This window comes from Exiguobacterium sp. s16, assembly GCF_018618115.1.
Lineage (GTDB): Bacteria > Bacillota > Bacilli > Exiguobacteriales > Exiguobacteriaceae > Exiguobacterium > Exiguobacterium mexicanum_A.
In genome coordinates, this window is sequence record NZ_JACSLM010000007.1 from 14,474 (window position 1) to 107,834 (window position 93,361).

Sequence of the window (93,361 nt, forward strand, 5' to 3'; positions counted from 1 at the left end):
GCTGAGGATTTCCCACGCCTCTGGAGCTTGCCGACTAACCAAGTCGCAGCTGAGGATTTCCCACGCCTCTGGAGCTTGCCGACTAACCAAGTCGCAGCTGAGGATTTCCCACGCCTCTGGAGCTTGCCGACTAACCAAGTCGCAGCCGAGGATTTCCCACGCCTCTGGAGCTTGCCGACTAACCAAGTCGCAGCTGAGGATTTCCCACGCCTCTGGAGCTTGCCGACTAACCAAGTCGCAGCTGAGGATTTCCCACGCCTCTGGAGCTTGCCGACTAACCAAGTCGCTTCTAAAGACTCTTCACCTCTCGCCTAATCCTTTAAAAGAGACGCCCTTGCGCGTCTCTTTTTTATTTCCGAATCCCTGGAAATAAACTTTTAGAAAAAAAGTAAAACAATTTACATATTAACCTCCATTTTTTTCTTGTTTACTTATATAATAACGGAGACATGATGACGATTTCATTTCACAGCTATTTCATATGAACGACGAATAAAGGAGCGGATCTCGATTGAACCGAACGAAACCATCTTGGAACTTGAAACTGTTGCTTAGCTCTTCCCTTGTCATTGGTGGCATGGCCATCGCCCCATTCGACTTGACGCCGAACGGTTTCGAATCGAGCCGTGTCGAAGCTGCCTCGACCTACACGACGACAGCTAACTTGAACCTTCGTTTGAGTGCCGCCACTTGGAGTCCGATTCTTTTAACGATTCCATCCGGGGCGTCCGTCAAATATGTCAGCACGTACGGCTCTTGGTACAAAGTCAGTTACGGCGGAAAGACCGGCTATGTCGCTTCGCAGTACGTAAAAGTATCGAGTGCGTCGACGATGACGCCGAGCTCAGCCTCGTACTACAAAACGACAGTCAATTTGAACATGCGATTGACGGCAGCCTCATGGAGCACGGTATTGATGACCATCCCGAACGGTGCCACTGTCAAGTACGTCAGCCGCTACGGCTCTTGGTATAAGGTCAGCTACAATGGGAAAACGGGCTATGTGGCTTCCCAGTACTTATCAGCCACAGGAGCCCCGACCACGACGACATCGACAACCTCCTACCAAACGACGGTCAACTTGAACATGCGTTTGACGGCTGCCTCGTGGAGCAAGGTATTAATGACCATCCCGAACGGCTCGACCGTCAAGTATGTCAGCAAGTACGGCTCTTGGTATAAGGTCAGTTACGGTGGGAAGACGGGCTACGTCGCTTCCCAGTATTTGAAACCAGCCACGACGACGACACCGACGACGTCCACGGGTACGGGACGTACGATTGTGATCGATGCCGGACACGGTGGAAACGACCCTGGAGCTGTCTACGGCTCATCTTACGAAAAAGTGATTGCGTTCGACATTGCCGCACGTCTCGCGAGTACGCTCTCGAATACATATGGCTATAACGCACGGATGACACGCACGAACGATGTCTACTTGTCGCTCGCACAACGCGTCGAATTGACGAAGTCGTATAAAGGCAGCGCCTTTGTCAGCATTCACAACAACTCTTCGACGAATACGTCTTACCACGGTCATGAAGTACTCGTGCCGACCGGAGAAAGCTATACGACGAACCCATACATCTCGGCTAGCCGGAGTCTAGGAGCGGCCATCAACCGTGAACTCGGTGCCCGTATCCCGACAATCCGTAACCGTGGCGTGAAGTATCAAAACGTTTACGTAGTCGGAAAGAACAGCGTCCCTTCGACACTCGTCGAATACGGGTTCATCAGCAACGCGAACGACCGCTCGCATTTGACGAGCACCACTTACCGGCAACGGATGGCAGACGCCACCGCTTCTGGGATTCATCAATTCATGAGCACTTATAAATAAGCAAGAGACCTGACCGCATATGCGAATCAGGTCTCTTTTTCTGTAGTCGTGCAACGCCAAATCTTATGCGGTGCGCCAGGTCCCCAGTAATGGTCAAGCGTCAACGTCGGCGGCCCGAGCCGCTTTTCCCAATAAGCTTGAGACGTCGGGAAGCCAGCATCCAAGTAAAACGCCGTCTGTCCGTTCGCTGACAATTGTCGTTTGATGTTCTCAATCAAGAAGTGACCTACCCCTTGACGTTGGGACGTAGGCGACACATACATGCAACCGACTTCTGGCGTGTTCGGTTCGACGTCGATATGGGCAGTAATGATGTCATTGGGAGGTAAAATCGCCGCTGTGCCCACGATGACGCCGTCTTTTACGACAACGAAAATTTGAACGGACTCGTCCTCGAAACTGTCCTGAACGGTCGTGTTCAATCGCTCTACTTCTTCATCCAATAGATCGGCATCCTCAAACTGTTCTCGCCGAATCAAGTCACTCAGACTCTCCATGAACAGTCGTTGGAGCGGTTTGACGTCTTCGCGGTCAAGCGGGCGAAAGTTCAATGTCTCCACTTCCCTCTAGTCCTGAATTGTACGTGCTAGTCTTTACCCGCGTCCCGATGGGGGGTAACGTTCGCTTGATGCGATCCTTCGACCGCTTCGAGTTGCTCGAGGTGATCATAACCGAGATGGCCGTGCGTCTGCCAGACGAGGATGATCGCGGTCGTAAGGAGTAACAGCGTCAAGTGAAGAAATCCAATCGGGAACGCGCCCGGTTCAATTAACGGAACGAGCGTGAACGAGACGTTGAACATCGTGTGCAATAAGAACACAGACCATAAGTTCATCGTCGTGACGTTATAGAGCCACGAAATGATAAACGTGAACGCCAGAATTGCCGAGCCATACGCCCAAAACGGGATCAATGACTGCCCCGTCCCCTCCATGAAGAAGAGCGGAATATGCCAGCCAGCCCAGATGACGCCGACGAACAGGCTCGCCTTGACGGGCGTGACTTTCAGTTGAAACGCATCGAGCAAATATCCGCGCCAACCGTACTCTTCTTGGATTGTTCCCCCAAGGAACAACATGTAGAGGAAATAAGGAACAACGAGCCATGGACGTTCCAGTAACGACGCGCTATCGGCATCAGACCACCAATAAGCAATCAAAAACAACATAGGCAGGAACAAGAGGCCGAACGCGTAATAGCGAACGGACATCTTCCACTCAAACCCTCGCTTCCAAAGCGTCTTCACTCCTAACCAGCCATTCTCTCGGAACGCCATATAGCTCCCCGCCAGGCTTGGACCGAATGCCCCAATCACGACAATCACCTGGATCGGTAATCCGGTCCACATATACAGCCCCCACCACGCCAGCCATGAGAACCCGAACGCGATGAGGAGAAACAGAATGATTTCTTTTTTGGTCGGAATCAACGCGTCCCCCTCCTTCTACACGTAGTTTACCCGCTTTCTGCCTGGCTTCCCTATTTCACGCAAAAAATATTTTCAACAAGTGAAGCAAAATGATAGGTGGGCTTTTGTTTTGCGGGGTATAATTAGAATTACTATAAAAAATACATTCCTTAGCGAGGTACACATGGAACCAGTAGTCGAACACTCGATGAGTCATAATGTTTTTCTTGTGATTCTGTCTTATATTATCGCCGCCGTTTCTGCATACGCCGCCATCGAGCTGGCACGGCGTGTCAATTCAGCGAACCGTTCCGTCCAGAACGTGTGGATCTTAGCTGGAGGTGCGACGCTCGGTCTCGGGATATGGTCGATGCATTTTATCGCCATGCTCGCGCATGAGGCGTTGCGACCGGTCACGTATTCGATCCCGCTCGTCCTATTTTCAGTCATCATTGCCATGGCCGGCTGTATTTTCGGCTTCTTGATCGTCTCGCGTCGCACGACCCGCCCCGCTTTGATCGGTGCCGGGGTTGTGATGGGCGGCAGTATCGCGAGCATGCATTATGTCGGCATGGCCGCCCTGCAAGGTGTAGTGACTTCGTATAATCCATGGCTTGCGGCGTTATCGATTCTGATTGCGATTGGCGCCTCGCTCGTCGCCCTCTGGATTGGTTTCTTCTCGAAGTACGCCAAGCAAAAGATTGATCTCGAATTGAAAGTATTCTTCTCGTTGCTGATGGGCATCGCCATCTTCGGCATGCACTTCGTCGGGATGCTAGCCGCTTCGTTCACGTTCATCGAGACGGATCGTCCGTTCGCCAATGCGATCGAGCCATCGTTACTCGCATGGCTCGTCACGGCGATCACGATTCTCTTGTTCGCGATTTTCTTCCTGTCGCTCACGCTCGATCGTCACCTTCGTAAACGAGAGTTCATTCAAGCGACGATTCTTGAGTCGACGACGGATGCCGTCGTCACGACGACGAAAGATGGAATGATCCAATATGCGAACATGGCGTTCTATCGCTTGTTTGACGAAATCGAAGAAGATGCTTTTTTCCAAGACTATCATCCGTCGCTCACGATCAATCAACCGTTTTATGAACCACGGCGCATTGACATCGATGACCGAACGATCGAAGTGACGAGTTACCCACTCAAAGGCGAAACGATGGACCAGATGCTTTGGTTCCTCCGTGACGTCTCAGAAACGATCGCCTCACAGCGTCTCGTCGAACATATGGCGTACCACGACACGCTCACGGATTTGCCGAACCGGCACAAGCTCGAACGTATTCTCGCCGAACATATTCAAATCGAGGACCCGGTCGCTTGTCTCTACATCGACATCGACCGGTGGCGTTTCTTGAGTGACATGCTCGGGCATCACGGCTCGGACGAACTGACGATGCAAATCGCTGAGCGTCTGCAAGTGACCATTCACCCGGATGACATTTTGACTCGCGTCGGTTCATCCGAATTCATCATCTTGCTGTTTGATAAGCGGAGCACGCTCGCCAAACAGAAAGCCGAGAAGTGTATCAAGGCGATCTCGCAACCGTTCGATATCGACGGGACGACCGTCGAACTGACGATGAGCGCCGGCATCAGTCATTATCCGAAAGATACGAAGTCGGCCGAGGAGCTCGTGCAATACGCACGCCTCGCCGTCCACGAGTCGAAACGGACCGGTAAGAATCAAATTAAAGAATTCGAAGACGAGTCGAAGCATCAAATCCTTCGTACCGTCGAAATCGAAAAGGCGCTCGCGCAGGCGCTCGACCGAAATGAGTTTTCACTCGTGTACCAGCCGAAAGTGTCACTTACGCAAAATCGACTCGAAGGCGTTGAGGCGCTCCTGCGTTGGAACAACCGCGAGCTCGGTCACGTGTCACCGACAGACTTCATTCCAATCGCGGAGAACACCGGCCTGATTCACTCAATCGGCAGTTGGGTCATGCGTGAATCATGCCGAGCCTGGGTGCGCTGGAAGAAGTCTGGTGTGAAACCATTCACCCTTTCGGTCAATGTCTCCCCGCTCCAGTTCGCGCGTGAGGATTTTGTCGAGTCGCTCCAGGCCATCTTGGATGAGACCGGGATGGACCCAATGTTCCTCGAGCTCGAGGTGACGGAGTCGTCGATGCTGTCATACGAGGCGTCGACACGGGAGAAACTTGCCCAGCTCCATCAGTTCGGCATCTTGATCTCGCTCGACGATTTCGGGACCGGCTACTCATCGTTCCGTCAATTGCGGGAGCTCCCGGTCCAAGTGTTGAAAATCGACCGGTCGTTCATCGTCAACTTGTTCACGGACCGGAACCAGGAAGCCATCGTCCGTTCGATGATCCAGCTCGGCCATAACCTTAATATGAAAGTGCTCATGGAAGGCGTCGAGACGTCGGATCAACTCGAATGGTTGCTGAACGAACAGTGTGATTACGTTCAAGGTTATTACTTCAGTCGTCCCCTTCGTGAGAAGGACGTCGTGAAGCACGTCAAATCGGTCACCACTTATATTGAGTTCGGGAAGACCCGAGCTTGAGGAGACTGCAGCCCCTGCGCTGCAGTCTTTTTGTATGCCAAAAATCTCCCATGCCACTCGGGCACAGGAGATTCGATTTACGAGACTTGCGCTTTTTCTTGTTCGCGAATCAAGTGATATTGTTCGAGGATCAACTTCGTCAGCGTATCGTCCTCATGCAATTGAAGATATTTTTCCACCGTCGAGACGATGCCATCTTCTTCGATGGACACATAAAGTTCAGAAGATTCTGAATCCTCAGGGTTGTAATAGGTCAAGGCAGCCGCGATCCCGTAGGCCAGTTCATTCGGTTCGATGCCGTTGTCGATCAGTTCGCGGGCCGGTTTGACGAGCCGGTCACTCGGTCCGAGCTTCCGAATCGGTGAGCGGGCGACGCGTGAGACTTCATCTTTCAACTTCGGATTCTCGAACCGCTTGATGATCTTTTGAATGTATTGGCTATGTTCTTTCGCCTCGAACCCGTACTTCTCGAGGAGAAGCCAACCGGTCTCATACAAGGCACCTTGTACGACTTGACGGACACGGCGGTCTTTCAGCGCTTCGTCGATCGTCGCTTTCCCGAACAAGGAACCGATGTACGACGCGATGGCGTGGCCGGTGTTGACCGTGAACAGCTTCCGCTCGATGTATGGCCCAATCTCGTCGACCCACGTCACACCTTGAAGCGGGGGCCGCTCGGCCAATCCTTTCGTCTCGATGACCCACTCGTAAAACGTCTCGACCTCGACGAATAGCGGGTCCGCGTGTTGCTGCAGCGGAACGATCCGGTCGACGGCCGCATTCGGGAACGAGGCATTGGCCGTCCCGATACCACCTGACGCTTCGATCGCTTGATGAAGTGACGCGCTACCACCGATCATGTTCTCGCAAGCAATCACATAAACGGGTGCCGATGTCTCTCGTTCACGAAGCCCTTCGCTGATGAGGGGCGCGACTCTCGGTAGCAGCGTCGGTCCGACCGCGGTCGTGACGAGATCGGCCTCGGCGATGAGGGCGATGACGCGTTCCGGGTCGGTCAAACTGTTGACGCCGCGGACCCGATCGACGACGACGTTGTCGACACCTTCTTCGGCAAATCCGACTTCATAGAACCGTTTGTCTTCTAACGCCTGGATGACGGTATCATTGATATCGACGAACGTGACCTCGTAGCCGCTCTGATTAAGCAACAATCCGATAAACCCACGTCCGATATTCCCTGCTCCGAAATGTACGGCTTTCATTACGCCACCTCTTCCATGAATAACGACAAAATCTCTTCCTTCGTCTTCGCCTGTACAAGACGCTCGACATTATCCTCATCTGAACAGATGACTGCGATTTGGGACAGTAGTTCCAAATGTTCATCATCCACACCGGCAATCCCGATGACAAGTTTCGCCGTCTGGCCACCGAAATCGACGCCGGCCGGCACTTGAAGGATGGAAATCCCCGTCTTTTGAACGGCGGATTTCGCTTCCTCAGTCCCGTGCGGAATCGCGACTTGGTTCCCGATATAAACGCTTGATAGCGCTTGACGTGCATGCATCGCTTGGACGTAAGCCGGAGACACGCATCCGGCTGCTTCTAACACTTCACCGGCTGCGTCGATCGCTTCGGCCGACGTGTTGAACGATTGGTTGAGTCGAATCATCTCTGTCTGAATGAATGGCATTTTAGTTCCTCCTATACCTTAAACCTTTGTCTCTGTCTGTTGTGTTATGAGATTTTGCTGCGTTCTGCTTTGATTTCTTCAATCAATTGATCGTAGTAGTCGGCGTTCAAGAAGTTCGTGACCGAACGGTGAATCGCATCCGGCACTTGTGCCTCGGCCCGGTCCGTCAAATCCTCATGGGTGATGATGAATTGAGCGTCTTTCGGCAATTGACTGATTGACGTGTTCGTGACTTTGATCGGCAAATTCGCCTTGTTCACTTTATTACGAAGTACCGAGGCGCCCATCGCGCTCGAACCCATCCCGGCGTCACAAGCGAAGATGATGTGATCGACTTTATCGAGACGGTCGTGAACGAGAGCTGACGCATACGACTGTTTGCCTTTCATCGCGCTGACGTTTTGTGTCGCTTCTTCAAGTGACACTTCTTCTGCCGCGCTCGATTTCAAGATGACGCTGGCCACGGCGAACGTGACCGCTGCCGACAAGAGAATCCCTGTGACGAGCCCGAGGTACGAACCGCGTGAAGCCATCGCGAGGATTGCGAAGATACTACCTGGTGACGCTGGTGCGACGAGACCGACATCGAATAAGACGAATGTGAAGACCCCTGTTGCGCCCCCTGCGATCATCGCAAGGATCAAGATTGGTTTCATCAAGACGTATGGGAAGTAAATCTCGTGAATCCCACCGAGGAAGTGAATGATCGCTGCCCCTGGTGCCGTCCGTTTGGCCGCGCCTTTAGCGAACACCATGTAAGCGAGCAGCAAACCAAGACCTGGTCCCGGGTTTGCCTCAAGTAAGAACAAGACCGATTTCCCGGCGTCCGCCACTTGATCGACACCGAGCGGGCTCAAGATCCCGTGGTTGATGGCGTTGTTCAAGAACAAGATTTTCGCTGGTTCGATGAATAGACTGGCGATTGGCAACAGCTTTGCGCCGACGATCCAGTCGACACCGGCTGCCATGACTTTATCAAGGCCGCTCATGATCGGACCGAACACTTCGAAGCCACCGATCATGAGAAGACCACCGATGATACCGACCGAGAAGTTGTTGACGAGCATTTCGAATCCAGCTTTGACCTTGCCTTCGATGAGGCGGTCAAACTGTTTAATGACATATCCACCGAGTGGACCCATGATCATCGCACCAAGGAACATCGGAATGTCCGTCCCGACGATGACCCCCATCGTGGCGAGTACCCCGACGACTCCGCCTCGTACGTCATGAATCAACTTACCGCCGGTGAACCCGATCAAGAGCGGTAACAGATACGTGATCGTCGGACCGACAAGTTCTGCTAATTTTTCATTCGGCCACCAGCCCGTTGGAATGAAGAGGGCGGTGATGATCCCCCAGGCGATGAAGGCGCCGATGTTTGGCATGACCATTCCGCTCAGGAAACTCCCGAACCGTTGTACTTTGACTCGAACCCCGCCCGAGCCAGCTTGCGCATTCGCCATGTATAAAACCTCCAGTCGATTATTGTGAAAGGTAGATTGTTGTAGTGTAGCTAACCGGTTTGTGCTCTACACTCGTATTGTAGTCTCAGCGTAAGCGCTTTCTCAATTCAATCCAGTTCATACTTTGGCAACATTCTGTGCCAAATAAAAAAATGACCACGGCGGGTCATTTCTCGTGCAACGTGTCTTGAATCATTTTCTTCATACATTCATGAAGCAAGAGACGCAGTTCTTTCTTTGAACCGTTACTGTATAAGTTCATATGTTGTTCGCTCTCAATCAACGATCCACTGACGGCACTGAGGAACTGGAGTTCGACGTCCTCTGCCTCTTCGGGTGCGAGCAGGACGAGCAGACGCGATACCGGTTCGGTCGATTGGTCCATCATGAGGAGCGGGATCGATTGATTCAAGTCGAAAGCGAATACACTCGCTCGTTCAATCGAGGCGTGACGCCCATGGAACAAGGCCAGTTTCGTGCCCGGGATCCCAAGCCCCGCCACTTCATGACGCCGGAGCAGTTGGGCCGATAACTGGATGCCGCTTTGGACAAGTCCACGTTCTTCTAGATGCGTCCCGATATCGAGCAAGATGTCTTCCAATCGGTCGCTATTATCGAGCGTGACGAGATCGAACTGCCGGTCCATCCGTTCGAACGTCTCGACGAGGGCACCGAGTTCATTGAAGTCGAGCATCGTCGAGTGGCTCTTCTCTTTCGTCTGGAACGACTGTGGGAGCGATAACAGCAAGTGGCGGACGCGTTGCACTTCTTCGTTCGTCAAGAGCGGGTTGACGATGAGCGTCGGCACCGATAACGGCGGCAACGGCACGGTCGACAAAATGACGTCATAGTCGTCGAGTCGATGCTGTTCGAGACCGAACAACGACGAGTTGACGACATCCTGCATCTCTGGAAACTCTTGTTTGACCCGGTTGACGAGCATCTTCGAAGAGCCGAGACCCGCCGAACAGACGACGAGGGCTCGATATTCCCGACGCCGTACCGGCTTGACGAGCGCGGCGGCGAAATGCATCGCCCAAAACACCGTCTCTTCTTCCGTGAACGTATTCGTCCCGAAGACAATATCGGCCGCCTGTTGAATCGCCGAACGTAAATGTGGATAGTCACGGTCGATGTGCGGACGAACCGTATCCGTATCCGGAAGGGCTTGGGTGTTCATACTCGATAAGATATGGGCCAGCAGTCCTTTTTCGAGCGCGGCATCGTCCGTGAAGGCGAATCCGTGAATCAGTGAAACGTGATGGATGAGCTTATGGACACGGATCTGCATGACCCAACGCTCTTCCTCATCTTCTTTCATCTGTTCCTTCAATGACCGGAGCCGGTTCGCTTCTTCAGCGAACCAGACCCGCTCCGCCATCGAGAACGGCGTCCCGAGGGCCGTCTCCATATCAGACGCGACTTTCAAGTAATCGTCCGAACGGCCTTTCGTATACATCTCGAGGAAGAAGCCGGCGTCCAGACGGGCTTGTTGCACGCCATAGGCGAACGTCACCCGCATGATGGTCCGATCGTCCATCCGCTCATACGGATGTTCCTTCAAATAGTCATAACCGTCACGAAGCGCCTCGAGCATAACGTCACACGGGACGGTCTTCAAAAAGGTCGGGATGTAGTCATCCTCCCCGCGCACGAAGCGATAGAACGCGAGTGTGTCCCAATGAGCGAGCAGCGCATTGATCATCAGCTTCCGCTTCTCGGCTTCGAGGCCGAGCACCCGCGCGCCAACCCCTTTCTTCCGTTCGACTTCGAGGTGGTACTCGTCGAACCAACGATCGAGTTTCTCAAGGTCTTGTGTGAGCGTGCTCGGAGAGACGTGCATCTGTTTCGCGACCGCCTGCAGCTTGAGCGTGTCTTTTTCAAATAGAAGCCGCCAGGCGAGTTCGAAGATACGGTCCTCGGCCGTCGGAATCGCCTCGGCCGACAAAATCAAGTCTTCGCGCAACTGTTGCTTCGCATCGGAACGACCGATGAGACTGAGGCCGTGCCCGCGCTGCCAAGCGAGCTCCAATTCGAACTCGCGCAAGATGCCTTCGAGCAGTTGACGCTCCCGTTGAATCGTCCGCTCAGACAAATTGACCGCTTGCGCGATCTCCGCGAGCGGTGTCGATGTCTCCGTTGCCAATAGATGTAGTAAAATCGAGCGCTCCCGGGCGCTCCACTCATGTTTCATATCCATTCACCCATTCCTCGACGAGTTGTCGATATTCCGTGAGCGATAACATGTGTCTGACCGAGCGAACGTGCGCGGTCGGATGATCGACCGTCTCCGTCCCGGCTTGATAGATAATCCAATCCACGTCTTTGGGGATGTCCCGATACGTGCCGTGTTGAATCACACACGACAATTTTCCCGAACACGCTTCAGCAAACAGCTTCGCCGCCATCGCGCTCGTGACGAACCCGCATGGACAGGCAATATATACGTTCATGTCAGACCTTCTTTCATCGCTTATCTTTATCTAACCATACGATGCAACCGCTTACTCCACCTACTATTTTGCTTGTTGGCAAAGATATCGGCAAGCAGTAAAAAGCATCTTTCCTCAATCGGAAAGATGCTGTGTCTAAAGTTAGGCGGTCTTCAAGCGATTCCGTGCATGAATCGACTTCATGACGGCACGGGCAATCGGTTGGGCGAACAATAACTCGATCCAGAACGCGATACCAAAATTACGGAACCACGTCGGGAAGAAGTGTTGCAACGTATCAAAATTGATCTCCCCCATCCCGATCCACGGTCCGATGATCGTCATGAACAATGAGATTAGCGAGACGTTCAACACGATGTTCAATAAGATACGGGCGTTAAAGCCATCCATTTCTCCGGCAAATCGTTTGAATAGCATCCCGGCTGCCGGTTTGACGATGAAGCGAATCAAGATCATGAGCGCGATCCAGGCGAACGGGATGATTTTGAGCGTGTCGATATAATGGGCGACGCTAAAGCCGCGTTCCATCCCGACGATGATCGGCGCGATCGTGTTCACGGACAAAATCGAAATAATCAGCATGAACAAGACGCCTTCTTTTGGACTTTGAGGTAATCGGTCTTCTTGGTGCATAAGTAAGCCTCCATACAACATATGATTTCAGAGGGTAGACGTATCTTGTGACATATATTTTCGGTCTATGACCAATATCTCTACAAACTGATTGTCATAGTGTAGCAAGTTGGAGGCCTGCTTCGTAAGCATTATTTTTTTAAATTATTCAACCGTCACCGATTTCGCCAAGTTGCGCGGCTTATCGACGTCACAGCCACGTGCGAGCGCGGCATAATACGCCATGAGTTGAACCGGTAACACCGTGATGAGCGGGGCGAGGATCGGTTCGACGTGCGGCAAGATGAACTCATCGTTCTCGTGCTCGACCCCTTGCATCGAGATGATACACGCGTTCGCACCACGGGCGACGACTTCTTTGACGTTGCCGCGGATGTTCAAGTTCGTCTTCGGTTGCGAGATGAGTGCGATGACCGGTGTGCCGTCTTCAATCAAGGCGATCGAACCGTGCTTGAGTTCGCCACCCGGATACCCTTCCGCTTGGATATACGAAATCTCTTTTACTTTGAGCGCGCCTTCGAGACAGACCGATGCATCGAGTCCGCGTCCGATGAAGAACGTGTTCGGCGTCGTCTTCAAGTAACGGTCCGACAAATCTTCAAACAGTTCTTTTTGCGACATGATCGAGTCCATGATCGTCGCGACACGCGCGAGTTCCGGCATCAACTCGAACGGCAAGTCTTTCCCGTTCGCGCGAGCGATGTCGTAGGCGAGAATCGCGAGCACGGCGATTTGGGCCGTGTACGCTTTCGTCGACGCGACCGCAATTTCCGGGCCGGCGTGGAGGAGCATCGTTTCGTTCGCTTCACGCGAGAGCGTCGATCCTGGCACGTTCGTCATCGTGAGTGCCTTGTAGCCGCGCTTCTTCACTTCGACGAGGACGGCCCGGCTGTCGGCCGTCTCTCCAGACTGTGACAAGAAGACGAAGAGCGGACGTGAACTTAAGAGCGGCATATTGTAGCCAAACTCTGACGAGACGTGGACCTCGGTCGGGATGCCGGCAATTCGCTCAAGGATGTCTTTTCCGACGAGCCCAGCGTTATAACTCGTGCCACAGGCGACGATATAGATGCGGTCCGCTTCCGAGACGAGCGAGCGCACGCCTTCCGTGAGCTCGATGTCACCGTTCTCGTTCTGGTAGTGCTGGATGATGTTGCGGATGACGGCCGGTTGCTCGTCCATCTCTTTCAACATGTAGTGCGCGTACGTGCCTTTCTCGATGTCTGACGCATCGATCTCGGCCGTGTACGGGGCACGTTCGAGGACGTCGCCGTCGAGTGTCTTGATCGTCGCCGATTCGCGCGTCAAGATGACGATCTCGCCGTCGTGGAGCTCGAGGTACTGGTCCGTCACTTGGAGCATCGCCATCGCGTCAGACGCCACGACGTTGAACGTGCCGTCGCCAAGTCCGACGAGGAGCGGTGACTTGTTCTTGCCGATATAGAGGCGTTCTTTATCCTCCGAGTCGATCATCGCGATCGCGTACGAGCCGTGGAGCTCAGACAACGTCTTGCGGAACGCTGCCTCGACGTCGCCGAGTTCGACGAAGTTCTTCTCCATCAACTGGACGATGACTTCCGTGTCCGTCTCCGAGAGGAACGGCACGTCGAGTGTCGCCTTGATCTGTTCGTCGTTCTCGATGACACCGTTGTGGACGAGCGTGAAGCGGCCCGTCGTGCTCTGGTGCGGGTGGGCGTTCGGCACGCTCGGCACGCCGTGTGTCGCCCAACGTGTGTGACCGATGCCGATGGCGCCTTCCGCTTCGACCGGTACGATGTCACGAAGTGCGGCGATGCGACCGACTTCTTTGAACACATGGACATCATCACCGACGAGCGCGATTCCAGCTGAGTCATAGCCTCGATACTCGAGCTTCTCCAACCCTTTTAATAAAATCTCTTTCGTTCCGACTTGACCAATCATTCCTACAATTCCACACATACAAAAATCTCCTCTATATTCGATTTCTCGAAAAAGGAAACGGGCTTTTTAGAGTGCTGTCAACGTGTTCCTCGTTGTCCGTCCGGTCACCCCAACGTTTTAAAAGAACACTTGTAGTCGTGACAGGCGACTAGGAGGCATCCGCCGAAAACTCGATAACCCCCAACCTCGTCAACTCCGAAGAGTTCTGGCGCTTTTCCCTTCATAGCTGGCCGTTTCTCCAGATACCCTTTCATGCTAGCCGGTCTCGATTGAATCCGAAAGTGTTTATGTCACAACAAAATCCGATACTTTTTTACTGTTCATGTAAAAGTCACCACTTTCACTAAAAAGCTACTTTTTTGAACAGGCTTGTCCCGGCGAGCTCGTTCGGGCATGATGGAAGTATCTATTAGATGGAGTGGAGGAATGGCTATGAATATCGTCTTTCTCGTCATCGGTATCATCTTATCGACCGCATCCAAATGGCTGCAAATTGAAGGACAGAGTGAACTTGGCGATTTTCTCGTGTTTCCGGCCGCCTTTTTCTTGGCGCTCGCACTCTTGTTCAGCTTCCCGTTCTTTAAAGAATGGTGGGACGACCCGTCGCTTCGTCCGAAAGCGTATCGCTTTGCCGGACTTGCTGCCGGCGGTGTCTTATCGTTTCAGCTCTTCGCTTGGCTTCTATTCGGACAAGGCGAGTGGATTGGGAGTTCCTTCTTGATTCCGTTCCTCATCTGCCTCTACTTCGTCATCCGTACGTTTAAATGAAAAAAGGGGAGCGCCTAAGCGTTCCCCCTTTTTTAAGAGATGTGGATGTCGAGTAGGACCCCATAATGATCACTCGGCAGCACGTCGGTGATCGAATCGGACGTCTTTCCAAACACGTCCACGTTCGAGATGAAGGGGACGTTCCCTTCGTCGTGACGCCATAACATCCAATCGTAGCGTGCTGGTTGTTTCTGCAAAGAATCCTGCTTCAAATACGGATTGTGTCCATAATCCAGCGTGGGCTCATCCCCACCACGACCACACATGGCGACATCGATCCAACGATGTGCGGTCAAATCACGATAGATTTCCGACTGCGGATTGTCATTGAAGTCACCACATAGCAACTCGTAACGTTCTCCCCCACCGATCCACTCGCGAACCGCTCGCACTTGCGCTTCCCGAATGACCGGCGACCGCCAATTCAGATGGACGTTCGTCAATCCGAACGCGTGACCTCCTGCTTGAAACGTCACCCGCATCGTACAGTAGTTCGCTTCTTCTACCTCATGGTGCCAAATCGCATCATTCGTATCGAGGGGAATATTACTTAAGACAGCGAGCCCTTCATCGGGTGAGTCCGGATAGGCGAGAAACACGCAAAACGGATAGCCCGTTTCGTTGGCAATCTGCTCTGCCACACTGATGCGTTGCTCCCCTTCCACATGCGTTTTGACTTCTTGAAACGCCAGCACATCGGCGTCAATCATCTTCACTGTGGCACAGATGGACTCGATCCGCTCCGACCATAATGTCGGATTGTTCCAGAGGTTGAACGTCGCAATCCTCATGTACTGGCTCCACTTTGTTGCAAATTTGTCAGCACGAATTGTTCGCTTTCTTGAAGCTGTTGAATCGTCTCACTCAACTCACCGACCGTGTTGTCTAAATAGTAACGGTCCGGTGCACCCGAGCTTAGAAACTCATTCCGCAATATGATGACCCGCTCCCCCATCTGCGCATCGCTCGGCCGGTGTTGATCACGTTGGACGTGAACGTCTTGCTCCGCCCATAAGATGACGTAGCGCACTTCAATACCTTGTTCAATCCAGTGCGCCGTGTAGCGCTTCACATCTTTCCAAAACGCGACCCAATCCACGACGACGTCATAGCTTGCCTCAAGAAAATTATTGGTTAAAGATACGATGTTCTTCCATACCAGGTCGTTCGCCCGCTCCGATTCCCATGGCCTTTCACGACCGGACACCGTCATATGACTGATGTCGTCACCAGACACATATGCACTCTTCTCCATGTCTTGAGCGAGCCGTCTCGCCGTCGTCGACTTTCCGACACCAGCCGGACCTGAAATGATCCATACCTTCCGCTTCATCAATTGTTCCCCCTTCAACATGTAAAAGGAAGCGCCTAAGCGCTCCCCCACTTTTGCTCTTCTCTCAATTCGGCTTCCGTGACGTAGTGATCGTCGAGCTGAGCCATGTGACGCTCGTACAGACGATGCTCAAGAATAGCGAGCACGTATGCTCCTAGCCCAATCAAAGCGAACGTTTGGAGTGTAATCAAATCCGTGAGCAATGCGTAAACCCACACTAGGAATAATGGTAGCGTCACGAGTCCAAAGATGGAGTTAAGATGGATGAGCCGCTTTGCTGCATCCGACTTCAAAAACTGCTTTTTGATGTTCTCGCGTTGCCACATCTTACGAAAATCAGGAAGACCCGCTGCGACACTGAGAAATATGACTGTCATTGGTGAGAGCCAATTATACTCTAATGAGAAAAATAGAAGTGCGGCCAACACCGCTGACAAGAACACTTGTGTGGAATGCTTTCTCTGATCGAACGCCGTCAATTCTCGCATTTGGCTGCGCTTATCCATGTTTTCGTTCCTTCTCGATCTCACGGGCTTCCCGAATCAGTTTTAAATCCTCTCCCGTTAAATAATGACCGTCGTGCTTTTGGATGATACGGTCGAGCCATCTTCCCAAAAAGGCAGCTCCCCAGAAAAAGGCTTGCGACAACAAGAATGCCTGGAACGTTTGTGGTTGTGTCGTCTCATAAAATACGACGACCCCGTAGTATCCGATTGCGCTAAACCCAATCAAATAAACCGTGTACCGCAGCGTAAGCAGCTTTCGTGCTTTTTCGTTTTTCACGAACCGGAGCCACATGAGGAATCGAGTCGTTTCGATGCTAATCAACATAGCGAAAATCGCTACTAAGAACAATAGAAAGAACGAATCGGGCATCTCCCAGTACGATGCGTAAACGAGCATCCCAACGATTGCAGAAACAGCCAGGATGCCAAAACCCCAACCGGTCCACTTTTCAAATCGAAGAATCGTATCAATTTGTTGTTTTGATTGTGGTGATAACTCCATTCAACCCATCCTTTCGATTACTTCATCATATGTCGGTAACTGAGGATCATGCCTTTTCAACTGACGTTCAATGAATCGTTTCCGATAATTTTCAGTTAAACCCCAAATCCCAAATAGAAGTCCAATCCCAAATCCAAGCGACTCTGTTGTTAATAGGGTCGTCATGAACGTGCCCATCAATAGCCCACTAATCCAAGTATCAGCATATTTGACCTTTAGCCACTGTACACTTTTCAGGTGCGTCGAGACGTGGCTAAGAAGGCGGTATTCTTTATGTCCCATTAAGATTAGAAACACCGCGACGGTCCACATTAAAGGAATCATGAGCATCTTTTCAAACAGAAGAGCAACAATCAGTACAATAATATAGATGACCAGGATTGGACCTCCAAATCGTCGGATTCGTTTAATCGATTGAACTTCTCTTTGAATATGACCTTCCATCTCCTCACCCCCGAATCTGTTTATATGTAGGACGCCACACACCCGCTTATCCATTCGCATCGTCAACAAAATGCCAACGATTCCAACAATAAGTTGTTGGAATGAACGAAGTCACGCCCGTTCCTGCTCGACTCGTTCCCTCATCGCGCTTCCTCTAGTTCGAGGGCGCGTAAGATTGGATCATGGGCTTGTAGCGCCCGGTTCAAGCGACGCGACACGACTTCGGAGAATGTTCCCCAAATCAGAACGGCGAATCCCCAATAGATGTTGTCTTGACTAAAGACCAATAACCCACCCACCATAATCATGAGTACGGTCGTATTCACCAAGTCATACAGTAGTTGCCAGCGGAGCAATTTCCGGGCTACGGAGTCGAATAGATACATCCGTCTCATCCGATATTTCGCCACGTCCGAGATGAGCAGGGCGATGCCGACAAGGCCGAGCGGGACGGTGACCCACGTTGCCCGTTCAAAAAACATCAAAGCGAATGCCAGAATGATGACCGCCAATAGGGCGTAACCGATACGTGTATGTCGTTGCTTCCATTCTCGTTCCCGTTCCATCCGAACTGATTGTGCCATTGTCTTCTCCTCCTCACTCTTCTCTATTTTTATACGAAACCCTTTTGAATTCGTTTCGCAGATTTCAATGATTCTCTGTACAATCGTTCGACGTTTTTCAACAATTGCCGAAGGATTGTCCGCCACCCTGATTCAATTTCTGATATACTGATAGCGTATTCATACCTACAAATTTTCATGTGAAAGGTGCAGACCCTGATGGCTCCAAAGTATAAACAAGTCGCCGAGCAGATTGAGACAGACATTATGAATCACGTCTATCAACATACGAACAAGCTCCTCACCGAGGACGAATACGCCAACAAGTATGGCGTCAGCCGCAACACGATTCGAAAAGCGATTGAGATTCTCGTCAATAAAGGGTACGTCTATCAAGTCCAAGGGAGCGGCGTCTTCGTCCGTGACCATTATATGAGCGATTACGTGAACCTCGAGAAGTTGCAAGGTCTCACGAGCGACTTCAGTGGACGGAAAGTCGAGACGCGCGTTCTTGATTTCGAATTGACGACAGCGAACGATGAAGTGGCCGAACGGATGAAGTGCAAAGTCGGGACGCCCGTCTACTACGTCAAACGTCTCCGGCTCGTCGATGACCATCCGTTTTCGGTCGAAGATTCGTATTTCCGAAAAGACCTCGTCGTCTATCTCGACCGGAACATCACCGAGAAGTCGATCTACAACTACTTCCGCAACGACCAAAAGCTCGCCATCGGTTTTGCCGACCGTGTCATTTACGCCGACTTTTTGAACGCGGAAGATGCGGCACTGCTCGGACTGAAAGAGAACGACCCGGCCCTTCTCGTCGACAACACCGTCTATTTGACGAACGGTCAAATCTTCGACGTATCGCGCTCGACACATCATTTCCGCCATGTTAAGATGCTCAAAGTCTCTAACATCAAGTCCTAAACGCATTCGAGAGATTGTTCTCGTGTGCGTTTTTTCATGTTCACATTTCGGACGAAAAGAAAGGGTTTACATGTAAGCGGTATCGTGCTAATATCAACTTGTAGAATTTGTACCTATGAATTTTGGTTATCCATACAAAAAGGAGAGATACTATGGTTTCTGAAACAATCGAAATTACTCCCGAAGATATCTTCGGTTTAATCGCTCTTTCAGGCGACGCCAAAGCGAGCTACCATCACGCGATGCTGTTGATGCAAGAAGGCAAAGCAGATGAAGCGGCTGAAGCAGTTAAAGCTGGTGACGCGACATTGAAAGAAGCGCACGCTATCCAGACGAAATTCGTCACACTCGAGGCACAAGGGAAAACGGCTACGGTCGGCGTTCTCATGGTGCACGCACAAGATCACTTAATGAACACGATCCTCGTAAAAGAGATGCTCGGCTATATGATGAACATGCAAAACGAAATCAACCAATTGAAAGGAATGGATCAAAAATGATGAAAATCGGACTCTTCTGTGCAGCAGGTATGTCAACAAGTATGTTAGTAGAAAAAATGAAAGCGGTTGCCGCTGAACGAGGCCTTGAGGCTGAAATCGCTGCTTACCCAGAATCAGAAATGGAAACGTACGTTGATAACCTCGACGTCGCGCTTCTCGGACCACAAGTCAAATACTTGCTCGCGAAAGGCAAACAAATCTGTGAGCCGAAGGGCGTTCCAATCGACGTCATCAACACAGTCGACTACGGCATGATGAACGGAACGAAAGTATTAGACCACGCATTGAAACTCGCGAATAAATAAACTGAGGTGACCACTTTGAAAATGCCAAACAATTTCTTGTTCGGCGCCGCCTCGGCTTCTTACCAAGTCGAGGGCGCATGGAACGAGGACGGGAAAGGACTCTCGAACTGGGACGTCTTCTCGAAAATTCCTGGGAAAACATTTGAAGATACAAACGGCGACGTCGCAGTCGACCATTACCACCGTTATAAAGAAGACATCGCGCTCATGGCGGAGATGGGACTCGAATCATATCGCTTCTCAATCTCATGGCCGCGCGTCTTCCCGAACGGCACAGGTGAAGTGAACGAAAAAGGACTCGAGTTTTACAACAACTTGATCGATGAGTGCTTGAAGCACAACATCGTCCCGTTCGTGACACTCTACCATTGGGACCTCCCGCAAGCGCTTGAAGAAAAAGGCGGCTGGAAAAACCCAGAGACGGTTGACGCATTCGTCCGTTTCGCTGATACTTGCTTCCAATCGTTCGGCGACCGTGTCCGTCACTGGATCACATTCAACGAAGCGGTCATCTTCTGCTCGCTCGGCTACTTGACTGGGGCACACCCGCCCGGCATCGAAGGCGACGTCAAAAGTTACTTCCAAACGACGCACCACGTCTTCGTCGCTCACGCTCGTGCCGTCGAGTTGTTCAAACAAAACGGATATGAAGGCGAAATCGGAATCACACACGTGTTCAACCCGGCTTTCAGCATCGATGACGCCGAAGAGAACAAGTTCGCCGAAATGCATGCGAACGCCTACTCGACGCACTGGTTCTATGACCCGATCTTGAAAGGTGAATATCCAGCATACGTCGTGAAAGGACTCGAAGAGCAAGGCCTTCTCCCTGAAATGACAGACGAAGAGCTCGACCTCTTGAAACGGACGGCTTCGATGAACGACTTCATCGGCCTCAACTACTACAGCCCGCAACGCGTCATGAAAAATGACTCGGCGCTCGTCATGGCCGGTGGCCGCGAGAACTCGACAGGCCGTCCGGGTAACCCTTCATTCGATGGCGTCTATAAGACGGTCATGATGGATGACAAGGTCTACACGAAATGGGCTTGGGAAATTTCACCGGAAGCGTTCCTTGACGGCATGCACATGCTCAAAGATCGTTACGGCGATGTGAAAATCTACATCACAGAGAACGGTCTCGGTGATGTCGACCCGATCGTGGACGGAGAAATCGTCGACGACGCTCGCATCGAATACATCGAAGGTCATATCCGCGCCGTGAAACACGCTGTCGAACAAGGTGTCAACGTCGCAGGTTACTACGCTTGGTCGGCCATCGATCTCCTCAGCTGGCTCAACGGATATAAGAAGCAATATGGCTTCATCTACGTGGATCACGCCAACGGACTTGCTCGTAAGAAGAAAAAATCGTTCTACTGGTACAAAGACATTATCGCTACTCGCGCTGAAAACCTATAAGGAGGTTCCCCATGAGCCGCTTAGAAACCGTATTTGAAAAATTCACGCCAGGGTTCGTTCGTTTCGCGAACGCCAAGCCCGTCCTTGCTATTAAGGACGGGTTCATCCTGACGATGCCGATGACGATCATCGGGTCATTGTTCTTGCTCATCCTCGCGCTCCCGATTCCAGGCTGGGCCGAATTCATGTCAGGTCTGTTCGGAGCCGATTGGACGCTCCCGCTCACGCAAGTCGTCGGTGCGACGTTTGACATTCTCGCCTTGATCGGTGTATTCGGAATCGCTTACTCGTACGTGAAAAATGAAAAGATCGAAGGCGTACCAGCTGGTATTCTCGGAATCATCTCGTTCTTGATCATCACGCAAGCGTCTGTCCTCTCTGAAGGTGGAGAAACAGTCGGCGGAGTCATCCCGAAAGTATGGACAGGCGGACAAGGTGTCCTCGCTGCCATCGTCGTCGGATTGGTCGTTGGATTTATTTATTCGCAGTTCATCAAACGCGGCATCAGCATCAAAATGCCTGACGGTGTTCCACCGGGCGTATCGAACTCATTCTCAGCACTTGTCCCTGGTCTTGCGATTATCACACTTGCGGTTGCGACATTCGCGACTTTCCAAGCGGTTGCAGATCGTACGTTCACTGAAGTCGTCTATGACGTGCTTCAAGCACCACTTCAAAACTTGACCGACACACTTGCCGGAGCCGTTATCATCATGGTGCTCATGTCAGTCATGTGGTGGTGTGGAATTCACGGAGCTGCGATCATCATGGGTATCATGGGACCACTCCTTACAGCGAACGCGCTTCAAAACCAAGCAATCCTTGATTCAGGTGAAACACTCGTTGCCGGTGAGAACGCGAAAATCGTTACAATTCAGTTCCTCGACGTGTTCACGAAGCTCGGTGGATCAGGAATCACAATCGGTTTCATCATCGCGACACTCATCGTCGCCCGTTCGGCTCACTTGAAGCAGCTCGGTAAGCTCTCACTCGCACCAAGTCTCTTCAACATCAACGAGCCGGTCATCTTCGGGATGCCGATCGTGTTCAACCCGATTATGTTCGTACCATTCGTCATCGTACCTGCGATTGCTTCGTTCATGGTGTACTTCTCAATCCTTTGGGGCTGGGTCGACCCGTTCAACGCGCTTCAAGTGCCTTGGACGACACCACCGGTCATCTCTGGTTTCTTGATCGGCGGATGGCGTGCAGCGCTCTTACAGATCGTCACAATCGCTATGGCCGTAGCCGTCTACCTCCCGTTCGTTCGCATGCAAGACCGCGTGTCTTACGGTGAAGAGTTGAAAGCACAAGAAGACGCAGACAAAGCGTCAGCCTAAGCAAAAAACGACAGCCCTTCTCAGCGATGAGAAGGGCTGTTATATTTAGGGAAACAAGTAATAATGTGGGTGGTCCTCAAACATTGTCTGCTCAGTCGCCACGACTTAGGAATGAGGAAGAATTTCTATGACGAGAAAGAACCTGCACTGGATCGCGTTTGCTATCGCTATTTTGCCTACGTTCGCTCTAGCGATGGCTATGATTGTCGGATTTCAGTTATCAAGAGAAGACACGAGAACTATCTTGTCTATAGCTTACGGGCTATCGGTGGCCCTACTCTTGATTTCTCTTCTTCTACCTAAGATAGTTACTAACAAATAGATAAGGAGTAACTGGATATGAAAAACTACACCCCTAGCTTCATGATCTTATCGAGCGCAGCGCTCGCTTTCGGGCTTGGGTTCAAATCCATCGTCCCGTACGCGATGTTGATCGGCATCGGGCTACATATGATTTTTCTTCTATGTGCCGCCTACTCGTTAGGCAAGTACCGGGCCAATAAATCACAACTCGATTCGTAACGCCATGACACTTACTGTCACGGCGTTTTTTTCATTTGTTTCGTCTTATTACAAATCACTCTCACGTTCCCGGATTGGAAATTCAGCAGCGATGTCTCGCAAGCCTTTTAGGAAGCGTTCCACGTTCGCTACAGAGGTTTCAAAGTTAATATCAAGTTCTTCCGTCTCGTCCCCGAGCGGGTGCTCCAGATGGCCTCGCACGTCCACCTCCTCCCCATCGCCGTCTCTCCTCGTCACCGTCAAGCGGATATACGGTTCTGTCGGTTCGAACTCGACTTCTTGCATGTCACCCGCTACGAACGACTCGAATACCGGTATGTAGTGAGCGACAAGCAGACTGTCGAGCATGATGTCATCGAACGTGATCCGATGGTCCGGTGCATGAAACCCGACCCAATTCCGATGCCACGCCGCATCATGGATGTTGTCGGCGTCAGGATAGGCATACGCATAGCTCTCGACCGTCACATCAATCGTTTCGTCACGCGACGCCAACTTCGTGAGCGCCATCGTCAACCGTCCTTCCTGAGCGAATAGCCGTCAATCTCCTGCAACCGCATCCGTTTCTGATCGACAGCTGCATGAACGATAACCGTCACGCCTGGATTGAGCTCCATCATCTTCTTGATTTTCGTCAAATCGTCGCCTTTGATCTCGACCGGCAAGACGAATTCGCCTTCCTTCAAGTGGATGAACTTGATCTTTCCTTTGTCGTCATAACCTGTCACTTCATACGTTGCATACTCGCGTTTCATCAACATCTCCCCTTCTTCCGAATCAATCTCCACACCGAGATCACGAATTTCCCGTTCCCGTTCAATCCGTTTATTCCGTTCTATCAGTCCTCTCACGCCTAAAAAAGAAGAGAACAACACAAAAAAGATCACGAGGACATTTGAATAGACCACCCCATAGAGCAACCCGTACATAAACCAGCACAGCAACGACATCATCATAAGCGTGGTCGTCTTACCCTGTTCCCGCTCTTGATTCGTTCTATGGTGTGACGCCATCGTCCGTCCTCCTCTCCCTACTTCATACGTTCCCCGCTTGAATCGGTTCCACACAAAAAATCCATCCCTGTAGCGGCAGGGATGGATCCACCTTACGCCTCGACGCTATCCGCGTGTTTGGCTTTATGGTCGCCGATGACGCCGGCGTACCATTTCGCGCTGTCTTTCCAGACGCGCTCTTGCGTGTCGAAGTCGATGTAGAGGATACCGAAGCGTTTCTCGTAACCGAAGCTCCATTCGAAGTTGTCCATGAGCGACCAGAGGTAATATCCGGCGATGTTCATGCCTTCGTCGTTCAAGTCGGATACGGCTGTGAGGTGCTTTTTGACGTAGTCGATGCGTTTATCGTCATGGACTTCGCCGTTCTCAAGCACGTCGTCGTAAGCCGCGCCGTTCTCTGTGATGATGATTGGAAGGTCTGTGTACTCGTTACGTAAGCGACGGATCAGGTCTTTGAATTCGTTCGGGGCGATATCCCAGCCCATGCCCGTCTTGTCGTAATCGGAGTACGCAGCCACCGTCATGAAGTCGTTCGCCGCGCTGAACTCAACGAGTCCGCGGCTGTAGAAGTTGATGCCGAAGAAGTCGCACTCTGTCGAGATCGTCTCCATGTCACCTGGTTTGATGAAGTCGTACGTATGAACATATTTCGCGAACAAGTTCATCATGTCGACCGGATACTGACCTTTGAACACTGGATCGAGGAACCAGCGATTCGAGTAACCGTCCGAGTTGTTTTGTGCGAGTCGGTCGTTCACCGAATCCGTCTTGGCGTAAACCGGTGACAAGTTGAGCGTGATGCCGATTGGTGTCGTCGACTTCAACTCTTGTTTCAACAGTTCGACCGCTTTTCCGTGCGAGAGGAGCATATGGTGCACGGCGCGGACCGCTTCGTTCATGTCGCGATGTCCTGGAGCGTGGACACCGACGTGATAGCCGAGGAATCCGGCACACCATGGCTCGTTGTGCGTGATCCATGAGTCGACGATGCCGTCGAGCTCATCGAAACATACTTTGGCGTAGTCGAGGAACCAGTCGACCGAGTCGCGGTTCACCCAACCACCTTCTTCATGTGCCCACATCGGGAGATCCCAGTGGTAGAGCGTGACGGCCGGCTTGATACCTTCCTCACGGAGGCGTGTCGCAAGCGTCTTGTAGAACGCCATCCCAGCCGGATTGAACTCACCTTTCGCCGGGAAGATACGCGGCCATGCGATTGAGAAGCGGTACGTGTCGACACCGAGCCGTTTGATGTGCTGGATGTCTTCCTCGAAGCGGTGGTAGTGATCGCACGCGACGTCACCGTTATGCTTCTGGAACACGCGTCCGTCGATGTCGCAGAACATGTCCCAAATCGACGGGGTGCGCCCGTCTTCGTTATGCGCGCCTTCAATCTGATACGACGAAGTCGCGGTCCCGAAGACGAAGTCTTTATTGAATTGCATAGTGTGTTCCTCTTTTCTCTATTATTCTTTGACCGCACCGGCCGAGATACTGCTGACGATGTATTTCGACATGAACAAGAAGGCGATCATGATCGGCACGACCGAGATGGCGATACCGAGGTAAAGGGCACCGAGGTTCTCGGCGACTTGCGAACCTTTCAAGAAGCCCATGAGGACCGGCAACGTGTACTTCTCTGGTGAGAACAAGAGCACGAGCGGCATCAAGTAGTTGTTCCATGAGCCGATGAACGTGAAGATCGACATCGTGGCGACGGCCGGCATCATCATCGGGAGTGCAATCGTATGGAAGATGCGAAGCTCGCTCGCGCCATCGATCCGGGCCGCTTCGATCATACTGACGTGCAGCGTGGCCTGGGTGTACTGCCGGATGAAGAAGACGACGAACGGACTCGCGATCGACGGGATGATGAGCGGGATGAACGAGTCGAGAATGCCGAGCGTTTTCGAAATCTCGTAGAAACCGATGAGTCCGAGTTGTCCCGGTACCATCATCATGACAAGCATGAAGATGAACATCACATTTTTCCCTTTGAAATCGTAGAAGGCGAAACCGAACGCTGTCATCGCCGAGAAGTAACCAGAGAGCAATGTGACGAGTACAGCGATGATCAAGCTGTTCTTGAAGCCGTTCCAGATGTTGATGTAGTCACTCAAAATCGCATAGTTCTCGACGAGTGCCGTCCCCGGGAGAAGGGAGAAACCAGACATGATTTCTCCGTTCGTCCGTGTCGCGTTGACGAGCATCATGAGGAACGGGATGAAACAGACGATCGTCAAGACGATCAAACCCGTGTAGATGACACCACGGCTGAGCCATTTTTTCTTTTGCTTTTGCTTCGGTGGATCCACTTGGCGGGGTGTTTCCTCGCGTGGCGGCTGCACTTCGCTGTCGGCGAGCATACGCCGTGATTCTGCATTTTGTTCCATTGCTTATGCTCCCTTCTGCGCAGCGCGTTCTTTGCGGAACATGCCTTTGAAGACGACCGCCGAGAAGACGAGCGTGATCAAGAACAAGCCGTAAGCGACCGCTGACGCATAGCCGTAGTTGTTATACTTGAATGCTTGGTTGTACAAGTAAAGGACCATCGTGTTCAGTGATCCATCCGGTGCACCAATTCCGTCCGTCAAAAGGAGCGGAAGATCGAACAATTGGAGTCCACCGATGAGTGACGTGATCATGATGTACAAGAGAATCGGTTTGAGTAGTGGCAGTGTGACATACGTGAACATTTGCCAACGGTTCGCGCCATCGATATGGGCTGCTTCGAAAAAGTCTTTTGAAATTCCCGACACGCCGGCCATGACGATGATGAACGAGTGACCGAACCACATCCATGTCAAAATGAGTGAGACGGACAGTTGTGCCGTCACCGGTTGCGATAACCAGTTGATCGGGTCAGAGATGATCCCAAGTTTCAAGAGGATCATGTTGAGTGAACCGTGCTGCCAGTCGAGCAAGATTCCGAACAAGAGCGCGACCGAACTAATCGTGATCAAGTTAGGCAGATAGAAGAACGAACGGAAGAACGCGAGGCCCTTCAGTTTTAGACGAAGATCTGAGAACAGGAGTGCCAAAAGCAGTGCAAGACCGATCTGTAAGGCAAAGTTTACTCCCCAAATCTTGATCGTATTGACGAACGCCTCGATGAAGTATGTGTCAGTCAACAGGCGCGCGTAGTTCGCAAAGCCGACGACCTCTTCTCCTTGGCTGCCGGTATAGTTGGTGAAACTGTAGTACAGGGTCAAGAAGACCGGATAAATACTGAATGTCAAAAAGACGACCCAAAACGGGGCAATAAAGGCATAGCCATAGCGGTCTAGTTTTTTCACGTCGTGTTACTCCTTCCCTAGCAACCCTTAAGGGGGGAAGTCCCCCCACGGGTTAGCTGGCCTCAGTCAACTGTAATGTCTGGGTAAGCGTTTTTCGCTTGTTTCTTGAACTCTTCGATCGCTTCTTCTTTCGACTTCTTACCTTCTACATATTGAAGGACTGAAGCGCCGTAGAGCGTGTCGAGCTGTTGGTCATATTTCGTGACGATCCCTGGTGTGATTTCATCCGCTTGGTCAAGGAAGAACTCGTAGTTGTTCTGTCCGCCGAGGAACTCATCGCTGAAGTCGTCTTTGATTTTGTCGGTAACTGGTTTGTAAGCGAGGACGTCGCCTGTCTCTTCAGCCCAGCCAGTCAAGAACTCTTCGTCTTGTGTCATGAGCTTCACGAAATCGTAAGCAGCTTCTTTGTTTTTCGATCCTTCGTAAACACCGAGCCATGTGCCGCCCCAGAAGTACGGGCTTGGACCGTTCGTGACTGCCCAGTCACCGGCTGTGTCTTTCGCGCTGTCTTTCAAGACGCTGTGAAGACCCCATGTTGGAAGGACGTAAGAGAACACTTCTGTTTCCGTTTCTTTGCCGCCTTCTTTAACTTTGATCGGCTTCGACATGCCTTCGAACCAAGATGGTGACCATTCTGGAGCGAGTGCCGTGTATTGTTTCTCCCGAAGTTCTTTCGCGTAGTCCATGTAGTTGATCTTGTCTTCTGTCAACACGAGTTCGTTTTTGTCGTTTACCCATGCTTCTGGGTTTGCGCCTTGTGAGAACCAACGGATCGCGCCTTCGTCTGGGAACATCTTGTAACCTTTTTGCTTCATCTTCTCAGCAACTTCGAAGACGCCGTCCATCGAGCTCATCATGTTGCCGATTTCAGTCGGATCGTCTGTGCCGAGGACTTCTTTCGCTAAGCTACGTTTGTAGTAGACGCCACCTGGTGTCGTTTGCCACGAGAGGGCGCGCACGTTGCCGTCTTGGTCTTTCCCGAGGTCGAAGACGTATGGGATGTAGTCGTCTGAGATTTCATTGACGTTGTACGGCTCATCAGAAAGGTTTTCCCAGTAGCCTGCGTCAACCCATTGCTTGAGGAACGCGATCTCGCCTGTGAAGACGTCCGGTGCCCCAACGCCGCTTTCGAGTGCTGGCTTGAGTTTTGTCGGATAGTCGGCGATTGGAACGATTGTCAATTCAACTTTGACGCCGTTCTTCTCTTCGTATGTTTTGATTGGCTCTTTCAATTCGTCCGTGAACGACCAAACTTTGAGGACGTCATCTTTTGAACCAGACTCAGAACCTGACGTTCCTTCATCGTTTGAGCAAGCGCCCAAGACGCCGACTGATAGTGCCCCGATTGAGAGTAAGCTGACTAATTTTTTACGCATGTGTGAACCCATCCTTTTAAGTGTTTTAGAAAGCGTTTACAAGAAGAGGTAATAATTTGTCGAAAGCGCTTTCGAAAATGCTGAAATAAAATATCGAAAGCGGTTTCGATTTAGGGTGAATGATTTTCGAAATCGCTCTCTTCTCTCCATTCCGCTGAAGCGAACAGAGCGACTTCGAAAGATCATCGTGACTTGTTTACTTTTTGACCGGTGCGCAAGACGCACGTTCAATCAACCGAACTGGGATGACACGACGTTCAGTCCGTCGTTCTTTGGCTGTCATCTGCTCGATAAGCAGCTCGGCCGCCGCTTCTCCGATTTCGTCCGTATCTTGACGAATCGTCGTCAGCTTCGGTGTGATGTATTTGATCATCTCGATGTCGTCATAGCCGATAATCGAGATGTCTTCCGGGACCCGGAGACCGTGTTCATGGACGGCTTCGATTGCCCCGATGGCCATTTGATCGCCTGCGACGAAGACTGCTGTCGGCGGTGCCGGCAGTTGTAATAACTTCTCCATCGCCTGCTTGCCTTCTTCGACCGAGAAGAACCCGGCGTTGACCAAGTAACCTGGTTGAATCGGTAAGTCGAGTGCGTGCATCGCAAGCTCATACCCTTTCACCCGGGCCGCACCGGCGTCAATCGACGAATCTCCGGCGATATGCGCGATATGGCGATGTCCTAACTCGTACAAGTAGTTCACAGCCATGCGGGCACCTTCCGTGTTGTCCGAATAGACGACGCTACAGTTGGCGCTGTCCATATCGACCACGACGATCGGGATATCGCTTTGCATGAGCTCTTGCACTTGCTCGTCCATCCGGTCCGAACAAATAACGACGATACCGTCGACTGCTCGATGTTTGAAATGTTCGAGATAACTCATGTCACGGTTGCGAAGGTTTCGAGAGGCGAAGATTAAATCGTAGCCGTGTTCCTCGGTCGCGTGACGGAAACTTTCAATGATGCCGTTAAAAAATGGATGTTTCATTCCGACTTCGTTCGCTTCTGAGAACATGACCCCGATCGCCCACGATTTTTTCGTCGATAACGACTGTGCGTGTGCGTTCGGCAGATAGTCCATCTCAGCCGCTGCTTGTAATATTTTGGCTCTCGTCTTTTCGCTGACGTCCTTATAATTGTTCAACGCTTTGGAGACCGTCGTAATCGAAAAGCCGGTTTTTTTAGCTAAATCATAAATCGTGCCCATGTCATTCTCCTCTTCCCGAAAGCGCTTTCGGTAATTTGATTGTAGCGCATGAATTTGTAGGAATCAATTCTTTTTCGTGGAATATTTTGAGATTTATTTTCGTACCGTGTTTCTTCTATATTAACGGATAAAATCACTTTTTGTCGTTAGTGTGTCCAGTTTCCACATAATCAAGATCATTATCCTTTTAATCATTCTCCCACTTTAATTTTCCACTCACCTTGAGCTTTCACTTCGAATACGTAAACACTTGAATCATTAAAGCTATAACGTTGAGAACCCGCATATCTCCCTATCTCATTCACAAGCAAATCTGTACCATCTAATAAAACCGCAAAATTCCCTTCCCCTTCATGACTTAGACTAATTTGATATGATCCACTATCGATTTCAAAAAATACAACATCATCGCCTGTACCAACAAATTCTCCAGGAAGACCCTGTAAATCTAAGGGGTAAAATTGAGTTATTTCAATATTCCATTCGCCTTCATGACCTTTGACATTTAAATAATAATCATCTTCCTCTTCAATCCACACGAATGACTTTCCAGAGTACTCGCCTATTTCATTAACTAGTAAATCTACGAAATTCCCTTGTCCATCCTGTAACTCTACTGCAAAGTTGCTATTACCTGAATGAATGCTCTCAAATACTGCAAATCCTTTCAACAATCTAAATGGCTCAGAGCCTTGGTCTCCGGTACCATTTATCTCAGTAGTTAATTCTTTTTGAATTTCACTTATAAAATTATTAACAGTGTTATCAAACTCATTTATTACATCTACTTCAATTATTTCTTCGTCATCATAAACTACTACTACAGATTCATTTTCAATTATTACTTCATCAAAATTCCGACCGTAAACAGTATACTCCTGTTTAACTTCTAAATTGTTGTTGCTAATGTAATCCGTGTAGTGTCCCAGGGGATTTCCTGCTTTAACCTGTAGTAAGAAATCGTCTACACTCGGTTCGATTTGTTCTGGTTCTTCAGCTCCCTCTTCAGTTTCTTCATTCTTTGTTTCAATGTTAGTCGAAAAATTTTCATCATAATTTGCATCAATTGAACTGTTATTTTGATTTTCTATGAGTATCCCAGCAATAAACACCATACATATACCTACTATAAAAATTGACCCTCCTAAAATAATCGGGAAATTAGTAACATCACGCTTAACAAAGTATCGAATCGTTGAAAACAAGGCATAGACCACTCCACCAATCATCAGCAGTAATCCAACAAATGATAAAAAATCTGCAAACACTGGATTCACCTCCATGAATGTATCACCCTACGACAGCCCTCTTACTGAATTAATACCCAAAATCATCCTATAACGCTTTATTAGTTCTATTTTTCCATACAAAAAACCCTACGTTCTAAAGGTAGGGTTGAAAAATTAATGTGTTCTCGTGTACAGCCAGACGAGATTCGTAAATTTCTGTACTTCCGTCTCTCCCGTCTCACCTTTGAACAAACGTTGGAACGGTTTCAGCAACTGTTCAAGGACGATTTTCCGGAGCCGGTCTTGATGGAGCTCATACGTGATTGCTTCGAACAAATCGGCTTGTTCCTCGGTCATCTTCACGTGCTCATGGATGCGCGCTGCCATCCCAATCAACTCATCTTTCGTGACGAGGTTCTTATCCGTCGTCCCCCGCATTTGATCGACAGTGACCGGGTTCAAGATATGTTCTCCGGTGTCGACCATACGCGCCGCCATCAACTCGACGTAGGCGTACAAATTACGAATCAATCGCTGAATCGAGTAGGCCGTGTTCGTGATGCGGAGTGTGAACAGGATATGTTGCAACATCCCGTTGAAGAGCACTGTCAACTCGACCGAATACGGGCGAATCTCTTCCCCGATAATTTCCGTCAGGCGCATGGCGAGCCACTCGATCTCATAGACGCGGTGTTGTAGGACGAGCTTTTTCAATTCAGGCTCATTCGCTGACATAATCGACTCGAACAAGGCGTGTAGGTTCCGCTCCTCGTTCAATTGAATGAGAATCGAAATCTGCTCGATAAAGACGTCCTTGTCGCGCTTGTCACGTCCCATCTGCATCTCAATCCGGCGCTGTCCAGCGTCATAGCGCAAGTTCTCGAGAATGTTGGCGACACAGTCCGTCTTCGAGGCGAAGTAGTTATAGAACGTGCCTTTTGAGATGTTGGCCCGTTCGATGATTTCTTGGACCGACGTCTGCTGCACTCCGTTCTCAATGAACAAAGCCATGGCGACGTCAGCAACTTTTCGTTTTTTATCCTTCATATACTGATTGCTCCGTTCTGTCTGGTTTCTGGCTTAAGTATACCATTTTGAACTAACAGTACAAAATGGTTGATTTATTTGTACGGTGGGTATAAAATCACTACATCGACACTTACTAGTATATAACTATTCAGAACATAAAGGAGCAACTCGTATGAAACCAGAATTCCAAAAGAAACCGCCGTATCTCATGCTCGCGGTCCTCTTTGTCGGGGCGTTCATCGCCTTCCTTAACAACTCTTTACTTAACGTCGCGCTCCCATCGATCATGGTCGATTTGGAGATTGCTGACTACTCGACCGTCCAATGGCTCGCGACAGGATTTATGCTCGTCACAGGCGTGCTCGTCCCAGCATCGGCCTACTTAATCACCCGGTTCTCGAACCGTGGTCTCTTCATCACGTCGATGGCGATTTTCGCTCTCGGGACGGCCATTGCCGCTTTCTCTCCGAACTTCGGTGTCTTACTCGCCGGTCGGATGATTCAAGCGGTCGGGGCGTCGACGATGGGACCGCTCTTGATGAACGTCATGCTCGTCAGTTTCCCACGTGAAAAACGCGGAACGGCGATGGGGATTTTCGGTCTCGTCATGATTTCTGCACCAGCGATCGGACCGACACTCTCGGGCTACATCGTCGAATACTACGACTGGCGCGTCTTGTTCGAAATGATTCTCCCGCTCGCCATCATCGGCCTCGGTCTCGCCATTTGGAAAGCCGAGAACGTCATGGTCCAAAATAAAGAGCAATCGCTCGATTACTTGTCACTCGTCTTATCAACGCTCGGGTTCGGTGGCGTCTTGTACGGTGTCAGCTCAGCGAGTTCAGACGGCTGGGATAACCCAATCGTCTTGACGACGATGATCGTCGGGTTCGTCGCTTTGATTGCCTTCGTCATCCGTCAGCTCAACATGGAGAAACCGCTCCTCGACTTACGGGCATACAAATACCCGATGTTCGCGCTCGCTTCAATCATCGCGATTGTCAACGCCGTCGCCATGTTCTCCGGAATGATTTTGACACCGGCCTACGTACAGAGTGTCCGTGGCATCTCGCCGCTCGACTCTGGGCTCATGTTGTTACCGGGTGCGATCATTATGGGGATCATGTCCCCGATCACAGGGAAACTGTTCGATAAGTTCGGACCGAAGTTACTCTCGATCACAGGTCTCACGATTACCGCGATCTCGACATACATGCTCGCCAACGTCCAACTCGATTCGACGTACACGTACATCGTGACGACGTACACGCTTCGCATGTTCGGGATGTCGATGGTCATGATGCCGATCATGACGAACGGTCTCAACCAGTTGCCGACAAGCCTCAACCCGCACGGAACGGCCATCAACAACACGGCCCAACAAGTATCCGGTGCGATCGGGACAGCAGTCCTCGTCACAATCATGAACTCGGTCACGAAGACAGAGGCCGAGTCGCTCATGACCGGCGTCGACCCAGCGACACTCACCGAGAGTGCGATGGGCGCGTTGACACAGCAAGCGTTACTGTCAGGGATTCAGTATTCGTTCTACGTGGCACTTGGAATGAACCTACTCGCGCTCGTTCTCGCCTTCTTCGTGAAACGGGTCGATGTACGCAAGCTCGACTTCAAGGAAGAAAAATCAGAACTCAAAAAAGCGAATTAATGAATACAACAAGCCGTCCTGTGCGAACAGGGCGGCTTATTTTCTCGGTTATCCTTTTGTAAAACTCAAATCATGCCGACTCGGATGCTCCAGGTCAATCTGTCGAATCTTCCGCTCGTAATGGATCGTCGTGGCTGCCTGGGCAGCAATCGCACCAAAGAAAATGACGAGCCATAAGAGCAAGTTTGACTGCATGTCGTTCTTAAATAAGAAGTAGAATCCAATCGCCCCGAACAACGAGACGGCGTTGCGGCCAACGTACGTGCGACGAATGAACTTCCGAACGGTCCGTTCGTCCGTCAACCGTTGCATGAATCGGCTCTCGCGCCATTCCAGATAGATCAACACAACGAGCCCCGCTACAAAGGCGATTCCATAACCCGTTTGAAACTCGTTCATGACCAATAACGCAAATGAGACTCCGACCGCGATGACGACCGATACGTGCAAGGGCATCCATCTTTTTTGATACAGTTGAATCGTCCGGATCCGTGCTTGTTTCTCCATTCGTAATCACCTCACTTCTATCTTACGTAAGGAAACTGGTTTTTGTTCCCTTTTTTAAGGATTTAGATTATTCTGATTAGAGGAAGATATTGAATGTAGGGGTGAAGGATAGTGACTTGCAACCAAATACGATTGTTTAGCGGACTCGCACTTCTCGTGACGGGCGTCGCTTTACTACTTAAACGTTAACAAGCATTCGGGGCATCTGCCCGGATGCTTTTTTATGTTTCAGGTAAAATAAAAAGATGATATCTAGGACGTGACCGATCTAACGTCCGTTAAGGAGGAATAGTGCATGTCAACTTGGGACAAACGGTTCAATACGGATGAGTATGTATATGGGGAAGCCCCGAATGCCTTTGTGAAGCAACAGGCGCATCTGTTCAAACGAGGGATGCGCGTGCTCGCGATTGCCGAAGGGGAAGGTCGAAACGCGGTTTGGCTCGCGGAACAAGGAGTCAATGTGGACATGTGGGACTATTCGCAAGTCGGTCTCGACAAAGCAAACCGGTTAGCGGAACGTCGCGGGGTCACTCTTCATACTCATCTCGTCGATTTGGCTGAGGCCGATTGGCCGGAAGACGCCTATGACGCCATCGTTTGTATTTACGGACATTTCCCCGACAACGTGAAAAAGTCCGTCTTGGAAGGCGTCAAGCGGGCCTTAAAACCAGGTGGTTATTTTGTGACGGAAGTCTACAGTGAGGCGCAACTCGATTACGGGACGGGCGGTCCGAAACAAAAAGAACTGCTTTATGCGCCCGCTGACTTCTCCACACTAACGGATTCATTCAAAACGATTCACTTTTTCGACGGGACCGTGGAACGGTATGAAGGCGCGCTCCATAACGGCGAATCGGCGGTCTTGCAATACATCGGACAAAAAGCAAGCAGCCTATAAATAAACGAAAACCGACTCGCTAACCACGAGTCGGTTTTGTCATTGTGACATCAATGCCCCCGATACTTTCCAAGCGCACGCATATTCAACAAGTAGAGCACACCGGCGTAAACGATCAAACCGAGCACATACCCCCAAATTCCGGCGAAACCGCTACCGTACACCATCACTTCTTTGATCGCCGTCGCCCCATAAAAGATTGGCATGACATAGCTCAAGTTGCCGAGGCCGTATGGAATCAAGTCGAGCGGGATTAACCCTGAGAAAAACACTTGCGGGATGATCGTGAACGGGATCATCTGGACGACCTGGAGTTCTGAGCGGGCGAACACCGAGATCGTCGCGCCGAACAAGACGGCCGTCCCGGCCATTAGGATCATCACGAGAAACACCCAGCCGATATTGCCGAGCGATGTCAGCCCGAGCACGTAAATCGTATAGAGAACGATGAAGACGGACTGGACGACCGCGAACACGCCATAGCCGAGCGTATACCCTAGAATGACCTGGCCACGTTTGATTGGTGTCATGAGCAATCGTTCGAGCGTGCCGCCGCTCCGTTCTTTGACGAGCGCCATCGCGGATAGAATGAAGACGAAGAAGAACGAGAACAGTGACAAGAACACGTAGCCGAACGAGTCGAACGTCGATTGGCCTTCTTCCCCGTATACATAGTTCATCTCGATATCAGCCGCCGGATTCAACGCCGACAGCGCCGTTTGAATCTCTCGCACCGCTTTCGACGACTTCGTCGACGGTTCTCGGAGCGTGATTGTCGTTCCTTCCTGCGTCGCTTCAAAGATCGCATCGATGTCTTTATTGTCTTCCAAGTACCCGAACGGGTCGTCGACCGTGTCCAACCGGACGTCGAGCGTCTCGGCTTCGAACGCCTCGACGAGTTGCGTTTGTGCGTTCTCATCAAGCACGACGACCGGCACGTAATCCGAGTCACCGAGGAGGAAGTAGACGAGCGTCAAGATGAGGAGCGGCGCAATCAAAATCAAGGCGACACTCCGTTTATCGTTGAGCGTCTGAAAAATGACGCGTTTCGCCAAGTTACGCATGATCCATCCCTCCTTCTCGACCGGCGATGAGGAATAGTTCCTCGACACGACCATTCTCCGTCTGATCCAACAGATGCGGGACGGTATCGTAAGCGATCAAACGGCCGTTATAGATGAGCGCGGCCCGGTCACACTCGAGTACCTCATCCATGACGTGCGTCGAGACGATGATCGTCGTCCCGTTCGCCCGAATCGCTTGAAACTGACCCCAAATCTGCCGGCGCAAGATCGGGTCGATCCCGACCGTCGGCTCGTCTAAAAATAAGACGTCGGGTTGATGGAGGATGGCAATCGCAAGCGAGAGCCGTTTTTTCATCCCGCCCGAGAAGTTACGGACGAGCTTTTTTCGGTCGTCCGTCAAATCGACGAGCGTGAGCACTTCCGTGATGCGTTGTTGGAGCTTCGTTTTACCGAGTTTATAGATCGAGCCAAAAAACTCCAAGTTCGCCTCGGCCGACAAGTCGTCATACAATCCGTCGTTCTGGGGCATGAAGCCGATCTTGTGGAGCATGCCCATGTTCGGCATCTTTGTTTCGCCGATGCGAATCGAACCTTTGTCCGCGGCCAAGGCACCAATCATCAGCCGAATGAGCGTCGTCTTCCCCGAACCGGACGGGCCGAGCAAGCAACAAATGTCGCCTGAGTTGATGGTAAAGCCGACATGGTCGATGGCCAATTGGTCACCGAACGATTTACTGATGTCGTTCAGTTGAATATCCATATTCATTCTCCTTTTCGATGCCTTGTTCGAGTACACTGGATTAATAGACACCGTGTTGGTTTATAGGTTCAGTATAGACCCCAGTCGACAGCCCAACAATCGGCAATATCGGCCATCGTGTCGGTTATCAGACAGTTTTCACTCAAGTGTTGGATAAAGGAGAATATTCAGATGGGACATGAAGATTTACGCATCACACGAACGAAACAATTGATTAAAAGCGCCTTCCTCGAATTGATTGACGAGCATGGGTTCGAAGCGGTCACCGTGAAAGCGATCACCGAACGGGCCGGTATCAACCGAGGCACGTTCTACAGTCACTATGTGGATAAGTTCGACTTGATGGAGAAGTCGATTGAAGCGATTTTCCATGAGGCCGAACTTAAACTCGTCAAAAACCTCCCTCACGTCTTCGGTGAAGAGCGCGGCGAATCATCCTATCAACTGCTCGTCCCGTTCATCCGTTTCATCGAAGACAATAAAATCTTGATGAAACCGCTCCTCAGACCGAACGGGGACCCGCAGTTCCAGGCCCGGCTCCGGTCGTACATGCATGCGGCGCTGTTCCATCGTTCCCCGACGGTCTTGTTCGACGAGACGAAGGCGCTCGTGCCGGCCGATTATTTAGTGTCTTACATCTCGTCGGCCCATATGGGTGTCATTTACGAATGGCTCTATAGCGACCGTCCCGACACGGCCGAGGACATTGCCCGCATCATCTATACTATCACGTTCGAAGGGCCGCTCGTCGCGGGTGGTCTCCGTGCACATTGAAACTTTTACCGTTCCCTCCTGTACGTTAATATTTGGATAAAATACTTCTCAAATGGGTATGTATACGGAGAAGAATGTCTTTGGTTCATAAAAATTAACTGGCGAAAGAAGGGCGGCTCGTCTATGCAAAACGTGAACAAGTCTGTGATTGTGATCGGTGGAGGTCTCGGAGGGATATCAGCGGCCATCTCGCTCGCTCAAAAAGGGTATGATGTCTCCTTGTACGAAAAGAACGACCACATCGGCGGGAAAGTGAATCGGCTTGAACAGGACGGGTTCGGCTTCGATCTCGGCCCCTCAATTTTAACGATGCCGCAGATTTTTGAGAAACTGTTCGCAGGTAGCGGTAAGCGGATGGAAGACTATGTGCCAACCAAGCGGCTCGACCTCGAGTGGCGCTCGTTCTTCCCGGACGGAACGGTGCTCGATTTGTATCACGACTTGGATATAATGGAGCGCGCTAACCCGACGCTGTCGCGGAAAGACATGCGTGAGTATCGCGAACTGTTGAAATATGCCGAGCGCATCTATAAAACGACAGAGAAGAGTTATTTGAAGGAAGGGTTCGAGTCTCCGCGCGAAGCGGTGGCACAGACCGGACTCTTCTCGACGTTGTTCGGCTTCGATTTGACGTCGACGATGTACGACGGGATTGCCAAACGAATCAGCAACCCGCATTTGCGGACGATGCTGTCGTATTACGTGAAATATGTCGGCTCATCCCCGTACAGCGCACCGGCCGTCCTCAACATGATGATTTACATGCAGCACGCGCAAGGCTGCTGGTACGTCGAAGGCGGGACGCATAAACTGGCGGAAGGATTGACGAAACTCGCTGAAGAGATTGGTGTGAAGCTCCATACCGGGCAGGGCGTCGTCCGGGCCCATACGTTGAACGGTCAACTGACGGCCATCGAGCTCGAGGATGGACGGCTTCGTTCAGCTGACTATTTCGTCTCCAACATGGAAGTCATCCCGTTCTATCAAAAGATGGTCGAGGCGGATGAACAATTCGTCGACAAGCTCGTCGAAAAGTATGAACCGGCCAGCTCCGGCTTCGTGCTCCACCTCGGGGTGAACAAAGAGTACCCGGCCCTCGGCCACCACAACTTCTTCTTCTCGGAGAACTTGCATGAACAGATGGACAAGATTTTCGAGCAGCACGAGTTGCCGGACGACCCGACGATTTACTTGGTGAACGTCAATAAGACCGATCCGACCCAGGCACCGGCCGGGCACGAGAACATCAAAATTTTGCCGCACATCCCGTACATCCAAGACAACCCGTTCACGCCAGAGGATTACGCCGCCTTTGAAGAGCGTGTCCTCGATAAGCTCGAGCGGATGGGCTTGGACGGGTTGCGCGAACACACAGTGACGCGCGACGTCTGGACGCCGCATGATATCGAGCGGACGTACGGCTCGGATCGGGGCGCGATTTATGGGACCGTCGCCGATAAGAAGCAGAACGGCGGCTTCAAGCATAAGAAGCAGAGCGAATTGTACGACAACCTCTACTTCGTCGGCGGCACGGTCAATCCTGGCGGCGGCATGCCGATGGTGACACTGAGCGGCCAGCAAGTGAGTGATAAGATTGCGAAACGTGACAAAGTGAAATGATTTTCTTCAATCCCTCATTCGATGTGAGGGATTATTTTTTTGAAACTTTTTCCAATCATCTTCCGTATATTGTGCTACGATACAACAATCAAACCAAGCGGAGGAACAGGATGCATCAAATCACAAGTTATTTCTTTATGTATGCCAAAGTTGTCGTCACCGATAAAATTCCATTCATCTGGACGCTCGGGATCCCACTCATTATCGCCTTGACGCAGTCGTTTTCAGATATCCGCCAAGCGACGACAGCGGAATACTACCCAGGGCTCTCTTATTTCTGGGTGTATATTATTCTTGCTACATATGTGAACGGTGTCGGTATAGAACTCGCTCGAATGCGCGAATATGGACTGATGAAAACGTACGTGATGATTTCCGGGAACAAACTGACGTATGTCATCGCCGTCATCTTAGCACAGCTATTATTCGCCTCCATCAGTCTGCTTTTATTCACAACGGTCGTCACACTCGTACACGGGTTCTTCTCGTTCAAGTTGATTGCAACGTCTCTACTCGTATTGATCGGGAGTATCCCGTTCGCGGTTGCTAGTGTCGCCATCACGGCACTTCCAGTGAAAGTATCGAGTCTCGGGACGTTCGCGAACATTCTGATGTTTCCGCTCTTTTTATTGGCAATCAACTCACCTGATCAATGGTTCAGCTTCCTCAACCCGTTCTACGCGCTCCATGAATTCGCGCTCGGATTGCTGCACCTGACTACTCAAGTCGAACTCTCGTTTGGAGTATGGGCGACATTCCTTTCCGTACTCGGTTACTTCATCATCGGTGCGATTGCGTTGAAACGCTTCAGTCTCGTCTCACTCATCACACGCTAGGAGGTTCTTATGCACGTACACCAACTTACTTATCACTATCCGAAAGCGACGCGTCCTGTGCTCGACGGTGTCTCGTTCACACTGCAACCGAATAAGCTGAATGTCTTGATCGGACAAAACGGTGCCGGGAAGACGACACTCTTTGATTGTATGACCGGGACACTTTCAGTCGACAAAGAATCACTCGAACTCGTCCCGACGGCGGACATGTTGTATTTGACACAACTCATGTATAACCATCATGAGTTGACCGGAAAAGACCTCGCCTACTTTATCGGACGGTTATCCAAACGTCCCGATTTCAAAAAACTCGAGTCGTATGTGAACGGACTCTCGACCGCTCGAGAGCAAGAGCTGTTCGAACACTTATGGAAGATGAAACTCGGGAAAATGTCTGTTGGGGAGCGGAAATGGTTGTTCGTGACGTTGCTCGCCTCGGTCAAGCGCTCCCTCTATCTGTTCGATGAACCGACGAGCGGGGTCGACCCGGCATCACGGATCCACATCATGCGGCGGTTGCACCGTCTCGTCCAAGACGGACGGACGTGCCTCATCTCGACGCATCAACTACACGACCTTTCGCAATTTGACGCACATGTCATCTTCCTCCACGCGGGACGTGTGTTATACGAAGGTGACTTCCAAGACTGGTTGCGCGCCTCAGGGACGACCGACCCGGACGAGGCGTTCGTCGCGATGGTCGAAGGAACGACGAATGATGTGGCGGTGACACGATGACCGATTCATTTTGGGAACGACACCGCTTCAAGTTCTATACGATTGGTATGGTCATCTGCGGTATATTGGTAGGTATGTTTTCATAAAAAGAAGCATCTGACATGACGTCAGATGCTTCTTTTAGTTGCCTGAACTCGATTTTCCGACAATCAGCTTCAATACAACAATGATTCCGCCTAGCATGACAGCAAAGGTACCAAGTGACCAGAGCATGTCCAACACTCGTAGATCCATCGTATTCGTCCTCTCCTTTTAAAAATTATTTAGATTCAAGATTTCATTCACATCTTCGGTGTATATCGAATCGATTTCAAATACGTCGGTCCCTTCCATCCCACGAGTGAAGAGTATCTTGTCATCATCTAGAACCCAAACGTTCACCATTGCCTCCATCGTCGACTCAGACCGATTGTTCACTGTGATAACGTAGTCGGGCAAACCTGTAACTTTCGCTTCAGACAAAGGACTCGTCTCAATCAACTCGAGAAATCGCCCAATTTCCGCCTCGTCCGTGAGCGTATCGCCAGAATAAACGATTGTGCTTTCATCTGCATACGTCCCGACGACAAGTTCACGACCGTTTTCATTACATGCATTTAAAAATAGTAGCCCGACAATTAAAAAGAAGACTAGTCTTCGTCTCATCCATCCGCACTTCCCTTTGGTTTACTTGAACCGATCTTTAGATGCGTCGCGATGCGCCATCCGCAGCTCATGATTCGTCACGTGCTCCGGGTCAATCAGCTCGATTTTCCGGTTCACCCACACCGATAAGAAGATGAATGGGATGAATAAAGCGAGCAACATGATTGCGAAGAGGACGAGTGACCCTTCAATCGCCCAAGCGATGGCGATAAAAACGCCAAGCAAGATGACGTTCGCGAGCACAATCCCGAACTCGAGTCGCACGAATTTTTGATAACGCGCGTCGTCATTGAATGTGAGCAGCAACTTCATCCGATGCCATGCCCGATAGAGACTTGGCAGCTGCGTCGCCATGATGATGATGGCGAACGTCGCGAGGGTGATGTCTTGGGTGAAGATGAAATAAAAGGCGATTCCTAAAATTGCGAACGTGAGCAAGAGCGCCGTCCGGTTCACCTTTCGGTCGTTCTCGACCATTTGTTTCAGCCGTTCATTTTTATTAACCATAGTTAGGTACTCCCATCATGATGACTTTCGTTTTTCGCGCTCGAGTTGCGCCTTGCCGAGCTCCGTCGCGGTCACATGCTCCGGGTCAATCATTTTCAACTCACGGTCGATGCGAATCCCAAGCGCCAAGAACGTGATCAGACCGACGATAACGACGATGACGAGCGTGAGTAGCGTGATCCACCCGAGCATCGAGCTAGCAATCAACAATAAAAGAAACACGATGTTCCCGACGGCCAAGCCGAACTCGGACCGGACTTTCTGTTGGTAGCGAGCGTCGTCGTTGAAGGTGAGCAGCAACTTCATCCGATGCCACCCTTTATACAGCACGGGCAGCTGTCCGACCAAGATGATCGGCAACAGTAAGAGGACGTCCGTCGCCCAAAAATAGATGATGAACAGTGCGATGATTCCTATCGTCGGGTACAGCATTTGTTTTTGTCGCTTTCGATCGTTCTCCATCATGCGTTCAAGTCTTATGTTATGGTCAACCATCCAATCCCCCTAATCAAATCTCGTTACCTTCTTTTACGAAGGAAGAAGGTAACAGGTTTCACATTTTGTCCCACCCTCTCTTCAACCGTTCTCGTTTCGTAAATCCAATCAAGCTATCTGTGACATGCTCGTGATCGATCCGAAGCAAGCGGGTATCGAGCCATGTCTCAACCACCAACATGCCTGCAATCAACATCGCTGACAGTCCACTGAATACCGGCAATGCGAAGTATCCTGATACATACCCGCCCATCAAACCGAGCATGACCCATAACATCGCAATCGCGATGACGCCTTTCGCCCGAATCAATCGTTGGTAGGAGCGATTTTCATTGAACGTCACGGATACGCGCGTCTTCTGCCACGCTACGTGACTGAGCGGGACAGCCGTCATCATCAAAAAGACGAACATCGCAAGCACTGGCAATGATGCATTGGTATAAATCCACCACCCCAGTCCTAGCCCTGCCGCGGCGGCCCACAACAATTTAAATGCACCTTTTTTTGGGAAGCATATATAATTGCTCGATTCGTTCTTCTCGTGTCACCATAATCTGTTCCTCCTTGAAACCAATTCGGACCGTTCACCGTATATACGAATAGCATACCAATAATTAGGAGGTATTTCGATGGATATTCTGATTTTAGCCATCCTACTCGGCATCGTCGGCTTCATTGTGACTCGTTCCTATACCATCTATCCGTCATCGTTCGGAGACCGTTCACCCGTCCAACCACGCGCCTCGATCACGACAAAATGCCCGCATTGCCAAACCGTCGTCAAACGGCAGGAACACGGGCAGACTTGTTCAACTTGTCGGAAATCGTTTTAGACGACTTGCTTTGCTTTTTGGTGGACCGTCTCTTTTTTCCCACTCAACTGGAACAACAGCACCCCGCCGACAATCAACACGATGCCAAGCGCTGTCTTCCACGTGAACGGGATGGCTTCGAGCCCGAACCAGCCGAGCGTATCCCAGAGGAGCGCGAATAGAATTTGCGACACCATGACGATCGAGATGGCATGGCTCGGTCCGAGCTGTTGGACGCCTTGCGTCACGCTCATGACGACGCCGACCCCGATGATGCCGCTGAACCAATACCACGTCTCCATCCCCGTGACGGCGAACAGACCCGCTCCTTCACTGATCAATCCGACGAACAGTGACGCCAGGAAGCCGAGGGCGAGCACGAGCGTCGTCGTCGCCCACACCCCGACCCGTTCTTTCACTTTGGCGTTAAACGTATTCTGCACACAGACGAGCATGCCGCCCATAACCGCGAGCATCATTCCAAGTGCCATGACGTGTCCTCCTCATTCATAAATACTCTCCCCGGTGACGGCAATCAATCCGGCGCGATCAACGATGGCAATCGACCGACGATCCCGTTCAATCAATCCCTGTTCGACGAACCGCTTAAGTGTCCGGTTAACGTGGCGATAGCTCGTCCCAATCAAGTCGGCGATGTCGGTCAACTCATCTACGGTCGACCCGAGTCTCGTCTCTTCCGGTGTCATCGACAACAGATAGCTCGCGAGCCGCACATCGACCGGATAAAACAAGTTGAAACTCATCGACTGCGACTTCCTCTCAAACTTCTTCGTGATTCCTTCCAGCAAATAGTGGAGCCACGTGACGTCTTCCTTGGCATGACGCGCGAGATCGTCGAAGCGGACGACGATCATCTCGACCGGCGTGACCGCCTCGACCGTGTTCAAGAACGGTGTACGTCGGACGTACTCGATGTCGCCAATCAAATCGAGCGGATATTTGAACGACAAGACGAGCCGTTTCCCGGCCGCTGACGTGTGGGCCACCCGAATCTTTCCACTGACGAGAAAGTGGAGCTGCTCGGCCTTAGCGCCTTGGATGCAAATCGCCTCACCTGTCGCGTAACGGACGAGCTTAAGTTGCGGTCGAACGGCTAATGGGAGCACCTCATCCAACCCATACCGCTTCATATAACGGTCAATCTGTTCCATCGCACGTCATCCTTTCAATACGAGAATCCCGACAATCATCATGACGACCCCGAGCAGTTGCGTCCGATTCAAGTCACGGCGCAACATCCCGAACCAGCCGCGCCAGTCAATGACGAGCGCAAGGGCGAGTTGGGCGATTAAAAATAATGAGATGGTGAGCGTGACGCCGAGCTCATGCACGGCCGTCATATTGCTGAACAAGATGAACGCAGCGAACGCTCCCCCTGACAAATAGAGCGGCTCGACGCGGTGCATCTGTGTATACGTTTTGTCGCGAACGACGAGCATGATGACGAGCGCAACGAGAAATCCTGTCAATTGCGTCAACGTCGCGGCTTGCCACGTCCCGATACTTGAACTGATGCGAGCGTTGGCGACACTCTGAAGCGTCAAAAAGAAGCCGCCGCTGATGGCGAACAGTACTCCGCGCATGTTGTCTTCCTCCCTTACGATAAACGAATCAGCATGATCCCGATGACCATGACGAGTAAACTGACGAGTTGAATCCCAGTGACCGAGTTCTTGGCGGCACCGAACCAACCGAAACGGTCGATGAGCAAACTCCCGCACAGCAAGCCGACAATGACGATGACGACGGCGATGCCGGTCCCTACCATCGGTACGATCAAGACGTTCCCGCCGATGAACAGTGCCCCGATGATACCACCGAGCCAAATCCACCACGGCTGACCGCGTAGTCCACGCCATTCAACGCTCGGCCGCAAGACGAGCAAGATGAGCAGTAACGTAACCGTCCCGACGACGAACGAGACGAGCGCCCCTTTCAAAGCTGATTCGAGCACCGTTCCTAAATAACCGTTGATGGCCGTCTGTGTCGCGCTCATCATCCCGGTCCCGATTCCGACGAGGCGCCAGACGTTCAAATTGCCGGTTCCCCTCTGCGATGTGGCGACGAGTTTACCGCGGCGACGGTTAATCCAGTCCGTGAGCGCGACCGTGCCAACGACGCCGAGCAAGACGAGCAGTGCCCCGAACACGCGCCACGGTGTGAGGACGTTGACGGTTGAATTGAACCAACCGAAGTGGTCAATCAAGAGCCCCATCAATATCTGTCCGAAAATCGGCATGATGACGGTCTGGACACTACCGAGCCTCGGGAACAGCAAAATGTTCCCCGTTAAAAAGATGACCCCCAACAAACCACCCGACCACATCCAAAGCGGTTCTCCTTGGAAAATGGATGATTCGATCCCGAATGACTGCCCGGTGAGCAGTAACGTGAGTGTTAAAAACGTCGTCCCAATCGCGAATGACAGGAACGACGCGACAAACGGTGACCCGACGATGGTGCGCAGACGTGAGTTCACGCTCGTCTGCATCGGTAACAAAATCCCGATGACGAGTCCAATTACAATGGCTAACATAGTCTCTTCCTCGATTCTCTCTATATACTGTTGTACGTGTTAAGCTTACTCCCCACACACTTTAGCATAAAGGACCGATGTCCTGAAATGTGAAAAAAGACGAGTTCCGACTATCAGGAACTCGTCTTTTGGTGTGTATGCCGCTCAGTTTTCGCTTCGTTGAATATCCGATTCGTGACGTGGTGTGTATCAAACGTCAGCACCACTCGGTTGACCATGTATGGGAACAGCAAACCGCCGATCATGCCACCCGACAAGATGGTCACTAGTGTCCAAATGTTAATGACGCCAGTATGATAACAAGCTAGCGCACAGAGAACAATGAGAAATGCGAACCACTGCACGGCATAATCTGCATACACCCAGCGCCGATACCGAGACTCGGGATTGAAACTGAGCAACAGTTTCGTCTTCCTCCATTCGACGCACAGTTGCGGCAAGTACAGCGCGAACACGATCAATGGTAAGTAAATCGATGTCTGATAAGAGATGAACGCGACGACGATGAGGTTGAAGAAGAGGCCCCAGTAGCGCCAGTGCCACGTCGCATCGTCGTGTGCGAGCAATAAATCAATCCGTTCTTGTTTCGTCAACATCTTCATAGCAATCCCCTCGCCGTTGCCAATTCAGAGCGGACCGGTTGAGCTGCATCTGCGCTTTGAACAGTTTCATTGAAGCGTTTATACAGAAGCGGCAACAGGAAGGCAATCCCAATGACGAGAACCCACGTCCACCAAGGGGCCACCAGTTTATAACTCGCCACGCTACCGACGATGAAGACGTACCATCCGCTTAAAATCCGGTAGACATTCCGCGTCGCCATTCGTGCTCCGCTTTGATCGGATAGACGAGCAAACGTCTCCCCTTCTTTCAGCAAATACACGATTGAACCGCTGGCGAACAAACCCATCAACCCTAAGCCGACCCACCAAATATGATCCGCGAGCAACGTGACAAACAATAGTCCAGGGACAGGAGCGAACATCACGTCTCGTCGCCGCTTCCATTGCTCACGGTATCGGTTCATTTCGTCAATCCGTTGTTGTTTCGTCATACGATTCCATTCCTTTTCTAATCATTGATTCCGTCAAGACGACGTTTTAACTTCTCGCGATTGGCTTTGGCCAGCATGTTCGACGTGACGTGTTCCGGGTCGAGTTTGAGCAGTTTTCGATCGATCCACAGTGGTAATAAGACAGAAGGTGGTGCCCCGATGACCACCGCCCACATCAACACGTCCGGATGGATCTGTCCCGTTAAAAACAGTGCGATCAGACCGAACAATAAGATGAACGTGAAAACGAGTAAAGAAAACTGTAGCTTAATGAGACGGCGATACGTCCAGTCATCATTAAACCGAAGATAGAGGACGGTTTGTTTCCATTCGAAAAACAACGTCGGGATGAGACTGACCACCGCAATCACGCCAGAATAAGTCGTCTGCATCATGAAATAGAGCGCGCTCACAAAGATGACGACACTGCTTCCAATCATAAAACGACGATATGTCGTGTTGATTTGTAACAACGCTTCAGTCCGGGCTTCCCTGTTCATCGAGTACCTCCTCAGTCTCTGACGTTGTCGAGTCGAATCTCACGCAGCATCGGATGCTCCGGGTCGATGTCACTCAATCGCTCGTCTTGTTTTCGAATCAAACGGTAGCCACCGTATAGTACACCAACTGCCACAGCTAATATCCAGGCGTACATCCAACCGAGGTTTAGCGTCAGCGCAAACGATAAAATGAATACAACGAACAGCGCAAAGACAAATCCGTTCCGACGGGCGATGATGATTTTGGCATCTTCTCGCTCGGTCAACTCGGTCTCGACTCGGTTCGCCTTGAAGAAGATTCCTCCCAGCAGCAAGAGACAGACGAGTACGCCGGCCACGTACCAACCGTTCCATGAATCCGACTGAATCAATCCGACGAGACAAAACACCATCGGAAACGTGAGCAGACTTTGAAGAACGGCCGTCTTTATATTGGTTTTATAAATCAGATTGATACGTTCTTGTTTGGTCATCGAATCCCCCCTTAAAAGCTTTCTCGTTTGACGTCGCGACGCCTCGGTTGTTGGGGATCGATCCGTTTTACTTTCTCATCAAGCAGGCGTTCGACAATTACCAGTGCCAACGCTGTAAGGGAGAAGATGAAGAATGGGACCCAACTGATTGTTTCGAGCTTCAAGAGCAACGGGAAAAACAAACAGCTGAAGACAACCATCATGTAGTCGAACACATATTGAATGTGGATGACCCGCTTCGCTCGAATGTGGTCTGTGAAACTGCTCATGAATCGACTTTCCCGCCCAATCATCACGCCGTACGCCAACAGCGACACGACCATCAAACTTCCGTACATGAGCGATCGTGTCTCAGTTTGCAGATAGAAGAAAAGCAATACCCCAACCGGAATCGCAAAACCGAGTCGTACGAGAAGCCATTTCCGGTTTGCGGTAACCATTTGCTTCAAACGCTGATGTTTATTCATAAGCTACTCCTTTAATTGTGATGGACTCACACGCTAACCTCGTGTCTTTTCAACCTCATCATGTGAATCTCGTACGTTGAATCTCGCGACGAGTCGGTTGTTCTGTATCCATCCAGCTCAACTGTTGATCGAGTTTATGCTGCGTAAACCAGATTAATGCGCTGCCACTGACGAATAGAAGGAAAGGAATCAAGTTGGTCAGGATATTCAGTCGCATCATCATCGGAAAAATCACGGCCATCATGACGACGAACAAGTAATCGAGTTGATATTGGATACCGATCACCTTCTTCGCTTGATCATGCGCCGTTAATGCTTTGACGAAGCGCGCTTCCCTCATAAACAAAACACTTGCCGCACTGGTCAACGATAGAAGGAACGCTGCCATAATCATCGGTGAGCCTTGCGACTGTAAAAAGTAATAAACGAGCACACCGGTCGGAAGGGCGAAGGCGAGCCGTAACAACATCCACTGTACATTCATTTGTTTCACGCTATGTAATCGTTCTTGTTTACTCATCTCATTCACCTCTTAACTAACTATACGGTTTTCAACGAAAAAAGTTCCGTTTTTTTACAATTGTTTTGTAGTAGCCGACTCGCTTGACGAACCAGTCACTTCGCTTTATAGTTTAGTTAACTTAACTATATTAAAAGGCAGAAAGACTGAGGTTTTCTTTATGAATTTGCTACAAAATCCACGCTTCGTATTCACGTGGTTATCCGGCATGACGCTCACGCTTGGCTTTTCGATTTTCTTCTTGAGCGTATCCTGGCTCACGATTGATGTGCTGAAGCAACCCGCCCTACTCGGGATTATCATGACCGCCGTCTCATTGCCGCGTGTCGTGATGATGATATTCGGCGGTGTGTTCGCCGACCGGTTCCAAAAGAGTCGGCTCTTATTTTTGACGAACCTCGGGCAAGGTCTTCTCATGGTCGCGGTCGTGGCTCTCCATCTCGCGGACGCATATTCAGTGTTCGCCTTGATTATGATCTCCATCGTGTTCGGACTACTTGACGGCATGTCCTATCCGGCGTTGTCTTCTTTGATCCCGTCGCTCGTCAAACAAGAAGAGTTGCAGCGTGCCAATTCGCTCTTCCAAGGGACGCTCGAGCTCATGTTCGTGTTCGGCCCGTTCCTCGCCGGTGCCTTACTCACATGGGGCGGCTTCGGGCTCAGCTTTGGGACGGCGGCCGTCTTGATTTTCATCGCAGCTATCTTGATTATGCCGCGCTTGATTCGTGACTCAATCCCTCTCGCCCGTGCCATGTCGCTCGGTCATGTCATCTTTGACTTGAAAGAGGGCATCCGTTACGTCTCGAGCACACCGATTTTACGGAGTGGAACGCTGTCGATCGCCATCGTCAACTTGTTCGTCATGGGACCGCTCATCATGAGCATCCCGATTCTCGTCGGTGAACGGGGCGGCAATGCGTTTGACTTGAGCCTGATTGAAGGTGGGCTTGCTGTCGGGACGTTCGCCGCAAGTTTTCTCGTCCTGTTGTTCCGCTCGGTCCACCGTGGACGCTTCGTCTTCCGCGTCCTGTTTTTGACGCTTGGGGCCTTCTTCCTCTATACGCAGGCGCAATCCATCACGCTTCTCGCTTTGGCTGCGGCCGCGAGCGGATTCATGTTGATGCTCGTCTACTTGCCGACGGTCACACTCATGCAAGAACATAGCGACCACGACAAAATCGGACGCGTCATGAGCATCATGGCGCTCGCCGCATCGGGACTAGAACCGATTGCGTTCGCTGTCCTGTCGATTTTGGTCGCCCTGGCCGTACCAATTCAAACGTTGCTCATCTCATTTGGTATAATCGGATTAGTATGCAGTATCGTGTTATACGTGCGGAGCCAGACGTTCCGTGACACGCGATGAAAGGAGAACGACGATTGAATGATACACGCAAACAGCAAGTCATCGAGATGTACCGTCAAATTGACGAGCTCGACTTGTTGTTCACCAAATATTTTACCGAGTTGAACGAATTCGAACTCAGTTACCAGCAAGAACAGATGTTACTTCTGTTCAAACGACAAGACACATGGACGACGACCGAGATTGCGACGAAGATGAATATCTCGAAAAGTGCGGTCAGCCAAGTGCTCAAAGTGCTCGAACAACGTGAGTTCGTCCAAAAAGAGAAGAACCCGGACAACTTACGTGAGAGTTTCATCCGTCTCGGCCCAATCGGTATGGCATATTCGAAACAAATCGATGCGATTGAAGAACGGCTCGCCGAAGAGATGTTCTCCGTGCTCGAAGATGATGAGATGACGATGATCAATCGTTCGCTCGCGCTGATGATTAAAAAGTTCAAATGAAAAATGCGTATCGTCCCTGACTCGGGAGGATACGCATTTTTGGTTAGAGTTGATTGACGACACGTTCCGCTGCCCGGAGCGCGCCTTCGATATGACCGCCGAACAAGGAGTCCGTCTCCGTCCCAGCGAGTGATAGCATTCCTTCCCAAGCTGAATCGAGCGCGATCGGCTGATATACAGGGAAGTCGGTCAACGGCTCCCCGTCTTGGACTGTGGCCGTATGCCGGTCGCTCGACCAATCGACGTATAAGACGTCACGCGGTTGGCGCGCCTCTTCCCCGAACAGTCGCACGAGTTGATCGATGACGCGACGATTCAGCTCGTCCCGGTCGAGTACCGAGCGTTCGGCAGCAGATAACCGGAAGAAGCCGAATAACGCGGCCAATCCGCCCGGTTGTGAGGCGTCATGAATCTCCTGCAACACCCCGGCCCAGCTCATGCCTTGACCAGATTGACCACTGTCTCGCCAAAACGGGCGGTCATACACGGCGAGTACTTTCGCCTGTCCAGCCATCCAGGTCGGAGTGTTTGCCAGCTTCGACTTCGTCGTTTCAGACAGTTCCGGTTGGAAGCTGATACGTGAGACGAGTCGTGGCGTGATGGCCATAATGACGTGTGTGAAAGCTTGGGACCATCCTGTTTCGAGTTCAATCGTTACCTCATCTTCGGTCTGTTTGATCGAGGTGACCGTCGACTCGAGTTGAATTGTCCCTGCCGGTAGTGTCGAAGCGAGCGCCGTCGTCAAGCTGGCCATGCCCCCGACGAGTCGCATCGATGGAACAATATGACCTGGCGGGAGCGTATGGCGTTCGATGACACCGAACTGGCGCTCGAGCATCAAATCCCCGGTCGTGTGTTGAGAGAACGTCGGGAGACCGAGTCGTTCGATCAGTTGCGTGATTGTCGTCTCCGTCTCTGGCCAATACCAGGTCGGACCGAGGTCGAACCCGTCATGGCTCAACACCCGTCCCCCGATACGGTCACGCGCCTCGAACACGGTGACGTCATAGCCTTTCTCAGTGAGGAGCGACGCGGCATATAAGCCGCTCACGCCCGCCCCGATGATGGCGATTGATTTGGTCATATACATACTCCTTCTCTATACGTGGTGCTCCCATTATACTGAAAAAGACGAATATACATAATTTGGGCGCACCGCTCAGGAAAGGGCGTTACGACGTGAAGCGTTTCTTCTATTACATCTTATTTCCTTACATCTTGTTGATGCGAGGATTATATCGATTTATCAAAACGGAAAGTACAATGTCTTATGCATTCATGCTGATCTTTGTCCCCGTCCATGTCCTCATCATCGGATATGGCCTCCAAGTGTCGCTCTTACTAGAAACCGTTTTTAGAATTTATCTTTTGGCAGGATTGTTCACCCCAGTGTATTACTTCGCATCCGATGTCAGACGCAAACGCACTAAACCTGGCTACATCCCACACAATGAGCGGTGACGTTTTTAGAAAGGACTTACCACCATGCCTTATACAGTCAAGACGCTACTTTATCCGTTCCTTGTAGGCATTCGCCTGTTTTCTCGATTTCGAAGAGGTAAAACATTCATGTATTTTCTTACCTTGCTATGTATGTTCCTATTCGAGGGATTATTGTTTTTTGAAATCATCTATATTCCCAGTTTGCTCAAGTTATTGATTCAACTATATGTTTTGGTAGGAATGCTTTATGTCGATTGTCACTTTGATGATTTAGACCGTAAGGAGTCACTTTGATCGATGACTGTCATCGTGGAAGGAACAACGATCCATACTGCTAAATCAACTTACCCAACCAGTCATCTTGCACTTCTTCTGACTCCATGCCTCGCTCTAAGTCATCTATGATTTCACTGTTTGGAAAATAGAGGCGCAATACAAACAGACTGTCTGTAATCGTCGATACAAAACTTTGATCTTCGACGTTGATAGTCAAATACGCGCCTCGAATCATCCGTTTGACGAGTGACCGTTTTTCGTTTCCCGTCATACGTCTTGCCTTCAATTTCACTTGCGCTTCTCGTAACTGATCGAACAAATCTCGATTCAACGCTCGGCTGATGCGCTCGTCCGGTTTCATGTACGGAAAACGATGAGACAAGTCAGTCCCGTCAACACATGCACACATGTGACGTAACCAAAAGCCCCATTCAACGTGATTAGTGGGCTCAAGCACTGTATCCAACAGCCCGATGTCATAATCAATTTTGATTACTTCCGGATGTTCCTGCAACAGAAGCATAGTCCGTCGCTTTAATACGTCAACGTCCACTTCCCGTTTGACGATGACCGTCACGTCTAAATCGGACCGTCCGGCCACAGCAGTCCCACGACCGACGCTACCGTATACATATACGCTATGTAGCGCTTCTGCGAATTCTTCTCGCAACAACTGAATCACTGCATCGAGCACTGGCCGAAACATCGGTTGAATCCGTGTCACGTCTGTTTGATTGATGACGTAACCCGCCTCGTCTGTACCTAGTCGCGTTGGTCGCTCCATCACACACCCTCCTCAATAAACGTCGTCACGTCGAGCACTTGCTCGAGATCAACCCGATCGACGAGATAGTGATATTTCGTGTTCGTCTCTGGGTACTCCTCGACAATCGATTCGCACCAGTCGCGGTCGAACATTTTCTCCCACGATTGTTTCAACTCTTCTTCGCTTTCGGCTTCCCGATCTTCAAACGAGAGAAAATACCGATTCAACGCGAACGTCCAGTAACCGGCCTCGACTGCGAGCACATGTGCGTCCGGCAGCTCAACGGTCAGCACGACGCCCGGTTCTCCAGGTTCCAAGTAGCCACCCCGTGCGACGTCTGGCCTTGTTTTGCTCAACCAAACTGGATAGTTTCCACGAAGCGAAATTTTCGTCCGTTGCTCATATTGTCCCGCGAGCCAGTCGTAAGCAGGGCGATGATACGCGTAGTCCTCGTCTTGAAAAATTCCAAAGTTTGGGTCGCCAAACAAGTAGCCACATGCATTGGCGGCTTCCCAGGCGCCCGCATGTTGATATGTATAGTAAATGGCCATAGGTCCACCCCTTTTTAAGAAGATACTGTTAGCATAACTGACCTGCTGTTTCCTTATCCATCATGGGAATCGTTTGGGTTTGTCTGAATTTGGAAGTATACTAGCCGTATGGATTACATAAAGGAGGAAAAAGCATGAATGTTTTAATGACGTTACTATTTAGTTTATTGGCAATACTTGTCCCACTCGCGTTACTCATCGCGGTCATCGTGATGATTGTTCGATTTATCGGTCGCTACGAGAAGCGGGCGGACGCGCGACTCGAGTTGGATCGTCAAACCGCGGCTCATCAGCAACAACAGTTCGACGTCTTAGTGGAGCGCCTCGAGCGAATCGAAGAAAAAATAGAGACACGCCCTTAATGTCGACATCACTCACGATGTGGACGAACAACAGCTCAGTTATGAGTTGATCATCCATAACCCGCTCACCAATGCTTACAGTTTCGATATCATCGATGATTAAGTCGAAAGGAGTGGTTGAATGGATTGGAACACGATCATGTTGACTGCCTCATTGATTTTGAACGCCTTCTTGATCAATATCATTGCGCAACAAGCAAAGGACATGAGTGCATTGAAACGAAAACAACTCCATACCGAACCAATCGTTCAAGATGCTGAGTTTCATGCGTCGATTAAAGAAAAAATCGATACGATTGGCGTGATTCCGACCGTTAAATTCTTGCGTGAGACATATGACCTGTCGCTGCTTGAAGCGAAACAATTGGTCGATCGCGTAAACGAAAAGGAGTAGCGCGCGCTACTCCTTTTTGACTGCATTTATTTTAAAAAGAAACCGACTTTTCCACGTTCATAGGCTTTATGCGTCACGTGTTCTGGGTCGATGGTGGCAAGCTTTTGATCAATCTTAGAAGAGGCAATCCACGCAAATAGGTTGAACGCCACAACGAGAATCAAAATATTCGCTTGTTCCGGACGTAACAGCAACGTCACAATCAATATACAAAAGATCGCAATCACGGCCATCCCACTCCAATATTCATACCAGACGAGACGCCGATAGTCGGGAGCCTCGTTGAACGTGAGCAGCGTTTTCGTCCGCGCCCACACTTTGACGAACGAGACGACCGGAATAAACAAGACGAACCATGCCAGTTCAGCGATTCGACGCTCTCCTGTGAACCAAAAGATGACGCCAAGTAAGACGATGAACACTCCAAGAAGAAGTGCTTGGCGGGTGGAACGTTTCCCCGCCTCATATAAATGGTCAAACCGTTCGCGTTGGGTCATGAATCCTGTCTTCCCCTCTTCAACTGATTTCTTTAAAATGACAGTTTCCTTGCCACTGAAATGGAATCGACTTTTTCAAACCAAGTCGATAACCGAGACGCCACACAAATCCTCGAATCCGGTCCAACCAACTGTCACTCAAGTCTTGGAACGGCATGACAGCCCGGACGTGATGTAGCTCGATGCGATGAATCACATATTGATAAGTCGGTGCCGTTCCTGATTGAGCCGCCATCGACTCACACCACGCTCGGTCAAAGATTTTCTCCCAAGACTTTCGTGTATATGCCGGATCAATGTTTTCCCTGTGGTCAAATGCTTCGAGCGTATCGCAAAAAGTAGAGTGATACGGAACGAAGTCCCAAAATGAGATTTCCGAAGCCAATACTTGATCATCCGGTAATTCAACCGTCAACACCACACCTTTGTTTCCTTGTCCAATATGTCCACCGATACTTAAGTCAGGAAACTCGTCCCAACACCAGACCGGATAGTTCCCGTTCAGCGAAATCCCAATTCGCTGCTCATATTGTTCGACCATCCAGTCATAGGCCGGTTTAAAAAAATCGAATCCTTCGTCATTGAACAAGGCGTAGTGAGGATCACCTTGGAGATACCCTCGCTCCAATGCTACTTTCCAAGCGTCTTCATGCTGATACGTATAATAGATGCCCATATTCATTAACCCTCTCCAGACTTATTCTTTCACCACTTTATCCGATTTCACATCAAGAAGTAGTGAAAATAATGGTCAGGGTTAATCGGTCGACTGCAACTTAAGCGTTCGGACTCGGATACTTCACCGCGTTCTTCTCGAGCTTCTCTTCAATCGCCTGCGACACATCAATCCCTGCCGCATGAGCAAACGTCAGCGCGTAGATGAGGACATCCGCGAGCTCTTCTTTCATCTCGACGTGTTTCGTCTCGAGCGCTTCTTCGCTCGACACCCATTGGAACAACTCCAACAATTCGCTCGCCTCGAGCGATAACGACAACGCCAAATCTTTCGGGTTATGGTGGAACGCCCAATCGCGCTCGTCACGGAATTCAATCACTTTGTCCATCAGTCGTTGTACTTCGTTCATATCTGTACCTTCTCTCTTTGAATGTGTAACAGCTTATCTCGCAACGCTTGATTGCTCGCATACAAATAAAGTCCTCGGACGCCTCGCTTCATCAACACATTAATCGAGTTCAAGACAATCTGTTCTTTCGCCAGCTCGACATCCTTGACACCGTCAATCCCAGCATAAGCTCCTGTATCTTTATAAAGATTCGTGTCAATCACCAAGCAACCCTTTGTCTCATCGTACGTTACCGAAGGACCGAGCACGACGCCGACGTAGTTCAAATCAAAACCTTGGATCGTATAGATCGACCCGGCCTCAGCAATCGTCTCTGACTTCTCGGCCCACGTCGTCTTGCCGCCCGTCGTATTCCACGGCATCTTATACTCCCCGTTCGACTCATAGACGTAATACGTTTCTCCATCCTTTTTATGAAGATAATCAAACGTTGACACGACTCGACTGAGTCCATGTTTCTGATCTTGTTCGATAATCATTTGATGCATCTCTTCCAACGTTTCAAACACGCGCAAATCATAGTCTGTAGACGACGGGAATGCCTGTATCTGCTTAGCTTTAAAAGCGTTGATCCAATCGATGACATCCTCATCCGCCTGCATCCGAAACTGATTCGTCAGTTTATATGTTTTCAAACACTTCGCTTTTTGTTTATATCTCTTTAATACACTTTGGTCCCACCGGCTCTTCAGCTTTAACACTTGGTCTTGGTCAAAGATGACAATGACAATCTTCGCACGTTTCATCAACTCCTCGAGGTGATTATCTGCTCGAAAATTGTTGTACGCATCTGATTTCGTCAACAGGAGGTGCGCCTCGTCGACCAAGATAATATCCACTTTTTTATCTTGTAACTTGTTGAGGAGCGGCGTCGGTTTGACGAAATTGACACCCTTCAAGTGTTTGACTTGTTTGGCAATCCCTTTATACGTCTTCAGCATCTCTTCATGGTTGACGACCAGATAGTTCTCCGTCTGATACAGATTCGAACCCGCCTCGTTCGTCCGCGCCTGAATGGTATTGAAGATAGAACTGAGCACGACGCTTTTGCCGACGCCTGCCTCACCTTCGATGACGTATAAATCTCCATACGTGTCTTCTGGCTTGGACTTCGCAATCCGTGTCTCACAGAACTCAAGCACACGCTCTTTCAAGTCCATCTGTTCAACAGATAGTTCTTTGAACGGTGACAATTTGAAGATGTCTTTGTTCTCGATGGCGTGCAGGTCGTTTTCGACGAGCCCGTTCTTATGTAGCGCACCCCATAACTCAGGAAACAGCTCATTGTCGTAGAACGATTTATTGTAATAATTGTGTGTGAAGTCGCTCGCCGTCTTGCTTTTGTTTTGTAAGGTGTACTTCTCGTCCCCTAAAAAGTAGTTGATCAACTTCGTCTCAAGATGGAACGTCGCCGACCGATTGAACGTCTCATGCTTCACGAGATTGATTTGGTCTACATTTTTCCGATCAGCTTGTTTCAGCTTCAGATGTTGTTTCATGCGTTTTTGGAAATGCACCGTTTCCCCGATATACGCTTCCTTCTGTCCGTTCAAAATATAAATCACCGGATAGTTCAAATAATCGGCTGTCCGGTCAATCTCATCTATACTCGTTTTATCAAAATCTAACGGAATGACCTCAATCATCTTCACTGACACACCCTCATCTAATTTCAAATTATCTCCAGTTTAGCATAGCCTTATTCCAATTCATTACTCAAGTCTTTCCTGAATCAATGGTATACTCCAACTAAAAAGGGAGGGATTCGGTGCTTACGTTCGACAACGTCTCTGTTCGCCAACAAGACACGCTCATCCTTGAACATATCTCGTTCACCATCAATCCGGGTGAAGTCGCAGCCATCCACTGCGGCGTCACTTCCCGGGAAATATTGTTCGCGCTATTGACCGACAAGCATGCGACCTACTCCGGGACCATCGATACAGCGAATCGTACGCTCTCGGTCTTCTCCATCCGTGACGGCTTATACGACCGGCTGACGGTCGAGGAATATTTGCGTTTCACGCATACGCTTTACGCATCGACGGAATCACTGGATACCATCATGCAAACCGTTCAACTCACCCCATATCGGAACAAACGATTGAACCGGCTCAACTTGTCGCTCGTCCGGCGCGTCCAATACGCGGCCCTGCTCTTACATAATCGGGACATCTATGTGCTTGAAGAACCGGATCAAAACGTCGACCAAGAGACACGGCACTTGTTCGCGACCGTCTTGCTGCAACTGAAGCAACAACAAAAAACCATCCTGCTCCTGACGAGCAACATGGAGAGCGCCCTCTTCGTCACGTCGACCGTCTATCGCATCGACCATCGACACTTGCGCCTACTCGATGTGGAACCGGATGAACCGGATACGAACGAAGACGTCACGCCAGAGGTCATGCACGTCCGCTTCGAGAAGATTCCAACGAAAGTGAACGAAAAGATCGTCTTACTCGATCCACCGGAAATCGACTACATCGAAAGTCAGGATGGTCAATCCGTATTGCACAGTCAGTCCGAACAGTTCCCGAGCGTCTTCACGATGAACGAGCTTGAGACGCGTCTGACCCCGTACGGCTTCTTCCGCTGTCACCGATCATACATCGTCAACCTTCAACGGGTGCGAGAAGTCATCACGTACACGAAGAACAGTTTCAGCCTCGTACTCGATGATGCGGCGAAGACGACCATCCCGCTCTCGAAGACGAAAATGGCCGAATTGAAGACGATGATTGGGCTGAAATAGGCTCCATTCACCGCCTGATTCGCTCCATTCAGTCCTCAAGAAGCGCCATTTATGGCTATTCTAATGCGCCCCACTCTTCCTCTCGATATGATGTAAGCAGGAAATACGACATCACTAAGGAGGAACGAGCGATGCAGGATATTATCACCGTGAATCAATTGAAAAAGCTGTTCGGGAACGAAGAAGCGTTACGAGACGTGACGTTTTCTGTTAAAAAAGGAGAGGTGTTCGGGTTCCTCGGACCGAGTGGATCCGGGAAGACGACGACCATCAAAATCTTGACATCCCAACTCGCCCAGACGTCAGGTGACGCGATTGTGTTCGGCGTCCCGGTCTCGGAGCTGAAACAAGAACAGTATCGGAAGCGGATTGGTGTATTGACCGATAACAGCGGACTATACACGCGTCTCTCCATCGAAGAGAACTTGCAGCTCTACTGCGACTTATACGACGAACCACGTACACGCATCGATGACGTGCTCCAGACGGTGAACTTGGTCGGGGAACGCAAAAAACGCATCTCCGCTTTATCACGCGGGATGCTGCAACGGGTGACACTGGCCCGAGCGTTATTACATGAACCGGAATTGTTGTTTTTAGATGAGCCGACGTCCGCGCTCGACCCGGTCAACTCGCGCCACATTTATAAAGGAATCGAACGGTTGAAGGCAAAAGGGACGACCATCTTCTTGACGACGCATGATATGAACGAAGCAGAGGAACTGTGCGATCGCGTCGCGTTCTTGCATCAAGGGGAAATTCAATTGCTCGATGCCCCAAAACAATTGCGCCGGAACTATGCGAACGGCTCGATGCGCGTCGAACTGCATGACGGGGAAACAGTTGACTTGAAACAAGGAAAAGACGGGGCCGACTGGCTCCATGCACAGATGCGTGACCAAAACATCGCGGCCATCCATTCGAACGAGCCGACGCTCGGGGATATCTTTATCGAAGTGACGGGGAGGAAATTATCATGACATTTTCAATGAAACGGGCACTCGCCATTTTCCAGAAAGACTATAAAGACTTGTCGCGGAACTTATTCGTCTCCTCGACGTTGATCATGCCGTTGTTCTTTGCCGTCTTCTATTCACAACTCGGTGGAGAAGGCATCGACGTGACCTACTTCGTCATCAACATCACATTCAGTCTCGTCGCGACGTTCGTCCAGTGCGCCTTGATCGCCGAAGAGAAAGAAAAGAACACGCTCCGCGGGTTGATGTTATCGCCGGCGAGCACGCTCGACATCTTGCTCGGGAAAAGCGCGCTCACCTGCGTGACGACGCTCATCCTCATCGCGGCGTGTGCCTTTATCATGGGTTACAGTCCTGCGAACCTGCTCGTCGTCTCACTCGCCTTGATCGTCTCGACGTTCTTTTATATCGGGATTGGGACGATTCTTGGATTGATGACGAAGACGGTCATGGAAGCCTCACTCATCGTCATGCCGGCGTTTTTCTTCTTCTCGTTCTCACCGATGTTGTTAGCGTATGAGGACCGTTTCTCCATCATCGGTCTCCTCGAGTACTTGCCGAACATCGTCTTGATCGACCTCGCGCATCAAATCGAAGCGGGTGCTAATCTTGGTGCTACATGGTTGGAGCTTACGATTCTGTCCGCCTGGGCACTCGTTGTATTCGTTGGAAGTATTGTGATGTATAACCGGAAACAGACGGACTAAAAAGCGACAAGCAATGCTGTCGCTTTTTTGAATAAATCCTATTTAAATCACGCGTATTTTCCCGAAATATTTAACTATTAATCATGTAGATTTATTTAAATACAATAACTAATAAACACTATTTATTTCATCATTTATTATTTGTTGTGTTAATGATGATTTACCATAAACTATATCAATTTTATTGCTTTTTATTTTCTGTAACACATTACACATAAGGTTGTTTCTATTTACTCGATTATAAAATTCATCAAAACTATACTTTGTTAACTTGCTTTCAGGAATTGTTTTATAGGCAATATATAGTACAATACTTTTTTCTACCATTTCTTTAATTTCCTTATCTTTTATAAATGTATCTTTTAATAGCAAAAAGTATCTGAAAGATACATTATTCCTTATATATGGTGTAGTCCCTAAAATAGAGGATACAAACAATGTATCTATTATCTGAGCAACAAATGAATAAGAGGCTACATTAAAGACTTCTAGATTCGATAACTTATTAAACTGTGGAAATTCCATTTTATATCTTTCGCACCTATCTTCTAAGCTTATGTTCGAATCATCTTCATCTACAAAAATTAAGTTACCTAATATAAATTCATCTAGTTCCTTTTCGATTTCAGATAATGAACTAAACCTACTTAAAAATTCAGATACACTTTTAATTTTAGAATTTAAAATGGTCGAAATGAATCTCCAATAAAAAATGTCTATTGAATCGCTATTGTTGTAATTTTTTTTAATCATTTTGCTAATTGGCAAAACATATATCTTATCCATATATTTTTCGGTTAACTCGAGAGTATCTAAATAAGCATTCTTAAAGACTCCCGCTAGTCTATTATCCAAAAGTTCATTCTCTGAATTTCTAAAAAAAACTTCCAATTTTATTAATGGATCATCGACTATATGATTCTCGCCAAAAAGTGTGAAAAAGTAATGCTCGTTCTCTTTCACATCTAAATACACAGCTCCAGAAAGTAATAAAGACTCCTCTTCAAATAATCCGTTTTCAATTTCATATTCTATTAAAGTCATTTTTTTACGCCAAAAAATTGTTACTTCGTCAATTATATTAAGAATAGTAATTTCTTTTATCGGTTCATTTTCAGTTTCTGAGAGAAACTTTTTTAATAGTTGATTGTATTCAATGTGTATTTTAAATAACACGTCATTTTTCATATGTCAAATCCTTATATTTAAATTTATACCACTCTGGAAATTCGTAGACTGTGGACAAAAGCTCAATATGCTTCTTCATGATTTTAAACAAATCATAATTTACACTCTTTAGTTTTTGGGAATAGTCAAAATCTGCAACTGTATGGTTTTTATGTAATGGATTATCACAAAGTAGCATAGAACTTTCTCTAACTGCGCCCCAAAATCCATGAGCAAAGTTTGTTGTGTATTCATAAAATACTTCGTACAATTCTTTCTCATCGACTTCCTCAAACTTCTTTTTTATGTTTTGTTGATCAAAGAAGCGAACATCAATGTTTATAAACTCTTCCCACATTGATTCGTTTACAATAGCATTTACGACTGGTACAGATATATGACTTTCAAAGTCAACGTTATTATCTCGGATACGAAGTAAAATATGTTTATACTTCCCAACACCGTACAACTGGTACCCATGGAATATATTATCTTGATTAGCTTTTTTTTTTATAAGATATTTCATCATTATAAATACTTCAAGTATAGTTCTAAATGCAAGACGTCCTAAGATTGAATTCTCCAAGTTGTTATTTATTATTTCACCGGTCAATTTTAACATATAGCATGTAGAGCCCATTAACACATTAAATTTTGGGTCATCAATTAAATCCTCTTTGTTTGATATCGCCATATGTTCTAATCCTTTTTTTGTATCGAGGTAAAATTCCTTAATACTATGCACATTTTCGCTATAGTCGATGTAAAAAAGTGAACAATCAGTAGAGAGACCAACCTCTTTCCAAAAATCAGAAATGAAATCACTATTTTTTTCTTCAAAATCAGCAACTTCAAAGCTTCTAATTAATGACCTATACAATTTCATTTTTTCATCCACGTGACTCGTCATACTGTAGTTTTTAAAAGCTTCTACAATCATAGTATTCTCTTTAGATATATAAATGTTACCTTTAAATAAAGACAAACACACAGATAAATACTTTAAATCAGTCGTGTCATTAGATTGATGGTCAAAATATACTTTTACTGTATTACTTAAAGTCGAAATTCTATCCTCTACAGTTTGGCTTTTGTCATAGAAATATTGATTGAAGGCACTGTAATCTTCCCCTCTATATAAAATTGTCAGAGGAGACAAAATGCTAGGATCGATAAATTTACAAATGATATCATATATCATTTTTTGATTTTCAGAAGGCAAACTAAATATCATTGATAGCTTTGGTTGTAAAAGATCTATGTTGAGGTTTGCAACACGATAGAGAATTTCTCCTCCTTTCACTAACCCTTCTTCCCTACCATAATAGTTTAATATCAATCCCAACCATAAGTATTCGGGAAGTCTATCTGTAGTCCATGCATTAAATTTAATAGTATCCCCAAAAGCATCGTTTAATGGAGAAATAATCTTCCCTTTTTTATATTTATGGTCAGATAATTTGCTTAAATTGTCTTGCATTATAATCATCTCCTCTTTTAATAAATGTATATTCTCATTTATATAAAAAAATATCTTTCTAAATGAAATCCTTCCAGTTTATCTTTTTCAATATAAATACTCGCATCCCTTTAACTTTTTTATTAATAAATAAAATCAGTATTTAATACTTATTCTTTTAATATTTTGTAGAGGTGAAATTATTACATTTATTAAGTCAAATGCCAAAAACACGTTTTACAAACATACTCTTTATTCTCTTACATAAAATTATATGAAAAAGGCCACCTCTCAGCTTAAGATACTGAAAGATGGCCTTTTGCAAAAAAATACACGTCATAATATTTAGCATTAAAAAGATAGAGAGTTAGACCCTATTTACATCATGCCGCCCATTCCACCCATGCCGCCCATGTCAGGCATGCCGCCGCCAGCGCCTGCTGGTTCTGGCTTGTCTGCGATGACAGCTTCTGTCGTGAGGAACATGGCTGATACTGACGCTGCGTTTTGAAGCGCTGAGCGCGTCACTTTCGCCGGGTCGACGATACCGTGAGCGATCATATCGACGTACTCGCCAGTCGCGGCGTTGTAGCCGATGCCGACCGATTCGTTCTTGAGCTTCTCGACGATGACCGAACCTTCTTCACCCGCGTTTTCCGCGATTTGACGGACCGGTGCTTCGAGGGCACGAAGGACGAGTTTCACACCTGTCGCTTCATCCGCTGTCACTTCTGCAAGCAACGCACGAACGGCTGGGATGACGTTGATGAAGGCTGTACCACCACCTGCGACGATCCCTTCTTCGACGGCTGCGCGTGTCGCGTTGAGCGCGTCTTCGATGCGGAGCTTACGTTCTTTCAGCTCTGTCTCTGTTGCTGCGCCGACTTTGACGACGGCTACGCCACCTGCGAGTTTCGCGAGACGTTCTTGGAGTTTCTCACGATCGAAGTCAGATGATGTCTCTTCGATTTGGTTGCGAATCGTTTGAACGCGTGCTTTGATCGTTGCTTCGTCTCCAGCACCTTCGACGATCGTTGTCGTATCTTTCGTGACGACGACTTTCGATGCGCGTCCGAGCTGTTGAAGCGTTGCCGACTTGAGCTCGAGTCCGAGGTCTTCGGTGATGACTTGGCCGCCTGTGAGCGTCGCGAGGTCTTCGAGCATCGCTTTACGACGATCGCCGAACCCTGGTGCCTTGACTGCGACCGCGTTGAACGTACCACGGAGTTTGTTCAAGACGAGTGTCGCGAGTGCATCGCCTTCGATGTCTTCTGCGACGATGAGGATTGGTTTCCCTTGTTGTACGACTTGCTCGAGCACTGGGATGATTTCTTGGATGTTCGAGATCTTCTTATCTGTGATCAAGATGAACGGGTTGTCGAGCACCGCTTCCATCTTGTCTGAGTCTGAGATCATGTATGGTGACAAGTAGCCACGGTCGAACTGCATGCCTTCGACGACGTCGAGTTCTGTCGTGAAGCCGCGTGACTCTTCGATCGTGATGACGCCGTCGTTACCGACGCGTTCCATCGCTTCGGCGATCAACTCGCCGACTTCTTCGTCTGCTGCCGAGATGGCCGCGACTTGGGCGATTGCTTCTTTCGACTCGATCGGTTTCGAGATGAGCTTGAGCTCTTCGAGTGAACGACGAACCGCTTTGTCGATTCCTTTACGGAGAATCATCGGGTTCGCGCCCGCTGTCACGTTTTTCAAACCTTCACGAATCATCGCTTGAGCGAGGACTGTCGCCGTAGTCGTACCGTCCCCTGCGACTTCGTTCGTCTTCGAGGCGACTTCGGCAACGAGCTTCGCGCCCATGTTTTCGAAATGGTCTTCGAGTTCGATTTCTTTCGCGATTGTCACGCCATCATTCGTGATGAGCGGTGAGCCGAACTTCTTCTCGAGGACGACGTTGCGTCCTTTCGGTCCGATTGTGACTTTTACCGCGTCAGCGAGTGCGTCGACACCGCGAAGCATCGCGTGACGTGCGTCTTCTGAGAATTTGATTTCTTTTGCCATTGTTCATTTCCCCCTAGAAAAGTTTTTGAAGAATGGTGAGTCTTAGCCTACGATTGCGAGAATGTCGCTCTCTCGAACGATTAAGTATTCTTTGCCTTCATGCTTCACTTCGGTACCCGCGTACTTCGAGTAGATGACCAAATCATTTTCTTTGACGTCGAGCGCGATCCGCTCACCTTGGTCCGTGACGCGGCCTGTACCGACTGCGAGGACGCGTCCTTGTTGCGGCTTCTCTTTCGCCGTGTCAGGAAGCACGATGCCTCCGATCGTCTTTTCTTCTTTCTCCACGACTTCGATGATGACGCGATCGCCTAGTGGTTTTAACATAGAAAAAACCTCCTCCGAATATGAATGATGTATCGTTGAATCGTAAGTTTTAGCACTCGTCAAAAAGGAGTGCTAACATTGATTAGTGTAGTATGAGACGCCTGAAAATGCAAGCGGGAACATCGAAAAAATGCTCCCACTCGCGGTCAAGAGACCTTATTTGTTACAATGGTTAAAAGGAACGTTGACTCTTAGGAATAAGGACGTGTTGAATTGGCTACACTAAACTCAAACCAATCGATAAATACCCGTTTTTCGATGGCGCCTAACATTCGGATTCGGCATATCATCCCGATTCTGCTCTACGCGTTTGTTCAATTCTTTCCGGTATTGATTAGCGGAGTGCGTCCGGAATGGATTACGCCGACGGCAACTGGACTTTGGTTCGCCATCGGATTCAGCTTGACGATCATCATCTCGGTCGTCTTGCTCTGGCCCGACTTGAAGCTATATAAACAGCAAGGCATCCAGTCGAACTTGAACGATACGGTCAAATGGATCGGACTCGGGATTCTCATGCAGTACGGGCTCGTCATCGTCGCCAACTTGATTGAGACGTGGATCTCAGGTGACGTCATGGGCTCCCAGAACACCGAGCAAATCGCGGACATCGTCCGGCTCGTCCCGGTCATGACGCTCTCGGTCGTCTTGCTCGGACCGATCATGGAAGAGATTCTGTTCCGTCACATCTTATTCGGCAACTTGAGCGCCCGCTTCGGGTTCTGGATTGCGTTTGCGGTCAGCTCACTCTTGTTCGCGTTCATCCATGGCGACAACAAGATTCTCGTTTACGTGGCGATGAGCTTCGCCTTCACGGTCGCATACGCCAAGACGCGTCGCTTGATCGTGCCGATCGCGATTCACGCGTTTAACAACGCGCTCGTCATGGTCGTATTATTCTTAATGTAGAAATGAGGTGGCATTGATGCCGCGACACTTAAAAGTTATGTTTTTGTTCAGTCTCTCATTCGGGATTCTGTTCACCGTCCTCGCCTACTACTCGGTGCAAGAGTACGGCTTCAGCTTCTGGACGTACTTCATCATCGCTGTAGCCGCGTATGACTTCTTCAAGGTGTATCAGATTTTGACCCTCGCTCGAAAAGCGAAAAAAGAAAACAACGATAAATCGGCATAACGAAAAGACCAAGCGCGCAGCTTGGTCTTTTCTTATGGATCACTTTCTCCCAAACAAAGGGTTCAAAATTGTAAAATAAAGGTATTAATCATTTAGGTTAGTATAAAAATGGTAAAGGGAGCTGGTTGTATGTTTAAGAAGATGATGAATAACGTAGCGGTCACAGTCCCACTCGAGGCGTCCAAACTTCAATCGTTCATAAGTCCAAAAATCCCCGATCTGTCGGATGTGACCGTCGAAATCACAAACGGACAATTGATTTTAGCAGGGTCAAAGAAAGTCGGGGTCGCTTTCTTCTCGAAAGATGTTCGGATGAAACTGACATTGGTGCCAAAAGAGATTCACGGGCGGAAAATTGTGTTCACTGTCGTAAAGGTCGAGCCTACGGATAAAGAAATCTTCAACGACAAGTTTTTAAACCACTCGCCTTATATCACTTACGATGCTCGAACACTGACGCTCGACTTGAGTGCGATCGGCCCGCTCCAAAAAGTGAAAGTCGGCAACATCAAGTCACTTGCGTTAGAAGAAGGACGTGTCGTGTTAGTCATCGGCGCATGACCATCCGCTCTGACTCATCCTGGCTCTCTTTTGAAAAAGATATCAATCTGCGTTATATTTGATAGGTTAACTATCAAATAAGGAGAGATACGATGAAGAAAGTAATTCTCGTAATGGTCGCTTCCCTATTTCTTGTCGCCTGCTCAAACGAAGACGACTTGTCTACATACGAAGAGTATGGCGTGCTCGAGGAAAAGATTGATGTCGCACAGTATGAACCGAAAGTCGAGACGGACAACGATGGCAACCGCATCATCTTGTTCTATGAAGGTGAACGTGTCGCCTATAAGAGCGTCTATGTGAAAGACGAGCGTCACCTGAAAGTCATCAGCACGGACGATGAGGCCCCTCTCTATAACGACACACTGTAACACACAGCCCCCTTCGCGCGAAGAGGGCTGTTCTCAATTCTCATAATGAATCTGTTGGTGGTGTTGTAGAGGATACGTAATCAATTGCTCACTGTCTAACGGTTCATGGAACAGTGACACGGCCGTGATCTGGTTGTTGTCATACGTCCGGTAATAATAGATACCGTCGTCGACGTTACAGCATGAGGAATAGATGGTGTACTCGTACGTCCCGTCCTCGGCCTCGTTCAAGCCACGCGTTTGCATCACCGTATCCAACAGCTTGAAAAATTGACCGACACCTGACGCCTCGGTCGGTTCGCAGACCGAGTTGAATGTGGCGAACGTTGCCCGGACGAAGCGTGACGTCGACGATAAGTCGCCCGGCAAGCCCTGCCCGCCTAATCCGAGACAATAGGCATCGAGGTTCAATGTCGGCGCGAACGTATTGGCCGGCAGTTTCGTCGAGACGTGTCGATAATCGTTCAGATTGAACAGCTGATACTCGAACGACGGATTGTTCGTCAAGACGCCGACTGGATTGTCGTACACGCGCAACCCGTCCGTCATCGGCTCGACGACGATCGAGGTATCTCTGTCGGCGATCATCCAGTGTAGCGGGTGAAGTGGGAGCGCGTCGCTGAAATTAAGATTGATCAGATGAATCGTCGCCAGTCGCTCTTTCACTTCCTCGATTGTCGCGCACTGGCCGAGGATCCACGGGATGAACTCGAACGGGGAGACGTTGTCTCGTCCGTCGACTTCCGGCTTGAACACGGCATTCCCCGGGAAGTTCAGCCCTGCCATGCTCAGTCCCTTCTCATTTGTCGCCTCGTAATAGAGCGGATAGTCTTCCACGACGGTCGCCATTCCGATCATCGCGTAATGGTTCGCATTCTCGCCCATCCGTCTGAAGTTAAACGAATAGTGTCGGGGCGTGATCGTCACTTGCTCGTGATAGGACACGTTCAGGTCTAAGTTTCTGCCGAAGTAGTGGGCGTGCGGAGCGTACGTGATTGCTGTACACATAATAAGACTCCTTCCAATCCAATGCAGACAATAACAGCACTCTTTGTCCTATTCACGTTATCGAGGAACTTCAACCAAAGACCGGTCAGGCTTTCACCTGACCGGTCTCGAAGTCTTGACACTCATTCATCATGTACATTCCTTTCAACGCGTGGATGAAATCGATGCCATAGTAGCATCGTTATCGTTAGCTAGTCTGCATCAAATAAGCTCAAGAATACAAACAAAAATATCGCGTCGGCCAGGTCTTCCCGCTATGTTATGCGTGACGTTCGGTAGAAGGTTCGAGGTCTTGAAAAAACCAGAGACCAAAGCCCTTTAACCCGAAGATGAGTGCCAACCCGTAATGCATGAGAGCACGCAAGGAATGGTCGAGTGTCTCGACACGGAACGAGATGAAGAAGCCGATCATCAATAGGACAATCACGACGCGAAGCGTGAACGTACTTGCCTGTTCCCCGATGGCCTTCCCTCTCGCGTCACCTTGTGCATACGCCACGTCACGGCGCCAGTAATAGAGGACGAACGCGAACGACATCAAAGTACTTTGAGGCACGTCCCCGAGCAGCAGCTCCAATACGACAAACCCGAGCATAACGCCCGTCCCTAGTTTTAATACATCTTGATTCGAGAACTTCCCCCGAATATGTAGCATCGTTGGTGATTTTTTCATAACACAATAAACCCAACCGTCAACACACCATATAAGAAACCGAGTACGATCACACTGATGGCGATCGACTTATATTGCGGATATTTATGTAACACGACCGCTCCCGCGATGACGTGAATAAACGCGACGATGAACGTCACAATCGCAAAACCCATTGGTTCATTCCTCACTTCCAAAAAAATAAATAGAAAATCATGGGAATTCATCCGTTTCCCGGTACAATAAAGTCTGCATTCATTATATCAATTCTCGGAAAGAAGGCACATCCTATCATGAATTATTCACGTACCGATTTATCGACGGAGGAAATGCTCCTCGTCAACAGCGAAGTCGAGAAAAAGAAACGCAATCTCGTCGTCGCGTACTTGCTTTGGTTTTTCCTCGGCGGATTTGGTGCTCACCGCTTCTATTTCAAGAAAACCGGTAGCGCCCTCGCGATGCTTGCTCTCACGGTCGGTTCAATCGTCCTTACGGTTGTATTGATTGGTTTTATCGGGCTGTTCGTCGCCGGCATTTGGGCGCTCGTCGACGCGTTCCTCATGCCAGGCTGGCAACAACGCGAAGTCGAAGCCATCGAACGCGAGACAATCGAGTCGTTGAAAACGCGCTCTGAGCGTCAAGCTGCCTTTTAACGACCAGACGGTCACGCCAACGCGTGACCGTCTTTTCTGTTAGAAGCTATTCTCTTTCAAGTAGAACGCGAAGTTCCGATGCTTCCGTTCTTTCGTCGCATAATGAATCCATAGCCAGGCGAGTGATTCGAGCTCACGCGCCAGCTTCAAATGACGGAGCGTATGGGCGTCGAAGCCGATCTTCGAGGCAAGGTCTTGGACGGCTCGAACCGACTCTTGCTCGTCTCCGGCGATGAACATCATCGACATGTTCGGGTTCTCCAAGTTCTCGACGCCGGTCTGGTTGAACGCCTTGACGATGCGGACGTGCGGTGCGAGTTTCTGCAGATGTTCGGCCCCTGATTTCCCTTCCGGCCGCTCGATGGAATCGAACTCTTTGGCAATCGGATTCGTCACATCGATGACAATTTTGTCGTCCAAGTCCCGGAGCGATTGAATCAAATCGACGGCCGCCGCGAACGGTGTCGTCAATAAGAGGATTTGCGCATTCGACGCTACTTCCTGGAGCGACATCGTCCCTTCGCGCTCCGAGCGCGTCCCGTACAACACGTCATAGCCGACGTCCTCGAACTTGCGTCCGAGCGTCCGTCCGACTTTCCCGGCCCCTAAAATACCAATCTTCATGTAGTCCGACTCCCTTTCACAGTTCTTCGTCTGTCCGTGTCACCGTGCCGCCAAGTTCAGCCGCCAGTCCATCGAGCACCGAGTGATCGAACTCTTCCCCGATTGCCATCACCCCGGTCTGTCCGGGCTCGATATTCCCGACCGTCCGCTTGAACGTCTCTTGAATGCTCTGGACGTGTTTCAAATCTTTCGTTCCTCCGATGAGTCCTCCCGTGAGCGTGCCGAACAGGATCCCGAACGGTCCGCCGAGAATCCCGACGGCCATCCCGATGAGCGCGCCTTTGGTCGACTTGTTCGTCGGCGTCAGTTGGACGGCATCCTCGAACGAGAAGGCACCGTTGTCCTCACGTTTGATGACGACGAGTTGTTCGAACCCGACGAGTCCTTCGGCGTGGTACTTTTTCAACTTGCTGAACGCTTGATACGAGATGGACTCCTCTGGAAACGTGAACGTGACGATATGATACGGTTGTTTTTCCTTCTTGGCCATATTGGCTCCTCCTTTGACAGGACCAGGTGACACATCAGCTTTCTCTTACCACTTCCCCGGCTTCAGACGAAAAAAAACCTAGTTCAAAGACTAGGTCGTGGGTGGTCGTTTCTCATTCAGTTCGTAATGCGAATAGGGGATACAGAGCGGTGTACCATAGAGCGGGTCTTCCGTCACGACGACTTTCAAACCGAAGACGTCCTGCATGAATGCCTCATCGACGACATCGTTCGGACTGCCCTCTCGATAGACGTTCCCACCGGAGAGCGCGATGACATGGTCGGCATAGCGACAGGCGAGATGCAAGTCGTGGAGCACCATGATGATCGTCTTCCCCTCTAACCGGTTCAACCGGTACATCAAGTCGAGGATTTCAATTTGGTGCGACATATCGAGATACGTCGTCGGCTCGTCGAGGAGAATCGTCTCCGACTCTTGCGCCAAGGCGAGCGCGATCCAGACGCGTTGCTTCTGACCACCCGATAAGTTGCTGACGAGCGTGTCCCGGAGCGAGACCGTATCCGTGAAGGCGAGCGCTCGCTCGACGGCACGTTCGTCGTCTTCCGAGTAGCGCTTGAAGAACGTCTGATACGGATAACGGCCGAAACGGACGAGCTGTTCGACGGTCAATCCGTCCGGCGCGACGTTCACTTGCGGCATGAACGCCATGAGCCGGGCCGCCTCTTTCGCCCGATATGTCTCGAGCGGCTTGTCACGGAAGGCGATCGTCCCGCCTAGCGCGTCCCGTTGCCGGGCGAGCGTCGACAACAGCGTCGACTTGCCGCATCCGTTCGCCCCCAATAGCACGGTGATTTTGCCGTGCGGAATCGAGAACGTCAAGTCGTCGAGCACAATCTTCTGTTCATAGCCGATGGCGACTTGGTGTAAATCAAATGTGTTCATCTCATGCTTCCTTTCATCATCCGGCGAAGTAAGTAGAAGAAGTACGGCGCGCCGATGACGGCCGTCATGACACCCGTCCGCAATTCATACGGATAAAAGATTGTCCGTGCGAGCACGTCCGCCAAGACGACGATTGTCGCCCCGACGAGTAACGTCGCCCAAATGTAAGGTAACTTCAAGCCTTGGCGGGCGATGTGCGGGGCCATCAGTCCGACGAAGCCGATCGCCCCGACGAAGGCGACCCCGATTCCAGCTAGCAGGCAAGACAACAAGAGTGTGCCCCGCTGTGTCCCCCGGACCGGCACGCCGATACTCGTCGCGACAGCCTCGCTAATGTGAAGCGGGCGGACGTGCCGTTCAATCAAAAAGGCGGCGAGCAAGAACAGGATCGCGAGCGGCACCATAATTTTCAATTGATTCCATGTCGCCGCATAGACGGTGCCGGTGAGCCATTGTTGGATATCGTTCTTCCGATACACATTCGAGGCGAGCATCATGAACTGAACCACCCCTTGCGAGAAGATGCTGATCCCGATCCCAATTAACGCGAGTCGGACCGGCGGGACGCCCCGTTTCAATAGATAAAACAAGAACGCACCGACCGTGAGCGCACCGGCAAACGAGGCGAACGGGATATAGGCGAGCGGGACGAACAGTTGGTTCGTCCGCTCATCCGTGAAGACAGTAAAGAATGTCGCCGTCGCCACCCCGGCCCCGCCGACGATACCGAAAATCTCCGGCGAGGCGAGTTCATTTTTAATGGTGAGCTGTAACAAGTGTCCACTGACTGCGAGACACGCCCCGGCCGTGATGGCCATCAAGACGCGAGGCATCCTGAACTCGAATACGACGAGCTCGGCGAACGCGTCACCCGAACCGAGGAAAAGCGCACCGAGCGACCACGGGGTCAAAAACGTGTCCCCGACGGCGAGTCCCAAATAGAAGGCGAAGATTAGGCCGACGATGAGCGCGACCGCGAGCACGATTTCCCGTTTCCGGAGCGTGAACGAGAACGGACCTTTTCGAAAACTATATGATTTCATGATTTAAAGACTCCTTGTCTGGCGCTGACGAGATAGATGAAGAAGGCCCCCCCGATGACGGCGAGCACGACGCCGACCGTCACTTCTCGTGGAAACAGGACGAACCGTCCGAAGATGTCGGCCGCTAAGAGCAACACACTTCCGAGGAGCGCACTCCCCGCGAGCCGGGCGAAGAACGCCGTGCCGAACAGATAGCGCGCGAGGTGGGGTGCCAACAAGCCGACAAAGGCGATCGGTCCAGCGAGCGCGACTCCGAACGCCGACAAGACGACTGCGAGCGTGACGGCGACAAACTTGATGACGCCGACGTTTTGACCAAGTGACCGGGCGACCTGGTCACCGAGCGACAGCGTCTCGAGCTCTTTACTGATGAGGAGGACGCAGAGACTCGCGACAACCATCCATGGCAATAACGTCGTGACGAGTTCAAGCGAGCGGCCCGCGACCGATCCTGTCAACCAGAACAGCACTTCATCGAGTGCACCTTCCTCGTATGCGATAATCGATTGCGTGAACGAGCTGAACAGCGCCGCGAGAGATGCCCCGGCGAGTGTCATATACATGACGTTGCCCCCGTTCGCGCTGAGGAGATAGACGATGACCCCAGCGATAAAGGCCCCAACGAGCGCGGCCGATGTGAACGAGGCGATGCTACTAAAGCCGAACAGCGTCACGAGAACGATGGCCAGGCTCGCACCCGCATTGACCGCCAATATGTCTGGTGACGCGAGCGGGTTACGGGTCACGAGTTGGAACAGTAACCCGGCGAGACCGAGGACGCTTCCGACGAGAAGCGCGACGACGGTGCGCGGGATGCGATTGTCCTCGAGTGCAATCATCGCTTGCGACGAGTTGTCGCTTCCGAGCGAGAGCACGTCTTGATGGCCGACCGGGATGACCCCGACCCGTAGACTGATATAACTCAATATAGGTAACGCGATGATCAAGGCGAATAGTTTGATCCATGGTTTCATCATTTGCTCACTTCTTTCCTCTCCTACCATAGCAAAATCTCGCTGTCAGAAAAAGGGGTTGACAGTGAGAATCATTATCACTTATAGTCAGGGAGGAAATCTTACAAATCAGAGGAGACTTTATACATATGAAAAAGTTTGTGTTAGCACTACTCACGCTCTGCCTCACGGTCGTTCTCGCTGCTTGCGGAGAGTCGGACGAGACGAGCGACTCGAACGAGTCGGCAGAAACAGCGACGCGCACGGTCAAGCACGCCATGGGCACGGCTGAAGTACCAGTCGAACCGAAACGTGTCGTCGTCTTGACGAACGAAGGGACCGAGGCGCTCATCGCCCTCGGCGTCGAACAAGTCGGTGCCGTCAAATCATGGAACGGTAACCCATGGTATCCCCACATCGAGTCAGAGATGACAGATGTGACTGAAGTCGGGACGGAGAGCGAGGTCAACCTCGAAGCAATCGCGAAACTCGAGCCGGACCTCATCATCGGGACGAAACTCCGCCAAGAGAACATTTACGACAAGTTGAACGCCATCGCGCCGACGGTCATGTCGGAGACGCTCAAAGGCGACTGGCAAGAAAACTTCGCACTTTATGCGAACGCCCTCAACCTTGAGGACAAAGGGAACGACGTCTTGGCTGACTACGAGCAGCACGTCGAAGATACAAAAGCCGAGCTCGGCGACGCTGTGAACAAAGAGCTTTCGGTCGTACGCTTCCTTCCTGGCGCGTCACGCATCTACTTCACGGACAGCTTCTCAGGCGTCATCTTGGGTGATGTCGGCATCAAACGCCCGGCGTCACAAGACCGCACCGAGTTCGCTGAAGAGATCACGATGGAACGCATCCCAGAGATGGACGGCGACCATATCGTCTACTTCACGTACGGTGGAGCGGATGGATCGAAGACAGCCGAAGAGTGGCAGTCGAACCAGCTTTGGAAAGACCTCGACGCCGTCAAAGCCGGCGAAGTGACCGAAGTGAGCGACGACACATGGAACACATCGGGTGGCGTCTTGTCAGCCAACGAAGTGCTCGACGAACTCGTCAATATTTTAAAGTGAAGCAGACATATTACTACTCACATAAAAAAGTCATGGTTCAGTTCATATTTTCTGAGCCATGACTTTTTTGTTATGAGCTTTTACTTAATATTATTTCTTTTTCTCTAAGACTTTCGTTAACGGATAAATTCCGATACTTTGAACAATCAGAGATATGAGAATGACCGCGAAAGATAAAGACACCAATACACCGTCTTGACCGGTCACCTCCTCTTCTAGCCAAAGAAGGAGCGCTACCGACATGGAACCTTTGACGCCAGCCCATGTAATGAGCGTAATCGTGATCATATCAGGTCGAAATTCATGTCTCCAGGCGGGGACTGCATAAATTGATCCGCAAAGCATGATGAAACGTGTCAACAAAGAAAGCACAAAAATGACGAGCGCCAACCCCCACTGCGAGAAGAACAAATAATCCGCAGATTGGATACCGATCAATAGGAACAAAATCGATAATAACGTAGGTGTGACAATATTCCAAAAGCCGTCCAACGATTTCCTGATTCCATGTTCACCATTTGTTTTCTCGATTTCGTAGGATAATAGGATTCCAGTTACGACAGTCGCCAATACTCCGGAGACGCCGATGATCTCCGCCACATAAAATCCTCCGTAAGCCGTCACAATACTGAGCATGATTTTGTACTCTTTATGGTGCGTAAAATGAATGATTTTACTAAGCACCCACCCAAACAATAAACCAATCGCCACTCCTCCGAGTGAGACGAGAACAAATTCTTCAGCGAACGTCGCAAAAGAAAACTGCTCGCCAGTTTGAAACATCGACAAAAAAATTGTAAACAGCACGATGCTAGTTCCATCGTTCACCATCGACTCACCTTCGACGACGTCAGCAATTTGTTCAATGTCTGAGCTCTCTTTAAGGATAGACGTCACAGAAACCGGGTCGGTCGGAATTAAAATTGCCGCAAGCAGCAATGAGGCCGTAAATGAAAAAGAGCCAAACCACTGGCTCACCCAGTAGATGGATATGCCTAGCAGTAACGCTGTCACCATCAATCCGATTGTACTTAACGTAGTGATGATCCCCCAATTGTCTTTCAGTTGTTTTAAAGGAAACTGATAAGCAGCCGTAAAAAGAAGAGCTGGAAGAAAAATATCGAACACGACCTGCTTGGACAGATGAAGCGAAGAAAAGTATGGAATAAAGGATAAGACCAATCCAATGAGCACAAGCACCACTGGAACAGGGAAGAACTTTTTCTTCAAATCCATTGTGTAAATGACATATCCGATTAACAGCAATAGTAAGATTTGGTGTGCCATCAATTGATTTCTCCTCTCTACTGAAATATAGATTGCTGTAGTCTTTATTCCTCTCAGTTTGATAAATAAACAATCTAGATAATCGGGAGGAGGAATCATCGTTGTCTGTGTATCCGATGACTTATTATTTATGGTAAAATTTTCATATCACAGTTGAGATAGGAGCCATGCTCATGCAACGTCCGCTTCGAAAATCTGCCACGAACCGCTCGCTCTTTGGTGTCTGCGGCGGCATCGCTGAATACTTCGACCTGTCACCGCTCGGCGTTCGTCTGCTCTTCCTGATCGTGCCGGGGAACTTTCTCATCTATATGATCCTTGCCAACTCGATGAAGGATGCTCCACGCTATCTATAAAAAAACTCGGAAGCCACGGCTCCCGAGTTTTTTTATGCGTTGACTTTGTCTTTCATCGCCGCGAGCGCCCCGCTGTTGATGAAGTGCCATGGCTTGTTGTAGTGCGGTTGGAAGAAGAAGTCGACATAGGCGAGCTCTTCGACCGTCATCTCGTTTTGGATGGCGAGCGACAACGTGTTGACCGCTTGCGTCATGTCCGCTTTCGAGAGGACTTGTCCTCCGACGACGCGGTGTGTGCCGACTTCATAGACGAGTTTGAACTGGACCAGTTCCGCTGTCGGCATGAACTCCGGACGGTACGCATCTTCAATCACGACGCTCTCGACGTCAAGACCGAACAGGCCGGCCGCTTCTTCTGTGAGACCTGACGAAGCGATGTTCCAATCGTAGAGACGGAGACCTGACGTCCCTTGCGTTCCTTGATAACGGACCCGCGGTGCAATCAAGTTCTCTGCGACGAGCGTTCCCATGCGGACGGCGTTCGTCGCGAGCGGGATGTAGGCATGTGTGCGCGCCGGGTTGTAATAGACGGCACAGCTGTCACCAGCCGCGAAGACGTCCGGGTTGCTAGTGCGCATATACTCGTCGACGATGATGGCGCCGTTGCCGAGCATGTCGACTTGGCCTTGAAGGAGTCCCGTGTTCGGGCGGAAGCCGACACAGAGGATGACGAGGTCAGCCTCGAACTCACCTTTATCGGTCACGACGTGCGTGACGTTTCCATCTGTCCCGCGGAACGCTTCGACCGTCTGGCCGAGCTCGAGGTCGATGCCACGTGACGTCATGTCCGCTTCAAGTTGATCCGTGAACGACTTGTCGAGGTACTTGTTCAAGATGCGGTCGGCACTATCGATGAACGTGACGTGTTTACCGTACACTTCGAACGCTTCGACGAGCTCGACACCGATATAGCCGGCACCGATGACGGCGATGTTCGTCGCATCTTTCGCCCGCTCGATGATGCGTTGGGCGTGGCCATAGTTTTTGCAGAGCTCAATCCCAGTCATCTCGATGCCAGGGAGCGTCGGGACGATCGGCCATGAACCAGTTGTGACGATCAAACGGTCGAACGTGTCATAGACGTCTTCTCCCGTGTCGAGGTTTTTCGCAAGGACCGTCTTCGCTTCCGTGTCGATGTTCAACACGTCGTGCTTCATGCGCATCGTCGCGCCGAGTTCTTCGAGTTCGGTCGGTGACGCGTAGAAGAGCTCTTCCGCACGTTTGACGACACCACCGACGTGGAGGGCGATCCCACACGAGAGGAAGCTGACGTTGTCGTTGCGCTCATACACCGTGATGTCGAGATTGTCGTGCTTGGCGAGTAATCCTTTGACTGCTGCTGTTCCTGCGTGTGTACATCCGATGACTGCGATTTTCATATGGTTGTCTCTCCTTTGAGTGTTAGGTAAGTTAGTGTTTGTGATAAATATCACATTTACTTTCTGAACTTAGTGTACTATTTCACAAGAAGGTTTGACAATCCCTTTGCTCACTTTTTCACGTAATTATGTCTAAAGTTTGAACTCCATGCGTGACAACAAAAAAACCGTCCCGCAACCGGAACGGTTCACTTATGAGTTTGTGGTGCGTCGCCCTTTGACCCAGTGATAGATAACGACGCCGATATAAGTGAGGAGACCGATCACATACAGACTAATGCCGATCAAAATCCAGCCCAGCGCGTCCCAACCGCGGACGAAGACGAGTCCGATGATACACGATACGTATCCCACGAGAAGCAACGTTAACGAGAAGACGAGTCTCCGCTTGAATCGCGATTTCAAAAAGTTTAGCACGGCAATCAACAAAATTGTCGTCAACACGCCGATGATGATGAGTTCATCCCGATAGTACTCCCAAGCCATCGCTTCTCCCCCTGACCTATGTTCGATTGGCTCCATCGTATCACGGCTTTCCCCTGTTCCCCATCTCTAAAAAAAGCCATCCGCATCATCGCGAATGGCTTCTCAGTTAACGAACATAAATCGTCTTCGTCACGCTTCGGCCTTTTGGCGTCACGAGACGGAGTGTCAATTTCGTTCCTTTCTTTTGTGGGGTGAAACTGAGCGTTGTCGACGTCGACGTCACCGTCTTCTTCGCGAGCACCGTCGACCCCCGCGTGAGCGTCAATGTGCCGTACGCGACGTTCGATGTCGCCTTCAGTGTCTTCGATGCGCTCGATGGAATCGTCGTCGCGAGCGTCGGTGTCGGTCCAGTCGTCACCTTCACCGTCTGCGCATGTCGGAACGTCCCGCTTTGGCTCGTCAACGAGAGCGTCGTATTGACCGGTTGACGGGTGAAGCGGAGCGTCACCCGACCGGTGCTGCTCGCTTTTGCAGTAGCCAATACTTTCGAACCGTTCTTCAACGTGACCGTGCTATTCGGGATCACGTACCCGACCCAGAGTGACTTCTCATCGTTGATCGAGAGCGTCGACAGCGACGTTTTCGGCAACTGGATCGAGACGTCACGCGATTTCGAGCCGACCGATGCTTTGACGCGAACTCGATCCCCCGGTTTGGCGGGGACGGTGTAACGTGTCGTCGATAGGCGTTTGGCCGAGACGAGTTTGTCATTTACATAGAAGCGCACTGTCGCCGTGCTCGTCTTTTTGATTGAGAGTGTCGCTTGTGTCTTCGTCATCAACGTGTCCGTCACACTGAGCGTCGGAGTGAACGCACGGACCGTCTTTGTGAGTTCATACGTCGCATCGCCGCTCGAACGTGTGACGAGAATGACATCCCCTTCTTTCAATGGGGTATCGAACGTGTACGGCATGACGCGTGTTGTCGCCACATGCGTACCGTTTCGATAGATGCGATAAGCCTGATCGGTACTCGATGTGATGTTGATGGATTTGTCATACATTAACGGTGTCCGAGTCCACGAAAAGACAGGCGGTTCCACTCTTGTCTCCACGGTTGTGAGCCGGAACGCTGAAGCGGGTGCTTCTTTTAATTTGAAGTAGACTTTTGTTCCGATGTCTACAGGCATCGTATTAAACTCTTTAATCGAAATGAGTCCGTCTTCATCTGCCTGCTCATTCGAAATTTCGTAGTATTTCCCACTGCGAATCAACACATCCACTGCGGCGTTCGGCGTCGTTTTCAATGTGACACCTGAAGTGACCGTTTTCGTCAGAACCGAGATACCATTTGATGAAGTATCGTCACTTTCTTTGACCGTCTGAAGTTCAATCGGATCGGCGTAAACACCTGACCCACTACCGATTTTCACAGTCACACGCGATCCAGGTGTGAACCACCGCGCCGGTTGCCACGTATAGCGCCCCGACTCATCCGATTGGACCGTCGCCGATTGATAGTTCAACAATGAATCCGATGAGTTCGATTGATACAAGTTTTTCGTCACACTGACAAACACCGGCGTGTTCGGTGCCGTCTTCCCGCTGATCGGGCCTAAGACACCGGTTGGCGGGTCGAGCGTGAGCGGCACATAGTTCGATGCCCATAAGTCTAACCGGCGCTCAAAATCGTTCCACTTAAAAATCATGTCATACGACTCATTCGTCTGTAACGTCAGTTTCCCTTGCTCCCAAACGAACGGGTCGTCTTGATAGGCTAAACGTGCCGTCAGCTCAGTCGCTGGAATCGGTAAGGCCGTACCATCGACGAGCGTGGCCGTTCCGTTGACGTCATATGGACGACCTACCTCATAGCGATTCGTCGTTTTCGGCACATTGACATTCAGTTGCCATGGTGCTTTCCATAAAGACTCCGGCGTGTACACTTCCGTCTTCTTCATACCAAAGACGTACCAAGGACCGTGTTGTCGAATGTCAGCATCATCAATCGGTGCCTCTTTCCACTCATTCGTGCTGACGTTATAACTGACATAGAATGTCGTATACATTTCTCGCGTCATGAAGTAGTAGGTGCCATCTTTCCACGTAAGATTACTTACGTTTGCTGCATCTTTCTCAATCCATCGTTTCGTCGCCAAATCGAAAATAAACATGTGCTCCGAGTCATCACTTTTGATCACGAACCATTGATTCGCTTCTTTCATGTGACGGGCCCACCTCACCTGTCCTGAATAGGAACTGATTGTCTCAAGCACCTCTCCTGTAACCGTCCGCTTCGTCACTTGACCGTCGGCGAACGCGAGGACGTTCCCATCATCGAGCAGACTGTATACCTGATCGCTGCCTTTCGTGAGCGATCCGAGAATATCACCTGACATCGATGTGATGATATACTTTTCGTCATCAGCCCATAACATCATTCCTGTTGTTACATTCGTTGAGACGAGTCGATTCTCACTTCCTGCTTCGATTGGGAATGTCGTCGCTTCATTCGTACGTATATCCCACATCACCCACTCCGGCCATCCTTTTAACATAAATCGGCCGTCTCCGATGGCATACATATTATAAGCAGCAGACACGCGAATCGGTAACGTATATTCCTCACCGGTCTGAATGTGAACAAGCGTCTCCGGATCTCCCGAACGCCACACATACCCACTATCTCCTACGACTTCTCCTGCCGGAATGATTTCCGGTTTGGCATAGTCCTCTGCTCGGACTTCAACTCCCGGTGCTACCATCATGACGAGCACCACGAGCATGCTCCATAACCACTTGTTCATTACTCTCCTCATTTCTGTTTATGAATGCATAACTTTCAAAAATAATCCATTTTTTGATTTAACCCTCCTAATTTTAAGTTGTTTTTTCAAAATTGAATAGCCCTAAAATCAAAAAAACACCACGTCGCATGACATGGTGTTTACTTCTCATTCATTTGTTTCATCAAATCCATCTGTTCTTTCACCATCGCCTCTTTCTCACGTCGGAGCACACCCCGGTACGTGATGCGGGAAATCGATAAACTGATCTCATACAAGAAGAAGAGCGGCAGTGACACCATGAGGTGCGACGTCAAATCCGGCGGCGTAATGAATGCCGCGACGACGAACAAGGCGAAGTAGGCGTACTTCCGGATCGATGACAGGAAGTACGGTGTCACGACACCGATGCGCGTCAAGAACATCGTCACGACCGGCAACTGGAACAACAGTCCGAATGGGATGGTCAGTTGCAGCAAGAACGTGAAGTAGTTCGACGCCCCGATGATTTGCGTCAGACCAAGGTCTTGCCCGAGGTCCGTCGAAATATCGAGGACGAGCGGGAACAACCAATAGTAGGCAAACGCCAAACCGACGAGGAACAAGATAAAGATGATCGGAATATAAGCGAGCGTCGCTTTCCGCTCGTTCGGATGCAGACCAGGTGCGACAAACGCCCACAGTTGATACAGTAGAAACGGACCAGCCGCGACGAGCCCGATGACGAGCGCCAAGTTCAAGTAAATCATGAGCGGGTCCGCGACCCCAAAGGCGTTCAGTTCAAGGCCTCGTTCGACGAGGTCGGCCTGGAGATAGGCGAGCACATATTTGACACTCGGCAAAGCAATCAAAAAGAAGGCAAAGACGACAAATGCCGACAGCATCAGTCGTCTCCGCAGCTCTGTCAAGTGGTCGGACAGTGCCCGTTCTTGATCAGGTTGATGGCTCATCGCTTACTGCTCTTTCTTCTCAATTTCTTTCTTGTCTTTCTCGTCATGCTCGTTCATCATGCCACTCGTGGCGTTTTTGAACTCACGGAGCGTCTGTCCGGCGGCACGGCCGAACTCAGGCAATTTCTTCGGCCCGAAGATGATGAGCGCGATAATCGCGATGACAAACAGACTTGCTCCGCCTGGAATACCGACGACGAGTGACGATAATAGTAATTCCATTATTGATGGACCCCCTCAGCAGATGGATAGTGTTGCATAAAGTAAATGAGCGACTGGAGTTCGATCGACAAGTCGATATGATGGACGCGGACCGTATCCGGCACAGTGAGGCGAGCCGGTGTAAAGTTCAAGATGCCTTTGATGCCGAAGCGGACCAAGTCATCCGCGACAGGCTGTGCATAGGCAGACGGCACCGTCAAAATGGCGACGTCAATCTTGTTTTGCTTCATGATCTGTTCCATCTCATCGACGTGATGAATCGGGACACCGGACATCGTCGTGCCGACTTTTGTCTCGTCTGCGTCGAACCCGACGACGATATGTGTGTTATTGTTTTTAAGGAAGTTATAGTTGACGAAAGCTGTCCCGAGATGACCAACCCCGACCAAGGCGACGTTCGTAATCTCGTCCTGATTCAGTGTCTTACGGAAAAAGTCTAACAGATACTGTACGTTATAGCCATATCCCTTTTTACCGAGCGCACCGAAGTACGAGAAATCGCGACGGATCGTGGCCGAATCGACCTTGACCGCCTCACTCAGTTCAGCAGAAGAGACACGCTGTTTTCCTGATGAATGCAGGCTTTGGATAAACCGATAGTATAGTGGCAACCGTTTGGCTGTCGCTTGCGGAATCTTTGGTTCGTTTTGACTCAACGGAAAGAGCCTCCTTTTTACGACGCGTTTCAAACGAATCTAATTTCATACACCTTGATTGTAAACGAATTCACATAACCACTCAACGAATATACCTGAAAAGACTAAAAAATACAGTATACTAAATAGAGAGAAAGGGGTTTTTTCACTTGATCCTACTGCAAGTCAATAACTTATCGAAATCATTCGGCGTCGAGCCGATTTTAGAGAACGTCAAACTCGAAATCCAAGAAGGCGAACGCGTCGCCCTCGTCGGCCGGAATGGCGCCGGCAAGTCGACACTGCTCAAAGTCATCGCCGGGGAATATAACTATGACTCAGGCGACATCATGAAGCCAAAAGATGTGACAATCGGCTATCTCGCCCAAGATTCAGGACTTGAATCGAACGAGACGATTTGGAACGAGATGCTCACCGTCTTCACCGATTTAATTGAACAGGAAAAAACGCTCCGTCGCATGGAACAAGACATGGGATCTGAGCGCATCTTGAACGACCCGGCCGCCTATGAGCGCCTGCTGTCGTCTTATGATGAAGAACAGCATACGTTCAAAGACCGCGGCGGCTATCAATACGAGGCGACGATCCGCTCCGTCCTTCACGGGATGCGTTTCTATCCGGACGACTTCGAGCGCCGCATCGATACGCTCTCCGGCGGACAACGGACCCGCCTCGCCCTCGCGAAGATGCTCCTTCAAAGTCCAGACCTGCTCATCTTGGATGAGCCGACGAACCATTTGGACATCGAGACGCTCGGCTGGCTCGAGAAGTATTTGAGCGGTTATAAAGGCGCCGTCCTCATCGTCTCCCACGACCGTTATTTCCTCGACCGGGTCGTCTCGGTCGTCTATGAGCTGTCTCGCCACCGGAGCCGTCGCTTCGTCGGCAACTACACGAAGTACCTTGAACAGAAGGCCGCGATCTATGAGCAAGAGAAGAAGCAGTTCGAGTCCCAGCAAGAAGAAATCGCCAAGATGCAGGACTTCATCCAGCGTAACATCGCCCGGGCGACGACGACGAAGCGGGCCCAGAGCGTCCGCAAACGTCTCGAGAAAGTCGACCGGATGGAAGCGCCGGACGGTGACGAGCGCAGTGCCGTCCTCTCGTTCGCAATCAAACGCCAAAGCGGGAACGACGTGTTGAGCGGCAGCGACCTCGCCATCGGTTATGAGGAACCGATCGCCCAGCATCTCCGCTTCCAACTGCAGCGCGGTGAATCGGTCGCTCTCGTCGGTCCGAACGGGGTCGGTAAGTCGACGCTTTTGAAAGTGTTGACGAAACAACAGCCGGCGCTCACCGGTGACATCCGCTACGGTACCGGCGTCGAGATCGGCTATTACGATCAGGAGCAACAGAACTTGTCGGACGCCAACCGCGTCATCGACGAGATTTGGAACGACTGGCCGCTCATGCGCGAACAAGAAGTCCGCAGCCTGCTCGGTCAGTTCCTGTTCAGCGGTGACGACGTGATGAAGCGCGTCCATGAACTGTCGGGTGGAGAGCGGGCCCGCTTGACGCTCGCGAAACTGAAGCTCGAACAGCCGAACTTGCTCATCTTGGATGAGCCGACGAACCACTTGGACCTCGACTCGAAGATGATCCTCGAGAACGCCCTCGTCGACTACCCGGGCACGATCTTGTTCGTGTCGCACGACCGCTACTTCATCGACCGGCTCGCGACGCGCGTCTTGGAGATCACACCGAACGGCATCGACGAATACCTCGGCGATTACTCGTATTACGTCGAGAAGAAAGAAGAACTCGAAGAACTGGCCCGACTCGCTCGTGAAGAGACGAAACAAGTCATCGTCAAGAAACAGCGCGCCGACAAGGAACAGCAACGCGAGGAACGCCGGATGAAACAACGGATCGAGGAGATCGAGCTCACCATCGAGCAACACGAGGCCCGTATCGAAGAGATTGAGCAACTGTTGTGTGAACCGGACGTCTTCAACGACTTCGCTCGGGCACAGGAACTGTCGACCGAGTCCGATGCGACGAAAGAATCGATCACGGCACTGTATGCAGAATGGGAGGAGCTCCATTCATGATGCGATTCCGTGCGATGCGAATCGAGTGGATGCACGCCTTCCTGACTGGTCTCGCCTACATCGTGCCGACCGGGACGGAGTACGTATCCGAACTGATTCGTGGGGAACCGACCGTCGTCCCGTCGTTCCTGTTTTATTTCCTGCCGGTCGTCATCGGCTTCATCATCCAGACGTGGAGCGGGATTGTCATCAGCTTGTTGAGCGGTCTACTCATGAGCACGCTCTTTATCCGCCTCGTCGTCTGGCCGGTCGATGTGACCGTGCACAGCTTTTACACGCCCGGCTCGGTATGGGGCCACTTCTATCAGTCGACGCTCCTCATGTGGGTGCTCGCTTTGATCGTCTATGTCGTGAGCCGAGTGAATATGTGGTATAAACAAAAGAAACATCATCCAGAAGTATAAAAACAGGGAAGCCGCTCTCCATGATGGAGGTCAGCTTCCCTGTTTTACGTTTAGAAATAACGCAGCGGTTGGAACCCGCGCGTGTGGAAGTCAAGCTTGATGCCGTCTTCCGTGATGAAGAAGACGTACTCGTTCGTATCGACGTCACGGACGAACACTTTGTAGAATGTGAGCGCCTCTTCGTCGTTCGTCACATATTTTGCCTCATGCGTCGAGATGACTTGGGCGAACAGTTGCTCTTCGTCAAACTCGTTGACAATGTCCTCGAACTTCGCCGCCTCTTCTTCGGTCGCTTCTCGTCCCGGTGCGATTTGATAATACGCATCGCTCGCTTTCGGTTGAATGCCGAGGTTGCGGTCGACGACGATGACGCTTTCGATGTCTTGATCGTCTAAGCTCTTATAGCCGTACAACGTCTCGACGAGCGTGTTCTCACCCGTAACCCGGCCGATGCCTTCGAGCGATTCCGCTCCCGTGAGCGACCGGACGCGTGTCGCTTCCGGCACGATTTCTTCTTGATAGGCGATATTATAAGCGCGGATGATTTCCCGTACTTGCAAAAACGTCGCGACGACGAGCAGTACGACGAGACCTCCAATGATTATGCGTTTCATCATCTGTATATTTCCCCCTAGACTGTCATGCTCTCTTCTAAGGATAACCCAGGAACCGCATTCATCGCCAGTGTATCGCGCTTTCCGCGCACATACGCGTGATGTGCCGCGACTCCAATCATACCGGCGTTGTCTCCGCATAGATCAAGTGGTGGGATGACGAGGCGGATGCCTTCGCGGTCCGTCGCTTCTTTGAGTGCAGCGCGGAGTCCACGGTTGGCTGCGACGCCACCTGCGACGAGCAATTGCTTCGCTCCTTTTTCTTTCACGGCACGAATCGCTTTCTCGACGAGCACTTCGACGACACTCGCTTGGAAACTGGCCGCCAAGTTTTCAGGGATGACCGTCTCCCCGCGCTGTTCAGCGTTGTGGACGGCGTTGATGACCGACGACTTGAGCCCGCTGAAGCTGAAATCGAAACTTCCCGCTTCAAGCCGAACCCGTGGGAACTTGTACGTGTCTTCCCCATCGGCTGCGAGACGGTCGATGGCAGGTCCACCTGGGTAAGGAAGACTGAGCGTCCGTGCGACTTTGTCATATGCTTCTCCGGCTGCATCGTCACGTGTCTCCCCAATGACTTCGAACACACCGTGCTCGGGCATATAGACGAGCTCCGTGTGTCCGCCCGAGACGACGAGACAGACGAGCGGGAACTCCATCTCTTCGACGAGTTCGTTCGCATAGATGTGTCCGGCGATATGATGCACGCCGATGAGCGGTTTGCTATGGGCGAAAGCGAGCGCTTTGGCCGCACTGATTCCGACGAGGAGTGCCCCGACAAGACCTGGTCCTTGCGTGACCGCGACGGCGTCGACGTCTTGCATCGTCACACCCGCTTCACTGAGGGCGTCATCGATGACGTAGGTGATCCGTTCGACGTGGTGGCGCGAGGCGACCTCGGGCACAACCCCGCCAAACCGTTTATGACTTTCAATCTGCGACGAGACGACGTTCGATAAAAGCGTCTTACCGTCACGCACGAGCGCGACCGACGTCTCATCACAACTCGACTCAATCGCGAGGATGAGCGATGTGTCCATCTGTTTCACTTCCTAACTTCGCCCAGTAAATATAGGCGTCTTCATTATTGTCTTGATAATATCGTTTCCGGCGTCCGGCATTTTCGAAACCGAACTGTTCGTACAGCTTTTGGGCGCCGATGTTCGAGACGCGCACTTCGAGCGTGAGCGCCGCGAGTGACTTCGAGCGGGCAAATTCAACGAGTTGCGTCAACAGCAGATTGCCGATGCCTTGCCCACGATATTCCGGTAAGACGGCGATGTTCGTGATGTGCCCCTCGTCTACGATTTGCCAAACCCCGACGAAGCCGACCACGCGTCGTTCATGCACAGCGACGAAATAGATCGCTTGGTCATTGCGGAGCATCTCGTTCATGAACGCTTCTTTCGTCCACGGAATAGCGAACGAGGCTTCCTCGACTTTGGTCACTTCTTCGACGTCGAGCCATGTCATGCGCCGGATTTTAATATCAGCCATTGTTTTGTCCCTCGAGCCATTTCGCTTCCGCCTCAGCGAGACGAAGATACTCGGGCTCAAACGCATGGACATCATTCGTGGCCTCACCTAAGGCGACGAGATCGCTCGCACGGCCGTAACTATGCGCGGCCGGTGCTTCGGTATAGTCGTAAGACGCGAGTGCGTCACGGAACGGCTCCACGTCGCCGACGACGACGAATGGTCCGCTGATATTGGCTTCGAGCCAAGCGGCGACCGAGGCGTGACGGTCGGGTGTGACGGCCTCGTTCTGTTGATAATGCCCGATATAGGCATTCCCTCGACGGGCGTCGATGAGCGCGACGACTGGGAGCTCCGTGTTCGGGGCCGCCGCCATAAGACGGAGCGCCGAGACCCCGACGAGCGGGATCTGAAGCGTGTAGGCGAGCGTCTTCGCTGTCGTGACACCGATGCGAATCCCCGTATAAGACCCTGGACCTGTCGTCACGACGATGCGTTCGAGTTCGGTCGGTGTCCATTTGACCGCATTCATCAATTGTTCGATCATCGGCATGAGCGTGACGGCATGGTTTTTCGAGACCATGACCGTCGCCTCGGCTTGAATCTGTCCGTGCTCACTCAAGGCGACAGACAGACGTGTCGTCGACGTGTCAATCATGAGTTGTTTCATGCGAGCACCTCCTTCACGAGTGCATCATACGTGTCGCCGACGGGCGCGAACGTCAACTGACGTTCCTCGTCCCCGACTCGCTCGATTGTGATGGCGAGCCGTTCCGTCGGAAGTGACGACTCGATCAAGTTCGGCCATTCGACGATGGCGACACCATCACCGTTGATGTATTCCTCGAGGCCAATATCGTCCCCCGTGTCTTCGAGACGATAGACGTCCATATGATAGAGCGGCAAGCGCCCTTGGTATTGTTTCATGATGGTGAACGTCGGGCTGTTGACGTTACGCGTGACGCCGAGGCCTTTACCAAAGCCTTGGGTGAACGTCGTCTTGCCGGCACCGAGGTCGCCGTCCAACGTTATGACCGTTCCGGCTTTGACGAGCGTGGCGAGTTTTTCTGCCACCGCCTGCGTTTCGGCCGCAGAATGGGTAATCAATGTATACATGATGTTTCTCCTTTAGTGGTTCTAGCGATACGTACTCATTGTACACTCAATTTTGCGCAAAAAAAAACACGAAACGTCATCGTTTCGCTATCTCATTTAAAAAATTGGTTGCGGGGGCTGGATTTGAACCAACGACCTTCGGGTTATGAGCCCGACGAGCTACCAGACTGCTCCACCCCGCGACGACATATGAAATTAAATAAAAATTGGTTGCGGGGGCCGGATTTGAACCGACGACCTTCGGGTTATGAGCCCGACGAGCTACCAGACTGCTCCACCCCGCGATGGTTTGAATTGTTTCGACATCCTCTATAATAAGTGAAGTAGTTATAAAATGCAACCTTTTTCTAAATGTTTTTTGAGAATTGGAATCGGGAACATGATAAGGAGTGTAACTTACTAGAGAAAAGGGGCGCGACCGTCATGTCGAAATGGGGTAATCGCTTTAAAAAATGGTTCTTTTCCGAACTGGATGCATCCGTCTATTTTCACACCGTACCGTTTCTCCCGAACGAAACCGTCCATGGAACGTTACGCGTGTCGAACACCACTTCACATGTCGTGCGACTGCAGGAGTTGACGCTTAACTTTTTGACGACTTTCAAAGACATCACGCTCGAAGGAAATGAGTTCAACCGCGAGGCCGATCTTCAAGAAGTCCCAATCCCTCTATCGGTCGTCCTCGAACCAGGTGCTGAAGAGCATATCCCGTTCACGTTTGATTTAACGATGTATGCCCCGTCGACAGCGGGCGCTCCGTATAGTGTGGAAGCGACCGTCTGGGACACGGACGGCAAACGGGTTTGGTTCGATGTTGTCGAGAATGTCGAAGTCGAACCGCTCCCCGCTTTGAAACGCTTGTTAGAGGCGACCGAACATGCAGGCCTCGAGCTCATGTTCGTCCGCAACGTCATCGACCCGCTCGGAGAAGAACGGCCGTATCCATTCGTCGAGAAGTATGGGTTTAAGCCGGTCGGCGACTGGGCCGACGAGTTCGAAGTCGTCAAATCGTTCTGGCGCATCGATGAGGATGGGGTCGACGTCTATTACTGGCTCGACAACATCGAGAAGCAACGCACACTTGAGTCGATTGCGAACGACGTCACGTTGCGCCATCGCTCGCTCACGTGGGACCAACTCGAGCGCGAACAAGATCGGCTCGGGATCGGGATCCAAGAAACGTTACGCAGCCACCGCTCATGATGAGCGGTTTTTTTGTGGGCTCCGCTCAATCGTCCAAACATTATCGCTTGTCGAGACGACCGTCTGGAACTTCTCACGATGCGGATGCATGAACAGTTCGTATTGAAACCGACGCTCGTCGTGCGAGGTTTTCAAGTAGCCCAGGTCCATCCCACGCTCTTGGATGTCCCGAACAGAACGACGGGCGAACTCAGTCTCGCTATCCGTATACAAATAGACCGATACATCGAAATAGTGAGGTTCGAGGAAGGCGACACTCATCCCTTCGATGATGGTGACTCGTTTTGCTGGATCGATCCAAGTCCGTTCGAGATACGGGACGTCGATCGTATAAAAGCCGATGCCTTCTCGTACCATCCGGACATCACGCTCGAGTGACAGCAAGTGATGCGCGGAAGGATGACAGGCCGTCATCTTGTAGTGATGCGTTTGACCGTCGACCGTATAGTCGATTATAGCACTCTTCCGTAACATCGAATCCGTGATGTAAGGGTCGGTATTGATATAGTTCACGTCCCCAAGACGCGCGCGTAAAGCATCAGCGAACGTCGTCTTGCCGGCACCTCCGTGTCCCGAAATCCCGATGACCGTATGTCTTTCTTGCCCGACTTCGTCGACGATATAATCGATCAAATCATTCATTTGAATCCCCCTTTTGGTACACTTCATATAGAAAGGAAGTGTACCAATCCCGATGTCCACTTGTCCATTTTGTCATCCACAGCTTGATCCATCACAACGAATCGTTGCCGAGAACGAGACCTGCTACTTTTTAATGCATGATCGTGAACAGGACGTGCTCGTCGGTTCAGGCATCATCGTACCGAAACAACACCGAGCGACGACGTTCGATCTCACGCCTTCGAATGGCATGATACATACAGACTGCTCCACGAAGCGAAGGTGTTCCTCGAAGAGACGTATAGCCCTGACGGCTATACGCTTGGTTGGAACGTCGGAATTGCTTCAAACCAGACCGTGCCCCACGCGCACTTGCATGTCATCCCGCGTTACACGGCAGGTCCCCATGCCGGGAAAGGGTTACGCCATTGGTTGAAACGACCAGAATGACCAAACAGCTCACCGCGTAAGGATGAGCTGTTTTCGTTTCGCTTCTATTTCTTCGAGTTGTCGCTCCAAACGTTCGACTTCTCTTGTCATTTTCTCGATCAGTTTAGCGATTTCTCGATCGAGCCCGTTCACTTTATCCAGTGAATCGTTGATTCGTCCATGCATCGTCCATTCCGAGAAAATATCGTCGAGGAAATAGTCAGCGAACTGGATCAGTGATCCGCGTTCAATCTGTAATCCGCTGACGACGCCTTTCACATCAGCCAACTCCCGCGAGAATCGCTCAAGTGCGGCTTGAAGTTCATGCATCTTCCGCTCCGAGGCATCGATGGCATCATGTTTCATCGCTGTCGCAATCAAACCCCCTCCAAAGAACGTATCATACGTCGACCAGCCTTTTGCACTGTCGAGATGTTTCAGTGTTCTTGAAATGGCAGTCCGCGCTGTATGTCCAGCACTAATGGCTTCTTTATACTCAATGAGCACCTCATTCGTTTCCACTTGCTGCTTCGTGAGCCGATATAGTGTTTCCTTAACTTCAGGATCCTGCTTCAAGTGAGCTTCTTTCTCTTTTACGAACGCTTCCCACTCTGCGTCAATCCCGTTATACGTCTCAAAGGTTTCATATAAATCACGACGTTCAAGCCCTAACTCATCGACCATTGCCTCGTGTTCTCGTAACTTCAATTCGGCCCGGGCCGCCTCTTCTAATTCAATCGTTTTTTGTTCGTTGAATGTTCCCCTGAGTTTACGCCATGCGTTGACGAGCGAGAATGAATCTAAGTCATAGACATCGCGTTGTTCTTTCGTAAACGAATTGAGAAGTTGCTTTCGCACAGCTTCATGTTCGGCAATTTGCTTGTCGAGTGTTTTTAATTTCCGGGCGAGTCGGTCCCGTTCTGCCATCTGTTGTTGTAAGTCGTGTTGGGTTTGGTAGAGATCACTCATAACGTTTCATTCCTCCAGTTTCTTTTCGATAATGTTCTAACAGGTCTTTGACGTGTACCCCATCAATCGTTAAGCCGTCAATCGATGAACCCTCGATCTGGACCCCATCAAGCCGACAGTTTTTCATAATCGTGTTCGTCAGGTTTGTATGGAAGAACGTCGTCGGCCGTCCTGACTCGTACATGGTGACGAATCGATATTGTGAGCCGGAAAGATTCAAGTCGTCGAACTCGGTTTCTCTGAAGTTAATATTGCGGAATTGGCTCCTCGTGAAATTACAATTGCTGGCCCGTAGTTCTGAGACGTTACTATTCGTGATGGCGATTTGACTCGCATCTATTCCATACGCTTGGCACCTTTGATCGAGCGCTCTTCATATCGCAATGTGATTGCTTCATCTACGGGTTGCTTTACTCGTTTGACGAAACAGACCTCTTCGCTTGATTCGAAGACGGATTGGTAACCGACTGCCCGATAAAATGCCACATTGTGGGGTTGGGCTACTGATGTCTCCAACTCCCAAATTCGTACAGTCGGATGAAGCCTCTCGATTGACTGTAGTGCCTGTTTTCCAATCCCTTTACCTTGTCTGTATGGATGAATAAAGATGCGGTCAATCCGTCCGTAATCTTTCCCTGTCAACGTCACGACGGCTCCCCCGACGACTTGTCCTTCATGTTCGATGACATAACACATCAATTGTTCAATCAAATACAAGCTCATCGCCTGGTCATCATAACCCGGTGGTTCAATATTTAAGTCCCGATATGGTAATCGGAGACGATCTGCCTCTTGTTTAAAACTCGCTCGTGAAACCTCAGTGAACGCCTTGTAGTCTGAGACTGTCGCTTCACGGATTTGCATACTTGACTCCCCCTCTTCTGTCTCTTCATACGAGAAGATTAGATGAAAAGTTTCAAAGGAAACGACAAAAAAGGACGACCAAGCATCTGCTTGATCGTCCTTCGCGTTGGCCTAGCAACGTCCTATCCTCACAGGGGGAGACCCCCAACTACTTTCGGCGCTGAAGTACTTAACTTCCGTGTTCGGCATGGGAACGGGTGTGACCACTTCGCTATCGCCACTAGACAATTATTATATTAGCATTATATATCCCGTTTGTCAACACTTTCATAAAAAAAAGAACGACCAAGCATCTGCTTGATCGTCCTTCGCGTTGGCCTGGCAACGTCCTATCCTCACAGGGGGAGACCCCCAACTACTTTCGGCGCTGAAGCGCTTAACTTCCGTGTTCGGCATGGGAACGGGTGTGGCCGC

At 50.4% G+C, this 93,361-nt stretch carries 110 protein-coding genes, 2 tRNA genes, 2 rRNA genes and 1 pseudogene; 35 read left to right on the forward strand and 80 right to left on the reverse strand.

Translation table 11 applies throughout. The annotated features are described in order from the left end of the window. Window positions 1-315: hypothetical protein (locus tag KNP86_RS12100; RefSeq protein WP_214754542.1), on the forward strand; the 315-nt coding region annotated here is incomplete at its 5' end. Between the two features lie 196 nt (window positions 316-511). Further along, a complete protein-coding gene (locus KNP86_RS12105; protein WP_214754544.1) occupies window positions 512-1,840 on the forward strand; it encodes an N-acetylmuramoyl-L-alanine amidase family protein in 1,329 nt (442 codons plus the stop codon). A gap of 26 nt (window positions 1,841-1,866) precedes the next feature. Here KNP86_RS12105 and KNP86_RS12110 read toward each other — a convergent pair whose 3' ends face one another. Then, the gene (locus tag KNP86_RS12110; protein ID WP_214754546.1) at window positions 1,867-2,391 is read right to left on the reverse strand and encodes a GNAT family N-acetyltransferase; all 525 of its coding nucleotides are present in this window, start codon (window positions 2,389-2,391) and stop codon (window positions 1,867-1,869) included. Between the two features lie 35 nt (window positions 2,392-2,426). Beyond that, complete coding sequence (locus KNP86_RS12115) at window positions 2,427-3,269, reverse strand: CPBP family intramembrane glutamic endopeptidase (protein WP_214754548.1); 843 nt, start codon at window positions 3,267-3,269, stop codon at window positions 2,427-2,429. A 163-nt stretch (window positions 3,270-3,432) separates the two neighbouring features. Between KNP86_RS12115 and KNP86_RS12120 the strand changes: the two genes are divergently transcribed. Beyond that, window positions 3,433-5,790, forward strand: coding sequence for a bifunctional diguanylate cyclase/phosphodiesterase (locus KNP86_RS12120; protein ID WP_251129054.1), 2,358 nt, complete (start codon window positions 3,433-3,435; stop codon window positions 5,788-5,790). Window positions 5,791-5,867: 77 nt separating this feature from the next. On the opposite strand, the gene KNP86_RS12125 is transcribed toward KNP86_RS12120, so the two are convergent. The 7 genes from KNP86_RS12125 to glmS form a co-directional block, all read right to left on the reverse strand. After that, entirely contained in the window at window positions 5,868-7,013 is a 1,146-nt protein-coding gene (locus KNP86_RS12125) for a mannitol-1-phosphate 5-dehydrogenase (protein WP_214720146.1), read from the reverse strand. Next, on the reverse strand, window positions 7,013-7,444 hold the full coding sequence (locus tag KNP86_RS12130) for a PTS mannitol transporter subunit IIA (protein WP_052090290.1): 432 nt from the start codon (window positions 7,442-7,444) through the stop codon (window positions 7,013-7,015). The genes KNP86_RS12125 and KNP86_RS12130 overlap by 1 nt, the downstream gene beginning before the upstream one ends. A 44-nt stretch (window positions 7,445-7,488) precedes the next feature. Beyond that, window positions 7,489-8,910 (reverse strand): PTS mannitol transporter subunit IIBC, encoded by a 1,422-nt coding sequence (locus KNP86_RS12135; protein ID WP_034781590.1) that lies wholly within the window; start codon window positions 8,908-8,910, stop codon window positions 7,489-7,491. Window positions 8,911-9,076: 166 nt separating this feature from the next. Continuing rightward, on the reverse strand, window positions 9,077-11,104 hold the full coding sequence (locus tag KNP86_RS12140) for a BglG family transcription antiterminator (protein WP_214754550.1): 2,028 nt from the start codon (window positions 11,102-11,104) through the stop codon (window positions 9,077-9,079). Beyond that, window positions 11,094-11,363 (reverse strand): PTS sugar transporter subunit IIB, encoded by a 270-nt coding sequence (locus tag KNP86_RS12145; RefSeq protein ID WP_214754552.1) that lies wholly within the window; start codon window positions 11,361-11,363, stop codon window positions 11,094-11,096. Before KNP86_RS12145 ends, KNP86_RS12140 begins: the two co-directional genes overlap by 11 nt. Before the next feature lie 141 nt (window positions 11,364-11,504). Continuing rightward, window positions 11,505-11,996 carry a DUF2798 domain-containing protein gene (locus KNP86_RS12150; RefSeq protein WP_214754553.1) on the reverse strand — a complete coding sequence of 164 codons (492 nt, stop codon included), beginning with the start codon at window positions 11,994-11,996 and terminating at the stop codon, window positions 11,505-11,507. Between the two features lie 144 nt (window positions 11,997-12,140). Then, window positions 12,141-13,937, reverse strand: a complete 1,797-nt coding sequence (glmS, locus tag KNP86_RS12155; RefSeq protein WP_214754554.1) for a glutamine--fructose-6-phosphate transaminase (isomerizing) — start codon at window positions 13,935-13,937, stop codon at window positions 12,141-12,143. Window positions 13,938-14,351: 414 nt separating this feature from the next. Between glmS and KNP86_RS12160 the strand changes: the two genes are divergently transcribed. Then, window positions 14,352-14,687, forward strand: a complete 336-nt coding sequence (locus KNP86_RS12160; RefSeq protein ID WP_214754556.1) for a hypothetical protein — start codon at window positions 14,352-14,354, stop codon at window positions 14,685-14,687. A gap of 32 nt (window positions 14,688-14,719) precedes the next feature. On the opposite strand, the gene KNP86_RS12165 is transcribed toward KNP86_RS12160, so the two are convergent. The 6 genes from KNP86_RS12165 to KNP86_RS12190 form a co-directional block, all read right to left on the reverse strand. After that, window positions 14,720-15,478 carry an endonuclease/exonuclease/phosphatase family protein gene (locus KNP86_RS12165; protein ID WP_214754558.1) on the reverse strand — a complete coding sequence of 253 codons (759 nt, stop codon included), beginning with the start codon at window positions 15,476-15,478 and terminating at the stop codon, window positions 14,720-14,722. Beyond that, complete coding sequence (locus KNP86_RS12170; protein ID WP_214754560.1) at window positions 15,475-16,020, reverse strand: P-loop nucleotide/nucleoside kinase family protein; 546 nt, start codon at window positions 16,018-16,020, stop codon at window positions 15,475-15,477. The genes KNP86_RS12165 and KNP86_RS12170 overlap by 4 nt, the downstream gene beginning before the upstream one ends. Window positions 16,021-16,055: 35 nt before the next feature. After that, window positions 16,056-16,526: a hypothetical protein gene (locus KNP86_RS12175; protein ID WP_214754562.1), complete on the reverse strand. Its 471-nt coding sequence runs from the start codon at window positions 16,524-16,526 to the stop codon at window positions 16,056-16,058. Further along, window positions 16,519-17,028 (reverse strand): hypothetical protein, encoded by a 510-nt coding sequence (locus KNP86_RS12180; protein WP_214754564.1) that lies wholly within the window; start codon window positions 17,026-17,028, stop codon window positions 16,519-16,521. The genes KNP86_RS12175 and KNP86_RS12180 overlap by 8 nt, the downstream gene beginning before the upstream one ends. Further along, the gene (locus KNP86_RS12185) at window positions 17,029-17,472 is read right to left on the reverse strand and encodes a hypothetical protein (RefSeq protein ID WP_214754566.1); all 444 of its coding nucleotides are present in this window, start codon (window positions 17,470-17,472) and stop codon (window positions 17,029-17,031) included. It lies immediately after the preceding gene. 140 nt (window positions 17,473-17,612) lie between these two features. After that, window positions 17,613-18,056, reverse strand: a complete 444-nt coding sequence (locus KNP86_RS12190; RefSeq protein WP_214754568.1) for a hypothetical protein — start codon at window positions 18,054-18,056, stop codon at window positions 17,613-17,615. Between the two features lie 198 nt (window positions 18,057-18,254). Here KNP86_RS12190 and KNP86_RS12195 point away from each other — a divergent pair, with 198 nt between their 5' ends. The 6 genes from KNP86_RS12195 (at window position 18,255) to KNP86_RS12220 (ending at window position 23,054) form a co-directional block, all read left to right on the forward strand. Then, a complete protein-coding gene (locus KNP86_RS12195; protein ID WP_214754570.1) occupies window positions 18,255-18,965 on the forward strand; it encodes a GntR family transcriptional regulator in 711 nt (236 codons plus the stop codon). A gap of 152 nt (window positions 18,966-19,117) precedes the next feature. Further along, window positions 19,118-19,465 (forward strand): PTS lactose/cellobiose transporter subunit IIA, encoded by a 348-nt coding sequence (locus KNP86_RS12200; RefSeq protein ID WP_034781561.1) that lies wholly within the window; start codon window positions 19,118-19,120, stop codon window positions 19,463-19,465. Further along, the gene (locus tag KNP86_RS12205) at window positions 19,462-19,770 is read left to right on the forward strand and encodes a PTS sugar transporter subunit IIB (protein ID WP_021065302.1); all 309 of its coding nucleotides are present in this window, start codon (window positions 19,462-19,464) and stop codon (window positions 19,768-19,770) included. The genes KNP86_RS12200 and KNP86_RS12205 overlap by 4 nt, the downstream gene beginning before the upstream one ends. A 15-nt stretch (window positions 19,771-19,785) precedes the next feature. Then, complete coding sequence (locus tag KNP86_RS12210) at window positions 19,786-21,192, forward strand: GH1 family beta-glucosidase (protein WP_214754572.1); 1,407 nt, start codon at window positions 19,786-19,788, stop codon at window positions 21,190-21,192. Window positions 21,193-21,203: 11 nt separating this feature from the next. Continuing rightward, complete coding sequence (locus tag KNP86_RS12215) at window positions 21,204-22,532, forward strand: PTS sugar transporter subunit IIC (protein ID WP_034781555.1); 1,329 nt, start codon at window positions 21,204-21,206, stop codon at window positions 22,530-22,532. A 339-nt stretch (window positions 22,533-22,871) separates the two neighbouring features. Next, window positions 22,872-23,054 (forward strand): hypothetical protein, encoded by a 183-nt coding sequence (locus KNP86_RS12220; protein WP_034781551.1) that lies wholly within the window; start codon window positions 22,872-22,874, stop codon window positions 23,052-23,054. A gap of 48 nt (window positions 23,055-23,102) precedes the next feature. Here KNP86_RS12220 and KNP86_RS12225 read toward each other — a convergent pair whose 3' ends face one another. The 9 genes from KNP86_RS12225 to KNP86_RS12265 form a co-directional block, all read right to left on the reverse strand. After that, window positions 23,103-23,564, reverse strand: a complete 462-nt coding sequence (locus KNP86_RS12225; RefSeq protein ID WP_214754574.1) for a WapI family immunity protein — start codon at window positions 23,562-23,564, stop codon at window positions 23,103-23,105. A gap of 2 nt (window positions 23,565-23,566) precedes the next feature. Next, window positions 23,567-24,067: a hypothetical protein gene (locus KNP86_RS12230; protein ID WP_214754575.1), complete on the reverse strand. Its 501-nt coding sequence runs from the start codon at window positions 24,065-24,067 to the stop codon at window positions 23,567-23,569. A 92-nt stretch (window positions 24,068-24,159) separates the two neighbouring features. Next, a complete protein-coding gene (locus KNP86_RS12235; RefSeq protein WP_214754576.1) occupies window positions 24,160-25,512 on the reverse strand; it encodes a GH1 family beta-glucosidase in 1,353 nt (450 codons plus the stop codon). Window positions 25,513-25,533: 21 nt separating this feature from the next. After that, window positions 25,534-26,460, reverse strand: coding sequence for a carbohydrate ABC transporter permease (locus tag KNP86_RS12240; protein WP_214754577.1), 927 nt, complete (start codon window positions 26,458-26,460; stop codon window positions 25,534-25,536). A 3-nt stretch (window positions 26,461-26,463) separates the two neighbouring features. Continuing rightward, a complete protein-coding gene (locus KNP86_RS12245) occupies window positions 26,464-27,363 on the reverse strand; it encodes a carbohydrate ABC transporter permease (RefSeq protein WP_034781543.1) in 900 nt (299 codons plus the stop codon). 62 nt (window positions 27,364-27,425) lie between these two features. Next, window positions 27,426-28,739: an ABC transporter substrate-binding protein gene (locus tag KNP86_RS12250; protein WP_034781540.1), complete on the reverse strand. Its 1,314-nt coding sequence runs from the start codon at window positions 28,737-28,739 to the stop codon at window positions 27,426-27,428. Window positions 28,740-28,935: 196 nt separating this feature from the next. Continuing rightward, window positions 28,936-29,949: a LacI family DNA-binding transcriptional regulator gene (locus KNP86_RS12255; RefSeq protein ID WP_214754579.1), complete on the reverse strand. Its 1,014-nt coding sequence runs from the start codon at window positions 29,947-29,949 to the stop codon at window positions 28,936-28,938. Between the two features lie 191 nt (window positions 29,950-30,140). Continuing rightward, window positions 30,141-31,232: a hypothetical protein gene (locus KNP86_RS12260; protein WP_214754581.1), complete on the reverse strand. Its 1,092-nt coding sequence runs from the start codon at window positions 31,230-31,232 to the stop codon at window positions 30,141-30,143. A gap of 120 nt (window positions 31,233-31,352) precedes the next feature. Next, window positions 31,353-32,225, reverse strand: a complete 873-nt coding sequence (locus KNP86_RS12265; protein ID WP_131472853.1) for a TetR/AcrR family transcriptional regulator — start codon at window positions 32,223-32,225, stop codon at window positions 31,353-31,355. Between the two features lie 154 nt (window positions 32,226-32,379). Between KNP86_RS12265 and KNP86_RS12270 the strand changes: the two genes are divergently transcribed. Next, entirely contained in the window at window positions 32,380-33,873 is a 1,494-nt protein-coding gene (locus tag KNP86_RS12270; protein WP_214754583.1) for an MDR family MFS transporter, read from the forward strand. 48 nt (window positions 33,874-33,921) lie between these two features. On the opposite strand, the gene KNP86_RS12275 is transcribed toward KNP86_RS12270, so the two are convergent. Next, entirely contained in the window at window positions 33,922-34,380 is a 459-nt protein-coding gene (locus KNP86_RS12275) for a hypothetical protein (RefSeq protein ID WP_214754585.1), read from the reverse strand. A gap of 295 nt (window positions 34,381-34,675) precedes the next feature. On the opposite strand from KNP86_RS12275, the gene KNP86_RS12280 reads away from it, so the two are divergent. Then, the gene (locus tag KNP86_RS12280; RefSeq protein WP_214754587.1) at window positions 34,676-35,281 is read left to right on the forward strand and encodes a class I SAM-dependent methyltransferase; all 606 of its coding nucleotides are present in this window, start codon (window positions 34,676-34,678) and stop codon (window positions 35,279-35,281) included. A gap of 50 nt (window positions 35,282-35,331) precedes the next feature. Here the strand turns inward: KNP86_RS12280 and KNP86_RS12285 are convergent, their stop codons facing one another. After that, window positions 35,332-36,345, reverse strand: a complete 1,014-nt coding sequence (locus tag KNP86_RS12285; protein WP_214709475.1) for an ABC transporter permease — start codon at window positions 36,343-36,345, stop codon at window positions 35,332-35,334. Next, window positions 36,338-37,066 carry an ABC transporter ATP-binding protein gene (locus tag KNP86_RS12290; RefSeq protein ID WP_214754589.1) on the reverse strand — a complete coding sequence of 243 codons (729 nt, stop codon included), beginning with the start codon at window positions 37,064-37,066 and terminating at the stop codon, window positions 36,338-36,340. The genes KNP86_RS12285 and KNP86_RS12290 overlap by 8 nt, the downstream gene beginning before the upstream one ends. Before the next feature lie 171 nt (window positions 37,067-37,237). Between KNP86_RS12290 and KNP86_RS12295 the strand changes: the two genes are divergently transcribed. From KNP86_RS12295 to KNP86_RS12310, 4 genes are all read left to right on the forward strand, one after another. Continuing rightward, window positions 37,238-37,840, forward strand: a complete 603-nt coding sequence (locus KNP86_RS12295; RefSeq protein WP_214754591.1) for a TetR/AcrR family transcriptional regulator — start codon at window positions 37,238-37,240, stop codon at window positions 37,838-37,840. Window positions 37,841-37,963: 123 nt separating this feature from the next. Beyond that, entirely contained in the window at window positions 37,964-39,460 is a 1,497-nt protein-coding gene (locus KNP86_RS12300) for a phytoene desaturase family protein (protein ID WP_214754593.1), read from the forward strand. A 110-nt stretch (window positions 39,461-39,570) separates the two neighbouring features. Continuing rightward, the gene (locus KNP86_RS12305; RefSeq protein ID WP_034781519.1) at window positions 39,571-40,296 is read left to right on the forward strand and encodes a hypothetical protein; all 726 of its coding nucleotides are present in this window, start codon (window positions 39,571-39,573) and stop codon (window positions 40,294-40,296) included. Between the two features lie 9 nt (window positions 40,297-40,305). Then, window positions 40,306-41,034: an ATP-binding cassette domain-containing protein gene (locus KNP86_RS12310; protein ID WP_214754595.1), complete on the forward strand. Its 729-nt coding sequence runs from the start codon at window positions 40,306-40,308 to the stop codon at window positions 41,032-41,034. Between the two features lie 252 nt (window positions 41,035-41,286). On the opposite strand, the gene KNP86_RS12315 is transcribed toward KNP86_RS12310, so the two are convergent. The 4 genes from KNP86_RS12315 to KNP86_RS12330 are packed head-to-tail and all read right to left on the reverse strand — an operon-like array spanning window position 41,287 to window position 43,168. Next, on the reverse strand, window positions 41,287-41,679 hold the full coding sequence (locus KNP86_RS12315; RefSeq protein ID WP_214754597.1) for a hypothetical protein: 393 nt from the start codon (window positions 41,677-41,679) through the stop codon (window positions 41,287-41,289). Between the two features lie 21 nt (window positions 41,680-41,700). Then, window positions 41,701-42,186: a hypothetical protein gene (locus KNP86_RS12320; RefSeq protein WP_214754599.1), complete on the reverse strand. Its 486-nt coding sequence runs from the start codon at window positions 42,184-42,186 to the stop codon at window positions 41,701-41,703. Window positions 42,187-42,201: 15 nt separating this feature from the next. After that, the gene (locus KNP86_RS12325; protein ID WP_214754601.1) at window positions 42,202-42,681 is read right to left on the reverse strand and encodes a hypothetical protein; all 480 of its coding nucleotides are present in this window, start codon (window positions 42,679-42,681) and stop codon (window positions 42,202-42,204) included. Between the two features lie 58 nt (window positions 42,682-42,739). Then, a complete protein-coding gene (locus tag KNP86_RS12330; RefSeq protein ID WP_214754603.1) occupies window positions 42,740-43,168 on the reverse strand; it encodes a hypothetical protein in 429 nt (142 codons plus the stop codon). 142 nt (window positions 43,169-43,310) lie between these two features. On the opposite strand from KNP86_RS12330, the gene KNP86_RS12335 reads away from it, so the two are divergent. Continuing rightward, complete coding sequence (locus tag KNP86_RS12335; RefSeq protein ID WP_034781499.1) at window positions 43,311-43,514, forward strand: hypothetical protein; 204 nt, start codon at window positions 43,311-43,313, stop codon at window positions 43,512-43,514. Here the strand turns inward: KNP86_RS12335 and KNP86_RS12340 are convergent. The 10 genes from KNP86_RS12340 to KNP86_RS12385 all read right to left on the reverse strand — a co-directional run bounded on the left by KNP86_RS12340 (window position 43,511) and on the right by KNP86_RS12385 (window position 49,064). Beyond that, a complete protein-coding gene (locus KNP86_RS12340; protein WP_214754604.1) occupies window positions 43,511-43,984 on the reverse strand; it encodes a DMT family transporter in 474 nt (157 codons plus the stop codon). The genes KNP86_RS12335 and KNP86_RS12340 overlap by 4 nt on opposite strands. A gap of 12 nt (window positions 43,985-43,996) precedes the next feature. Continuing rightward, window positions 43,997-44,665 carry a Crp/Fnr family transcriptional regulator gene (locus tag KNP86_RS12345; RefSeq protein ID WP_214754606.1) on the reverse strand — a complete coding sequence of 223 codons (669 nt, stop codon included), beginning with the start codon at window positions 44,663-44,665 and terminating at the stop codon, window positions 43,997-43,999. 6 nt (window positions 44,666-44,671) lie between these two features. Further along, window positions 44,672-45,097: a DMT family transporter gene (locus KNP86_RS12350; protein ID WP_214754608.1), complete on the reverse strand. Its 426-nt coding sequence runs from the start codon at window positions 45,095-45,097 to the stop codon at window positions 44,672-44,674. 14 nt (window positions 45,098-45,111) lie between these two features. Next, a complete protein-coding gene (locus KNP86_RS12355; protein ID WP_214754610.1) occupies window positions 45,112-46,050 on the reverse strand; it encodes a DMT family transporter in 939 nt (312 codons plus the stop codon). A gap of 113 nt (window positions 46,051-46,163) precedes the next feature. Next, complete coding sequence (locus tag KNP86_RS12360) at window positions 46,164-46,652, reverse strand: hypothetical protein (RefSeq protein WP_214754612.1); 489 nt, start codon at window positions 46,650-46,652, stop codon at window positions 46,164-46,166. Beyond that, window positions 46,649-47,104, reverse strand: a complete 456-nt coding sequence (locus KNP86_RS12365; RefSeq protein ID WP_214754614.1) for a hypothetical protein — start codon at window positions 47,102-47,104, stop codon at window positions 46,649-46,651. The genes KNP86_RS12360 and KNP86_RS12365 overlap by 4 nt, the downstream gene beginning before the upstream one ends. 17 nt (window positions 47,105-47,121) lie before the next feature. After that, entirely contained in the window at window positions 47,122-47,604 is a 483-nt protein-coding gene (locus KNP86_RS12370) for a hypothetical protein (RefSeq protein WP_214754616.1), read from the reverse strand. Window positions 47,605-47,615: 11 nt separating this feature from the next. Further along, window positions 47,616-48,077 carry a hypothetical protein gene (locus KNP86_RS12375; RefSeq protein ID WP_214754618.1) on the reverse strand — a complete coding sequence of 154 codons (462 nt, stop codon included), beginning with the start codon at window positions 48,075-48,077 and terminating at the stop codon, window positions 47,616-47,618. Between the two features lie 11 nt (window positions 48,078-48,088). Continuing rightward, on the reverse strand, window positions 48,089-48,544 hold the full coding sequence (locus tag KNP86_RS12380) for a hypothetical protein (protein ID WP_214754620.1): 456 nt from the start codon (window positions 48,542-48,544) through the stop codon (window positions 48,089-48,091). Between the two features lie 58 nt (window positions 48,545-48,602). Next, entirely contained in the window at window positions 48,603-49,064 is a 462-nt protein-coding gene (locus KNP86_RS12385) for a hypothetical protein (protein ID WP_214754622.1), read from the reverse strand. A gap of 160 nt (window positions 49,065-49,224) precedes the next feature. Between KNP86_RS12385 and KNP86_RS12390 the strand changes: the two genes are divergently transcribed. Both KNP86_RS12390 and KNP86_RS12395 read left to right on the forward strand, forming a co-directional pair. Continuing rightward, entirely contained in the window at window positions 49,225-50,430 is a 1,206-nt protein-coding gene (locus KNP86_RS12390) for an MFS transporter (protein WP_214754624.1), read from the forward strand. A 14-nt stretch (window positions 50,431-50,444) separates the two neighbouring features. Next, complete coding sequence (locus KNP86_RS12395) at window positions 50,445-50,876, forward strand: MarR family winged helix-turn-helix transcriptional regulator (RefSeq protein ID WP_021065346.1); 432 nt, start codon at window positions 50,445-50,447, stop codon at window positions 50,874-50,876. A gap of 43 nt (window positions 50,877-50,919) precedes the next feature. Here KNP86_RS12395 and KNP86_RS12400 read toward each other — a convergent pair whose 3' ends face one another. The 3 genes from KNP86_RS12400 to KNP86_RS12410 all read right to left on the reverse strand — a co-directional run bounded on the left by KNP86_RS12400 (window position 50,920) and on the right by KNP86_RS12410 (window position 53,912). Further along, window positions 50,920-51,960 carry a flavin monoamine oxidase family protein gene (locus KNP86_RS12400; protein ID WP_214754626.1) on the reverse strand — a complete coding sequence of 347 codons (1,041 nt, stop codon included), beginning with the start codon at window positions 51,958-51,960 and terminating at the stop codon, window positions 50,920-50,922. Window positions 51,961-52,653: 693 nt separating this feature from the next. Continuing rightward, on the reverse strand, window positions 52,654-53,379 hold the full coding sequence (locus KNP86_RS12405; protein ID WP_214754628.1) for a nucleotidyltransferase domain-containing protein: 726 nt from the start codon (window positions 53,377-53,379) through the stop codon (window positions 52,654-52,656). After that, window positions 53,379-53,912, reverse strand: a complete 534-nt coding sequence (locus tag KNP86_RS12410; protein ID WP_214754630.1) for a DUF3841 domain-containing protein — start codon at window positions 53,910-53,912, stop codon at window positions 53,379-53,381. Before KNP86_RS12410 ends, KNP86_RS12405 begins: the two co-directional genes overlap by 1 nt. Before the next feature lie 134 nt (window positions 53,913-54,046). On the opposite strand from KNP86_RS12410, the gene KNP86_RS12415 reads away from it, so the two are divergent. Both KNP86_RS12415 and KNP86_RS12420 read left to right on the forward strand, forming a co-directional pair. Next, window positions 54,047-54,274, forward strand: a complete 228-nt coding sequence (locus tag KNP86_RS12415) for a hypothetical protein (protein WP_214754632.1) — start codon at window positions 54,047-54,049, stop codon at window positions 54,272-54,274. A gap of 121 nt (window positions 54,275-54,395) precedes the next feature. Beyond that, a complete protein-coding gene (locus tag KNP86_RS12420; protein ID WP_214754634.1) occupies window positions 54,396-54,668 on the forward strand; it encodes a hypothetical protein in 273 nt (90 codons plus the stop codon). 26 nt (window positions 54,669-54,694) lie between these two features. Here KNP86_RS12420 and KNP86_RS12425 read toward each other — a convergent pair whose 3' ends face one another. The 4 genes from KNP86_RS12425 to KNP86_RS12440 all read right to left on the reverse strand — a co-directional run bounded on the left by KNP86_RS12425 (window position 54,695) and on the right by KNP86_RS12440 (window position 57,896). Continuing rightward, window positions 54,695-55,165: a hypothetical protein gene (locus KNP86_RS12425; protein ID WP_214754636.1), complete on the reverse strand. Its 471-nt coding sequence runs from the start codon at window positions 55,163-55,165 to the stop codon at window positions 54,695-54,697. 19 nt (window positions 55,166-55,184) lie between these two features. After that, window positions 55,185-55,847, reverse strand: a complete 663-nt coding sequence (locus KNP86_RS12430; protein WP_214754638.1) for a DUF3841 domain-containing protein — start codon at window positions 55,845-55,847, stop codon at window positions 55,185-55,187. A 94-nt stretch (window positions 55,848-55,941) separates the two neighbouring features. Continuing rightward, window positions 55,942-56,250, reverse strand: a complete 309-nt coding sequence (locus KNP86_RS12435; RefSeq protein WP_034781437.1) for a nucleotide pyrophosphohydrolase — start codon at window positions 56,248-56,250, stop codon at window positions 55,942-55,944. Further along, on the reverse strand, window positions 56,247-57,896 hold the full coding sequence (locus KNP86_RS12440) for a DUF2075 domain-containing protein (protein WP_034781629.1): 1,650 nt from the start codon (window positions 57,894-57,896) through the stop codon (window positions 56,247-56,249). The genes KNP86_RS12435 and KNP86_RS12440 overlap by 4 nt, the downstream gene beginning before the upstream one ends. A 122-nt stretch (window positions 57,897-58,018) precedes the next feature. Between KNP86_RS12440 and KNP86_RS15790 the strand changes: the two genes are divergently transcribed. The 3 genes from KNP86_RS15790 (at window position 58,019) to KNP86_RS12455 (ending at window position 60,689) form a co-directional block, all read left to right on the forward strand. Continuing rightward, entirely contained in the window at window positions 58,019-59,005 is a 987-nt protein-coding gene (locus tag KNP86_RS15790; RefSeq protein WP_214754640.1) for a LytTR family transcriptional regulator DNA-binding domain-containing protein, read from the forward strand. A gap of 131 nt (window positions 59,006-59,136) precedes the next feature. After that, a complete protein-coding gene (locus tag KNP86_RS12450; protein ID WP_214754642.1) occupies window positions 59,137-59,985 on the forward strand; it encodes an ABC transporter ATP-binding protein in 849 nt (282 codons plus the stop codon). Then, on the forward strand, window positions 59,982-60,689 hold the full coding sequence (locus KNP86_RS12455) for an ABC transporter permease (RefSeq protein ID WP_214754644.1): 708 nt from the start codon (window positions 59,982-59,984) through the stop codon (window positions 60,687-60,689). Before KNP86_RS12450 ends, KNP86_RS12455 begins: the two co-directional genes overlap by 4 nt. A 108-nt stretch (window positions 60,690-60,797) precedes the next feature. Here KNP86_RS12455 and KNP86_RS12460 read toward each other — a convergent pair whose 3' ends face one another. The 4 genes from KNP86_RS12460 to groES all read right to left on the reverse strand — a co-directional run bounded on the left by KNP86_RS12460 (window position 60,798) and on the right by groES (window position 65,661). After that, window positions 60,798-61,877, reverse strand: a complete 1,080-nt coding sequence (locus KNP86_RS12460; RefSeq protein ID WP_214754646.1) for a hypothetical protein — start codon at window positions 61,875-61,877, stop codon at window positions 60,798-60,800. Further along, window positions 61,867-63,336, reverse strand: coding sequence for a DUF5677 domain-containing protein (locus KNP86_RS12465; protein ID WP_214754648.1), 1,470 nt, complete (start codon window positions 63,334-63,336; stop codon window positions 61,867-61,869). The genes KNP86_RS12460 and KNP86_RS12465 overlap by 11 nt, the downstream gene beginning before the upstream one ends. Before the next feature lie 357 nt (window positions 63,337-63,693). Further along, on the reverse strand, window positions 63,694-65,334 hold the full coding sequence (groL, locus tag KNP86_RS12470) for a chaperonin GroEL (RefSeq protein ID WP_058765593.1): 1,641 nt from the start codon (window positions 65,332-65,334) through the stop codon (window positions 63,694-63,696). A 42-nt stretch (window positions 65,335-65,376) separates the two neighbouring features. After that, window positions 65,377-65,661 carry a co-chaperone GroES gene (gene groES / locus KNP86_RS12475; RefSeq protein ID WP_021065365.1) on the reverse strand — a complete coding sequence of 95 codons (285 nt, stop codon included), beginning with the start codon at window positions 65,659-65,661 and terminating at the stop codon, window positions 65,377-65,379. A gap of 213 nt (window positions 65,662-65,874) precedes the next feature. Between groES and KNP86_RS12480 the strand changes: the two genes are divergently transcribed. The 4 genes from KNP86_RS12480 (at window position 65,875) to KNP86_RS12495 (ending at window position 67,728) form a co-directional block, all read left to right on the forward strand. Then, window positions 65,875-66,570: a CPBP family intramembrane glutamic endopeptidase gene (locus tag KNP86_RS12480; protein ID WP_251130517.1), complete on the forward strand. Its 696-nt coding sequence runs from the start codon at window positions 65,875-65,877 to the stop codon at window positions 66,568-66,570. A 16-nt stretch (window positions 66,571-66,586) separates the two neighbouring features. Then, complete coding sequence (locus KNP86_RS12485; protein ID WP_131472784.1) at window positions 66,587-66,796, forward strand: YdiK family protein; 210 nt, start codon at window positions 66,587-66,589, stop codon at window positions 66,794-66,796. Window positions 66,797-66,925: 129 nt separating this feature from the next. Further along, complete coding sequence (locus tag KNP86_RS12490) at window positions 66,926-67,357, forward strand: hypothetical protein (protein WP_214754650.1); 432 nt, start codon at window positions 66,926-66,928, stop codon at window positions 67,355-67,357. A gap of 92 nt (window positions 67,358-67,449) precedes the next feature. Then, window positions 67,450-67,728 carry a hypothetical protein gene (locus KNP86_RS12495; RefSeq protein WP_214754652.1) on the forward strand — a complete coding sequence of 93 codons (279 nt, stop codon included), beginning with the start codon at window positions 67,450-67,452 and terminating at the stop codon, window positions 67,726-67,728. Window positions 67,729-67,761: 33 nt separating this feature from the next. Here KNP86_RS12495 and bsh read toward each other — a convergent pair whose 3' ends face one another. The 3 genes from bsh to KNP86_RS12510 all read right to left on the reverse strand — a co-directional run bounded on the left by bsh (window position 67,762) and on the right by KNP86_RS12510 (window position 69,564). Continuing rightward, window positions 67,762-68,736: a choloylglycine hydrolase gene (bsh, locus tag KNP86_RS12500; RefSeq protein WP_214754654.1), complete on the reverse strand. Its 975-nt coding sequence runs from the start codon at window positions 68,734-68,736 to the stop codon at window positions 67,762-67,764. 259 nt (window positions 68,737-68,995) lie between these two features. Further along, a complete protein-coding gene (locus KNP86_RS12505) occupies window positions 68,996-69,409 on the reverse strand; it encodes a hypothetical protein (protein ID WP_214754656.1) in 414 nt (137 codons plus the stop codon). After that, window positions 69,406-69,564: a hypothetical protein gene (locus KNP86_RS12510; RefSeq protein WP_029596201.1), complete on the reverse strand. Its 159-nt coding sequence runs from the start codon at window positions 69,562-69,564 to the stop codon at window positions 69,406-69,408. The genes KNP86_RS12505 and KNP86_RS12510 overlap by 4 nt, the downstream gene beginning before the upstream one ends. Window positions 69,565-69,681: 117 nt before the next feature. On the opposite strand from KNP86_RS12510, the gene KNP86_RS12515 reads away from it, so the two are divergent. Then, a complete protein-coding gene (locus KNP86_RS12515; protein WP_034781421.1) occupies window positions 69,682-70,041 on the forward strand; it encodes a TM2 domain-containing protein in 360 nt (119 codons plus the stop codon). A 39-nt stretch (window positions 70,042-70,080) separates the two neighbouring features. On the opposite strand, the gene KNP86_RS12520 is transcribed toward KNP86_RS12515, so the two are convergent. The 5 genes from KNP86_RS12520 to KNP86_RS12540 all read right to left on the reverse strand — a co-directional run bounded on the left by KNP86_RS12520 (window position 70,081) and on the right by KNP86_RS12540 (window position 74,078). Further along, window positions 70,081-70,665, reverse strand: a complete 585-nt coding sequence (locus KNP86_RS12520) for an NADPH-dependent F420 reductase (protein ID WP_214754658.1) — start codon at window positions 70,663-70,665, stop codon at window positions 70,081-70,083. A 16-nt stretch (window positions 70,666-70,681) separates the two neighbouring features. After that, window positions 70,682-71,155, reverse strand: coding sequence for a hypothetical protein (locus KNP86_RS12525; protein ID WP_034781420.1), 474 nt, complete (start codon window positions 71,153-71,155; stop codon window positions 70,682-70,684). Window positions 71,156-71,245: 90 nt separating this feature from the next. Then, window positions 71,246-72,058 (reverse strand): ABC transporter ATP-binding protein, encoded by an 813-nt coding sequence (locus KNP86_RS12530; RefSeq protein ID WP_214754660.1) that lies wholly within the window; start codon window positions 72,056-72,058, stop codon window positions 71,246-71,248. Beyond that, window positions 72,055-73,101: a FecCD family ABC transporter permease gene (locus KNP86_RS12535; RefSeq protein WP_214754662.1), complete on the reverse strand. Its 1,047-nt coding sequence runs from the start codon at window positions 73,099-73,101 to the stop codon at window positions 72,055-72,057. The genes KNP86_RS12530 and KNP86_RS12535 overlap by 4 nt, the downstream gene beginning before the upstream one ends. Beyond that, window positions 73,098-74,078 carry a FecCD family ABC transporter permease gene (locus KNP86_RS12540; RefSeq protein ID WP_214754664.1) on the reverse strand — a complete coding sequence of 327 codons (981 nt, stop codon included), beginning with the start codon at window positions 74,076-74,078 and terminating at the stop codon, window positions 73,098-73,100. Before KNP86_RS12540 ends, KNP86_RS12535 begins: the two co-directional genes overlap by 4 nt. A 125-nt stretch (window positions 74,079-74,203) precedes the next feature. Between KNP86_RS12540 and KNP86_RS12545 the strand changes: the two genes are divergently transcribed. Next, window positions 74,204-75,139, forward strand: coding sequence for an ABC transporter substrate-binding protein (locus KNP86_RS12545; protein ID WP_214754666.1), 936 nt, complete (start codon window positions 74,204-74,206; stop codon window positions 75,137-75,139). 90 nt (window positions 75,140-75,229) lie between these two features. Here KNP86_RS12545 and KNP86_RS12550 read toward each other — a convergent pair whose 3' ends face one another. Continuing rightward, window positions 75,230-76,426 carry a cation:proton antiporter gene (locus tag KNP86_RS12550; protein WP_353048179.1) on the reverse strand — a complete coding sequence of 399 codons (1,197 nt, stop codon included), beginning with the start codon at window positions 76,424-76,426 and terminating at the stop codon, window positions 75,230-75,232. A 173-nt stretch (window positions 76,427-76,599) separates the two neighbouring features. On the opposite strand from KNP86_RS12550, the gene KNP86_RS12555 reads away from it, so the two are divergent. Further along, the gene (locus tag KNP86_RS12555; protein WP_021065378.1) at window positions 76,600-76,782 is read left to right on the forward strand and encodes a PspC domain-containing protein; all 183 of its coding nucleotides are present in this window, start codon (window positions 76,600-76,602) and stop codon (window positions 76,780-76,782) included. Window positions 76,783-76,814: 32 nt separating this feature from the next. On the opposite strand, the gene KNP86_RS12560 is transcribed toward KNP86_RS12555, so the two are convergent. From KNP86_RS12560 to KNP86_RS12585, 6 genes are all read right to left on the reverse strand, one after another. After that, the gene (locus KNP86_RS12560) at window positions 76,815-78,161 is read right to left on the reverse strand and encodes an FAD-dependent oxidoreductase (RefSeq protein WP_214754670.1); all 1,347 of its coding nucleotides are present in this window, start codon (window positions 78,159-78,161) and stop codon (window positions 76,815-76,817) included. A 192-nt stretch (window positions 78,162-78,353) separates the two neighbouring features. Next, window positions 78,354-78,647 carry a YesK family protein gene (locus KNP86_RS12565; RefSeq protein ID WP_034781417.1) on the reverse strand — a complete coding sequence of 98 codons (294 nt, stop codon included), beginning with the start codon at window positions 78,645-78,647 and terminating at the stop codon, window positions 78,354-78,356. A gap of 106 nt (window positions 78,648-78,753) precedes the next feature. Beyond that, entirely contained in the window at window positions 78,754-81,393 is a 2,640-nt protein-coding gene (locus KNP86_RS12570) for a hypothetical protein (protein WP_214754672.1), read from the reverse strand. 140 nt (window positions 81,394-81,533) lie between these two features. Then, window positions 81,534-82,322 (reverse strand): twin-arginine translocase subunit TatC, encoded by a 789-nt coding sequence (gene tatC, locus KNP86_RS12575; protein ID WP_034781413.1) that lies wholly within the window; start codon window positions 82,320-82,322, stop codon window positions 81,534-81,536. Window positions 82,323-82,325: 3 nt separating this feature from the next. Beyond that, the gene (locus KNP86_RS12580; protein ID WP_034781411.1) at window positions 82,326-82,544 is read right to left on the reverse strand and encodes a twin-arginine translocase TatA/TatE family subunit; all 219 of its coding nucleotides are present in this window, start codon (window positions 82,542-82,544) and stop codon (window positions 82,326-82,328) included. Continuing rightward, the gene (locus KNP86_RS12585; RefSeq protein WP_029596207.1) at window positions 82,544-83,200 is read right to left on the reverse strand and encodes a redox-sensing transcriptional repressor Rex; all 657 of its coding nucleotides are present in this window, start codon (window positions 83,198-83,200) and stop codon (window positions 82,544-82,546) included. Before KNP86_RS12585 ends, KNP86_RS12580 begins: the two co-directional genes overlap by 1 nt. A gap of 149 nt (window positions 83,201-83,349) precedes the next feature. Here KNP86_RS12585 and KNP86_RS12590 point away from each other — a divergent pair, with 149 nt between their 5' ends. After that, complete coding sequence (locus KNP86_RS12590; protein ID WP_214754674.1) at window positions 83,350-85,251, forward strand: ABC-F family ATP-binding cassette domain-containing protein; 1,902 nt, start codon at window positions 83,350-83,352, stop codon at window positions 85,249-85,251. Next, window positions 85,248-85,655 (forward strand): hypothetical protein, encoded by a 408-nt coding sequence (locus KNP86_RS12595; protein ID WP_034781408.1) that lies wholly within the window; start codon window positions 85,248-85,250, stop codon window positions 85,653-85,655. Before KNP86_RS12590 ends, KNP86_RS12595 begins: the two co-directional genes overlap by 4 nt. A 50-nt stretch (window positions 85,656-85,705) precedes the next feature. On the opposite strand, the gene KNP86_RS12600 is transcribed toward KNP86_RS12595, so the two are convergent. The 7 genes from KNP86_RS12600 to KNP86_RS12630 all read right to left on the reverse strand — a co-directional run bounded on the left by KNP86_RS12600 (window position 85,706) and on the right by KNP86_RS12630 (window position 89,145). Further along, window positions 85,706-86,272, reverse strand: a complete 567-nt coding sequence (locus KNP86_RS12600) for a hypothetical protein (RefSeq protein ID WP_214754676.1) — start codon at window positions 86,270-86,272, stop codon at window positions 85,706-85,708. Between the two features lie 14 nt (window positions 86,273-86,286). Further along, the gene (tsaD, locus tag KNP86_RS12605; protein ID WP_034781406.1) at window positions 86,287-87,309 is read right to left on the reverse strand and encodes a tRNA (adenosine(37)-N6)-threonylcarbamoyltransferase complex transferase subunit TsaD; all 1,023 of its coding nucleotides are present in this window, start codon (window positions 87,307-87,309) and stop codon (window positions 86,287-86,289) included. After that, window positions 87,281-87,766, reverse strand: a complete 486-nt coding sequence (gene rimI, locus KNP86_RS12610) for a ribosomal protein S18-alanine N-acetyltransferase (protein ID WP_021065388.1) — start codon at window positions 87,764-87,766, stop codon at window positions 87,281-87,283. The genes tsaD and rimI overlap by 29 nt, the downstream gene beginning before the upstream one ends. Then, a complete protein-coding gene (gene tsaB, locus KNP86_RS12615; protein WP_214754678.1) occupies window positions 87,759-88,415 on the reverse strand; it encodes a tRNA (adenosine(37)-N6)-threonylcarbamoyltransferase complex dimerization subunit type 1 TsaB in 657 nt (218 codons plus the stop codon). Before tsaB ends, rimI begins: the two co-directional genes overlap by 8 nt. Beyond that, window positions 88,412-88,861, reverse strand: a complete 450-nt coding sequence (gene tsaE / locus KNP86_RS12620; RefSeq protein WP_214754680.1) for a tRNA (adenosine(37)-N6)-threonylcarbamoyltransferase complex ATPase subunit type 1 TsaE — start codon at window positions 88,859-88,861, stop codon at window positions 88,412-88,414. The genes tsaB and tsaE overlap by 4 nt, the downstream gene beginning before the upstream one ends. A gap of 105 nt (window positions 88,862-88,966) precedes the next feature. After that, a tRNA-Met gene (locus KNP86_RS12625) sits at window positions 88,967-89,043 on the reverse strand. 25 nt (window positions 89,044-89,068) lie between these two features. Further along, window positions 89,069-89,145, reverse strand: a tRNA-Met gene (locus KNP86_RS12630). 139 nt (window positions 89,146-89,284) lie between these two features. Here KNP86_RS12630 and KNP86_RS12635 point away from each other — a divergent pair. Then, the gene (locus tag KNP86_RS12635; protein ID WP_214754682.1) at window positions 89,285-90,064 is read left to right on the forward strand and encodes a sporulation protein; all 780 of its coding nucleotides are present in this window, start codon (window positions 89,285-89,287) and stop codon (window positions 90,062-90,064) included. On the opposite strand, the gene KNP86_RS12640 is transcribed toward KNP86_RS12635, so the two are convergent. Next, window positions 90,059-90,706, reverse strand: coding sequence for a uridine kinase family protein (locus KNP86_RS12640; RefSeq protein WP_214754684.1), 648 nt, complete (start codon window positions 90,704-90,706; stop codon window positions 90,059-90,061). The genes KNP86_RS12635 and KNP86_RS12640 overlap by 6 nt on opposite strands. 52 nt (window positions 90,707-90,758) lie before the next feature. Between KNP86_RS12640 and KNP86_RS12645 the strand changes: the two are divergent. Then, window positions 90,759-91,135 (forward strand): annotated as a pseudogene (locus KNP86_RS12645) (HIT family protein). 9 nt (window positions 91,136-91,144) lie between these two features. Here the strand turns inward: KNP86_RS12645 and KNP86_RS12650 are convergent. The 5 genes from KNP86_RS12650 to rrf (KNP86_RS12670) form a co-directional block, all read right to left on the reverse strand. Next, window positions 91,145-92,083 carry a coiled-coil domain-containing protein gene (locus tag KNP86_RS12650; RefSeq protein WP_128124353.1) on the reverse strand — a complete coding sequence of 313 codons (939 nt, stop codon included), beginning with the start codon at window positions 92,081-92,083 and terminating at the stop codon, window positions 91,145-91,147. Beyond that, complete coding sequence (locus tag KNP86_RS12655) at window positions 92,076-92,423, reverse strand: pentapeptide repeat-containing protein (protein ID WP_214754693.1); 348 nt, start codon at window positions 92,421-92,423, stop codon at window positions 92,076-92,078. The genes KNP86_RS12650 and KNP86_RS12655 overlap by 8 nt, the downstream gene beginning before the upstream one ends. Continuing rightward, window positions 92,420-92,947 carry a GNAT family N-acetyltransferase gene (locus KNP86_RS12660; RefSeq protein ID WP_214754687.1) on the reverse strand — a complete coding sequence of 176 codons (528 nt, stop codon included), beginning with the start codon at window positions 92,945-92,947 and terminating at the stop codon, window positions 92,420-92,422. The genes KNP86_RS12655 and KNP86_RS12660 overlap by 4 nt, the downstream gene beginning before the upstream one ends. A gap of 109 nt (window positions 92,948-93,056) precedes the next feature. Further along, a 5S ribosomal RNA gene (rrf, locus tag KNP86_RS12665) occupies window positions 93,057-93,172 on the reverse strand. 91 nt (window positions 93,173-93,263) lie between these two features. After that, window positions 93,264-93,361 (reverse strand): 5S ribosomal RNA (gene rrf / locus KNP86_RS12670); the annotation flags it as partial.

Bases quoted from the DNA above. Each gene is read 5' to 3' on its own strand.
- KNP86_RS12120 (WP_251129054.1), top strand. From the start codon at position 3,433: ATGGAACCAGTAGTCGAACACTCGATGAGTCATAATGTTTTTCTTGTG.
- KNP86_RS12125 (WP_214720146.1), bottom strand. From the start codon at position 7,013: ATGAAAGCCGTACATTTCGGAGCAGGGAATATCGGACGTGGGTTTATC.
- KNP86_RS12130 (WP_052090290.1), bottom strand. From the start codon at position 7,444: ATGCCATTCATTCAGACAGAGATGATTCGACTCAACCAATCGTTCAAC.
- KNP86_RS12135 (WP_034781590.1), bottom strand. From the start codon at position 8,910: ATGGCGAATGCGCAAGCTGGCTCGGGCGGGGTTCGAGTCAAAGTACAA.
- KNP86_RS12140 (WP_214754550.1), bottom strand. From the start codon at position 11,104: ATGAAACATGAGTGGAGCGCCCGGGAGCGCTCGATTTTACTACATCTA.
- KNP86_RS12145 (WP_214754552.1), bottom strand. From the start codon at position 11,363: ATGAACGTATATATTGCCTGTCCATGCGGGTTCGTCACGAGCGCGATG.
- KNP86_RS12150 (WP_214754553.1), bottom strand. From the start codon at position 11,996: ATGCACCAAGAAGACCGATTACCTCAAAGTCCAAAAGAAGGCGTCTTG.
- glmS (WP_214754554.1), bottom strand. From the start codon at position 13,937: ATGTGTGGAATTGTAGGAATGATTGGTCAAGTCGGAACGAAAGAGATT.
- KNP86_RS12160 (WP_214754556.1), top strand. From the start codon at position 14,352: ATGAATATCGTCTTTCTCGTCATCGGTATCATCTTATCGACCGCATCC.
- KNP86_RS12165 (WP_214754558.1), bottom strand. From the start codon at position 15,478: ATGAGGATTGCGACGTTCAACCTCTGGAACAATCCGACATTATGGTCG.
- KNP86_RS12170 (WP_214754560.1), bottom strand. From the start codon at position 16,020: ATGAAGCGGAAGGTATGGATCATTTCAGGTCCGGCTGGTGTCGGAAAG.
- KNP86_RS12175 (WP_214754562.1), bottom strand. From the start codon at position 16,526: ATGGATAAGCGCAGCCAAATGCGAGAATTGACGGCGTTCGATCAGAGA.
- KNP86_RS12180 (WP_214754564.1), bottom strand. From the start codon at position 17,028: ATGGAGTTATCACCACAATCAAAACAACAAATTGATACGATTCTTCGA.
- KNP86_RS12185 (WP_214754566.1), bottom strand. From the start codon at position 17,472: ATGGAAGGTCATATTCAAAGAGAAGTTCAATCGATTAAACGAATCCGA.
- KNP86_RS12190 (WP_214754568.1), bottom strand. From the start codon at position 18,056: ATGGCACAATCAGTTCGGATGGAACGGGAACGAGAATGGAAGCAACGA.
- KNP86_RS12195 (WP_214754570.1), top strand. From the start codon at position 18,255: ATGGCTCCAAAGTATAAACAAGTCGCCGAGCAGATTGAGACAGACATT.
- KNP86_RS12200 (WP_034781561.1), top strand. From the start codon at position 19,118: ATGGTTTCTGAAACAATCGAAATTACTCCCGAAGATATCTTCGGTTTA.
- KNP86_RS12205 (WP_021065302.1), top strand. From the start codon at position 19,462: ATGATGAAAATCGGACTCTTCTGTGCAGCAGGTATGTCAACAAGTATG.
- KNP86_RS12215 (WP_034781555.1), top strand. From the start codon at position 21,204: ATGAGCCGCTTAGAAACCGTATTTGAAAAATTCACGCCAGGGTTCGTT.
- KNP86_RS12220 (WP_034781551.1), top strand. From the start codon at position 22,872: ATGAAAAACTACACCCCTAGCTTCATGATCTTATCGAGCGCAGCGCTC.
- KNP86_RS12225 (WP_214754574.1), bottom strand. From the start codon at position 23,564: ATGGCGCTCACGAAGTTGGCGTCGCGTGACGAAACGATTGATGTGACG.
- KNP86_RS12230 (WP_214754575.1), bottom strand. From the start codon at position 24,067: ATGGCGTCACACCATAGAACGAATCAAGAGCGGGAACAGGGTAAGACG.
- KNP86_RS12235 (WP_214754576.1), bottom strand. From the start codon at position 25,512: ATGCAATTCAATAAAGACTTCGTCTTCGGGACCGCGACTTCGTCGTAT.
- KNP86_RS12240 (WP_214754577.1), bottom strand. From the start codon at position 26,460: ATGGAACAAAATGCAGAATCACGGCGTATGCTCGCCGACAGCGAAGTG.
- KNP86_RS12250 (WP_034781540.1), bottom strand. From the start codon at position 28,739: ATGCGTAAAAAATTAGTCAGCTTACTCTCAATCGGGGCACTATCAGTC.
- KNP86_RS12255 (WP_214754579.1), bottom strand. From the start codon at position 29,949: ATGGGCACGATTTATGATTTAGCTAAAAAAACCGGCTTTTCGATTACG.
- KNP86_RS12260 (WP_214754581.1), bottom strand. From the start codon at position 31,232: ATGGAGGTGAATCCAGTGTTTGCAGATTTTTTATCATTTGTTGGATTA.
- KNP86_RS12265 (WP_131472853.1), bottom strand. From the start codon at position 32,225: ATGAAGGATAAAAAACGAAAAGTTGCTGACGTCGCCATGGCTTTGTTC.
- KNP86_RS12270 (WP_214754583.1), top strand. From the start codon at position 32,380: ATGAAACCAGAATTCCAAAAGAAACCGCCGTATCTCATGCTCGCGGTC.
- KNP86_RS12275 (WP_214754585.1), bottom strand. From the start codon at position 34,380: ATGGAGAAACAAGCACGGATCCGGACGATTCAACTGTATCAAAAAAGA.
- KNP86_RS12280 (WP_214754587.1), top strand. From the start codon at position 34,676: ATGTCAACTTGGGACAAACGGTTCAATACGGATGAGTATGTATATGGG.
- KNP86_RS12285 (WP_214709475.1), bottom strand. From the start codon at position 36,345: ATGCGTAACTTGGCGAAACGCGTCATTTTTCAGACGCTCAACGATAAA.
- KNP86_RS12290 (WP_214754589.1), bottom strand. From the start codon at position 37,066: ATGGATATTCAACTGAACGACATCAGTAAATCGTTCGGTGACCAATTG.
- KNP86_RS12295 (WP_214754591.1), top strand. From the start codon at position 37,238: ATGGGACATGAAGATTTACGCATCACACGAACGAAACAATTGATTAAA.
- KNP86_RS12300 (WP_214754593.1), top strand. From the start codon at position 37,964: ATGCAAAACGTGAACAAGTCTGTGATTGTGATCGGTGGAGGTCTCGGA.
- KNP86_RS12305 (WP_034781519.1), top strand. From the start codon at position 39,571: ATGCATCAAATCACAAGTTATTTCTTTATGTATGCCAAAGTTGTCGTC.
- KNP86_RS12310 (WP_214754595.1), top strand. From the start codon at position 40,306: ATGCACGTACACCAACTTACTTATCACTATCCGAAAGCGACGCGTCCT.
- KNP86_RS12315 (WP_214754597.1), bottom strand. From the start codon at position 41,679: ATGAGACGAAGACTAGTCTTCTTTTTAATTGTCGGGCTACTATTTTTA.
- KNP86_RS12320 (WP_214754599.1), bottom strand. From the start codon at position 42,186: ATGGTTAATAAAAATGAACGGCTGAAACAAATGGTCGAGAACGACCGA.
- KNP86_RS12325 (WP_214754601.1), bottom strand. From the start codon at position 42,681: ATGGTTGACCATAACATAAGACTTGAACGCATGATGGAGAACGATCGA.
- KNP86_RS12335 (WP_034781499.1), top strand. From the start codon at position 43,311: ATGGATATTCTGATTTTAGCCATCCTACTCGGCATCGTCGGCTTCATT.
- KNP86_RS12340 (WP_214754604.1), bottom strand. From the start codon at position 43,984: ATGGCACTTGGAATGATGCTCGCGGTTATGGGCGGCATGCTCGTCTGT.
- KNP86_RS12345 (WP_214754606.1), bottom strand. From the start codon at position 44,665: ATGGAACAGATTGACCGTTATATGAAGCGGTATGGGTTGGATGAGGTG.
- KNP86_RS12350 (WP_214754608.1), bottom strand. From the start codon at position 45,097: ATGCGCGGAGTACTGTTCGCCATCAGCGGCGGCTTCTTTTTGACGCTT.
- KNP86_RS12355 (WP_214754610.1), bottom strand. From the start codon at position 46,050: ATGTTAGCCATTGTAATTGGACTCGTCATCGGGATTTTGTTACCGATG.
- KNP86_RS12360 (WP_214754612.1), bottom strand. From the start codon at position 46,652: ATGAAGATGTTGACGAAACAAGAACGGATTGATTTATTGCTCGCACAC.
- KNP86_RS12365 (WP_214754614.1), bottom strand. From the start codon at position 47,104: ATGACGAAACAACAACGGATTGACGAAATGAACCGATACCGTGAGCAA.
- KNP86_RS12370 (WP_214754616.1), bottom strand. From the start codon at position 47,604: ATGAACAGGGAAGCCCGGACTGAAGCGTTGTTACAAATCAACACGACA.
- KNP86_RS12375 (WP_214754618.1), bottom strand. From the start codon at position 48,077: ATGACCAAACAAGAACGTATCAATCTGATTTATAAAACCAATATAAAG.
- KNP86_RS12380 (WP_214754620.1), bottom strand. From the start codon at position 48,544: ATGAATAAACATCAGCGTTTGAAGCAAATGGTTACCGCAAACCGGAAA.
- KNP86_RS12385 (WP_214754622.1), bottom strand. From the start codon at position 49,064: ATGAGTAAACAAGAACGATTACATAGCGTGAAACAAATGAATGTACAG.
- KNP86_RS12390 (WP_214754624.1), top strand. From the start codon at position 49,225: ATGAATTTGCTACAAAATCCACGCTTCGTATTCACGTGGTTATCCGGC.
- KNP86_RS12400 (WP_214754626.1), bottom strand. From the start codon at position 51,960: ATGACCAAATCAATCGCCATCATCGGGGCGGGCGTGAGCGGCTTATAT.
- KNP86_RS12405 (WP_214754628.1), bottom strand. From the start codon at position 53,379: ATGGAGCGACCAACGCGACTAGGTACAGACGAGGCGGGTTACGTCATC.
- KNP86_RS12410 (WP_214754630.1), bottom strand. From the start codon at position 53,912: ATGGCCATTTACTATACATATCAACATGCGGGCGCCTGGGAAGCCGCC.
- KNP86_RS12415 (WP_214754632.1), top strand. From the start codon at position 54,047: ATGAATGTTTTAATGACGTTACTATTTAGTTTATTGGCAATACTTGTC.
- KNP86_RS12420 (WP_214754634.1), top strand. From the start codon at position 54,396: ATGGATTGGAACACGATCATGTTGACTGCCTCATTGATTTTGAACGCC.
- KNP86_RS12425 (WP_214754636.1), bottom strand. From the start codon at position 55,165: ATGACCCAACGCGAACGGTTTGACCATTTATATGAGGCGGGGAAACGT.
- KNP86_RS12430 (WP_214754638.1), bottom strand. From the start codon at position 55,847: ATGAATATGGGCATCTATTATACGTATCAGCATGAAGACGCTTGGAAA.
- KNP86_RS12435 (WP_034781437.1), bottom strand. From the start codon at position 56,250: ATGAACGAAGTACAACGACTGATGGACAAAGTGATTGAATTCCGTGAC.
- KNP86_RS12440 (WP_034781629.1), bottom strand. From the start codon at position 57,896: ATGATTGAGGTCATTCCGTTAGATTTTGATAAAACGAGTATAGATGAG.
- KNP86_RS12450 (WP_214754642.1), top strand. From the start codon at position 59,137: ATGCAGGATATTATCACCGTGAATCAATTGAAAAAGCTGTTCGGGAAC.
- KNP86_RS12455 (WP_214754644.1), top strand. From the start codon at position 59,982: ATGACATTTTCAATGAAACGGGCACTCGCCATTTTCCAGAAAGACTAT.
- KNP86_RS12460 (WP_214754646.1), bottom strand. From the start codon at position 61,877: ATGAAAAATGACGTGTTATTTAAAATACACATTGAATACAATCAACTA.
- KNP86_RS12465 (WP_214754648.1), bottom strand. From the start codon at position 63,336: ATGCAAGACAATTTAAGCAAATTATCTGACCATAAATATAAAAAAGGG.
- groL (WP_058765593.1), bottom strand. From the start codon at position 65,334: ATGGCAAAAGAAATCAAATTCTCAGAAGACGCACGTCACGCGATGCTT.
- groES (WP_021065365.1), bottom strand. From the start codon at position 65,661: ATGTTAAAACCACTAGGCGATCGCGTCATCATCGAAGTCGTGGAGAAA.
- KNP86_RS12485 (WP_131472784.1), top strand. From the start codon at position 66,587: ATGCCGCGACACTTAAAAGTTATGTTTTTGTTCAGTCTCTCATTCGGG.
- KNP86_RS12490 (WP_214754650.1), top strand. From the start codon at position 66,926: ATGTTTAAGAAGATGATGAATAACGTAGCGGTCACAGTCCCACTCGAG.
- KNP86_RS12495 (WP_214754652.1), top strand. From the start codon at position 67,450: ATGAAGAAAGTAATTCTCGTAATGGTCGCTTCCCTATTTCTTGTCGCC.
- bsh (WP_214754654.1), bottom strand. From the start codon at position 68,736: ATGTGTACAGCAATCACGTACGCTCCGCACGCCCACTACTTCGGCAGA.
- KNP86_RS12505 (WP_214754656.1), bottom strand. From the start codon at position 69,409: ATGAAAAAATCACCAACGATGCTACATATTCGGGGGAAGTTCTCGAAT.
- KNP86_RS12510 (WP_029596201.1), bottom strand. From the start codon at position 69,564: ATGGGTTTTGCGATTGTGACGTTCATCGTCGCGTTTATTCACGTCATC.
- KNP86_RS12515 (WP_034781421.1), top strand. From the start codon at position 69,682: ATGAATTATTCACGTACCGATTTATCGACGGAGGAAATGCTCCTCGTC.
- KNP86_RS12520 (WP_214754658.1), bottom strand. From the start codon at position 70,665: ATGAAGATTGGTATTTTAGGGGCCGGGAAAGTCGGACGGACGCTCGGA.
- KNP86_RS12525 (WP_034781420.1), bottom strand. From the start codon at position 71,155: ATGGCCAAGAAGGAAAAACAACCGTATCATATCGTCACGTTCACGTTT.
- KNP86_RS12530 (WP_214754660.1), bottom strand. From the start codon at position 72,058: ATGAACACATTTGATTTACACCAAGTCGCCATCGGCTATGAACAGAAG.
- KNP86_RS12535 (WP_214754662.1), bottom strand. From the start codon at position 73,101: ATGAAATCATATAGTTTTCGAAAAGGTCCGTTCTCGTTCACGCTCCGG.
- KNP86_RS12540 (WP_214754664.1), bottom strand. From the start codon at position 74,078: ATGATGAAACCATGGATCAAACTATTCGCCTTGATCATCGCGTTACCT.
- KNP86_RS12545 (WP_214754666.1), top strand. From the start codon at position 74,204: ATGAAAAAGTTTGTGTTAGCACTACTCACGCTCTGCCTCACGGTCGTT.
- KNP86_RS12550 (WP_353048179.1), bottom strand. From the start codon at position 76,426: ATGGCACACCAAATCTTACTATTGCTGTTAATCGGATATGTCATTTAC.
- KNP86_RS12555 (WP_021065378.1), top strand. From the start codon at position 76,600: ATGCAACGTCCGCTTCGAAAATCTGCCACGAACCGCTCGCTCTTTGGT.
- KNP86_RS12560 (WP_214754670.1), bottom strand. From the start codon at position 78,161: ATGAAAATCGCAGTCATCGGATGTACACACGCAGGAACAGCAGCAGTC.
- KNP86_RS12565 (WP_034781417.1), bottom strand. From the start codon at position 78,647: ATGGCTTGGGAGTACTATCGGGATGAACTCATCATCATCGGCGTGTTG.
- KNP86_RS12570 (WP_214754672.1), bottom strand. From the start codon at position 81,393: ATGAACAAGTGGTTATGGAGCATGCTCGTGGTGCTCGTCATGATGGTA.
- tatC (WP_034781413.1), bottom strand. From the start codon at position 82,322: ATGAGCCATCAACCTGATCAAGAACGGGCACTGTCCGACCACTTGACA.
- KNP86_RS12580 (WP_034781411.1), bottom strand. From the start codon at position 82,544: ATGGAATTACTATTATCGTCACTCGTCGTCGGTATTCCAGGCGGAGCA.
- KNP86_RS12595 (WP_034781408.1), top strand. From the start codon at position 85,248: ATGATGCGATTCCGTGCGATGCGAATCGAGTGGATGCACGCCTTCCTG.
- KNP86_RS12600 (WP_214754676.1), bottom strand. From the start codon at position 86,272: ATGATGAAACGCATAATCATTGGAGGTCTCGTCGTACTGCTCGTCGTC.
- tsaD (WP_034781406.1), bottom strand. From the start codon at position 87,309: ATGGACACATCGCTCATCCTCGCGATTGAGTCGAGTTGTGATGAGACG.
- rimI (WP_021065388.1), bottom strand. From the start codon at position 87,766: ATGGCTGATATTAAAATCCGGCGCATGACATGGCTCGACGTCGAAGAA.
- tsaB (WP_214754678.1), bottom strand. From the start codon at position 88,415: ATGAAACAACTCATGATTGACACGTCGACGACACGTCTGTCTGTCGCC.
- tsaE (WP_214754680.1), bottom strand. From the start codon at position 88,861: ATGTATACATTGATTACCCATTCTGCGGCCGAAACGCAGGCGGTGGCA.
- KNP86_RS12635 (WP_214754682.1), top strand. From the start codon at position 89,285: ATGTCGAAATGGGGTAATCGCTTTAAAAAATGGTTCTTTTCCGAACTG.
- KNP86_RS12640 (WP_214754684.1), bottom strand. From the start codon at position 90,706: ATGAATGATTTGATCGATTATATCGTCGACGAAGTCGGGCAAGAAAGA.
- KNP86_RS12650 (WP_128124353.1), bottom strand. From the start codon at position 92,083: ATGAGTGATCTCTACCAAACCCAACACGACTTACAACAACAGATGGCA.
- KNP86_RS12660 (WP_214754687.1), bottom strand. From the start codon at position 92,947: ATGCAAATCCGTGAAGCGACAGTCTCAGACTACAAGGCGTTCACTGAG.